The sequence below is a fragment of the Wolbachia endosymbiont (group B) of Hofmannophila pseudospretella genome (genome assembly GCF_964028515.1).
Taxonomy (GTDB): Bacteria; Pseudomonadota; Alphaproteobacteria; order Rickettsiales; family Anaplasmataceae; genus Wolbachia.
On sequence record NZ_OZ034788.1, the window covers coordinates 1268775 to 1384117 of the forward strand.

At 33.9% G+C, this 115343-nt stretch carries 95 protein-coding genes, 2 tRNA genes, 1 other RNA gene and 7 pseudogenes (1 of these 105 only partly in view); 66 read left to right on the forward strand and 39 right to left on the reverse strand.

Annotated elements, in window-relative coordinates:
• Positions 1–35: 35 nt before the first annotated feature.
• Positions 36–267 (reverse strand): annotated as a pseudogene (locus ABWU24_RS06150) (transposase); the annotation flags it as partial.
• 479 nt (positions 268–746) lie between these two features.
• On the opposite strand from ABWU24_RS06150, the gene ABWU24_RS06155 reads away from it, so the two are divergent.
• The 5 genes from ABWU24_RS06155 to ABWU24_RS06175 all read left to right on the forward strand — a co-directional run bounded on the left by ABWU24_RS06155 (position 747) and on the right by ABWU24_RS06175 (position 5517).
• Positions 747–1805: an ankyrin repeat domain-containing protein gene (locus ABWU24_RS06155; RefSeq protein WP_353274597.1), complete on the forward strand. Its 1059-nt coding sequence runs from the start codon at positions 747–749 to the stop codon at positions 1803–1805.
• Positions 1806–2122: 317 nt separating this feature from the next.
• A complete protein-coding gene (locus ABWU24_RS06160; RefSeq protein WP_353274599.1) occupies positions 2123–2788 on the forward strand; it encodes a hypothetical protein in 666 nt (221 codons plus the stop codon).
• A 51-nt stretch (positions 2789–2839) separates the two neighbouring features.
• Positions 2840–3845, forward strand: a protein-coding gene (locus ABWU24_RS06165) for an IS630 family transposase (RefSeq protein ID WP_353274215.1) whose coding sequence is annotated in 2 segments (ribosomal slippage) — positions 2840–3349 and positions 3351–3845 — 1005 coding nt in all. Because the reading frame shifts where the segments join, the coding sequence is not laid out codon by codon here.
• Positions 3820–4551 carry an AAA family ATPase gene (locus ABWU24_RS06170; RefSeq protein ID WP_353274601.1) on the forward strand — a complete coding sequence of 244 codons (732 nt, stop codon included), beginning with the start codon at positions 3820–3822 and terminating at the stop codon, positions 4549–4551. The genes ABWU24_RS06165 and ABWU24_RS06170 overlap by 26 nt, the downstream gene beginning before the upstream one ends.
• Positions 4552–4995: 444 nt before the next feature.
• Positions 4996–5517 carry a hypothetical protein gene (locus tag ABWU24_RS06175; RefSeq protein WP_353274603.1) on the forward strand — a complete coding sequence of 174 codons (522 nt, stop codon included), beginning with the start codon at positions 4996–4998 and terminating at the stop codon, positions 5515–5517.
• A 7-nt stretch (positions 5518–5524) separates the two neighbouring features.
• Here the strand turns inward: ABWU24_RS06175 and ABWU24_RS06180 are convergent.
• A pseudogene (locus ABWU24_RS06180) lies at positions 5525–6316 on the reverse strand (IS5 family transposase).
• A 41-nt stretch (positions 6317–6357) separates the two neighbouring features.
• On the opposite strand from ABWU24_RS06180, the gene ABWU24_RS06185 reads away from it, so the two are divergent.
• Entirely contained in the window at positions 6358–8925 is a 2568-nt protein-coding gene (locus ABWU24_RS06185) for a glycoside hydrolase TIM-barrel-like domain-containing protein (RefSeq protein WP_353274605.1), read from the forward strand.
• On the opposite strand, the gene ABWU24_RS06190 is transcribed toward ABWU24_RS06185, so the two are convergent.
• Positions 8919–9924 (reverse strand): IS630 family transposase gene (locus tag ABWU24_RS06190; protein WP_353274215.1). Its coding sequence is split into 2 segments (ribosomal slippage): positions 8919–9413 and positions 9415–9924, totalling 1005 coding nucleotides; the frame shifts between segments, so codons are not numbered across the junction. The genes ABWU24_RS06185 and ABWU24_RS06190 overlap by 7 nt on opposite strands.
• Between ABWU24_RS06190 and ABWU24_RS06195 the strand changes: the two genes are divergently transcribed.
• The 7 genes from ABWU24_RS06195 (at position 9918) to ABWU24_RS06225 (ending at position 16808) form a co-directional block, all read left to right on the forward strand.
• A complete protein-coding gene (locus tag ABWU24_RS06195; RefSeq protein WP_353274607.1) occupies positions 9918–10157 on the forward strand; it encodes a hypothetical protein in 240 nt (79 codons plus the stop codon). The genes ABWU24_RS06190 and ABWU24_RS06195 overlap by 7 nt on opposite strands.
• Positions 10158–10256: 99 nt before the next feature.
• Positions 10257–11405 carry a hypothetical protein gene (locus ABWU24_RS06200; protein WP_015588570.1) on the forward strand — a complete coding sequence of 383 codons (1149 nt, stop codon included), beginning with the start codon at positions 10257–10259 and terminating at the stop codon, positions 11403–11405.
• Positions 11406–11545: 140 nt separating this feature from the next.
• Positions 11546–12397, forward strand: a complete 852-nt coding sequence (locus ABWU24_RS06205) for a hypothetical protein (protein WP_015588571.1) — start codon at positions 11546–11548, stop codon at positions 12395–12397.
• 489 nt (positions 12398–12886) lie between these two features.
• Positions 12887–13892 (forward strand): IS630 family transposase gene (locus tag ABWU24_RS06210; protein WP_353274215.1). Its coding sequence is split into 2 segments (ribosomal slippage): positions 12887–13396 and positions 13398–13892, totalling 1005 coding nucleotides; the frame shifts between segments, so codons are not numbered across the junction.
• Positions 13893–14030: 138 nt separating this feature from the next.
• Positions 14031–14948 carry a hypothetical protein gene (locus tag ABWU24_RS06215; RefSeq protein ID WP_353274609.1) on the forward strand — a complete coding sequence of 306 codons (918 nt, stop codon included), beginning with the start codon at positions 14031–14033 and terminating at the stop codon, positions 14946–14948.
• A gap of 86 nt (positions 14949–15034) precedes the next feature.
• The gene (locus ABWU24_RS06220) at positions 15035–15859 is read left to right on the forward strand and encodes a hypothetical protein (protein WP_015588573.1); all 825 of its coding nucleotides are present in this window, start codon (positions 15035–15037) and stop codon (positions 15857–15859) included.
• 121 nt (positions 15860–15980) lie between these two features.
• Complete coding sequence (locus ABWU24_RS06225; protein ID WP_015588574.1) at positions 15981–16808, forward strand: hypothetical protein; 828 nt, start codon at positions 15981–15983, stop codon at positions 16806–16808.
• 329 nt (positions 16809–17137) lie between these two features.
• Here ABWU24_RS06225 and dnaQ read toward each other — a convergent pair whose 3' ends face one another.
• From dnaQ to rpsD, 8 genes are all read right to left on the reverse strand, one after another.
• Positions 17138–17788, reverse strand: a complete 651-nt coding sequence (gene dnaQ, locus ABWU24_RS06230; protein WP_369800723.1) for a DNA polymerase III subunit epsilon — start codon at positions 17786–17788, stop codon at positions 17138–17140.
• Between the two features lie 808 nt (positions 17789–18596).
• On the reverse strand, positions 18597–19031 hold the full coding sequence (locus ABWU24_RS06235; RefSeq protein ID WP_341815934.1) for a hypothetical protein: 435 nt from the start codon (positions 19029–19031) through the stop codon (positions 18597–18599).
• Positions 19032–19129: 98 nt separating this feature from the next.
• Positions 19130–19993, reverse strand: coding sequence for a lipoyl synthase (gene lipA / locus ABWU24_RS06240; RefSeq protein WP_341815935.1), 864 nt, complete (start codon positions 19991–19993; stop codon positions 19130–19132).
• Complete coding sequence (gene rpmB / locus ABWU24_RS06245) at positions 19986–20300, reverse strand: 50S ribosomal protein L28 (protein ID WP_015588578.1); 315 nt, start codon at positions 20298–20300, stop codon at positions 19986–19988. Before rpmB ends, lipA begins: the two co-directional genes overlap by 8 nt.
• A gap of 54 nt (positions 20301–20354) precedes the next feature.
• Positions 20355–20615 carry a DUF721 domain-containing protein gene (locus ABWU24_RS06250; RefSeq protein WP_254229807.1) on the reverse strand — a complete coding sequence of 87 codons (261 nt, stop codon included), beginning with the start codon at positions 20613–20615 and terminating at the stop codon, positions 20355–20357.
• Between the two features lie 309 nt (positions 20616–20924).
• Positions 20925–21119 (reverse strand): Fe-S cluster assembly protein IscX, encoded by a 195-nt coding sequence (iscX, locus tag ABWU24_RS06255; RefSeq protein WP_007302643.1) that lies wholly within the window; start codon positions 21117–21119, stop codon positions 20925–20927.
• A gap of 20 nt (positions 21120–21139) precedes the next feature.
• Positions 21140–21226: transfer RNA gene (locus tag ABWU24_RS06260), tRNA-Leu, on the reverse strand.
• A 10-nt stretch (positions 21227–21236) separates the two neighbouring features.
• A complete protein-coding gene (gene rpsD / locus ABWU24_RS06265; protein ID WP_006012690.1) occupies positions 21237–21851 on the reverse strand; it encodes a 30S ribosomal protein S4 in 615 nt (204 codons plus the stop codon).
• A 113-nt stretch (positions 21852–21964) separates the two neighbouring features.
• Here rpsD and tkt point away from each other — a divergent pair, with 113 nt between their 5' ends.
• The 3 genes from tkt (at position 21965) to gatC (ending at position 25342) form a co-directional block, all read left to right on the forward strand.
• On the forward strand, positions 21965–23920 hold the full coding sequence (gene tkt / locus ABWU24_RS06270; RefSeq protein ID WP_135352851.1) for a transketolase: 1956 nt from the start codon (positions 21965–21967) through the stop codon (positions 23918–23920).
• Between the two features lie 158 nt (positions 23921–24078).
• On the forward strand, positions 24079–24999 hold the full coding sequence (locus ABWU24_RS06275; protein WP_108784141.1) for a ribose-phosphate diphosphokinase: 921 nt from the start codon (positions 24079–24081) through the stop codon (positions 24997–24999).
• Positions 24989–25342 carry an Asp-tRNA(Asn)/Glu-tRNA(Gln) amidotransferase subunit GatC gene (gene gatC / locus ABWU24_RS06280; protein ID WP_108784140.1) on the forward strand — a complete coding sequence of 118 codons (354 nt, stop codon included), beginning with the start codon at positions 24989–24991 and terminating at the stop codon, positions 25340–25342. Before ABWU24_RS06275 ends, gatC begins: the two co-directional genes overlap by 11 nt.
• Positions 25343–25380: 38 nt before the next feature.
• On the opposite strand, the gene ABWU24_RS06285 is transcribed toward gatC, so the two are convergent.
• From ABWU24_RS06285 to ABWU24_RS06305, 5 genes are all read right to left on the reverse strand, one after another.
• On the reverse strand, positions 25381–26637 hold the full coding sequence (locus tag ABWU24_RS06285; protein ID WP_015588582.1) for a Tol-Pal system protein TolB: 1257 nt from the start codon (positions 26635–26637) through the stop codon (positions 25381–25383).
• A 458-nt stretch (positions 26638–27095) separates the two neighbouring features.
• Positions 27096–28730, reverse strand: a complete 1635-nt coding sequence (locus ABWU24_RS06290) for a ribonuclease J (protein ID WP_353274610.1) — start codon at positions 28728–28730, stop codon at positions 27096–27098.
• Positions 28731–28899: 169 nt separating this feature from the next.
• Complete coding sequence (gene dnaJ, locus ABWU24_RS06295; RefSeq protein ID WP_353274612.1) at positions 28900–30018, reverse strand: molecular chaperone DnaJ; 1119 nt, start codon at positions 30016–30018, stop codon at positions 28900–28902.
• A gap of 82 nt (positions 30019–30100) precedes the next feature.
• A tRNA-Arg gene (locus tag ABWU24_RS06300) sits at positions 30101–30178 on the reverse strand.
• Positions 30179–31030: 852 nt separating this feature from the next.
• Positions 31031–34117: a phosphoribosylformylglycinamidine synthase subunit PurL gene (locus ABWU24_RS06305; RefSeq protein WP_341815939.1), complete on the reverse strand. Its 3087-nt coding sequence runs from the start codon at positions 34115–34117 to the stop codon at positions 31031–31033.
• A gap of 108 nt (positions 34118–34225) precedes the next feature.
• On the opposite strand from ABWU24_RS06305, the gene ABWU24_RS06310 reads away from it, so the two are divergent.
• The 3 genes from ABWU24_RS06310 to fumC all read left to right on the forward strand — a co-directional run bounded on the left by ABWU24_RS06310 (position 34226) and on the right by fumC (position 40336).
• On the forward strand, positions 34226–37135 hold the full coding sequence (locus tag ABWU24_RS06310; RefSeq protein WP_341815940.1) for a PD-(D/E)XK nuclease family protein: 2910 nt from the start codon (positions 34226–34228) through the stop codon (positions 37133–37135).
• 214 nt (positions 37136–37349) lie between these two features.
• Positions 37350–38762: an ankyrin repeat domain-containing protein gene (locus tag ABWU24_RS06315; protein WP_341815941.1), complete on the forward strand. Its 1413-nt coding sequence runs from the start codon at positions 37350–37352 to the stop codon at positions 38760–38762.
• Positions 38763–38947: 185 nt separating this feature from the next.
• Positions 38948–40336 (forward strand): class II fumarate hydratase, encoded by a 1389-nt coding sequence (fumC, locus tag ABWU24_RS06320; protein ID WP_341815942.1) that lies wholly within the window; start codon positions 38948–38950, stop codon positions 40334–40336.
• A 25-nt stretch (positions 40337–40361) separates the two neighbouring features.
• Here fumC and ABWU24_RS06325 read toward each other — a convergent pair whose 3' ends face one another.
• From ABWU24_RS06325 to ABWU24_RS06340, 4 genes are all read right to left on the reverse strand, one after another.
• Positions 40362–41753 (reverse strand): hypothetical protein, encoded by a 1392-nt coding sequence (locus ABWU24_RS06325; protein ID WP_353274614.1) that lies wholly within the window; start codon positions 41751–41753, stop codon positions 40362–40364.
• 292 nt (positions 41754–42045) lie between these two features.
• Positions 42046–42756, reverse strand: a complete 711-nt coding sequence (locus ABWU24_RS06330; protein WP_353274615.1) for a hypothetical protein — start codon at positions 42754–42756, stop codon at positions 42046–42048.
• A 39-nt stretch (positions 42757–42795) separates the two neighbouring features.
• Positions 42796–43588, reverse strand: a protein-coding gene (locus tag ABWU24_RS06335; protein ID WP_341815401.1) for an IS5 family transposase whose coding sequence is annotated in 2 segments (ribosomal slippage) — positions 42796–43323 and positions 43325–43588 — 792 coding nt in all. Because the reading frame shifts where the segments join, the coding sequence is not laid out codon by codon here.
• A gap of 30 nt (positions 43589–43618) precedes the next feature.
• Positions 43619–43993 carry a hypothetical protein gene (locus tag ABWU24_RS06340; RefSeq protein ID WP_353274617.1) on the reverse strand — a complete coding sequence of 125 codons (375 nt, stop codon included), beginning with the start codon at positions 43991–43993 and terminating at the stop codon, positions 43619–43621.
• A gap of 125 nt (positions 43994–44118) precedes the next feature.
• On the opposite strand from ABWU24_RS06340, the pseudogene ABWU24_RS06345 reads away from it, so the two are divergent.
• The 7 genes and pseudogenes from ABWU24_RS06345 to cgtA all read left to right on the forward strand — a co-directional run bounded on the left by ABWU24_RS06345 (position 44119) and on the right by cgtA (position 49980).
• A pseudogene (locus ABWU24_RS06345) lies at positions 44119–44760 on the forward strand (HAD family hydrolase).
• Positions 44760–45233, forward strand: a complete 474-nt coding sequence (locus tag ABWU24_RS06350; RefSeq protein ID WP_015588446.1) for an RDD family protein — start codon at positions 44760–44762, stop codon at positions 45231–45233. Before ABWU24_RS06345 ends, ABWU24_RS06350 begins: the two are co-directional and overlap by 1 nt.
• A gap of 53 nt (positions 45234–45286) precedes the next feature.
• Complete coding sequence (gene bfr, locus ABWU24_RS06355; protein WP_015588447.1) at positions 45287–45763, forward strand: bacterioferritin; 477 nt, start codon at positions 45287–45289, stop codon at positions 45761–45763.
• Position 45764: 1 nt separating this feature from the next.
• Positions 45765–46376, forward strand: a complete 612-nt coding sequence (locus ABWU24_RS06360) for an SURF1 family protein (protein WP_015588448.1) — start codon at positions 45765–45767, stop codon at positions 46374–46376.
• Positions 46377–46385: 9 nt separating this feature from the next.
• Complete coding sequence (locus ABWU24_RS06365) at positions 46386–47384, forward strand: glutamate ligase domain-containing protein (RefSeq protein ID WP_041581384.1); 999 nt, start codon at positions 46386–46388, stop codon at positions 47382–47384.
• A 320-nt stretch (positions 47385–47704) separates the two neighbouring features.
• Positions 47705–48979, forward strand: a complete 1275-nt coding sequence (gene eno, locus ABWU24_RS06375; RefSeq protein ID WP_041581386.1) for a phosphopyruvate hydratase — start codon at positions 47705–47707, stop codon at positions 48977–48979.
• Positions 48967–49980, forward strand: a complete 1014-nt coding sequence (gene cgtA, locus ABWU24_RS06380; protein ID WP_015588452.1) for an Obg family GTPase CgtA — start codon at positions 48967–48969, stop codon at positions 49978–49980. The genes eno and cgtA overlap by 13 nt, the downstream gene beginning before the upstream one ends.
• A gap of 255 nt (positions 49981–50235) precedes the next feature.
• Here the strand turns inward: cgtA and ABWU24_RS06385 are convergent.
• Positions 50236–51241 (reverse strand): IS630 family transposase gene (locus ABWU24_RS06385; RefSeq protein ID WP_353274215.1). Its coding sequence is split into 2 segments (ribosomal slippage): positions 50236–50730 and positions 50732–51241, totalling 1005 coding nucleotides; the frame shifts between segments, so codons are not numbered across the junction.
• Between ABWU24_RS06385 and ABWU24_RS06390 the strand changes: the two genes are divergently transcribed.
• From ABWU24_RS06390 to ABWU24_RS06450, 13 genes and pseudogenes are all read left to right on the forward strand, one after another.
• On the forward strand, positions 51235–51477 hold the full coding sequence (locus ABWU24_RS06390) for a hypothetical protein (RefSeq protein ID WP_353274619.1): 243 nt from the start codon (positions 51235–51237) through the stop codon (positions 51475–51477). The genes ABWU24_RS06385 and ABWU24_RS06390 overlap by 7 nt on opposite strands.
• 47 nt (positions 51478–51524) lie before the next feature.
• Positions 51525–52317, forward strand: a protein-coding gene (locus tag ABWU24_RS06395) for an IS5 family transposase (RefSeq protein ID WP_341815401.1) whose coding sequence is annotated in 2 segments (ribosomal slippage) — positions 51525–51788 and positions 51790–52317 — 792 coding nt in all. Because the reading frame shifts where the segments join, the coding sequence is not laid out codon by codon here.
• A 10-nt stretch (positions 52318–52327) separates the two neighbouring features.
• Entirely contained in the window at positions 52328–52552 is a 225-nt protein-coding gene (locus tag ABWU24_RS06400) for an ankyrin repeat domain-containing protein (RefSeq protein WP_353274786.1), read from the forward strand.
• A gap of 503 nt (positions 52553–53055) precedes the next feature.
• A protein-coding gene (locus ABWU24_RS06405) for an IS630 family transposase (RefSeq protein ID WP_353274215.1) occupies positions 53056–54061 on the forward strand; the annotation gives its coding sequence in 2 pieces (ribosomal slippage) (positions 53056–53565 and positions 53567–54061; 1005 coding nt in all).
• An 81-nt stretch (positions 54062–54142) separates the two neighbouring features.
• Positions 54143–54481: a transfer-messenger RNA gene (gene ssrA, locus ABWU24_RS06410) on the forward strand.
• Between the two features lie 15 nt (positions 54482–54496).
• Positions 54497–54925 (forward strand): ClpXP protease specificity-enhancing factor SspB, encoded by a 429-nt coding sequence (locus ABWU24_RS06415; protein ID WP_341815947.1) that lies wholly within the window; start codon positions 54497–54499, stop codon positions 54923–54925.
• A 491-nt stretch (positions 54926–55416) separates the two neighbouring features.
• Positions 55417–55695 carry a YggT family protein gene (locus ABWU24_RS06420; protein ID WP_015588455.1) on the forward strand — a complete coding sequence of 93 codons (279 nt, stop codon included), beginning with the start codon at positions 55417–55419 and terminating at the stop codon, positions 55693–55695.
• Complete coding sequence (locus ABWU24_RS06425) at positions 55696–57804, forward strand: FtsK/SpoIIIE family DNA translocase (RefSeq protein WP_341815948.1); 2109 nt, start codon at positions 55696–55698, stop codon at positions 57802–57804.
• Positions 57805–57985: 181 nt separating this feature from the next.
• Positions 57986–58543 carry a hypothetical protein gene (locus ABWU24_RS06430; protein WP_341815949.1) on the forward strand — a complete coding sequence of 186 codons (558 nt, stop codon included), beginning with the start codon at positions 57986–57988 and terminating at the stop codon, positions 58541–58543.
• A 176-nt stretch (positions 58544–58719) separates the two neighbouring features.
• The gene (locus ABWU24_RS06435) at positions 58720–59358 is read left to right on the forward strand and encodes a TRP75-related protein (RefSeq protein WP_341815950.1); all 639 of its coding nucleotides are present in this window, start codon (positions 58720–58722) and stop codon (positions 59356–59358) included.
• Between the two features lie 16 nt (positions 59359–59374).
• Positions 59375–60655 (forward strand): flavodoxin-dependent (E)-4-hydroxy-3-methylbut-2-enyl-diphosphate synthase, encoded by a 1281-nt coding sequence (gene ispG / locus ABWU24_RS06440; RefSeq protein ID WP_015588459.1) that lies wholly within the window; start codon positions 59375–59377, stop codon positions 60653–60655.
• 284 nt (positions 60656–60939) lie between these two features.
• Positions 60940–62163 carry an ankyrin repeat domain-containing protein gene (locus ABWU24_RS06445; RefSeq protein WP_341815951.1) on the forward strand — a complete coding sequence of 408 codons (1224 nt, stop codon included), beginning with the start codon at positions 60940–60942 and terminating at the stop codon, positions 62161–62163.
• Between the two features lie 20 nt (positions 62164–62183).
• A pseudogene (locus tag ABWU24_RS06450) lies at positions 62184–62895 on the forward strand (transposase).
• Here the strand turns inward: ABWU24_RS06450 and ABWU24_RS06455 are convergent.
• Positions 62885–63268, reverse strand: a complete 384-nt coding sequence (locus tag ABWU24_RS06455) for a TraR/DksA family transcriptional regulator (RefSeq protein WP_015588461.1) — start codon at positions 63266–63268, stop codon at positions 62885–62887. The pseudogene ABWU24_RS06450 and the gene ABWU24_RS06455 sit on opposite strands and share 11 nt — an antisense overlap.
• A 108-nt stretch (positions 63269–63376) precedes the next feature.
• Here ABWU24_RS06455 and ABWU24_RS06460 point away from each other — a divergent pair, with 108 nt between their 5' ends.
• Positions 63377–64024: a heme exporter protein CcmB gene (locus ABWU24_RS06460; protein ID WP_015588462.1), complete on the forward strand. Its 648-nt coding sequence runs from the start codon at positions 63377–63379 to the stop codon at positions 64022–64024.
• 176 nt (positions 64025–64200) lie between these two features.
• On the opposite strand, the gene ABWU24_RS06465 is transcribed toward ABWU24_RS06460, so the two are convergent.
• On the reverse strand, positions 64201–64911 hold the full coding sequence (locus ABWU24_RS06465; protein WP_063631132.1) for a class II aldolase/adducin family protein: 711 nt from the start codon (positions 64909–64911) through the stop codon (positions 64201–64203).
• 97 nt (positions 64912–65008) lie between these two features.
• Positions 65009–66014, reverse strand: a protein-coding gene (locus tag ABWU24_RS06470) for an IS630 family transposase (protein WP_353274215.1) whose coding sequence is annotated in 2 segments (ribosomal slippage) — positions 65009–65503 and positions 65505–66014 — 1005 coding nt in all. Because the reading frame shifts where the segments join, the coding sequence is not laid out codon by codon here.
• Positions 66015–66095: 81 nt separating this feature from the next.
• Here ABWU24_RS06470 and ABWU24_RS06475 point away from each other — a divergent pair.
• A pseudogene (locus tag ABWU24_RS06475) lies at positions 66096–66341 on the forward strand (hypothetical protein); the annotation flags it as partial.
• Here the strand turns inward: ABWU24_RS06475 and tsaB are convergent.
• The 3 genes from tsaB to ubiG all read right to left on the reverse strand — a co-directional run bounded on the left by tsaB (position 66311) and on the right by ubiG (position 69323).
• On the reverse strand, positions 66311–66916 hold the full coding sequence (tsaB, locus tag ABWU24_RS06480) for a tRNA (adenosine(37)-N6)-threonylcarbamoyltransferase complex dimerization subunit type 1 TsaB (protein WP_063631133.1): 606 nt from the start codon (positions 66914–66916) through the stop codon (positions 66311–66313). The pseudogene ABWU24_RS06475 and the gene tsaB sit on opposite strands and share 31 nt — an antisense overlap.
• Positions 66916–68049: a cation:dicarboxylate symporter family transporter gene (locus tag ABWU24_RS06485; RefSeq protein ID WP_341815952.1), complete on the reverse strand. Its 1134-nt coding sequence runs from the start codon at positions 68047–68049 to the stop codon at positions 66916–66918. The genes tsaB and ABWU24_RS06485 overlap by 1 nt, the downstream gene beginning before the upstream one ends.
• Positions 68050–68156: 107 nt before the next feature.
• Positions 68157–69323 carry a bifunctional 2-polyprenyl-6-hydroxyphenol methylase/3-demethylubiquinol 3-O-methyltransferase UbiG gene (gene ubiG / locus ABWU24_RS06490; protein ID WP_353274621.1) on the reverse strand — a complete coding sequence of 389 codons (1167 nt, stop codon included), beginning with the start codon at positions 69321–69323 and terminating at the stop codon, positions 68157–68159.
• A 145-nt stretch (positions 69324–69468) separates the two neighbouring features.
• Between ubiG and dnaG the strand changes: the two genes are divergently transcribed.
• The 6 genes and pseudogenes from dnaG (at position 69469) to ABWU24_RS06520 (ending at position 76620) form a co-directional block, all read left to right on the forward strand.
• A complete protein-coding gene (gene dnaG, locus ABWU24_RS06495; protein ID WP_015588468.1) occupies positions 69469–71211 on the forward strand; it encodes a DNA primase in 1743 nt (580 codons plus the stop codon).
• 98 nt (positions 71212–71309) lie between these two features.
• The gene (locus tag ABWU24_RS06500) at positions 71310–72614 is read left to right on the forward strand and encodes a Na+/H+ antiporter NhaC family protein (RefSeq protein ID WP_341815954.1); all 1305 of its coding nucleotides are present in this window, start codon (positions 71310–71312) and stop codon (positions 72612–72614) included.
• A gap of 266 nt (positions 72615–72880) precedes the next feature.
• A pseudogene (locus tag ABWU24_RS06505) lies at positions 72881–73180 on the forward strand (DnaJ domain-containing protein); the annotation flags it as partial.
• Between the two features lie 1686 nt (positions 73181–74866).
• Complete coding sequence (locus ABWU24_RS06510; RefSeq protein ID WP_015588471.1) at positions 74867–75214, forward strand: ferredoxin family 2Fe-2S iron-sulfur cluster binding protein; 348 nt, start codon at positions 74867–74869, stop codon at positions 75212–75214.
• A 7-nt stretch (positions 75215–75221) separates the two neighbouring features.
• Positions 75222–76235: a hypothetical protein gene (locus ABWU24_RS06515; RefSeq protein WP_015588472.1), complete on the forward strand. Its 1014-nt coding sequence runs from the start codon at positions 75222–75224 to the stop codon at positions 76233–76235.
• Entirely contained in the window at positions 76219–76620 is a 402-nt protein-coding gene (locus ABWU24_RS06520; protein ID WP_015588473.1) for a cytochrome c-type biogenesis protein CcmH, read from the forward strand. Before ABWU24_RS06515 ends, ABWU24_RS06520 begins: the two co-directional genes overlap by 17 nt.
• 59 nt (positions 76621–76679) lie before the next feature.
• Here ABWU24_RS06520 and ABWU24_RS06525 read toward each other — a convergent pair whose 3' ends face one another.
• Positions 76680–79949, reverse strand: coding sequence for a UvrD-helicase domain-containing protein (locus ABWU24_RS06525; protein WP_353274623.1), 3270 nt, complete (start codon positions 79947–79949; stop codon positions 76680–76682).
• 74 nt (positions 79950–80023) lie between these two features.
• Between ABWU24_RS06525 and ABWU24_RS06530 the strand changes: the two genes are divergently transcribed.
• The 5 genes from ABWU24_RS06530 (at position 80024) to holA (ending at position 83365) form a co-directional block, all read left to right on the forward strand.
• The gene (locus ABWU24_RS06530) at positions 80024–80890 is read left to right on the forward strand and encodes a 4-(cytidine 5'-diphospho)-2-C-methyl-D-erythritol kinase (RefSeq protein WP_015588475.1); all 867 of its coding nucleotides are present in this window, start codon (positions 80024–80026) and stop codon (positions 80888–80890) included.
• A gap of 3 nt (positions 80891–80893) precedes the next feature.
• Complete coding sequence (locus tag ABWU24_RS06535; protein ID WP_007302686.1) at positions 80894–81241, forward strand: Mth938-like domain-containing protein; 348 nt, start codon at positions 80894–80896, stop codon at positions 81239–81241.
• The gene (locus ABWU24_RS06540; RefSeq protein WP_015588476.1) at positions 81235–82044 is read left to right on the forward strand and encodes a metal ABC transporter permease; all 810 of its coding nucleotides are present in this window, start codon (positions 81235–81237) and stop codon (positions 82042–82044) included. The genes ABWU24_RS06535 and ABWU24_RS06540 overlap by 7 nt, the downstream gene beginning before the upstream one ends.
• Positions 82045–82157: 113 nt before the next feature.
• On the forward strand, positions 82158–82340 hold the full coding sequence (locus ABWU24_RS06545) for a hypothetical protein (RefSeq protein ID WP_015588477.1): 183 nt from the start codon (positions 82158–82160) through the stop codon (positions 82338–82340).
• Positions 82341–82345: 5 nt separating this feature from the next.
• Entirely contained in the window at positions 82346–83365 is a 1020-nt protein-coding gene (holA, locus tag ABWU24_RS06550) for a DNA polymerase III subunit delta (protein WP_015588478.1), read from the forward strand.
• Positions 83366–83595: 230 nt separating this feature from the next.
• Here holA and gltX read toward each other — a convergent pair whose 3' ends face one another.
• Together gltX and ABWU24_RS06560 are read right to left on the reverse strand one after the other, a co-directional pair.
• On the reverse strand, positions 83596–84930 hold the full coding sequence (gltX, locus tag ABWU24_RS06555) for a glutamate--tRNA ligase (RefSeq protein ID WP_015588479.1): 1335 nt from the start codon (positions 84928–84930) through the stop codon (positions 83596–83598).
• A gap of 147 nt (positions 84931–85077) precedes the next feature.
• Positions 85078–85870, reverse strand: a protein-coding gene (locus tag ABWU24_RS06560) for an IS5 family transposase (protein WP_341815401.1) whose coding sequence is annotated in 2 segments (ribosomal slippage) — positions 85078–85605 and positions 85607–85870 — 792 coding nt in all. Because the reading frame shifts where the segments join, the coding sequence is not laid out codon by codon here.
• A 150-nt stretch (positions 85871–86020) separates the two neighbouring features.
• On the opposite strand from ABWU24_RS06560, the gene typA reads away from it, so the two are divergent.
• A complete protein-coding gene (gene typA, locus ABWU24_RS06565) occupies positions 86021–87850 on the forward strand; it encodes a translational GTPase TypA (RefSeq protein ID WP_135352958.1) in 1830 nt (609 codons plus the stop codon).
• A gap of 306 nt (positions 87851–88156) precedes the next feature.
• Positions 88157–89383, forward strand: coding sequence for a CCA tRNA nucleotidyltransferase (locus ABWU24_RS06570; RefSeq protein WP_341815957.1), 1227 nt, complete (start codon positions 88157–88159; stop codon positions 89381–89383).
• On the opposite strand, the gene ABWU24_RS06575 is transcribed toward ABWU24_RS06570, so the two are convergent.
• Positions 89376–89843: a hypothetical protein gene (locus ABWU24_RS06575; RefSeq protein WP_353274625.1), complete on the reverse strand. Its 468-nt coding sequence runs from the start codon at positions 89841–89843 to the stop codon at positions 89376–89378. The two genes, ABWU24_RS06570 and ABWU24_RS06575, sit on opposite strands and share 8 nt — an antisense overlap.
• A 94-nt stretch (positions 89844–89937) precedes the next feature.
• Between ABWU24_RS06575 and ABWU24_RS06580 the strand changes: the two genes are divergently transcribed.
• Positions 89938–90943 (forward strand): IS630 family transposase gene (locus ABWU24_RS06580; protein ID WP_353274215.1). Its coding sequence is split into 2 segments (ribosomal slippage): positions 89938–90447 and positions 90449–90943, totalling 1005 coding nucleotides; the frame shifts between segments, so codons are not numbered across the junction.
• Here ABWU24_RS06580 and ABWU24_RS06585 read toward each other — a convergent pair.
• The 4 genes from ABWU24_RS06585 to ABWU24_RS06600 all read right to left on the reverse strand — a co-directional run bounded on the left by ABWU24_RS06585 (position 90851) and on the right by ABWU24_RS06600 (position 94788).
• Complete coding sequence (locus tag ABWU24_RS06585; RefSeq protein ID WP_353274627.1) at positions 90851–92956, reverse strand: hypothetical protein; 2106 nt, start codon at positions 92954–92956, stop codon at positions 90851–90853. The genes ABWU24_RS06580 and ABWU24_RS06585 overlap by 93 nt on opposite strands.
• Before the next feature lie 101 nt (positions 92957–93057).
• Complete coding sequence (locus ABWU24_RS06590; protein WP_341815959.1) at positions 93058–93591, reverse strand: HK97 family phage prohead protease; 534 nt, start codon at positions 93589–93591, stop codon at positions 93058–93060.
• A 252-nt stretch (positions 93592–93843) separates the two neighbouring features.
• Positions 93844–94164 carry a hypothetical protein gene (locus ABWU24_RS06595; RefSeq protein WP_341815960.1) on the reverse strand — a complete coding sequence of 107 codons (321 nt, stop codon included), beginning with the start codon at positions 94162–94164 and terminating at the stop codon, positions 93844–93846.
• A gap of 264 nt (positions 94165–94428) precedes the next feature.
• Positions 94429–94788 carry a hypothetical protein gene (locus ABWU24_RS06600; RefSeq protein WP_341815961.1) on the reverse strand — a complete coding sequence of 120 codons (360 nt, stop codon included), beginning with the start codon at positions 94786–94788 and terminating at the stop codon, positions 94429–94431.
• A 151-nt stretch (positions 94789–94939) separates the two neighbouring features.
• On the opposite strand from ABWU24_RS06600, the gene gap reads away from it, so the two are divergent.
• The 9 genes and pseudogenes from gap to ABWU24_RS06645 all read left to right on the forward strand — a co-directional run bounded on the left by gap (position 94940) and on the right by ABWU24_RS06645 (position 103114).
• Positions 94940–95911, forward strand: a complete 972-nt coding sequence (gene gap / locus ABWU24_RS06605; RefSeq protein ID WP_341815963.1) for a type I glyceraldehyde-3-phosphate dehydrogenase — start codon at positions 94940–94942, stop codon at positions 95909–95911.
• A 3-nt stretch (positions 95912–95914) separates the two neighbouring features.
• A complete protein-coding gene (tatC, locus tag ABWU24_RS06610; RefSeq protein WP_211908050.1) occupies positions 95915–96673 on the forward strand; it encodes a twin-arginine translocase subunit TatC in 759 nt (252 codons plus the stop codon).
• Positions 96674–96828: 155 nt separating this feature from the next.
• A complete protein-coding gene (locus tag ABWU24_RS06615) occupies positions 96829–97869 on the forward strand; it encodes a magnesium transporter (protein ID WP_341815964.1) in 1041 nt (346 codons plus the stop codon).
• A 197-nt stretch (positions 97870–98066) separates the two neighbouring features.
• A pseudogene (locus tag ABWU24_RS07845) lies at positions 98067–98219 on the forward strand (IS630 family transposase); the annotation flags it as partial.
• Positions 98220–98348: 129 nt separating this feature from the next.
• Positions 98349–98642 carry a hypothetical protein gene (locus ABWU24_RS06625; protein WP_341815965.1) on the forward strand — a complete coding sequence of 98 codons (294 nt, stop codon included), beginning with the start codon at positions 98349–98351 and terminating at the stop codon, positions 98640–98642.
• A gap of 147 nt (positions 98643–98789) precedes the next feature.
• Positions 98790–99974 carry a hypothetical protein gene (locus ABWU24_RS06630; protein WP_341815966.1) on the forward strand — a complete coding sequence of 395 codons (1185 nt, stop codon included), beginning with the start codon at positions 98790–98792 and terminating at the stop codon, positions 99972–99974.
• 157 nt (positions 99975–100131) lie between these two features.
• Entirely contained in the window at positions 100132–100731 is a 600-nt protein-coding gene (locus tag ABWU24_RS06635) for a peroxiredoxin (protein ID WP_015588541.1), read from the forward strand.
• Positions 100718–101665 (forward strand): thioredoxin-disulfide reductase, encoded by a 948-nt coding sequence (gene trxB, locus ABWU24_RS06640; RefSeq protein ID WP_135352830.1) that lies wholly within the window; start codon positions 100718–100720, stop codon positions 101663–101665. Before ABWU24_RS06635 ends, trxB begins: the two co-directional genes overlap by 14 nt.
• Before the next feature lie 90 nt (positions 101666–101755).
• Positions 101756–103114, forward strand: coding sequence for an ankyrin repeat domain-containing protein (locus ABWU24_RS06645; protein WP_353274629.1), 1359 nt, complete (start codon positions 101756–101758; stop codon positions 103112–103114).
• On the opposite strand, the gene ABWU24_RS06650 is transcribed toward ABWU24_RS06645, so the two are convergent.
• Positions 103074–104079, reverse strand: a protein-coding gene (locus ABWU24_RS06650; RefSeq protein ID WP_353274215.1) for an IS630 family transposase whose coding sequence is annotated in 2 segments (ribosomal slippage) — positions 103074–103568 and positions 103570–104079 — 1005 coding nt in all. Because the reading frame shifts where the segments join, the coding sequence is not laid out codon by codon here. The two genes, ABWU24_RS06645 and ABWU24_RS06650, sit on opposite strands and share 41 nt — an antisense overlap.
• Here ABWU24_RS06650 and ABWU24_RS06655 point away from each other — a divergent pair.
• Positions 104073–104366 (forward strand): hypothetical protein, encoded by a 294-nt coding sequence (locus tag ABWU24_RS06655; protein ID WP_353274631.1) that lies wholly within the window; start codon positions 104073–104075, stop codon positions 104364–104366. The two genes, ABWU24_RS06650 and ABWU24_RS06655, sit on opposite strands and share 7 nt — an antisense overlap.
• A gap of 413 nt (positions 104367–104779) precedes the next feature.
• On the opposite strand, the gene ABWU24_RS06660 is transcribed toward ABWU24_RS06655, so the two are convergent.
• The 3 genes from ABWU24_RS06660 to ABWU24_RS06670 form a co-directional block, all read right to left on the reverse strand.
• Complete coding sequence (locus ABWU24_RS06660; RefSeq protein ID WP_341815968.1) at positions 104780–105325, reverse strand: hypothetical protein; 546 nt, start codon at positions 105323–105325, stop codon at positions 104780–104782.
• A 270-nt stretch (positions 105326–105595) separates the two neighbouring features.
• Positions 105596–105796 carry a hypothetical protein gene (locus ABWU24_RS06665; protein WP_041581408.1) on the reverse strand — a complete coding sequence of 67 codons (201 nt, stop codon included), beginning with the start codon at positions 105794–105796 and terminating at the stop codon, positions 105596–105598.
• A gap of 41 nt (positions 105797–105837) precedes the next feature.
• A complete protein-coding gene (locus ABWU24_RS06670; RefSeq protein WP_341815969.1) occupies positions 105838–108081 on the reverse strand; it encodes a hypothetical protein in 2244 nt (747 codons plus the stop codon).
• A gap of 717 nt (positions 108082–108798) precedes the next feature.
• Between ABWU24_RS06670 and ABWU24_RS06675 the strand changes: the two genes are divergently transcribed.
• Positions 108799–115343, forward strand: partial view of a tetratricopeptide repeat protein gene (locus ABWU24_RS06675; RefSeq protein ID WP_353274633.1) — the 5' portion only. The gene runs 1342 nt beyond the window's last position; 6545 of the gene's 7887 nt are visible here — the first part of the coding sequence; its start codon is at positions 108799–108801; its stop codon lies off the right edge, out of view.

Consider the following 115343-nt stretch of genomic DNA (forward strand, 5'->3'; position numbering starts at 1 on the left):
AATAGTTCGAATAGCTGGATATTCTTTCTGGCTCAATTTTTTATAACAAACCAATGGTTTGATTAAAATCAGGAGAATATGGAGGCAGATATATAACTTCAGCACCGACACTTTTAACAAATTCACTTATTTTCTATGAAAAGTTGCATTATCCAAAATCACCCAGCAATAAAGCTTGAACTAGCTATTAAAAACGTCTGTATCGCAGTAGCCTTCAAAAATCATAGGCGCCATAATTTTTTCCTTATTCAAAGCTGCAATCATATTTTTGAATACTCACTGCATTCAGAAAAAAATAGGTACATGCTAGTGTAATAGCACTGGATATAATAATTGGGACAAGTAAAAAAGCCTCTATTAGTTTTCTTATAGAGCTGGTTGGTTTAATGCTGTTATTATTCAATGATGCAAAATAATTTTCACTAAGGTTGGCCATCAATTTTGCGCCAGATAAGACCCCTCTCACTATTTTTTTTAGATAAGTTGACTTGTATTTGCTTTCCCAGGTTTATAATCATGCTAATAATAAATATGATAAGATCAATATAAATTTTTTACTTCCGTGTTTTTTCTGTTGTTGTTTATAATGGCTATAATTACATCACATATTTCTTCCAATTAAATGGATCAGTTATTTATTGTAAATCACTGACTTTTTCAATGGTTTTTTAAATAATTCCTAAAAATGTGTTTACTTTTGTTTGTAATTGTGTAGTAACTGCATCGTAAAGTTATAGGAGGTAAAGATGAATTTTGAAAATCTGAAAAAAATATTAAGTGCAATTGATAAAGATGCAAGTGTAAATAAAGATAACGTAATTAATAAAATAAAAGAGGTATTGCGAAGAGAAGATACAATAGCGTATCAAGAGTGGGAAAATAAAAATTTTAGTATAAATCATACATTCATCCAAAGTGATCCTGATGCCGAATTTACATTATTAATTGCAGCTGCAGCAGCTGGCTGTAAGGATTTAGTGAATGTTTTATTAGATAGGCATGCGGATGTTCATGTAGAAGGTGAAAATAGAGAGACTGCCTTGCATCATGCCGTTTATAGTGGATGTGTAGATGTAGTAAATGCTCTACTAACAAAAGGTGCGGATGTTAATGTAAAAGACAGAAGTGGTAGTACTCCTTTGCATTATGCTACTATATATGAACTCATAGATGTAGTAAATGCTCTACTAAAGAGAGGTGCAGGTGTTAATATAAAAGATGGAAATGGTCGTACTTCTTTACATTATGCTACTATATATAAATTCATAGATGTAGTAAATGTTCTACTAAAAACAGGTGCAGATATTAATGTAAAAGATAGAAATGGTAGTACTCCTTTGCATTATGCTGCTAAAAATGGCTATTTAGAGATAGTAGATGCTCTACTAGACAGAGGTGCAGATGTTTATGAAAAAGATAGTTTGCAGAAAACTCCTTTGTATTATGCCATTATAAATCACCAAGAAGGTACGGTAGAGAGTATAAAAGGGTTTTTAAAAAATAAAGTAGTTCAAGGTAGTGTAGTTGTTGGTGGCTTAGTTGCCATGTTAGGGAATTTTGTAGCAATGACGCTTTTTATAACCGAGGCAATGGAAGGTACATTAACATCTATTACGGCAGTAATAGCTGTATCTGTATCAACAGCATTAACATCTGGTTATGCTAAATATCTAATGTCAGAATTCGATAACGAAATAAAACAAATAAAAGAGCGACAAAATGTAATGGAAGGGAGGCAAAGCTTAACAGAAGGGTGGCAAAGTGTAGATATACAAAGCATGCGTATGCGGAATGCTCTTTTGTAACTTTTTACTTCCGCACTTCTTTAGTGTTGCTTATGATAACTATAGATTTAGATTTTAATTAGAGGCTTTAATTACCTACTTTAAGTTATTGAATTTCTTATCATAGTATCTGTCATTCCAGTACCCTGGAATGACAGAAAAAGAACACTGAATTAAAAATACAACATACCATCTTATATCTTAATACTGCATAATACCTCGATCATAGATTGATTAAGGACACCTTGAGTTATCTCTTTAGTTAGTCTTGCTTTACTATGAAAAGCTTGTACTATTTAAATGTATTATTTATAAATTAACTGTTTATAAGCTAAAATATGTCTAGTAGAGCTAATATACCTTTTTTTATAGCTGGTGCTATTGCTTCTCTTACATTAATTACATCTGGAGTTTTTGCTGTAGCTCCTTACGTTGCATTTTTATCTTCAGTTGCAGCTTTAAATATAGCTCCCCCTGTTATTTTTATTTTATTTGCGCTTTCTGCAGTAGTAATTGTGTTTTCATATAAAATGATTAAACAAAGTAAAAAATCTCAAGAAAACTCGAAAGCTGAAGTTGAAGAGCTAAATAAAGAGTTAAGGAAAGAAGAAAATACGCTAGCTCCAATTAAAGAAGAATTGGAGAATGAAGAGGCTAAAGAAAATAAAAAGAAGCTTAGTGATCTAGAAAAAAAAGTCGAGAGAATTTCAGATAGTTTTGTAACGAAAGATAAAGTGGAGGGGTTAAAAAAAGAGGTTAGTGATCTTTCTGCAAGGTTAATTAATAGTCCTGCAACAAAAAATGAAGTAGAAGCAAAGCTGAATATGGAATTTTACGCAAAAGGTGAAGCAAGAGGATGGAATACAACATTTGATAATATTATATTACCAAATGACATAAGAGAAAAATTGAAGGAAATTTGTGAGTTACAAGGCAGAGGATATCTCTTGTATGGTCCACCAGGAACTGGTAATACCAATTCCCACTATATAAAGAACAGATAGACAATAATGGGAAAGAAGTGATACTAAAGTAGATAAAATAGAGAGGTATAAATGGCATTAAGGTCAAAACTATTAGACGAAAAAGTTGTAAATTTGGCGAAAGAAATGTTAAAAAAGGTCAGAAATAACGCATATGTTTCAAAAAAGTTACAAGCGGTGATAGCAGGAAAAGAAAGTAGTATAAGCGCTGTGGCAAGAATATGTAAAATTTCAAGGACTGCTTTGACTGAATGGATAAAGCATCTAAAATTTGGTAGAGTAGAAAGATTATTTTCCCCGTCTCAGCGGCGAAGAAAAAGCAAATTAAACAAAAATCAACGTGAGCAAATTGAAATATGGGTAGAAAGAAATCCAAATATTACTATTAAGGAAGTGCAAATAAAAATCTCAGAGGAATTTGGCCTAAACATTAGCAAATCAACAGTGCACCGTGAGATACAAAGGATGAAGTTTTCTTACATAACACCGAGGCCAATTCACCATAAACAAGATAAAAACAAGCAAGAAGAGTTTAAAAAATACTTCAATAAAATAGTCAATTCCCACCCTGAAAAGGAGGTATTTTTTTGATGAATCACGATTTGGAACTCATTCAAAAATCGGACACGGATGGTTTAAAAAAGGGGTCAGAACACAGGTTAAAATGAAAATTGGTAGACAAAATTTCTATATCTACAGTGCGGTAAATCCAAGAAGTGGTAAGAAAATTAGCCTACTTGCTCCATATGTAAACACTGATTGTATGAATATATTTCTGGAGCAGATGTCGAAAGATTTAGGCACGAAAGAAGCCTTTCTTGTAATGGATTGTGCAAGTTGGCATAGATCAAAAAGTTTGAAAATTCAGGAAAACATTACCATCATATACTTGCCTCCTTATTCACCGGAACTGAATCCTGTTGAAAGGTTGTGGCAATATATCAAATACAATACTTTACGCAATAGTATCTACGATACCATAGGTTTACTTGAAGATGTTTTGTGTAATTTTATTGTCAATATTTCCAGTACTACTATTAAACGAGTTTGTAATGTTTCTTATTTGTTCGGTCAGTAATGGATTTTGGTATAAGACTAGTATTAGTAAGGCAATTGCAAATCAAACTAAATCTCTGTTTGCGTTTATGTTTGTTTCTGCATCTTGCTTGTCTAATCAATCAAATATAGATCAGGTTTTTGAGAAAGCAGAGGCAAACAGTCCGTGTATAATTTTTATAGATGAGATTGACGGCATTGGCAAAAAGCGCACTTTCAGTGAAAATGCAGGACCTTTAACTCATTTACTCACTAAATTGGATCGAGAGTTTTTATCCTCAAAAAATATAACGGTAGTTGCTGCAACTAATCATAAGAATCATTTAGATTTTGCGCTTATTAGGGGTGGTCGTTTGGAGTGTATTGAGGTTCCTGGGCTGGATAAAGACGATACACGTCAAAAAATATTACAAGAACGGCTCGAAAAATTAAAAGATAGCGATATGAAAATTCTTGTACAGGCTAGTAAGGGATTCTCAATGGCAAATCTGATTTGCTTAATCGATAAAATAAACGAAACTACAGAAAAGGGAGGCGAAATAAAATATCTTCGCACTTTCTGTAAAAATTTCAAGAAGGAGCATAACATAAAAGATGAGCCAGATAAGAAACATAGTAACGGAGAAACTAAAAACAAGGATATAAGGCTATCATTTGGAAGCTTATCTAGAAGTTCATCAGTAAGCTCTTCATTGAGTGATGTATCTTCTCGAGGAAGTAAGCGGTAAATCGAGGAATAAGGAGAATTACTACACAGTCTGGGATGACGCCATGCAAGTGACACAATTCGAATCATGTCATTCCAGTGCTTGACAATAGTTTTTATCCAGAAGGTTCATTGAACTTCTGAAAGGGTGTCATTCCAGTGTCACAAGCACTGGGATGACAGGAAGAGGGCTACTCGGGTGACATCGAAGGGGCTGCTTGCATAACTCAAATTCAAAGAAAAATCATTTAATGTCATTCCAGCGCGTGACGCTGGAATCCAGAAATAAAGAACAATGGATCCCAGTGTCAGCTACTCAGATGACAGGAAAAGTGCTGCTCGGATGACATCCTTTTTTTTCCTGGATACCAGTTGCATGACACTACTATACAGTAGGTCCCAATTTCATCCCAGTCTGGGATCTTCTTTCAAAAATTCAAAACAATCTATCAAAAAGGAGAATATTATGTCTACAATAATTTTATCATCAATTTTAAGTAAAGCGGGCAGTATTTTTGGGCCAATTGGCCAGATTGTTGGCTCAGAACTCGGTGCTCTGCTTGGTGCACAGCTTGATAATGCAATATTTGGTCTTGATGCCGAGCAAAAGATAACGCATGGGGCGAGGCTGAAAAATCTGCAAGTTCAAACCTCAACTTATGGCAAAGCAATTCCAATTATCTATGGCACTGCTCGCGTTGCTGGAAACATTATTTGGTCACAGCCAATAAAAGAGGAGGCGATAACCACTCAAAATAAAACAGGAAGAGGTATAAATATTACATATAACTACTATGCAACACTCGCAATTGCAATTTGCAAGGGGAAAGTAGAAAAATTAAATAGAATCTGGGCGGGTACAAAATCGCTTAGCTTTGACCAAATAGATTATACTTTTTACTACGGCAGAGAAGACCAAAACCCTGATCCGTTTATGTTATCAATCGAAGGTGAGAAGAATGTACCAGCTTATAGAGGAATATCTTAGAGCCTGTTCATAATCTTTTCAGAAGCAAAGCAGCGAAAGCAAGAACGACCATTTGCAGGCTAGTGTTGAGTTTCCGCTCGCAATTTTTCCACAATCGCCTACATTTTTGCAACCAAGCAAAAGATCTCTCAACAACCCATCTTTTCGGCAATACGACAAAGGTGTGTAATTCGTTTCGCTTTATTACTTCAACGGTAGCGCCAATAGTTGCTTTTATTTGTGTTGCAAAATTTTCTCCTGTGTAGCCAGCATCAACTAGTATATTTTTAACTTCAGATAGGTTTTCTTTAGCATTTTTAACCATTCTCACAGCGCTACTACGATCAGTTATTTCTGCCGTTGTTATATAAATTGCGTGGGGTAAACCTTGTGTATCTACCGCAATATGGCGTTTTATTCCTGAAACCTTTTGCCTGCATCATAGCCTTTTTCTTCAGCAGTATCTGCATTTTTTACGCTTTGTGCATCAATTATGCAGAAGCTGGTTTTTTCTTTCCGACCATTGTTTTGTCGGACCACGCCAACTATTTTTTTTTAATACCAGCTCCAGAACACTTTCTTTATTTGCATCTGCTTTTTCACTCCACTTCTTAAAATAGTCGTAACAATTCCGCCATTTTGGAAACTCTTTTGGTAACATTCTCCACTGGCAGCCACTTTTTAAGACGTATAACACTCCACAAAATACATGATATAAATCAAGTGTTCTTGGCTTTGTCCTCTTCCTGCAAGACTCCAGATCTGCTACAATAATCTCAAACTTTTCTCGACTTATATCACTTGGATATAAACTTCGCATATCCTACTTTATATACTTTATCCTCTCATTCTATCCCTTTTTTGAGATCACGTACAGGCTCTTACATAGTCATCAAAAATTTTCCTTTGGCAGACTATAGTAATCGTGTTCCGGTGTTTACATTTGAAGTGCAAACTGCACTGAAGCTCAGTGGATTCTCAGTAGCAGAAAACATTAAAAATATCAATATTATACCAGGTTCAGGGGAGTTTGTGTATGATACGAAAATACAGAAGAAAATTGCACGAGAAAAAATAAGCAGTAGTCAATATATTCCCTATGGACCGGCACAAAGAGTAAATCACAATAATCACACAAAAAAGAGCGATGCTATGCTTTCTTTGGACCAATTGAAGGAAAGTTTACCAAATGTTGAATGGGCGTCGGTAGTGGTTAATTGGTTTGCAAGCAGTTTAAATATTAAAGATTGTAAAATATATCCTGCAGTTGAATTTCAAGACGATTCTGCTATAGTGCCTGATGATTGGCAAGTGGGAAATATAACCAGAGATAATGCCCAACTCATTTCAAAAGATAATCATGGCAATCCAAGATATGGCGGTACAGTTAGTGATGCAGCACTAATAAGATATATAGAAGAGCTGCATAGCAGAGGTTATAAGGTAATGCTCTACCCAATGTTCTTGCTTGACACAAAGAACAAAGAGTGGCGAGGAAAATTGAGTGGGGCCCCTGAGAATATAAGTGATTTTTTTGAGAATCAGTATAGCAAATTCATAGAGCATTACACGAGCATTGCCAAAAGAGCTAAAGTGAAAGGGTTTATAATCGGGTCTGAATTTGCGCAGCTCATCAGAGTAAAAGATGTAGAGGGTAATTATCCTGCAGTAGCAGAGCTAGTTAAACTTGCAAAGCAAGTAAAACTTCAGCTTGGAAAAGAAGTAAACGTAACTTACGCTGCCGATTGGAGCGAATATCATTCATACGATGGTTGGTATAATATGGATGAACTTTGGTCTTCACAGTTCATCGATGTTGTTGGCATCGATGCTTATTTTCCACTTACCGATGGCGAAGAACCTCCTTTTGGCTATTCCGCAGAAGATGTAACGGGTGGTTGGAGCAATGGAGTAGGGTATGATTATTTTTATGATTACTCAAAAAGTGATCCTGAGAAAATAAAGTATAATGACAGTAGATATGCGTGGAAAAATATCGAGAAATGGTGGAGTGAAGTTCATGTAAATCCTGATGGTAGTAAAACAAAATGGCAACCAAAAATGAAGAAAATATGGTTTACCGAATATGGATTTCCCAGTATGAACGGCTGCACTAATGAGCCCAATGTGTTTGTTGATAAAGGTAGTATAGAGAGTAAATATCCACGATACTCAAACGGAGAGGTGAGCTTTCTTTCGCAGAAAATTGCAATTGAAGGAACGCTGAAAAAGTGGCAAAGCTCAGAAATGGTGGAGAAAATGTTCCTCTGGGCATGGGATGCTAGACCATTTCCTTATTTTCCCAACTTATGTGATATGTGGGCCGATTGCCATAACTGGCAGACGGGGCACTGGATTCAGGGAAAGATTTCACAGCTTAATATTTCTGATGTTTTGTCTGATCTATTGCAAAAGGCAGGATTAAAAGGGGAACAATTTGATACAAGTGGTGTCAAAGGATTGTTATCTGGGTATGTGATAAATGACCAGCAACCCGTACGTTCAATTATTAAAATGCTGCGAAGTTGCTATTTTTTTGATGTGGTTGAACAGAACTCAAAACTGAAATTTATTCAAAAGGGCAGGGGAGTGACAACTGAAATACCCATAGATGAGATAGTTTCCAATAACAGTTTAAAGTTGATACAGCTTAGCCAATTAGATTTAAACAATAGGATTAACATCGTTTATTTTAACCGCAATTTTGGCTATCCAATTGATGTGAAATATGCTGAACTCCCAAGGCAGGGCAATGCTGCAACAGTTCCAATACCGCTCATTATGGAGGAAGGGGAGGCGCAAAATATAGCTGAAGTTTTACTTTATTCTGCGTGGCAAGAGAGAAATATATACAACTTTAAGCTCCCGATAAAATATGCATGGCTTTTACCAAGTGATGTTATAGCAATTTCAGATGGCGAGAAAAGACATACGATGAGAATTATAAAAACAAAGTTTGAAAGCATGTCCATTCAAGTAATGGGAGTTGGTTATGATCCCTCTATATACAAGCTCTCCTTTCCTTCAACAAGATCACTTATGCTTAAAGAATACCCTCCTTCTCATATCAGTAAAACTATCGTAGAAATACTGCATATTAAAGACAATATTGCAAGCTTTACTTTAAATAGTGAAGAAGAGAATTGGAAAGGAGCAACGCTTTTTATTTCGTATGATGATAAAAATTATAAGCCCATCGCGAGCGCAAATATACAATCTACTTACGGATATGTAATCGAATTTACCGATGAGGGAATTACAGTAGTACTGCGTTTTGGTAAAATAGACGTCATGAGTCCAACTGTGTTAGCACTGATTGGCAAAGAGGTAATAAAATTCCAAAGTGCAAAGCTTATAGATAAGAATAAATACAAATTGAGTGACCTAATTAGAGGACAAGAGGGTACTAATACCAAAATCCATTACTGACCGAACAAATAAGAAACATTACAAACTCGTTTAATAGTAGTACTGGAAATATTGACAATAAAATTACACAAAACATCTTCAAGTAAACCTATGGTATCGTAGATACTATTGCGTAAAGTATTGTATTTGATATATTGCCACAACCTTTCAACAGGATTCAGTTCCGGTGAATAAGGAGGCAAGTATATGATGGTAATGTTTTCCTGAATTTTCAAACTTTTTGATCTATGCCAACTTGCACAATCCATTACAAGAAAGGCTTCTTTCGTGCCTAAATCTTTCGACATCTGCTCCAGAAATATATTCATACAATCAGTGTTTACATATGGAGCAAGTAGGCTAATTTTCTTACCACTTCTTGGATTTACCGCACTGTAGATATAGAAATTTTGTCTACCAATTTTCATTTTAACCTGTGTTCTGACCCCTTTTTTAAACCATCCGTGTCCGATTTTTGAATGAGTTCCAAATCGTGATTCATCAAAAAAATACCTCCTTTTCAGGGTGGGAATTGACTATTTTATTGAAGTATTTTTTAAACTCTTCTTGCTTGTTTTTATCTTGTTTATGGTGAATTGGCCTCGGTGTTATGTAAGAAAACTTCATCCTTTGTATCTCACGGTGCACTGTTGATTTGCTAATGTTTAGGCCAAATTCCTCTGAGATTTTTATTTGCACTTCCTTAATAGTAATATTTGGATTTCTTTCTACCCATATTTCAATTTGCTCACGTTGATTTTTGTTTAATTTGCTTTTTCTTCGCCGCTGAGACGGGGAAAATAATCTTTCTACTCTACCAAATTTTAGATGCTTTATCCATTCAGTCAAAGCAGTCCTTGAAATTTTACATATTCTTGCCACAGCGCTTATACTACTTTCTTTTCCTGCTATCACCGCTTGTAACTTTTTTGAAACATATGCGTTATTTCTGACCTTTTTTAACATTTCTTTCGCCAAATTTACAACTTTTTCGTCTAATAGTTTTGACCTTAATGCCATTTATACCTCTCTATTTTATCTACTTTAGTATCACTTCTTTCCCATTATTGTCTATCTGTTCTTTATATAGTGGGAATTGGTATAAAGAATATGAGCACACTGAAGGTGAAAAGTTTACTTTGCTTGATGATTCAATAATTTCTTTTGAAGTGCAAAGAGGAAGAAAATTTTACCTAAAAGCAGTCACTTATGGTGATTCATTGGAAAATACGGAAACAAAAATTGTGAACTAGGAGAGAAGGACTTCATAAATGAGATCTTACCAGCAGGAACTTGTGTTTCATTAAAAAATCCACTATTCTATTAATATAGCAATATAATGAGGTAAAATTATGACTAATAGTGCAAATGAATTATCAAATAAGGCACCAATAATACTAACTTGGGTACCAAGAGTATATGGTGCATCTTTACCTGATGGTAAAAACAGTGACCTTAATTACTTAGATATAATAAAAAATCATAAATTAATAAATAAAGAAGAGAGGGATATATATTTGGTTATCAATGGTCCTGGATTCGAAGAAAATCAAATAGATGATTTAAAGCGTGAACTGAAAGGAATTGAAGGAGTGCATGTTGTAGATTTATACCAATATGACTGGAGCGAAATAGATCAAGGATGGAAGATAGATGGTAAAGATACTAGTATCAAAGATTTCTTTAGAGATATGTATAACATGACAGATGAACAAAGAACATACTTTGCTGTTGAAATAGATACTTTTAGATTAGTTGCTCTGGCACTCTTAAAGCAGTTTTCGGAACATGAAGGTGGAATATATATAGATTTTGATTCTTTAAAAGCCATTAACTCTCATATAGGGAAGGATATAACAATCCCTGAAAAAATATTGTTAGGGAATGTAGTGGTAATGTTTGACCCGAATAGTAGAATAATTGTTCACACAAGCTTAAATAATGATCTAATTGCAATAAATGATTCAAGCGTAGCAGTTGATATCTTATCTAAATATAAAAGTAAAATACTAAGTCAAAAAGAAATGTGCGGTGAATTATTAAAGTATTTAACTTTAATAATAAGTGAACTAGGTAATTGTATCCCTCATATGCTTAAAGAAAAGGAAGAGATGACAGAGGGACAAGAGAAAAATAAAATAGAAAAGATGATGAAAGAAATGATTAATAAGAAAGAGGATGCAGAAAGGTATGTAAAAGATTTAAGAGATTATAGAATAGCGGCGTTGTATGAACGAGCTTTTCTCCCCTTCCTTATCACACTTGGATTAAATTTAGGTCAATTCAATGTTGTAAGGGTAGTTGATTGTAAATTAGTTGGTCAAGAAGAAAGCAGACGTGAGTCATTTGATTTTAGAGAGAACAATGGTAATTATGTTTTTAAGCAAGAGAGCGACCTATCCTGGATGAAGGGAAAAGATCTATACCATGAACGAGTAGATAACAAGCTGAAAGAAACAGAAGTAGGCAGGGTAGCAATGGAAAAGCTATCGCTTGCATAACAGTTATTTAAGGGACTTTCTATAGAAAGTCCCTTAAAGCAGAGACTGAAAACTTTAAATCATGACGGAAGCAAAAGTTCTAAAAATTGACAATTAATAGAGTATTTGCTAACATTAATATAAATAACGTGTAATATAATATGTCAAAAAAAGTAGTTAATACATTGAAATCTGAAATAAAAAAGTTCAAATATGCTGATTTCAAAGCTAAAACTAAGGATGAAGTAATTTCTGGTAAGGGAACATATACGGATCTTAATAGAATGGACATTACTATTAATGGTAAATCGATCAATCAAAAGTTTATCATAGGTTTGTACTCAAAACACAAAAATCTAATTCTGAAAGATGAAAACGGAAAAGAGGATTATCGTCTACTTCTTAAAGAAGTTTTTAGAGAGATGTTTATGCATGCTGATGCAACGATTCCCAATTCATCTATTATTGAAGAGTTGATAGATAATTATTATCAAGGTGGATATATTTTTCCCGCTGCTTTTATTATGAATCAAACGCTTGATTCGTTAAAATTGTGCACAATGGGTGGCGGCTCAACAAACAAGCAATATATGAGTTGTTACCAACCCGATTGTCTAAAACTTAATTTCAGTATGAAATATACAAATATGTGCGACATTGACATGTATAATGAGGTAACGTGTGATTTATCCAGTTCAGTAGAATTTAAACTGAAATGTCAGGATGGAAATGTGACATATGAAGATGGTAAAGTGTTGCTTACAATTCCTAAAGAGTTAGAAGCTTACAAAGCTGGCGATGACAGTCTGCTTGATAAGCTTACTGATATTATTAATAAGCTTGTTGAATACTTTAAAAAGCTCTGCGAGAAATTGGGCTTTAAGTTTGATACAAAAATAGAGTACAATTCTGAGCGTAATATAAACATAGAGCACAACCTTGGCAAGCCACTGAAGGTGATAGATGAGCCAGATGTATATGCCGTCAATGGCTTGAAGCGCAAAGCACAATAAAAGTATTTATTTAGGGGAATGAGGACTCCCTTTATTGTCATTCAAGTAGCTAACACTGGGGTTCAGAGTAGGCAATAAGAACTGGTCACGTGCTGGAATGACAAGGAAGGAAGTGCTGGTTTGAAATTAAATTTTCTGGATTTTAGTGTCACATATTGACCCTATAGTTTTCTTTTCTCGTCTAACTCACTCTGCTGAACGGATGCCAATAAAATTGTCTTCTTTTAAAAGAATGTGAAAGCAATTGGTTGAATTTTTTTACTAATGTTTTATTATGCCGTGAATGTTGTGAGGTAAAACAATGATCGGTAATGTAAAAAAATTATCAAATAAAGCACCAATAATACTAACTTGGGTGCCAAGAGTATATGGTGCATCTCTACCGAATGGTAAGAATAGTGATCTTATACCAATTCCCACTATATAAAGAACAGATAGACAATAATGGGAAAGAAGTGATACTAAAGTAGATAAAATAGAGAGGTATAAATGGCATTAAGGTCAAAACTATTAGACGAAAAAGTTGTAAATTTGGCGAAAGAAATGTTAAAAAAGGTCAGAAATAACGCATATGTTTCAAAAAAGTTACAAGCGGTGATAGCAGGAAAAGAAAGTAGTATAAGCGCTGTGGCAAGAATATGTAAAATTTCAAGGACTGCTTTGACTGAATGGATAAAGCATCTAAAATTTGGTAGAGTAGAAAGATTATTTTCCCCGTCTCAGCGGCGAAGAAAAAGCAAATTAAACAAAAATCAACGTGAGCAAATTGAAATATGGGTAGAAAGAAATCCAAATATTACTATTAAGGAAGTGCAAATAAAAATCTCAGAGGAATTTGGCCTAAACATTAGCAAATCAACAGTGCACCGTGAGATACAAAGGATGAAGTTTTCTTACATAACACCGAGGCCAATTCACCATAAACAAGATAAAAACAAGCAAGAAGAGTTTAAAAAATACTTCAATAAAATAGTCAATTCCCACCCTGAAAAGGAGGTATTTTTTTGATGAATCACGATTTGGAACTCATTCAAAAATCGGACACGGATGGTTTAAAAAAGGGGTCAGAACACAGGTTAAAATGAAAATTGGTAGACAAAATTTCTATATCTACAGTGCGGTAAATCCAAGAAGTGGTAAGAAAATTAGCCTACTTGCTCCATATGTAAACACTGATTGTATGAATATATTTCTGGAGCAGATGTCGAAAGATTTAGGCACGAAAGAAGCCTTTCTTGTAATGGATTGTGCAAGTTGGCATAGATCAAAAAGTTTGAAAATTCAGGAAAACATTACCATCATATACTTGCCTCCTTATTCACCGGAACTGAATCCTGTTGAAAGGTTGTGGCAATATATCAAATACAATACTTTACGCAATAGTATCTACGATACCATAGGTTTACTTGAAGATGTTTTGTGTAATTTTATTGTCAATATTTCCAGTACTACTATTAAACGAGTTTGTAATGTTTCTTATTTGTTCGGTCAGTAATGGATTTTGGTATTAGTTACTTATATATAATCAAATCATAAATTAACAAATAAAGAGGAGAGGGACATATATCTGGTTATAAATGGTCCTGGATTTGAAGAAAATCAAATAGATGATTTAAAGCGTGAACTGAAAGGAATGGAAGGAGTGCATGTTGTAGATTTACACCAATACGACTGGAGCGAAATAGATACAGGATGGAAGATAGATGGTGAAGACATTAGCATAAAGGATTTCTTTAAGAATATGTATAATATGTCAGAGGAGCAAAGGATGTATTTTGCTGTTGAAATAGATACCTTTAGATTGATTGCTCTTGCTCTTTCAGAAAAAATGACAGGAGAGAAAGGTGCAATATATATAGACTTTGATTCTTTAAAAGCCATTGACACTCATATAGGAAAAGACATAACGATTTCTAAGGGAATTTTGTTAGGGCAAGTTACTGTACATGTTAATCCAGAGAGCGGCAAAATTATTAAAACGGATTTAAATAATGACTTGATTGCAGTAAGTTGTCCAAGTATAGCGATTAATATTTTAGCTCAATATAAAAGAGAAATACTGAGTCAAGAAAAAATGTGCTATGAGTTGGCAGAACGTTTATCTCGGTTTATGCAAAGAGAAGAATCACAATTTTTTACCGCATGTAAAAGATTGGAAGAAGAACAGCTGTGGGATGATGAGACGAAGAGATTAGTGAGAGTTATTAAATACGGATTAAAGAAGATAGAGTGTACAATAGGTGATCTCAAAAATGGTGAGATAAGAAAATTATATGAGCCACGGGTGTTAAGGTATATGCAACATCGTGAAGTAAGTATGAATTTGGGTCAATTTTATACTGTAGAAGTAATTCGTAGTGAATTAATTGGTCAAGACGAAAGTAAACTGAAGCTGTTTTACTTCGAAGAGAACAATGGCAATTACGTTTATATAATAGATAGTGACCTATCTTGGGCGAGAAGAGCAAACTTATACCATAAGCAGGTAAAAAGTGAGTTAGAAAAAGTACAAGTAGATCAGATGGGATTGGAAGATCTATCGTTAAAGTAATCAAGTGCAAACCCGGAAGAAACTCAAGTTACAGTTCATAGTCTATATTAGTTAAAAATTAATGATTTATGTCTATTATAGTATATATGTCAAAAAAAGTGATTAATGAGCTGAAAGATAAGGCGAGGGAGAGGAGATATGCTGATTTGAAGTCTACAGAAAGTTCTGATTATAGAACATATAAGGATTTGGATATGGACTTTAATAGTGAATATGAATTTGTTTGTGACCTTGTTATTAATGGGAAGGCAATAACTAATGATTTCATTAAAAATTTATATTTAAAACATGTAAATCTCATTACAGAAGATAAGGACAAAAAAGGGAGTTATCGTCTGTTTCTTAAGCAAATCTTCACGGAAGTATTTGTACACGCCGGTGCAGCAGTTCCAAATGACTCTATTATGGAAGAATTGATAACTTATTATAACAGGTCTGGGTACAAGCAATTCTTTTCTTCTCAAAGTCAAGCACTTCGTTCTTTTGGATTGTGCATGTATTCATTCCACTATTTAATTCCTTCTTACAGAGAAAGGACCTATATAAGTTGTGAAGATCCAAATTGTCTGAAGTTCAGTTTTAGCGTAAATGATGGCATATATAACGATAATAAAATTTTAGTATGTGATTTACAAAACTCAGTGGAGTTTAAACTAAAATGCGAAGGTGGAAATGTGAAGTATGAAGAAGGTAAGGTGTCTCTTGCTATTCCTAAGGAGCTGAAAAACTACAAAGCAAATGATAAGAATTTGTTTGACGTCATTATTGAGTATTTTCAGAAATTTTGCGAAAAATTTGGATTTCACTTTTTTGAGGAAAAATTTGAGCATAATCTGGATAAGCCACTTGGAGTATTAAGTGATATAAATACATCCCAAGATAAGAATCTAAACTTGAAGAATTTAGAATAAGATATTGAAATCTCTGCTTTTTTTTAATAAGGTGGGTATAATAAAAAGTAAATCAAGTTTTACAGAAAACCTTTACTTATGATGAAAAGTACGTAATACGTATATAATATAAGATTGTGGTATGTCAAAAAAAATAGTTAACGCATTGAAATCTGAAGTAAAAAAGCTCAAGTATTCTGATTTAAAATCTATACCAATGAAATCAGGTGGTTGGAGTAGCATAAACTCTGGTTACAACACATATATTGACCTTGATAGATCACACAACCTTACTATCAACAAACAAAAAATAACCAATGAGCTTATCGAGGAGCTATATTCAAAACATAAAGATCTCATTTTAGGGAATGAAAAAGGGAAAAGAAATTATTGTTTGTTTCTTAAAGTAGTCTTTATGGAAATGTTTATACGTGTTGGTGCAACAGTTCCAAATGACTCTATTATAGAAGAATTGATAGCTAGTTATCATCAAGAAGGATATAATCATTTTTTGTTTCTGCATTTATTAAAGGCTCTTTTTCCACTTGGCTTGCTTGTGTTAGATTCTGATATAATAATAACTTATAGTATGGATTGCCATAGTTCCAATTGTCTAAAACTCAGTTTTAGCATGGAATGTATAAGGGTACTTAGCAGTGATCTTGCTAATGATATCAAAACACCAGGTTTTTACAGTTCAGTAGAATTTAAACTGAACTGTAAGGGTAGAAATGTAACATATGAAGATGGTAAAGTGTCTCTTATTATTCCGAAAGAGCTGAAAAATTATAAAACAAGTGGTAGAAGTTTGTGTGACATTACTATTGAGTATTTTCAGGAATTTTTTGGAAATTTGGGATTTAAATTTGAGACAAAAGTAGAACATAGTCTAGGGGAGCCACTGAAGGTGTTAAATGATGTAAGTGTGCTTTGCTCTCAGTTAGAATGTATCCGTTCAGTAGAGTGGTAAAATAAATTAGACGAAACTAATAAGTGGGTATCATGAAAGTAGCTATCATCCAGTCTTTTCATGCAAAAAACAATGATGTCATTCCAGCGCGTGACACTGAGGTTCAAATTGCTCACAAGCAACCTCATCATAGATACTAAAAGCAACGGTTTCAATGGGACTACAGAAGGGCTGTGCCCTCATTATTGTAAATGCACTTTTACTCTATTTTTATACTATCTTATTTTGCCATTCTGCTGAACGGATACAGATATTGAGATTCGCGTTTTTAAAGCTAGAAAATACATCCCTTGAGAGAGTAATTTTGCTACTGAAAGCAAAAGGCCTTTTTACAATCTTCTATCTACTACTCCCTCATGAACAGATACGTTAATCTTATCTAACTGCTTACTAACCTCTTCATTACTTGGCAAGTGTTCTCTAAAACGTACTGTATGCTGACATCGATCCAAAGGAGTTTGTAATCGCTCAATATATACTTTTGCTAGCAACTCAGCGTCAATTAGCGCTCCATGTAACTTCCTACTCTCTAGTGATATACCAAAACGCTCACACAATGCACTTAAAGAAGCTGGTGGTCCAAATCTCTTTCTTACAAGCGGTAATGTATCTAACACTCTGTCTGAAGAGATTAATTTGGCATTCAGTTTACCAAGTTCCATGTTCAAAAATTTAATGTCAAATACAGCATTGTGAATTACCAAAGTATCGCTAGATATAAAATTAAGAAATTCAGATGCAATCTCTGAAAATAATGGCTTATCCTTTAGAAATTCTTCGCTGATACCGTGAACTTTAAATGCACCTTTGTCTATGCTCCTTTCTGGGTTGATGTATCGATGGAATACTTTGCCTGTTGGAATACGATTAATTAACTCCACACATCCTATCTCAATAATTCGATGGCTATTGACGTCAAGACCTGTAGTTTCAGTGTCAAGTACTATTTCACGCAGCCCATCTTGTTTGGAAAGTTCTATACTTAACCTACTACTAGGATCTGACTGACTATTGGTAGCTTGTATCGTTTTTTTTCTTTTAGCTACTAATTTTTTTGTAGCACCTTCACCATCTTTTACTCTAGAGTGTCCAGGCGCTTCGGTTATTGCGCTTTTTTTTATACTATCAAGGATAACTTCTTTATCATTCAAGAATTTTTTACCGTTACCTTCTACATAAAGTGAGGTGAGATTTTTGAGTGCTATATCTCCTCCATAGTGGTGGCGCCACACTCCAACAATGTTGTTGTTTTCTACATTTAATAAAGTAAGATTTGGGAGACGTTTGCTGCCAATTAAAAATGCAAAACCTATATCGCCAATATGATTATTGCTTATTTCAAGTAAAGTAAGGTTTGGTAGATTGCCTTGACCTATATATCCTGCACCTTCGAAACCGAGTTTATTGTTCCTTAGAGTGAGCGAAGTAAGATGTGTAAGTTTACCTAGTTCTTTTACATCTTTAGAATCAACCTCTACATTTATTAAATTAAGCTCTTTAATGTCTTTTTTATTCTGTAGAAAGTTTACCAGCTTCCTTACATCAATTTTAGCACTTACATTTGATATTGTTAAAGCTTTATCATGCACATATTCGCCAAAATTCACCTTACCCTTGCTAATATACTACGTAAATATTTTAGCTGATATCTCAGTAATTGTCAATTGCTTATATAAGATCTTAACACCCACAACAGCTGGTTTAGGTGCTGTAAAATTCATACTTTTTGTGATCAGCTAAGTAAAAAGTTAAGCCTAGGGCAACTCACTAAGCTTTTCTGATTTATTGTTATACAGTTCTTGAGTTTTTTTCTTCCTTTACAAAAGAATCTGTTACTAAATCCTTTAAAGTTTCACCAGGCTTTTCTAGCAATTCAGGTTTAAGTAAATACTCAAGTTCATATATTGCTGCTGTAATTGCTATAGCAGCTAAAGCTGCAATTAAAAATGGTGAACTTATTTCTTCTGTTATGAGTGTTAAAGTTATTAAACCTCCTAGCAGCCCAATTACTGGTGGAACAATAATTGCTGCACCTCTTTCCCATAATTGTGTTTTCTGTTTCTTTTTTTTGCGTCGTTTACACTCTCCTTTTTTTCCTTCAAGTGGAATTTCTTTAACTTGGACTTGCTGACAAAATGTTACCTTTCTTTTTGGCTTTATTTTGTCAGAAAAAGAACATTTTGATAACTCAGTGTAGTCAACTTTTTCGTTAGAATCACCCATAACTTTTTCGCTTCATCAATACCTATATTAAATTATATTCTAAATAAAGTCATAATATTAATTACTATATTAAACTATACTCTAAAAAAAATAAGATATTAACTACAAGCCTTGAGCCTGTTAAAATCTTCTTCAGCGTGGTATGATGACCGAGTTAGTGGGCTTGATGCAACTACCAAAAAGCCTTTGGAATAAGCAATATATTTATAATGCTCAAACTCTTCTGGGGTAACATATCTATCAATCTTTGCATGTTTTGGAGTTGGTTGCAAATATTGACCAATTGTAATGAAATCAACTTCGGCACTACGTAAATCATCCATGACCTGAAATATTTCTTCCTTTGTTTCTCCGAGACCAACCATAAGCCCTGACTTCGTGAAAAGCTTAGAATTGATCTGTTTCACCATCTTTAGCAAATATAGTGAATGAAAATAACGAGCTCTTGGCCTTATTTTTGCATACAGTCTTGGTACTGTTTCGATATTGTGGTTATAAACATCAGGTGATGCAACAGCTATTGCTTCAAACGCTCCTTTCTTATTTAAAAAATCAGGAGTAAGAATCTCTATTGTTGTTTCCGAAGTTATCTTTCTAATTTCTTCTATACACCTTATAAACTGATTTGCACCACCATCTGCTAAATCATCGCGGTCAACAGAGGTAATGACAACGTGCTTTAAATTTAACTTTTTTATCGCTTTTGCTAAATTTTCTGGTTCATGAGGATCGAGCTTATCAGGAATGCCAGTTGCAACGTTGCAAAACGCACAAGCACGAGTACAAACAGAGCCGAGAATCATCACAGTAGCATGACGTTTATTCCAACATTCACCAATATTTGGACACGCAGCTTCTTCGCATACTGTATGTAAGTTATGTAGCTTAACAGTGTTTAAGGTTTTATTGAATATTTTACCAGCTGGAGCTTTTGCTCTGAGCCATATAGGCTTACTATGCATCTGAAACAGCTAATTCTACCTCTTGTTTTGCTAAAACTTTCTTTAATCTTCTTTTTATCTTTTGTGCTTCTTTACTTAGTTTAATTGTTTTTGTATTGAGCAAGAAAGCATCAAGATCACCTTTATAGTCTATAGTTCTTAAAGTTCTTGTTGCTATACGAAAGCTAAACTTTTTGTCTAATATATTACTCGTCAATGTAACTTTATGTAAATTTAAGAGAAAGGTACGCTTTGTTTTACGATTTGAGTGCGATACCTTATTACCAAAAGACTTTTTTCTATTTGTTAATTCACAAATTCTACTCACTTCAATATACCAATTTATCCTATGTAACTAGGTTAACCTTATATAGTTAAATAGTCAACTCCCTTGCTTGATTTTTATACCGTATACTGCTTTATAGCCAAAAAACACTGTAATTTTTTCTATTACAAGAGAAACCATATGCTGCATTTCTAATGCTTTACTGCCATTTGTTACTAACAGATGCAGAACACCAGAATTTACGTTTTGTGCGTATGAGATCTTTTGTGGTTTTGTACATTCTGCTAATTCCTCTCCAACTATACTTTTCCAGTTTAAAATAAGACGTATTTCATTTTTGCTGATCTTATTTTTCATGCATTTTAATGCATAGTTTTCTATTATAGATTTTAATTTCTTTGGCCCGCTATATTTAAACATCTTTCCAGTACTTAAAATTAAATTATATTACAACTTTCTTATACAAAAAACTAACTTATTGTTTTCATGACCCTCGGCCTCACACATAAAAAGCAGTATTTGTATATTGTTGCCTAACTTGTAATCATTTTTAATTGTAATTTATTAAATTATTATGAAACTAAGTAAAATTCGAGTAAAGTATAGTATTTCCAAGAAGATTATCTTTTTACTGTATGCCGTAATTTTCTTATAGCTATCTGTTTTTTAAGATCTTTCTGCAATCCAAGCTGCTTGAATGGCCTCTAATATTTTTTCATTACAATACTTTTCATCATCATCAAACTCTTCTAAATCCAAGACTTTTCTTTTAAGTTCAGTGAATCTAATACTAATTATATCTTCATTTGGAAATTTCTCTTCTAGAGCTTCTGCAATATCTTCTATATCAAGCCATTTCATACTTTTTTAATAAATTAAACTGGTGCCCATGGGGAGACTTGAACTCCCAAGGTCGCAAAACCCACGGATTTTAAGTCCGCTGCGTCTACCGATTCCGCCACACGGGCCTTATGTTGTTTATCTAGAGTAAAATTCTACTACTAAATTGACTTCCATGTCTGCTGAATAGGGGACTTCGGAATATTGAGGCGCTCTCAAATACTTCACTGAAAGTGCTTTGCTGTCTGCCTCTAAATAATCTGGAGCCTTACGTTCTTGTTTTTGTTCAGCCTCTATTAATATAGGAATTTTTGCTGCTCTTTCCCTTATTTTTACTATATCACCAGGCTTCACTCTATAACTTGATATGTTAACCACCTTATCATTAACTGTAACATGTTTATGAGATATAAGCTGTTTTGCCGAGTAAATTGTTGGCACAAAACCAGAGTGATATAAAACAGAACTTAACCTTGATTCCAAGGCACCAATAAAATTATCAGCCGTATAACCTTTTCTTTTGTAAGCATCTAAAAATGTACGTCTAAGCTGTTTGCTTGAAATTGCATAGTAGAACTTAAATTTTTTATGTGCAGCAAACTGCTTACCAAAGTCAGATAATTTCTTAAATCCAAGAATACCATGCTGACCTGGAGGGTATTTTCTTTTATTGACCGAATCTTTTGCTCTACCCCATAAGTTTACACCAAGCCTGCGACTGATTCTATACTTTCTATTGATAACAGTTGTCATACAAAAATTCTCACAATCTAACTATAAATTATTAATGATTTTAACATTAAGTGTCAACTTGTTTTTGCCACTATGATGTAGTATACTTCACTTTTAAGTTTTCCTATTAATACATGAATCATCTATTACTAAAATCCATGGCAAATGCTGTCCGCTTTTTATCAATTGATGCGGTACAAAAAGCAAATTCTGGACATCCAGGTATGCCACTTGGCATGGCAGATGTTGCAACTGTATTATTTGCTAAATATCTAAACCATAACCCTGATGATTCTCAATGGATCAGTAGAGATCGTTTCGTCTTATCAAATGGTCACGGTTCGATGCTGCAATACTCTATATTATATCTGACAGGCTACATTGGTATAGATGAACTAAAAAACTTCAGGCAACTTACATCAAAAACTCCAGGTCACCCAGAATTTGGCTTAACTTCTGGTATAGAAGCAACAACAGGCCCGCTTGGTCAGGGATTTGCCACTGCTGTTGGCATGGCACTTGCTGAATCGATTCTTGCAAAGCAGTTTGAAATCAGTCACTACACTTACGTAATGCTAGGAGATGGTTGTCTTATGGAAGGTATAAGCCATGAAGCAGCGTCCCTTGCTGGGCATCTTAAATTAAATAAGCTGATAGCACTTTTTGACGACAATGACATCTCTATAGACGGCTCTACTAGCCTCTCTTGTTCTGATGATGTAGAAAAGCGTTTTTCAGCGTATGGATGGAATGTTGACAAAATCGATGGGCATGACTTTGATGCTATATCCCTTGCAATAGAGCAGGCGCAAAAGTCTGATAAACCTACACTAATCTGTTGCAAAACTATTATCGGAAAATTTTCGAGCCGTGCTGGCACATCTTCTGCTCATAGTGGTGCCTTTACAGAGGAAGATGTAAAACAGATGAGAGAAAAATTGAATTGGGACTATGAACCATTTCATGTACCAGAAGATGTGAGAAACGCTTGGATAGAAACAGTTAAGAGGGCAAAGCAAAACTATACATCCTTGATCAATGAAGAACTACAAAGAAGACTTGAGAAACGTTTGCCAGACAATATCGAAAATGACTTAGCTAACCTGAAGAAACAAATATGTGAGCTAATGCCAAAAGAAGCTACTCGATCTTCTTTTGGCAGAGTAATGGAACTATTAACGAAGTCTATGCCAGAATTAATTGGTGGTTCTGCTGATCTTACCGGTTCAAATTGTACTAAATATAAGTACATGCAGGCAATAGATAGTAATAATTATGATGGTTCTTATGTCCACTATGGAGTGAGAGAGCACGCTATGGCAGCTTGTATGAATGGTATGGCTCTTCATGGTGGAATTATTCCTTATGGTGGAACTTTTTTAGTATTTTCCGATTACTGCCGACCTGCTATACGTCTTTCAGCTTTGATGAAACAACAGGTTATATATGTAATGACTCATGACTCAATTGGAGTAGGGGAGGATGGTCCAACTCACCAGCCAATAGAGCATTTAGCTTCTCTGAGAGCTATACCAAATCTGTATGTTTTTAGGCCAGCAGATGCAATTGAAACTTTGGAGTGCATTAGCATTGCACTTGAAAAAAAAGAGTCACCTGCACTATTTGCGCTTTCAAGGCAAAATATTAATTACATGCACTCTTATACTGACCAATTGGCCAACCTATCAAAATTTGGTGCATATATACTATGCGAATATTCAGGGAAGCTAGAAGTGACGATATTTGCTACCGGATCTGAAGTTGAAATTGCAGTTGAGGCAAGAGAAAAATTACAGGAAAAAGGTGTAGGAACAAGGGTCATTTCTATGCCGTGTTGGAGGCTTTTTGACGAGCAAAGTGATGAATATAAAGGGGTAATATTAAATAATGACAGTATTAAAGTTGCAATTGAAGCGGGAAGTGAAGTGGGTTGGCATAAATATATAGGCTCAAACGGTATATTTATTGGCATGAAAAATTTTGGAGAATCAGCACCTTATAAAACACTTTATGAGCATTTTAATATCAGTGCAGATCATGTAGTAAAATGTGTTTGTGAACAACGCTTTTTGTCATTCCGCTGCGCATAAAATTACTTAATGAACTCAGCCAGTGCCGTTATTATGATAAGGAACATCGGTGAAATGTTTCGAGTAACTTTTCCGTTTCTATGATCCACTTGGCGGCAAGAATAAAGTTTTAATCATTCTATGGTTTCTGTATAATTTTCAAAACTTAATTGATATATATGAAGGTAATAATAGGTAGCACTAGTAAACAATTAGGAGATTCAATAGCAAGTGGGCTAAATGCTCAGCTATTACCTACTCAGGTATCAAGATTTGCCGATGGTGAGGTAAATGTAGAAGTAGCAAATAATCTACATAATCAAGAAGTATACGTAGTACAATCTCTTTCTTCCCCTGTAAATGATAACCTTATGGAGCTTTTGCTTACAATTGATGCAGCAAAGAGGTCAGGAGCCAAGAGAATAACGGCTATTATTCCTTATTACGGATACAGTAGGCAGGATAGGGTTATTAAAAACAATAATATGCAATCTGCTTTAAGTGCTAAATTAGTTGCAAATCTTATTCAAACTGCAGGTGCAAATAGCGTTGCTGCTATTGATTTGCATTCAAGTCAAATTGAAGGTTTTTTTGATATACCAGTTACTAATTTGAGCTGTTTTGAAGTATTTGTTGACTCTATATACAAGGAGGATTTTGCAATAGTTGCGCCTGATGTTGGAGCAATTGGCAGAGCTCGTGCTTTTGCAAAGATTTTAGAGGAAAAATACAAGTTAGATAATGATATTGTTGTAGTAGATAAATATAGAGAAAAAGCAGGTAAATCTCAGGTAATGAATGTAATCGGAGAAGTTGCAAACAAAAATTGCGTCATTGTTGATGATATAGTTGACTCTGGTGGAACATTATGTAATGCAGCTCTTGCTTTAAAAAACCGAGGAGCAAAGTCTGTAGTTTCATGCATTACACATGGAATACTTTCAGGAAATGCAGTTGAGAAAATCTCTTCCTCTTCTCTGGATAAATTAGTAATTACGGACACCGTATTTCACAAATTTGAAAAAAATGATAAGATAGAGGTTGTTTCAATTGCAAATATTTTAATTTGCTTCATGCAAGGAGGTAAAAGTGCCAGCTAGATCAACAGAAGATGTTATCACTTCGTTAATAGAATTTGCAAATAAGAGAAAAATAACAATTACTAAAGAAGAAATGCTTAAAACTGCACAGCTTGTGAGGATTAAGTTATCCGATGATGAGATTCAATATTACTCAAAAGAACTGACAATGCTGGATTGGATACATGATACTTTGTTGAAAGTTAATACTGAAGGTGTTTCTCCTATGCGTTATGGAACTATAGATAAAGATATTCATGTACGAGATGATGTTGTAAATTCTCAAAACATTAAAGAAGAGATATTATCCAATACAAAATCGGAGCATGGGTATTTCGTAGTACCTAAGGTTATAAACGATTAAGATAAAGCAAGATTTATACCGATTTTATAGATCTACTTTCAAAAATAAGACCAATCTGGTAAAGAAGCATTCGTTGGAGTAAAAACCATTTTTTGATTTTTCTTTACTAAATCTACTAAATATAATTTAGAGTTGCTTGGTGATTCTGCGTTAGTAAAGATAATTTCTCTGCCATTTGGTAGCCATGCCGGAGATTCAATTTTATGCCCCTCTGAAAGCAAGCGCTCTTCTTTGCCATCTGGCTTCATAACTCCTATGTAAAATTTTCCTGACTGAATTTTTGTAAAAGCTATCAGATCTCCTTTTGGCGACCAAACAGGTGTAGCATATCTTCCATTTCCAAAACTAATTCTCTTGGGTTTTTTGCTTTTTTTAGTGAAATCTATGATATATATTTGCTGACTTCCACTTATATCAGAACTAAAAACCATGTACTTTTGATCTGGAGACAAAGAGGGAGAAGTACTTATAGCTGAACCTTTAGTAATTTTTTTTGTTCGTTTGCTGCTTAAGTCTAGAGATAATATATTTGTTTCACCACTCAATGAGTGGGAAATAAAAAGAGATTTACCATCAGGAGAAAATCTTGGTGCAGAAATAACTCCTTCAAATGCGCTGATTATTGATTCAGTGTTATCTTTTAAATTTTTTAATATTATATAACTTTTACCATTTGTGTATGAGATATAAACAATACCCTTTCCATTTGGTGAAAATCTTGGTGTTGACACAAATTTCTCACCATTTGTTAAGTACTTTATATTACTTCCATCTTGATTCATCACAGCAATTTTACGGACGGATTTGTAATTGCTATCTTTTTCTTCAGCGATATATGTAATTTTTGTATTGAAATGCCCTTTCTCACCAATCAATCTATCATGTATCACATCTGAAACAAGATGACTAATTTTCCTCCAGTCTTTTGCTAGAAAAACAACCGACTGAGTAAGCAATTCTCTGTTTGTAAAGCTGTCAGATAAACGAAAAGATAGCTCTAAATTTCTGTTTGATACTTCACTTAAACTTACTGTGACTACAGTATCGCTTTTCCAAGACTCAACTTTCGTGTTACGTTTCACATTAAATAAGCCACAATTAGATAGATTTGTTTCAATTACTTTTGTGATGCTTTCACTTAGCTCACTTTCCACTTCTGTCTTGCATGCACATTTAGATACAACAAGATCAATATTACCAATATTGCTTTTTTTTATATCAACATATAAAACAGCTTTTGTGGAATAAGGAATAAATAACGAAATAAATAACACCAGTTGAACGAATAGCTTCATTAGATTTCTTGCATTACCTCCTGTCATCTCAGCAAATAGCTTACTTTTGAAGTTAAACTGCATGACAGTAGAGTAAATCAATTTCTGCAGTACTTGACACTGGAATCCAGAAATTTGACTGCAAGTAAGTGCACTGAGGTGGCAAGCATAAAAGTAGTTGTTTTATGCTAAAACAAACGTCTTTGACAAGGTTGCATGAAAAACTGGATCCCAGTGCTCTGACACTGGGATGACATTTTCCTGATGGAGATTGCTCTAAAACTACAATGTTCATACAATTGTATGCATGGGCATTGGGACGACACCCTTCTGGTAGATTCAAATCACAATGTTTGTATAGTTGTGTGATCTGACACTGATTTTTTTTTACGGATTCCAGTATTGCATGCTGAAATAACATCAAAGAATACATTGTTAACTTCTTACTCAAATAATGGTTAATAAAAAGAGGTGTATTTCTATACCTGTTCTATCTGGACTTCAATTATAGGTCTTTTTAGTAAATATTCTTTTAAGATACTAAATATTGAGCTCTCAATTTTATTTCTTATTTTTTTTATCGGCTGTGAGTCAAATGCTGACTCAACCTTCTTTATGATCTTTTGCATAATGGCTGCATCTTTTTGCGCTTCGAAAACACCAGGTGCAAATACTTTTGGCTTAGCAAGCAGTTTATTTTTCTTATTTACAACTGCTGTCACTACGATAGCTCCGGCATCTCTCATTCTCTCACGCATTTTTATAACGCTGCATTCTGGATGACGGAGTAACATACCATCAATACCAAAGTAGTCGACATCAATGGAGCTAACTTTTTCCCCATTTTCCAAATTAACAATATCACCTGGTGCAATCATTATTGCTTTTTTCACACCGCACTCTTTAGCAAACTTTACATGTGCATCCGTATGAAGATACTCACCATGAACCGGAATAGACATCTTAGGTTTTATCAAAGAATACATTTCCTTTAGCTCTGCTTTTACTGGATGTCCGGAAGCATGAACATTTTCTGTTTTTTCAGTAATAACTTCCACTCCCATCTCAATAAAGGCATTGAGCATGTTATGTGCACGAGTTTCATTGCCAGGAATGATTTTTGATGAAAAGATCATGGTATCACCTTGCTGCATTTTAAATGCTTGATGACTCTTAGCGGCAAGTCTTGCGGTAGCTGCCAGTGGCTCACCTTGACAACCTGTGCAAAGTAGCACCAGTTCTTCCCTTGGAAAATTTACTGCTTCCTTTGCTTCAAGAAACTCAGGAGAATCAGTTAAATAACCACTATCCTGCGCAACTTTCACTATTCTCCATAAAGATCTGCCAAGTAAAACCACTTTTCTATTTAGTGCTTTTGCAGCTTGGCTTATTGTTTCAATTCGCGCCACATTCGAGGCAAATAGCGAGACAGCAACCAATTTTTTAGACCGCTTTATTATATTGTAAATATTATCATAAATTTCACTTTCTGACTCAGGGTGATGCTTGCTTAATATATTGGTTGAATCGCAAATTGCTGCAAGCAGGTCACCTTTATCGCCAATTTCTTTTAGATGCTCCATATTAGAAGTTAATCCAACAACAGGTTTTGGATCGAATTTCCAGTCTCCGGTATGGAGTGCACTACCCATTTCAGTGCTAATTAATATTGAATTTGCTTCAGGAATTGAATGAGTTACATTTATAAACTCGACGGTAAAAGGACCCAAATTTATGCTGCCATTTATGTCTACCTCTTTCACAGGCACTATACCTTCCAATCGAAATTCTTTTAGTTTCTCTTTAAGAAAATTAACCGTAAACTTTGTTGTATATATGGAGCACTGCAACTCTTCCCACAAGTGTGGCACTGCACCGCAGTGGTCCTCATGTGCATGTGTAATTATTATTCCAAGTAAATCTTTTTTTCTTTGAGCAATAAAATCTATATCAGCAATGAGCAACTCAACACCTGGCATAGTTTCATCTGCAAAACCAACACCAAGGTCGATCATAATCCACTTACCTTGGTAATGATATAGGCTAACATTCATCCCGATTCTTCCTACTCCCCCAAGCGGAAGAAATAAAAACTCATTTTTGTTTATATTCATTAAATTTAAATTATTAAAACCTGAGGATAGCAAAACTTCGACCTTAAATAAAGGAATTTATCACTTTTGCATAACTTAAAAAAATCTTTTCACTAAAAGAGAAGGCTTTCAAATTGGTAAAAAGAATTAAGTGTAGACAGCTACCTCTTTATATCATTTAGCAAATTTCTCATTTTTTTTTTACTTTTTCAAAGAATCCTTCAGATTTCTGCTCTACACTTTCATGTTCCTCTTCCTCAAGCGCTTTTAATAGCTCAATCTGCTTTTGGGTTAAATTCTTTGGATTTAAAGTCTCAACTATTACCTGTACGTATAAATCACCACGAGCATGTGAGTTCATATATGGCATACCCTTTTCCCTACAACGTAGTTTGGTACCAGTTTGAGTGCCTTCAGGGATCTTTACTTTTATTTTAGCTCCATCAATTGATTGAATATCGATTTCACCACCAAGCACTGCTAGTGTCATTCTTATAGGCACTTTACAGTGTAAATCTGCTCTATTGCGAGTGAAGATCTGATGAGTAGCTATTTTCACACATACGTATAAATCTCCGCTTTTTCCACCTCTTGCTCCAGCTTCTCCTTTACCACTGACTCTTACCTTAGCTCCTTCTTCTATGCCTTTTGGAATTGAAACGGAGATATTTACTTCATCTCTTTTACGCCCACTTCCACCGCATTTCTTACATTTATTTTGTATTATTTCTCCTTCCCCATAGCATGTAGTACACGTTCTTTCAATGGTAAAAAAGCCCTGTTGAGTTCTAATTCTACCGCTTCCCTGGCATGTGTTGCACTGAACTGGTTTGATTGCTCCTTCGCTACCTGTGCCTTGGCATGTATTACATTTTATATTTGTCACATAATGTATAGGTGCTTGTATTCCTTTAAATGCATCTTCTAAGGTAATTTTAAGGTCGTAGCGCAGATCTGCTCCAAATACTCCTGTTGTACTTCTTTTTGTTCTTGACCTACTTGTACTGCCGCCGAATCCTCCACCAAAAAAATCGTTAAATATATTGCTAAAATCCCCTCCAGCTTGGCTGAAATCAAATCCACCGGAAGCACCATCGTGACCATAACGATCATAACCTGCTCTTTTTTCAGAGTCAGATAGAACTTCATATGCAGCTGTTACTTCTTTAAATTTTTCCTCTGCTTCCTTATTACCAGGATTTCTGTCAGGATGATATTTTAATGCTAGTTTTTTATATGCTTTTTTTATCTCTTCAATACTAGCATTTCTGCTCACTTCTAGCAGATCATAGTAGTCTTTTTTGTTCATATATAATAGCTCAGTATTTTACCTTTAAAGATAGGTATTACATATATGAATTTCAAGTATGACCTCTATTTCCTATAAAATATGGTGCACCCTGAGCGACTTGAACGCCCGACCTTTTGATCCGTAGTCAAATGCTCTAATCCAACTGAGCTAAGGGTGCTTGCACAAAGTTGACTTTAACAGATTTTGTAGCTTATTTCAATTGATTTAGCTAAAAATAAAACTCTTATCATGTATGAAACCTGTAAGAAATTGTACTAGCTCTCTTAAAGGATAACTTAAGTTAACAGTTTTCAATTATTTTGATTTTAGAACCGCTATCCGAATAAGTGCTTTTCACATTATACTGCCAAGCTGCTAACAAATAGCGGAATGACGGTTATAGTTAAATCTAAACTATTTTGGCTATATCAGAAGACGGGTTATGCAGAAACCTTAAAATACTTCTTGCTTGCTAAGGAGAATAAATACATTCCTACAAACAAGCAGATACTCAATATCGATGCATAGGAAAACTTGAAAATTAAATCTTTAATATATCTTGATAAGCATTTACCTGCAGAAATTTTGTATAGTAGTCCAACACAAACAATCGTACTATCAATGACTGATGCTATAATTAAAGTGATGAAATTTGCCATATGAAAATTCAATTTGGACTTTAATTTTTTTAAAATAACTATGCTTGAGAGAAGAGAGACTAGAATTGCAGTATATGAAACCAATATTACCAAACTAAAATTTTGCAATTTAAAAAGACAGCATATCACTGTACACACTATTAAGCTGTAAGTAGCTTTGCTTCTACCATGAAACTCAACCATTGAGTTTACAACTAAAGTAGCTCCCACAAATAAGGTAGCACATATCATTAATTTATTTGAAGTGTTAAGTAAAGAAAGACTGATAAGCAAGAGTATTGATAAAATGGACATAATCACCTACCCAAATTTAATAACATGCATTTATTTTAATCAGACATTACACATAATGAAAAATTTGTCTAGCATAATCAAAAGTTATTTAAACTAGCACCTAAGTCTTTCAAATCTATTCTTATAATATCCTTTATATTGAGAGCTTTCTCCTCTGTCACTTTTCCAATACATGAAAAAACTATACCTTTAAACAATTCTTCAAACTTCCGCTGATTTTGCGGGGCAATGGTTACTAATATTCTACTTTGCGATTCAGAAAACATTATTATCTTGTTTATTATGTCTGTATTTTGTGTTTTTCCTATTGGTACTAGTGAAAGATCAATTTCAGCACCAAGGTCTCCTGCAATTAGCGATTTTGCCAGAGCAATAATTAAGCCGCCTAAGTTTGGTGCAATTGCAGAGACAATTATACCATCTTTTATTGCCTGGTTGTAACGTTCATACAACTTCCTAGCGCTCTTTGCATCAACTTTTGGCACGTTGTTATTATCTATTCCACTATATAACTGATATTCAGATCTACCAAGCTCATCGTGGGTTGTACCAAGCACATATATCAAGTCCCCTGGCATTTTCACATCAAGCGATACCGCATTTTCAATATTGTCTATAACTCCAATTGCTGAAATGAGTAATGAAGGTGGCGCAGATATCGTTACTTCCTTGCCATTTTCATCATACCCTTTGAAGTCGTTAAACATACTATCTTTTCCAGATATGAATGGCGTTTTAAATGCAGTTGCAAAGTCGTAACAAGCCTCTGCAGCTCTCTTTAGTTGCCACAACCTTTCTGGATTATAAGCATCGCACCAGCAAAAATTGTCGAGCAACGCTAGATGATTTATATTTCCTCCTGCAGCTACGTAGTTGCGTATTGCAGTGTCAATTGCACATGCTGCCATGTGATAAGTGTCAATTTCTCCATAACTTGAGCCAAATCCCTGCGATTTTACAACACCTTTGTTTGAAGAAAGGACTGGCCTCGAGACAACAGCTTCACTGCACACTCTTCCCTTGCCTTGCAGTGGTTTCAGTATTGACGATCCTTGAACCTCATGGTCATATTGCACCACTATAAACTCTTTGCTGCGTATGTTTGGTCTGCTTAGCATTTCTTTTAGTGCAAAGGTGTCATTCCAGTGCTTGACACTGGAATCTATCTCAAGCTCAACTCTGCCATCGCACGTATTTTGACATAAAGTTTTAGATTTATTTGCAGACAAAGCCTGCTGGATTTCAGTGTCAAGCACTGGGATGACAGGAGAGAATTCTGGAATGATAGCGTATGGGTTAGATTTTCCAGACCATGGCTTTGTTTGTAAATGCACTTTGGGATTACCGTCATGCAGAAATTCAGTTTCGATGTCCATTATTACTGCCCCTGGGGGACATTTAACAACGGCTTTGCCACTTTTGTTGAATTTTCCAATTACACAGACCTCCACATCATGTGTTTTCATGATTTGCTTAAACGCAGGAAGATTTTCTTCTGGCACTGCTAAGGTCATTCTCTCTTGTGATTCTGATATCCATATTTCCCACGGAGCCATACCCTCGTTTTTAAGGAGAACCTTGCTCAAATCAACTTCAAATCCGTCTTTTCCCATTTCACCAATGGACGATGATAGACCGCCTGCTCCATTATCCGTTATTGCATTATAAAGACCAAGATCTCTTGCTTCTACGACGGCGTTGGATAATTTTTTTTGTGTTATAGGGTCACCAATTTGCACAATTGTTGAAGGGCTGTTTCCCGACAATGCCTCTGAAGAAAAAGTTGCACCGTGAATTCCGTCCCTTCCAACTCTTCCACCAATAATTACGATTTTATCACCGTTTTTGGGTTCTTTTATGTGTGAAGGTGCATTATTTATATTCCGTGGAATAATTCCGATGCTTCCAACAAAAACTAATGGCTTTCCACAGAATCTATCGTCAAAGTATACTGATCCAAGTTGCGTTGGAATACCGGAGCAATTACCAGCAACATTAACACCGTGAATCACTTCTTTCATTATATATTTTGGTGGTAAGATTTTATCAGTACGCTCTTTATCTCTATAAAGTTTGCCTTTTGATTCTTTGGCAAAGCAAAAGTAATAAGTATTCATGATAGGTTCTGCACCTTTGCCAAAACCGACTATATCTCGGTTAACTCCAAGCACTCCAGTCATTGCTCCACCGAACGGATCGAGAGCTGAAGGACTATTGTGAGTTTCAACTTTATCTACAATCAAGTAATCATCATCAAAAATTATTCCTCCTGCGTTGTCGGAGAAAACTGACACGCATATGTTAGAATTTATCTCACGCGTTGCACGCTTAATATAATGAGCATATAGACCGTCTTTTATTTCATCAATAGGGGAGCAAAAAATATTGTGTTTACAATGTTCAGACCAAGTCTGTGCCAGAGACTCAAGTTCAATATCATATGGATTTCTACCGAGTTTTTTAAAGTAATCCTTTATAGCTTTCATTGCTGCCAGCGAGAGCCCTAAAGTGCCATTACCATCGATTCCATCTCTGCTGATTTTTTCAAGCTCTTGGTCACTTACATTGAGTTTGACAGATTTTGCTCCATTATTACCTGGTGTCATCCCAGTGCTTGACACTGGGATCCATTCTTTTTTTTCCTGGTCACGCGCTGTAATGACACCAGGTGGGGTATTTGGTTTACTGTAATACTTCCAATGGCAATTGCCGTTTTCTTTATAGACAAGTGTGCAATATTCAGTAATAGAATTGAATTCCTGTTTTATGTCATCTTCGGTTGGAAAACCTCCTTGACTTAGAATCAATTTTGAACTTCTTGCCTTGATAGAAACACTTTCATCAATGTGGCCTTTGCTCATTAGATATTCTCTAACAATTTGTTTTGCCGTGTTGCCTACGTTATCGGTCATGCCAGGTAAAAAGCTTATCTCCAAGCCCCACTTTGCTTGTGATTCTATGAAGTTATATTGAACTTCTTCAAGGTTTTCATTGTAGGAATAATAACGGCAGTCTTGTATGACTTTATTATAAAATAGCTCACAAATTTCTTCATGTAATTTTGATGGTAATTCTTTGCTTATGTAAATCAAGTAAACATTAACTACCCTTCTGCGGCCAACTTGTTCACATTTATTAAAAACTTCTATTCTGATGTTTGCCATGTAATATTGTGAAAGACTTTAATATATCATAGCATAAGAAACTGCGAGCACATTTATATTTTAAATAATTTCTATACAATAAAAGTGTTGTATTAATTGTTACTGTTAGTGGGAAGAGTTTTTACTGTTAATGTGAATGAGTCCCTTTTTGATGTGCTGGTTCAGCACATATTTTCTGAATATGAAAGAGAAAAAATTCCCGAGATAAAGATCATACTTCCCTGCAAGAGGGATGTGATAGCATTGCTGAGTGCATTCAAGAATTACAGAACTATAATTTTGCCAGAGATAGTTTCACTAGAAAACATTGATGAAGAAGATTTAATATTAAATCTTGATAGAGTTAAAGTTATTAACCCGACAAAGAGAACGCTGCTACTCATTCAATTTATATTGGAGTGGAATAAAAAACACAATGATAATTTTCCAATCGATCTAGTTTACAGTTTGCCGTCATTACTTCAATATACCCAAATAGCGGATTGTTATCAGCTTGATGAGCATTCGAAGAAAATGGAGAATTTCATAAACTTACTTATCAAAACTTGGAATAACACTTTAAAAAATTTAGGATTAGTAGATATACTAAAGCATAAGAGTGACTACATAAACAATATGATAGCCTCCCTGCAGAAAGATCAGCATATGATCTTTATTGGAATTGGGAAGGAGGAGATTTATAAGTTGTTGATTAAAGCTGTATACGACCTGCCATTTGGAAAGATAATTTTACCTAATCTGAATTTGAAAATTAAAGAGAAAGATTGGCAATCACTTGATAAAAAACATTATCAATATTGCCTAAAAGATCTGCTCGATTATTTAAGTATAGGCAGAGAGGATGTAAGTTTTCTGCCAGAAGCGTGTTCTCCAGTGCCCAGACACTCGGATCCAGAAAACTTAACTTTAAATGAGTGCACCAGGTGGCTGTACAATAGAAACTGGATTCCAGTGTCAAGCACTGGAATGACATCATCTACTACTCAAATTACCTGCAAATTACAATGTTCGTACACTAAAAATCAGAGGTCTGGGATGACAGGCAGTCCTGAACTAGATTATGTCTTTGATACAACTGCCGATCTAAGTAAAGTTAGTAATGGATATATTGGCAATATTGAAGTCATCACTTGTGATTCCAGAGAGGAAGAAGCACAGGTGACGTCACTAATTATAGAGAATGAAGGTTATGAAAACGTTTCTTTGTTTGTTTTTGATAAATTACTTGCAGTTCGTATGGTGTGCCCCATATCGGAAAACTGTTCTTATGTGACGCTTCTGCTTTATAGTATTGAGATTTTGAACTCAAAATGGAACGGTGTGGCATTGCTTTCTCTTCTTAAACATAGACTAGTGACTTTTGGTTACGCTCAAGAAGAGTACACTCGTATTTTATCTGAGTTTGAGATAGAAGTATTGCGTAGCTTTGATATAAATGGTCTTAAGGATATTATCAACGCTATTAGTACTTGTAAAAAGCTAAGATATAAAGAAGATATATTAATTATTATCAGTAGATTAGAAACTATATTTAATCTTTTACTTAATCTTACAAATTATCCTATTTCTGATATAGCAGCAGCTCATTTACAGTGTGTTAATGTGCTTTCTAATGTGAATTTTCTAGAGCTAAATGGTGAAATAGGTAATTTTACTCGTGATTTCTTAAATGCATGTGACGGTATAGCAATTGAGTGTTCCTTAGAGTTATATAGTCAAATCCTGATATTATTTTTAAAAAGGAAGTTTTTTTCTCCAGAAAATAACTTTGATAAATTTAGCTTATATCAAAATAAAGTTGTAATACTTGCTGGATTTAATGATATACCAAATTTTCAGAATCCGTTTTTGAGTGCACTGAATAGAGAAAAATTTAACCTTCCTTCTGTGCAAGAAGAGCAAGGGTACTTTTTGTATACTTTGCGCAATTTATTTGGTGCCGGCAAGGTTTATATTACGAGGCTAGTGAGTGATAGAAAATCAATTCTATTGCGCCGTTTGGAAGTTCTGTTACAAGAACCAAAATATCCTTATCGCAATTGGCTAAGAATATTAAATACACCTGAGTGCATTGTTCCATGTGCTCAGCCTATGCCAAAACCTAAAACTGAAGTGAGGCAAGCAAAAATGCAAGTGATATCTTGCAGTGCAATAGAAAAGCTAATTCGTAATCCTTATTCGTTTTACGTTGAATATATACTGGGCCTTAAACAATTAAGAGACTTGAATTTTAAGCCATCGATATTGGAATTTGGCACTATGGTACATAACATTCTTGCAAGATATTTACGCAACAAAAAGTTACCAATGAGTATTGCACGAGAAGTGTTCTCAACTAGTCAGTTTAATTTTTCAAATATGTGGTGGGTAAGGTTGCAGAGGATAATTCAATCTTTTGTTGAGTTTGATAGGACTAGAAACAATCAAGTTGAGTTGGAGAAGAGCTTTTCCTATCCGATATTTCATATTCCAGCGCGTGACACACAACTGTGCGGATGCTGTACAACTTCCACTAAGAATAAGGGTGTCATCCCAGTGCTTGACTACTTGGATCCAGAAAATTTGATTGCAAATGAACACACCAGACAATTGTGTAATAAGAGCTGGTCAGATACTCGAATGACAGAAGAAATTTTATTGACAGCAAGATGTGATAGAGTTGAGTATCTACCAGGTGGGCAAGTAGCAATTATAGACTATAAACTTGGTTCACCACCTTCCAATGAGGAAGTTATGTCAGGATTTTTCCCGCAATTAATTTTACAAGCTTTAGCCGTGGAATACACAACAAAAAAAGAAGTCTCGGAGCTTGCTTATTGGAAACTTGATTATGATAAAATAAAGGTTATTGCTTTGAAAGATTATAGACAAAAAATGCATGAATTTCGGAATATTCTACCAGATTTCTTATCTAATTATTTAAGAGATACTACTCCCTTCATTGCCTCTCCTTATTTTGATAAATTCCTGAGATTTAACAGCTACAAACAACTAGAAAGGATAGGGGAGTGGTTATAAATTATATCTCCTCTCATCCAGATCAAAATAGCTGGTTGTACAGCTGGTTTACTAAGTGCAGTAGGAGAATTACTAGATTGTTATATAGATTCATCTTTGCTAGATTCAAACAACCATAAAAAAACACTAAAAAGTGATTCAATCAATTTTAGCCATTAAAACTTGAATAGTGGCTAAAATAGCTTTAAACTGTATATTTATTTAGGAGGGGTATATGCTATCACAAAAACAGCTAAATGCGCAGCTAATTGATGCTGCTGAAGAAGGTGAGCTAGGTTTTGTTCAGCAAGCCATACAGGATGGAGCAATGATTAATACAATAGATGATGATTATGGGAGAACTGCTTTAATATGGGCTTCCAGAAATGGTCAATTAGAGATAGTACAATACTTGATAGAAGAGGGAGCAAATATTAATGCAGAATCTCCGGGAAACATAACTGCTCTAATTCATGCTGCTAACCATGGTCATCTTGAGGTAGTACAACTTCTAATAGCAAATGGAGCTAATTTAAATGTGAAACGTAAAGGTCAATTCTCTGCCCTAACATATGCTATTGTAAATGGCCATACGGAGATAGCAAAGCTTCTAACTAGATATCATTTAATAGCTAATCTTGATATGTCAATACCTCGCTTGCCTCATCCTACTCAGATACCAGAATTATCATCTTATTGGTATGACTGTAAGGATGAGCTCAATAAAATGAAGGAAGAAGATAGTGAATTATATAATTTTCTTGTAAGTAAGAGAATTAATGAACAGGTAAGAATTTGGACAGAGAGTGAGACAATACAAAATATTTCACAAGATAGATTAAATATAGAATACTCAATCTGTGCTAAAGATTTAACAGGTAAAATAGAATTAGTGATATTTTTTCTTAACAACAGGGAAATAATCAATTCTTTATCGCGGTATTATAAGGTAAGAATTCAAACAATTGATCAGGTAAAAAGGCTATTTGATCGTTTCACAAGAGAACATGTAGAGCTTGAAGTAGAAATTGTTCCAGCACAATTAAACTTTAATACTCAAGAGTTACAACCCCCTAAACTAAAAACATTATCATTTGCACAAATGATTAACAATCATGCAGGATTATTTTCAGCTGCCGAAAATGGTCAATTAGAAACAGTAAGATACCTGATAGAAAAACAGAAAGAAGATATTAATTCAACAGATCACTATGGAAGAACTGCTCTAATGTGGGCTGCTGGAAGTGGCTATTTAGAGGTAGTAAAGTACCTGATAGAAACAGCAAAAGCAAATGTTAATGTGAAAGATGGCTATGAAAACACTGCTCTGAATTATGCTACTAGAAACAGGCATTTAGATGTAAAAGAATATCTGAAAAGTCATATACAAAAAGAGCTACGGAAGAAATACGTCTGCATTGGTGTGAGTGGTACAATAGGTTATGTTGCAGGTATGACAATATCATGTTCTGCGGGAGCAGCGATTGCAATTTGTGCAGCATCAGCTACCATTAGTCTAGCGTTAGGTGCAATTTTTGGTTATACAATTGTAGAAGTAAAAAAAGAGAAAGCAAACACAGGTATAGTTTCTGCACTTAAAGATGTTTTCACTATTCAAGCTCTAAGTAGAATACCTTATAGAGAGTGAAAGTAGGTTTATTGCTTAAGGTTTCATGATTGCCTTAATAACAATAAAAAAATAATAGAAGCAAAAGATATGGCTTGAAAGTTTTCTAAGGTCTTCACTAAAAATGTCTCAGCTTGACACTAAAATACAATTTGATTTAATTAATTCATATATGTAGGTAACGTCAAGCACTAGAAGGAGGAAATATGGATAAAAAAATTAGGATAGAATCAGATAGCTTAGGAGAAGTAAAAGTACTAAGTGAAAGTTACTGGGGAGCTCAGACTCAGCGTTCTTTGGAAAATTTCAAAATTGGTACAGAGAAAATGCCAGAGCCCCTGATTAAAGCGCTAGCAATAGTAAAACTTGCAGCAGCACGTGTTAACATGAAACAGGGTAGCATAGATAATAGAGTAGGGGATGCAATCTGCACAGCGGCACAGGAGGTAATAGACGGTAAATTTAATAATCAATTTCCGCTTGTTGTTTGGCAAACCGGTTCTGGAACGCAGACCAATATGAATGTGAATGAAGTGATCAGCAATCGTGCAATAGAAATTTTGGGCGGTGATTTAGGTAGTAAGTCTCCAGTGCATCCAAATGATCATGTAAACTGTGGTCAGTCATCAAATGACACTTTTCCAACAGCAATGCATATAGCAGTAGCAGAACAAATAGACCGCTTGCTTATTCCCAATCTTGAAGAATTATATAAAGCGCTAAATAATAAGGTTCATGAATTTAAAGATATAATAAAAGTAGGGCGTACTCATCTGCAAGATGCAACTCCTCTAACACTTGGGCAGGAATTTTCTGGCTATGCAGTTCAGATTAAAAAGGGAATAGAGAGAGTAAAGTCAACTCTAAGCAATGTATATGAACTTGCACAAGGTGGCACCGCGGTTGGCACGGGAATCAATACTAAAAAGGATTTTGCTGAAGATTTTGCTAAAGAAGTGGCAAAAATCACTAATTTTCCATTTATTTCAGCAAAAAATAAGTTTGAAGCACTAGCAGCAAATGATGCTTTAGTTGAGCTCAGTGGAGCACTCAATACAGTAGCAGTAAGCTTGATGAAAATTGCAAATGATATAAGGCTACTTGGTTCTGGTCCAAGATGCGGAATTGGAGAAATAATGTTACCAGAAAATGAGCCTGGCTCTTCAATCATGCCGGGTAAGGTGAATCCAACTCAATGCGAAGCAGTGACTATGGTATGTGCTCAAGTTATGGGAAATCATGTTGCCGTGACAATTGGTGGCTCAAATGGTCACTTTGAATTGAACGTGTTTAAGCCGGTGATAATTTACAATGTTTTGCAGTCTATAAGACTTTTAGCTGATGCAAGTTTAAATTTTGCAGAGAAATGTGTAGTTGATATTAAAGCAAACGAAGAAAGAATAAAGGATTTACTAAATCAGTCGTTAATGCTAGTTACTATATTAAATACGCATATAGGATATGACAATGCAGCAAAAATAGCGAAGCTTGCTTATAAAGAAAATATCACTCTAAAAGAAGCAGCAGCAAAACTTCAACTGCTCACTGAGGAGGAGTTTGAAAGGATAGTGAAACCAGAGGAGATGGTAGGTTAAACTACCACCTTTTTTTTGTCCCTAGTTAATTGTGGTAATATGTATGGAATTTTGCTGGTTGCTCTACATATACCTCTTCTAAATCACTTAGAGCGTGGTCATTGCGATTAAAGCCATATCTTTTAACCATCTCATCTAGCGTAACAGAGCTTAGAGAGAAACTGAACTCTGGCAATGGATTCACATTTGAGGATTGCAGACTAGTTAATGGCTCTCCGACATTTATTTGAGAGTATAGGAAAGTTAGCTCACCTTCCAGGCTAGTATGTTCTTCTGGTACTGCACTATCATTAACTATTGAATCTTCTGGTACTATATTGCAGAATTGATTATGGAATTCAGCAAAACCCTCAAATGGAGGTACTGATATGCACTGGCGCTTTGCTGGTGGCTCCACTGTAGATATTTCGTCTATTCCATTATCAAACTCACGTTCAGCAACTATTTGTTCTAATGTAGCAAAACTTGGAAGAAAATTTTCTAAACTTGGCTCTGAAAATTCATTCAGATCATCTCTCTTTCTTTTGTGTACTAACGGTTCATTTTCATAAGAAAAGTCTGATCTACTATCAAATGTATGTTCAACAACTGTTTCCTCGAATGCAGGAGTTATAGGAGATAAATTTAACTCTGGCAAATCATCCACAATTGAGGATTGCAGACTAGTTACTCCATTTATCAAAGAGTTATAATACTCTGGGGATAATTGCTCACCTTCTAGGCTATCTGATATATTCTCATTCGACGTTAAACTACTACTAACTGTTGAATTTTCTGTTACAGTATTGCGGAATTGATTATCGAATTCAGCAAAACCCGGAAATGGAATTACTGTTTGGCTACATGATTGATCCTCTTTGTCAGAAGAAAGTTCTAGTCTAGTATCAAATGTATGTTCAACAACTGTTTCCTCGAACGCAGGAGATATAGGAGAGAAATTTGCTGCTGGCAAATCATCTCTGTTTTGTACTAACGGTTCATTGGAGTTTTCAGTACTTAAGTTGCTTGAATTCTCTTTATTGCTTAAGTAAAAATTCTTTAGGACAAGCTCAGCTTTGACAGTTGATTTTGTCTCTAAATTTACTTTATAATCTTCCTTTTGCTGAGTGTTCAGTTGATTAAATAGGGTTTTAAATAAAGTAGAGTGGAGATCAATACAATCGAGTGTATTGAAAGCAAACTCTTTATCCTTTTGGAGTAACTCCTTAAAGATAGAAGGTGCATCTTCATTCTTTAGAGCATTTAGTATGCCGGACATAGCTAAAGAGCCTTTAGGCTTTGCTTTAACATGCTCTATATATTGATTTTTATGGTTAGTGCTAAGATTATTGAATATCTTTTTAAATTTATTTACTTGTCTATAAGAAGCTAACTTGTCTAAATTTTTCACCATTTCGTCGCTTATACTACCATGCATTTCTTTACCACCATCAAAGTTAATATATTAATATTATATGAACTTTGATGACAAAATCAATATAAAATATTTAAAAATTAATTATTTTTATTATAAAAACAGTAATTCTATTAATTGTTTTCCTGATTTGTGTCTGTTTTGCTTTCTATAGCTAACCCAAATTAGGTTTACCGGAACAAATTTTATAAATAATTTAAGTTAGTGCGTGAAGCTGGAATCCAGATTTTTAGCTATGGTCAAGCCATAGGATGACAAATTGGATCCCCAGACTATGCAAGAAATCTAAGGCGAATTATCTTCCGCGACCTGTGTTTGTTTTTTCTACTTCAGGAGTATTGACAGGCGTTACCGATGGATCATCAAGCTTTGTTGCTTGCTTTAAACCTTCACTTATACTTTGATCTTGACTTAAAATTTTGTCGAAGTTTTTACTTTGTTGATTACCATTCATCACGCTAATTTCTAAGCCAGGGCCTTTATAATTGAAAGACTCGTCGGGTTGGACATTATGTTCCTTACCATCAATATTTAAGTTAATCACATTAGTAACATTCGGAAAAGTTGTATCTTGCTCAGAACTATTGTATGTAATCTTAATATTGAGAGCTTTATCTTGATAATTAAATGCTTTTCCTGGTTCTAAATTGAACTCTTTTCCATTTATATTTATGAAAGAGCTTTGACTCATACTATGTTGCTGAATTCCGTTATTTGATATACTTTTTTGAGCAGCTTCTTTTGTATCACGAGCATTTTCCACATTCTTTTCATCCCCACCAAAAAGTTTTTCTAATATTTTTTTCAAAAAGCGCCCCAATAGACTAAGCAAGCCTTCTTCTTTCTGATTTTCTTGCGGTTGTGGTGTATCATCTTGCTTAAGCTCTTTACTACTCTTTGAGTTTTGCACTCCCATGCCTTTCTGCTTAGAAATCTGATTAATTTCCCGTAATGGTTTATCATTGTTATCTGGTTGCTTAAGCTCTTCACTACTCTTTGTAGTCATTGAAGCTTGAACTCCTATGTCTTTTTGTTTAGAGCCTGTTCATAATCTTTTCAGAAGCAAAGCAGCGAAAGCAAGAACGACCATTTGCAGGCTAGTGTTGAGTTTCCGCTCGCAATTTTTCCACAATCGCCTACATTTTTGCAACCAAGCAAAAGATCTCTCAACAACCCATCTTTTCGGCAATACGACAAAGGTGTGTAATTCGTTTCGCTTTATTACTTCAACGGTAGCGCCAATAGTTGCTTTTATTTGTGTTGCAAAATTTTCTCCTGTGTAGCCAGCATCAACTAGTATATTTTTAACTTCAGATAGGTTTTCTTTAGCATTTTTAACCATTCTCACAGCGCTACTACGATCAGTTATTTCTGCCGTTGTTATATAAATTGCGTGGGGTAAACCTTGTGTATCTACCGCAATATGGCGTTTTATTCCTGAAACCTTTTTGCCTGCATCATAGCCTTTTTCTTCAGCAGTATCTGCATTTTTTACGCTTTGTGCATCAATTATGCAGAAGCTGGTTTTTTCTTTCCGACCATTGTTTTGTCGGACCACGCCAACTATTTTTTTTTAATACCAGCTCCAGAACACTTTCTTTATTTGCATCTGCTTTTTCACTCCACTTCTTAAAATAGTCGTAACAATTCCGCCATTTTGGAAACTCTTTTGGTAACATTCTCCACTGGCAGCCACTTTTTAAGACGTATAACACTCCACAAAATACATGATATAAATCAAGTGTTCTTGGCTTTGTCCTCTTCCTGCAAGACTCCAGATCTGCTACAATAATCTCAAACTTTTCTCGACTTATATCACTTGGATATAAACTTCGCATATCCTACTTTATATACTTTATCCTCTCATTCTATCCCTTTTTTGAGATCACGTACAGGCTCTTAGAAATTTGCTTAGTTTCCTGCAATGATTTATCATTGCTGTCTGGTCTACTACTTTTATTTATACCAAATTCCTTTCTTAATTCTTGTGTTGACCTTGTGAGTTTACGTATTTCCTCATTTTCTTGCCTTTGTCGTCTTTGAAGCTCTTTATTTAATTCAGCAACATTTTTCATTCTGCCCTCAAGCTCATTATCTTTTATAGCCTTAAGAGCTTTCGTTCCTTTTGCTATACGATCAACCTTCTCTTCCAGTGAACTACCTTCTGGAAAAGCACCTGGAGAACGTTTAAAAACGTCTTTGAATTTCTTTTCAACACTTGGTGTGTCTTTAAACTGTGACATACCTACTACCTGAAAGCATATAATATACCCAGTGTATTAGGTTATTATGTAAAAATGATTAACATAGAAGCTTTATCATCAAAATATTATTTACTTATTGGTTTAAAATACGTCACAATATAAAAATGAAAAATAGCCGATTAGCGGTAGTATTCGATTGGGATAATACCTTAGTTGATACTCAAGATAATATTTCTAATGCCATTCAGCATACCTTAAATTCAATGGGGTGTAGCAACAAAGTTGCTGATAGAAACTCTCATGAATCAAGAAAGAGCTACATGGTCAATTTGTTTGGCGATAAGTGGAAAAAAGCGAACCAGATATATCAAAAATACCTAGATAATGCACTGTTACAAAATATTACTCTGAATGAAGGAGTAGAGAGAATGCTGCAGACACTGAAAAGCCACAATATTTACCTAGCGATAGTTAGCAATAAGAAAAATACTAATTTACGTCAAGAAGTTGCCTATTTTAAACTAGATTCTTACTTTGAAAGAATAGTTGGCTCATGTGATACTGCAGAAGATAAGCCATCTGCAACTCCACTGCTGTTTGCATTGGAGGAGAGTACGCTACCTGTAAATAGAGAAAATGTGTTTTTTGTTGGTGATAGCATCACAGACATTCTATGTGCACAAAATGCCAATTGCTTACCTATTATGTACGGCTAATCAATAAGCGGTTATGAAGATTTGTTATATTTTCAACATTTTAATAAACTTACAGAATTCATAGTAAAGTATTTGAAAGATAGGTGGTAATGACAGAGATCGCTAGTGTAGAAAGGCGCTTTTGCGCATATTTAATAGATATGGCAATTTTATTAATACCAGCCTTACTAATTGTGTTGTCATTAGGGGATTTTCCATTAATTTTACACCTGTCATACATGTGTATAAATTGTGGTTACTTTACATATTTTATATCTTCAACAGCTCAAGCAACTCCTGGTCAACAATTAATGAATATATATACTATCACTTTAGATAGTTCTAAAATAGGTTTGAGCTTAGCATTTGATCGCACTATCTCTCAGTTTTTCCTTCCTATGCTAAATAATTCAATTATCACCTTTATCAAACTTTTTCAAACATCAGTAAATGCTTTAAGTACACTAGAAGTGATTATAGTGATGCTTACCTTCAGTTGGTATTTAGTTGCTTGCTTTTCTCAGAAGAAACAGACATTTCATGATGTGCTATTTGGTACGGTTGTTGTGAGAAAAATGAATTGATGTTGCCTTGAATGTTATGTAGATTACATTGGTATATTAGCTAAAGAAAGGTTATGAATAAAGAAATAGTAGAACATTTGAATAAATTGCTGACTCATGAATTAACTTCCGTACGTCAGTATCTTTTGCATTCTGCGATTCTCAAAGATAAAAAGATCAATAGGTTTGCAGAAAAGATGAGAAACGAGCTTAATGAAGAGCTTGGACATGCAAATAGGTTAGCAGAAAGAATTTTACTGCTTGAGGGTGTACCAAATTTTCAAGATACAAATCAAATCTCAAAGTATGACGGAAAGTTCACAAAAGATACAATACAGAAAATCTTAGAAGATAATTTAAAGTTAGAAGAAGAAGGCATAAAGGGCATCAGAGAGGCAATTTTTGTTGCTGAAAAAGAAAAGGATGTGATTAGTGTAATGTTATTAGAAGAACTACTGCAAAACGAGGAAGAGCACTTACATTGGATTAAAGGACAAATTAATCTCATTGAGCTTATGGGTATTGAAAATTACTTAAGAACACAAATATAGAGTGTTAAGAAAAACAGTATTTGTTTTCATCATACCTTTTCTACTTCTTTTTTCACTAGGGTTATGGCAGTTATTTAGATTAAATTGGAAGAGTAATATTATCAAAAATATGGATCTTCCAGTTATTCATCTGCTGCCTAGTGATAATCTTTCAAAGTTTAACTACAGAAACGTTAAAATCGACGGAATTTTAAGTGATATAGAACTATATGTTTTCGCAGGTCAACGTGGCTATCATGTGCTGTCTCCTATGTTGCTTACCACTGGACATTACATATTAGTGAATAAAGGAATAGTTAGAGAAAAAAAAGAAGAAAAAGCAAAAATTGAAAAAGTAGCTTTGAGTGGAGTTTTATATTGTGATGGTAGCAAAAATTGGTTTATCAAAAATGATATTGCTTCAAATACGTGGTTTACCTTAAGTACAGAAGAAATCTCCAATGATCTAGGTATTAAGCTAGAAAAATGTATATTGTGGCAAGACAATTTTGGTGGAAAATTGACTATACAGCCAATTAAGCATTGGGAATATGCAATTACTTGGTTTGCACTTTCCTTTATTTGGCTAATTATGTGTATATTTTACTATAGGCAAAATAGATATAAGTTGTAGAGAGGTAGCATGGAAAAAGAAAAGCTACAAATAGAAAACATGCAACAAAGTGGAAGTAAATACTTATTACAAGAATTAATTGTATGTCAGTATTGTAAATACACTTATTATGGAATGAGTCATACTAAAGAAGGAAAAAGTTACTATTGTTGTTCCGGAATCCGTTTTGATGAATGTAACAGCAAATCAATATGCGCGGATATACTAGAAGAGGTAATATGGGAAGAAGTTAAGATGGTCAGAGAGCATATAACGAAGGAAAAGTGTGATTTATCAGAGGTAGATTGGGAGACTAAATTTAATATAATTAGAAAGTTAGTTCAGCGTATTGAAATTGATGATGATAATGTACATATGGTGTTTCGATTAAAAGAACTCGCTCTCGAAAGACAAAAAGAAGATATTCAACCTTGTACCAGAATTATAAAGAATGTAGTGCTATCAAATGCAATAGGAATGCATAAAGTTAGCAACGCCCTGGCTGCAATATCAGTTGCAGTGAAACTTGGAATTAGTGATGAAGAGATTAAAAAAGGTCTTTTGGAATTTAAAGGAGTAGCAAGGAGATTTTCTTTAATTGCCGATATTAAAGGTGTTAAGTTAATTGAGGATTATGCTCACCACCCAAATGAAATACAGGCAACCCTGGCAGCAGCACGTTTGACCACTAAAGGAAAGGTAACAGGAATTATCGAGCCGCTTCGTTTTGCTCGTATTCGTAATTTTTTTGATGAGTTCGTACGAATTTTCATGATGTTTGATTATGTAATTCTCACTCCTGTCCATCCTCCAGAAGATAAGCCTATTCCTGGCTGTGGAATTGATGATATACAAAAAGCCTTGATCAGTAATGGGTTTAGTAACGTAGAGATTATGAATGATGCTCTACTCATTTCACATTTTATTAGTGATTCGACAAATTCAGGGGATGTAGTATTATTTATTGGTGCTGGTAGTAATATAGCTAAACTAGCAAAAGAAACTGCAGAGCTGCTGCTAGTAAAATAAACTTAAGCATTGGTGATTTATATGATAAAATTGTGTAGTAAAACTGGATCCCAGTGTCTAGGCAAACAACTGTACAGACATTGCGATATGGGGATAGCTTCCATTAAGAATGGTGTCATCCCAGTGCCCAGACACTGGGATCCAGAAAACTTAACTTTAAATAAGTGGCTGTATAATAAAAACTGGATTCCAGTGTCAAGCACTGACCATCCGCTACTCAAATTACCTGTATATTGCAATGTTCATACACTGAAATGTTACAGCGCTGGGGTGACATTTCCCGAACGTGCACACAATTGTGAATCTAGTAGAGGTTTAGTATGATGAAAAAGACAATTAGCAGTGTATTTGCAAGAGAAATTTTAGATAGCAGGGGTTACCCAACAATTGAGGTAGAAATAGAACTATGTGATGGAGCAACAGGTAGAGCCGCTGTCCCTTCTGGGGCTTCGACCGGTAAACTAGAAGCATTGGAGCTGAGAGATCAAGATGAAAAAAGGTATTGTGGTAAAGGAGTGCTGAAAGCTGTTCAATCTGTGAGTGAAGTGATAGCAAATAAAATCATTGGCATGGATGCAGCAAACCAGAGTGTAATTGATAAAGTTTTAATTGAACTAGATGGAACAAAAAATAAATCTAAACTTGGAGCAAATGCAACTTTGGGTGTGTCTCTTGCTGTTGCAAAAGCAGCAGCAAACAGCTTTAAAATGCCGTTATATAAGTATTTGGGAGTAGGGGAAGAGCAGATGCCAGTTCCACTCATTAACGTAATGAATGGTGGAGTACATGCGGATAATAAACTCGATTTTCAAGAATTTATGATTCTTCCGGTTGGTGCTGAAACTTTCAGTGAAGCAATCAGAATATCTGCAGAGGTATTTCATAACTTGCGCAGCATTCTTAAGAAAAAAGGTTATAGCACAAACGTAGGAGATGAAGGTGGTTTTGCACCAAACATTGGAAGCACTGAAGAAGCTCTTAATTTGATAATTCAGGCTGTTGAATCTGCCGGTTATTCGATGAAAAATCACTTTGCACTGGGTCTTGATGTTGCTGCATCTACTTTTTATGAAGATGGACTTTATAAATTTGAAAATAGAGAACTCACTTCAGAGGAATTGGTTCAGTATTATTTTGACCTTGTAGGCAAATATCCAATAATTTCTATAGAAGATGCAATGAATGAAGACGACTATGAAGGTTGGAAATTACTTACTGTAAAACTTGGGAATAAAGTTCAATTGGTTGGAGATGATTTATTTGTTACAAATTGTGAACTAATAAGTAAAGGAATAGAGGAGAAAATGGCAAATGCTGTACTAATCAAGCCAAACCAGATAGGAACACTTACGGAAACTTTTGCTGCTATTGAAATGGCAAAATTAAATGGCTACAGGGCTATTATTTCTCACCGCTCAGGTGAAACAGAAGATACAACGATATCCCACATATCAGTTGCGTCGAATTGTGGGCAAATAAAGACTGGCTCGCTGTCGCGTTCTGATAGGCTTGCAAAGTATAATGAATTGATGAGAATAGAAAGTTCATTAGGAGAAAATGCTAAATATTATCGCGGGTTAGAATGGATTTCATAGACGAAGTTAAATTATATTTAAAAGCAGGTGATGGTGGCGATGGCTGCGCTAGTTTTCGTCGAGAAAAATTCGTTGAATTTGGTGGCCCAAACGGTGGTAATGGGGGCAGGGGAGGAGACATAATTTTCATCAGTGATGCAAATCTCAACACTTTGCTTAATTTTCGTTGTCGAAGACATATTAAAGCGAGTAGTGGAAAAAGTGGTACGAGTAGAGATAAATCTGGCACAGCAGGAAAAGATATTATACTTAAAGTTCCAGTTGGTACACAAATAATCGATGAAGAAAGTGAGGAAATAATAGTAGATCTTGATAAACCTGACATGGAATTTCAAGTAGTGAAAGGTGGAAAAGGTGGGCTTGGAAATACTAACTTTAAATCTGCTACTAATAGGGCACCAAGACATTTTACTCATGGTCAGCCTGGCGAAGAAAGAAATATAATATTGAAGCTAAAAGTTTTATCTGATGTTGGCATTATTGGTATGCCAAATGCAGGTAAATCTAAATTTTTAACCCGCTGCTCAAATTCTGATACGAAAGTAGGCGATTATGAATTTACTACTATAAGACCACATTTAGGTGTAGCAAAAGTGGATTATAGCGAAATTGTGATAGCAGATATTCCTGGAATAATCGCTGATGCTCATCTTGGAGTTGGGCTCGGACACAAATTTTTAAGGCACATAGAAAGGTGCAAAATTTTACTGCATTTAATTGATGTAACTCACGATGATATTATTTCAGCTTATAATTGTACACATAATGAACTGAAGCTTTACAATAGCGACCTTATCAAGAAGGAAGAAACTGTCGTGTTAAACAAATGCGACTTATTGGAGGAAGCAGAAATTCTTGAGAAGAAGAATCATTTAGCCAATTATCTTGATAGAGAAGTACTGTGTTTATCAATCGACGATGATTTACAGCCCATTCTGAGGTTGTTAAATGAAAAAGTGAAAACTAAGGAAATTAATGTATATGATCCTTTTAAGACATAGATTCAGTATACAGATGGCTAATTTAATAATTGCAGTTTAAAATTATATTAATACCTATAGCATAGTAGTCATTACATAGAATGTTTTCGTCCTCATATCTTGCTTTAATACTATAATTAGTATTTATTCTTAAAAATCGGAGAACATTATGAGTAATTTGTCGGCATTAGAAAAAATACTATGGACGATTAATGATGATAGCAAGGTAGATTCATCTAACATAATTGAAAAACTTCAAAGTAATACCAAAATCCATTACTGACCGAACAAATAAGAAACATTACAAACTCGTTTAATAGTAGTACTGGAAATATTGACAATAAAATTACACAAAACATCTTCAAGTAAACCTATGGTATCGTAGATACTATTGCGTAAAGTATTGTATTTGATATATTGCCACAACCTTTCAACAGGATTCAGTTCCGGTGAATAAGGAGGCAAGTATATGATGGTAATGTTTTCCTGAATTTTCAAACTTTTTGATCTATGCCAACTTGCACAATCCATTACAAGAAAGGCTTCTTTCGTGCCTAAATCTTTCGACATCTGCTCCAGAAATATATTCATACAATCAGTGTTTACATATGGAGCAAGTAGGCTAATTTTCTTACCACTTCTTGGATTTACCGCACTGTAGATATAGAAATTTTGTCTACCAATTTTCATTTTAACCTGTGTTCTGACCCCTTTTTTAAACCATCCGTGTCCGATTTTTGAATGAGTTCCAAATCGTGATTCATCAAAAAAATACCTCCTTTTCAGGGTGGGAATTGACTATTTTATTGAAGTATTTTTTAAACTCTTCTTGCTTGTTTTTATCTTGTTTATGGTGAATTGGCCTCGGTGTTATGTAAGAAAACTTCATCCTTTGTATCTCACGGTGCACTGTTGATTTGCTAATGTTTAGGCCAAATTCCTCTGAGATTTTTATTTGCACTTCCTTAATAGTAATATTTGGATTTCTTTCTACCCATATTTCAATTTGCTCACGTTGATTTTTGTTTAATTTGCTTTTTCTTCGCCGCTGAGACGGGGAAAATAATCTTTCTACTCTACCAAATTTTAGATGCTTTATCCATTCAGTCAAAGCAGTCCTTGAAATTTTACATATTCTTGCCACAGCGCTTATACTACTTTCTTTTCCTGCTATCACCGCTTGTAACTTTTTTGAAACATATGCGTTATTTCTGACCTTTTTTAACATTTCTTTCGCCAAATTTACAACTTTTTCGTCTAATAGTTTTGACCTTAATGCCATTTATACCTCTCTATTTTATCTACTTTAGTATCACTTCTTTCCCATTATTGTCTATCTGTTCTTTATATAGTGGGAATTGGTATAAGCTGCAGCAACATGACATTGATATGTACAATCAATGGAAAGAAGATGGGTTTGATATAAATGCTAATTCATTTGATGGAAGTAACTTACTATGTTTAGCATCTGAAAGTGGCTGTGTAAAAGTAGTAGAGTTTCTTAGAGCCTGTACGTGATCTCAAAAAAGGGATAGAATGAGAGGATAAAGTATATAAAGTAGGATATGCGAAGTTTATATCCAAGTGATATAAGTCGAGAAAAGTTTGAGATTATTGTAGCAGATCTGGAGTCTTGCAGGAAGAGGACAAAGCCAAGAACACTTGATTTATATCATGTATTTTGTGGAGTGTTATACGTCTTAAAAAGTGGCTGCCAGTGGAGAATGTTACCAAAAGAGTTTCCAAAATGGCGGAATTGTTACGACTATTTTAAGAAGTGGAGTGAAAAAGCAGATGCAAATAAAGAAAGTGTTCTGGAGCTGGTATTAAAAAAAAATAGTTGGCGTGGTCCGACAAAACAATGGTCGGAAAGAAAAAACCAGCTTCTGCATAATTGATGCACAAAGCGTAAAAAATGCAGATACTGCTGAAGAAAAAGGCTATGATGCAGGCAAAAAGGTTTCAGGAATAAAACGCCATATTGCGGTAGATACACAAGGTTTACCCCACGCAATTTATATAACAACGGCAGAAATAACTGATCGTAGTAGCGCTGTGAGAATGGTTAAAAATGCTAAAGAAAACCTATCTGAAGTTAAAAATATACTAGTTGATGCTGGCTACACAGGAGAAAATTTTGCAACACAAATAAAAGCAACTATTGGCGCTACCGTTGAAGTAATAAAGCGAAACGAATTACACACCTTTGTCGTATTGCCGAAAAGATGGGTTGTTGAGAGATCTTTTGCTTGGTTGCAAAAATGTAGGCGATTGTGGAAAAATTGCGAGCGGAAACTCAACACTAGCCTGCAAATGGTCGTTCTTGCTTTCGCTGCTTTGCTTCTGAAAAGATTATGAACAGGCTCTTATAGAGAAGGATGCAAATGTTAATATACAAGATAATGAAGGAAAGATTCCTTTGGATTATGCTATTTCTAGTGGAAGGGAAGACGTAATAAAGGTTTGTACAGAAAAGATTCTTTTGCATGATGATGTTAATGAAGGGGTGTTGCAGATATCATCAGAGCAAGAAGCAGAAATTGGCTCACAAGATCAATATGAAACTCCTCTTTCATATCCGCTTTTTTTCTAACAAGTAGAAAGTTAGAAAGTGCACTGAATTGATTTAATTATGATAAGAAAAACTAATTTGTAGTCTAGTTACGCAGGCAATTTTCCACAGTTGTCTGCATTTTTTGTTCCACAACTTATCTTTTTTTCGGCTTGTGCCATTTCTCACACTGTCTCTTGCTTTCTTGAACTCAGAAATTCAATAGCTACAAAAGCATTTGAGTAGTTTTTTGTTAAGAATTAGGCATAGAATCCCCCATATTTATTAATAAAGAACAGAAAAAATGTAACGCACATACGACAGAGATTAAGCATATGTGTGCACCCATTTGCGCTGAAGAAGATACGCTACATTCTTTACTGAGTTTGATTATTTGATAAAAAAGTCTGCAGACGAAGATAGATTTTGAGCTCTAAAAATACCTCTACTTTGATTATACTAATACCAATTCCCACTATATAAAGAACAGATAGACAATAATGGGAAAGAAGTGATACTAAAGTAGATAAAATAGAGAGGTATAAATGGCATTAAGGTCAAAACTATTAGACGAAAAAGTTGTAAATTTGGCGAAAGAAATGTTAAAAAAGGTCAGAAATAACGCATATGTTTCAAAAAAGTTACAAGCGGTGATAGCAGGAAAAGAAAGTAGTATAAGCGCTGTGGCAAGAATATGTAAAATTTCAAGGACTGCTTTGACTGAATGGATAAAGCATCTAAAATTTGGTAGAGTAGAAAGATTATTTTCCCCGTCTCAGCGGCGAAGAAAAAGCAAATTAAACAAAAATCAACGTGAGCAAATTGAAATATGGGTAGAAAGAAATCCAAATATTACTATTAAGGAAGTGCAAATAAAAATCTCAGAGGAATTTGGCCTAAACATTAGCAAATCAACAGTGCACCGTGAGATACAAAGGATGAAGTTTTCTTACATAACACCGAGGCCAATTCACCATAAACAAGATAAAAACAAGCAAGAAGAGTTTAAAAAATACTTCAATAAAATAGTCAATTCCCACCCTGAAAAGGAGGTATTTTTTTGATGAATCACGATTTGGAACTCATTCAAAAATCGGACACGGATGGTTTAAAAAAGGGGTCAGAACACAGGTTAAAATGAAAATTGGTAGACAAAATTTCTATATCTACAGTGCGGTAAATCCAAGAAGTGGTAAGAAAATTAGCCTACTTGCTCCATATGTAAACACTGATTGTATGAATATATTTCTGGAGCAGATGTCGAAAGATTTAGGCACGAAAGAAGCCTTTCTTGTAATGGATTGTGCAAGTTGGCATAGATCAAAAAGTTTGAAAATTCAGGAAAACATTACCATCATATACTTGCCTCCTTATTCACCGGAACTGAATCCTGTTGAAAGGTTGTGGCAATATATCAAATACAATACTTTACGCAATAGTATCTACGATACCATAGGTTTACTTGAAGATGTTTTGTGTAATTTTATTGTCAATATTTCCAGTACTACTATTAAACGAGTTTGTAATGTTTCTTATTTGTTCGGTCAGTAATGGATTTTGGTATAAGATTAGATAAATAGGCGAAGTAATTTTTATATTAGTTTTTTAGCTTACAACCGATTTTACGTTTAACAACTTGACATTTATTCAATACTACTGTATAATAAAGATGTGCATTTTTTGTACTATGGCAATAAAATTACCTTGTAATAGGTGTATTGGACCCGAGGGCAGTACTCGGCGCCTCCACCATATTTTTTGTTAATACGGGGGCGAGTAAGGATCGACATGCATAGTAAAGATGGTAGCTTTGCTCGGTTAGATACCACCGCTAAGAGTTCACAATTTAGATGCAAACGATAACTTTGCTGCTGAAAACAATGTTAAAAAAGTAGCTGCTTAATTTAGGCACTATAATTTCATTGCTATAAGCACGGTTTAGGGAACGCCGGGTAACAGAAGTTCCCCCAAACATGTAAGGGTTATATGGATAAAACAGCTTATCAGAAGTCGCTTAGTTATGCTAAATTTCAAGTTATCAAAAAGGCTCTAGATACTATATTAGATAATGTTTTTACTCCTCACTTAGAGATACTGTTTTTTACGCGATTTAACGGTGTTGTCATACCAGACTACTTGAAAGAATCATATCCTACTCAAATGCTTATTATATTACAGCATCAATTTTATGGTCTAAAAGTTCTTGAAGATAGGTTTAGCGTTAGTTTGAGTTTTCGTGGAAAACAAGAACAAGTCACTGTACCGTTTTTTGCTATTAGTGAGTTTCATGATAAAATTTCAGGAGATACTTTAGTATTTAGCGTTGATTCTGATAAAGAATATGAAAGTGAGAAATGTGCTGAAAAGTCATCAAATGGTAGTATTATATCTATAGATCAACTTTACGATAAGTAGTTGCTTCATTTTATAAATAAAAAATATTGTATCTGTTCAGGATATCGACAAGACCATAGAGTAAAAGTGAGTTTATAACAAATGGTATCATTTGAGTAGCTGACATTGACTTTCACATAAAAAACGTTGTAAAGCGCTTTCATGTTTACCAACTTAGTGCTAATCTGGATCCCAGTGTCTGGGCACTGGGATGACAACAAAGGGGCGACTTGAGCAGAGGCTATTTAGGTAACAAGAGGTGGACAAGAAAAGAAGCGCTGGTTTCATACGTACCTGAACACTTATCTTGCATGTAATAAACATGATCAAAAAGCTATTCATACAGTACACATCTCTCCGTTAATTTATCAATAAGTTTTTTATCTACTTGGAACCAAAGATTACAATATCTTATAGCTTATTGTTTACACCTGTTTCAGCATAAAAATTATTGTGGGGCTTGATTTTATATCTATCACTACACATAATAGGTTTTAGTATAAATTAGTAATATGCATCCAATCATATACTTGCTTAATCTGCTACTTGATTTTTACAGCTTCATTCTAATATGCTCAGTTGTTCTGGATTTGTTGATTAAATTGAATGTGGTTAACATGTATAATGAAGTTGTAAGCAAAATAATGCAAACTTTAAACCGACTTACCCATCCTCCACTAAAGGTTATCAGAAGGTATATACAACCATTCAATGGATTAGATTTATCCGTGATGATATTGATAATAGCAATTCACTTTGTAAAATATACAATTACTTATTACTTTAAGTAGATGTTAAAAAAACAGCTAAAATCAGCGATATACCTGTCACTTTTAATGTATATATATATATCGATTTTTAGCTATAATTATCAAGATCCATCCTTAAATACAGCTACAAATGAGAAAGTAACAAATTTAGGTGGAATAGTAGGTTCATATTTAGCTGATATATTAGTTCAATTTTTGGGACTCGCTAGTATTACAATAGCTACAACCATAGTTTACTTTTTGATATCAAAAAGGTTGTTGAAGATTCTCTATTTAGTATTAATCAATTTGGGAATATGCTCTACATTAGAGCAACTTTCGCTCAGCACCACTGCAAGGTATATGCACAGTGGAATAGTCGGCAATACTCTAATTGGCCACTGCCCGTTTTATGTATTCACGGTAGTAGCGTCGATAGGTATTGTAGGATTGGTTGGTTGGAAGAGAACAGTTTATTCTTTACTTTTCCTATGCAAAAAAATAGCTTCCTTTTTTCCAAAGATCTTGTTTTTCAGATTACGTAAAACTACTGATTATTCAATAGCACCGTTAGTATTAGAAGAAAAATATAGAACCACTAGACAACAACCAAAAGAAAGACAGAAAAAAGCTACCGAAGAGATTTTTAAACCACCTTCTAGCGAGTTTGAGTTTCCAAGCATTCACTTACTTTCTAAAGTAGAAGAATCTGTGCAGAGAAAACAGTTGAATGCATTAGAGAGCAATAAGAATTTATCTTTGCTGGAGCAGGTCCTGAGTGATTTTGGCGTGCAAGGAAAAATTATAAGTGTATGTTATGGACCGGTTGTGACTTTATATAAACTTGAACCACAAGCCGGCACAAAATCTGCAAGAGTGATTGGCCTTGCGGATGATATTGCACGTTCGATGAGTGCACTCTCTGCACGTATTTCAATAATTCGTGGGCAAAATGCTATGGGAATAGAGTTGCCGAACAAGGAGAGAGAGATTGTGATGCTGCGTGATTTACTTGAATCGCCAGAATACCAAAATGCAAACTTAAATCTTCCAATTGCACTTGGCAAGGAAATAAGCGGAAAGCCAGTTATTGCAGATTTGACTAAAATGCCCCACTTGCTTGTTGCCGGGACTACGGGGTCAGGAAAATCAGTTGCGATTAACACGATGATTCTATCGCTCGTTTATCGATTAAGTCCTGATGAATGCAAGATGATAATGATCGACCCCAAAATGCTCGAGCTTTCAATATATGATGCAATACCGCATCTAATAACGCCAGTGGTAACAGAGCCAAAAAAAGCTGTTATTGCTCTTAAGTGGATAGTGAAAGAGATGGAAAATCGCTATCGCATGATGTCATATTTAAATGTGCGCAATGTAATAAACTATAATCAAAAAATTACAGAAGCGATGAATAGCGGAATAGAGTTGGAGCGCGTTGTACAGATTGGGTTTAACTCAACAACGGGTAAACCTTTATTTGAAAAAATACCACTTAAAATGGAGACATTTCCGTATATTGTGGTGATCGTAGATGAAATGGCAGATTTAATGCTTGTTGCTGGCAAAGATATAGAATGCTCTATTCAACGTTTAGCTCAGATGGCTCGTGCTGCAGGAATACACATCATAATGGCAACACAACGCCCATCTGTAGATGTAATAACAGGTGTGATAAAAGCAAACTTTCCAACGAGAATTAGTTTTGCTGTTACTTCTAAGATAGATAGCCGTACAATACTTGGTGAACAAGGGGCTGAACAATTGCTCGGTATGGGTGATATGCTTTATATGGCCTCTGGTGGTAAGATTATTCGAGTTCACGGTCCATTTGTAAGTGATGATGAGGTGCAAAATATAGTTGATCATCTGAAAACGCAAGGTGAGCCAAACTACATGGAGGAAATCACTCAAGAAGATGAAAATTCTTTCTCGGAATCAGAAGGTGAAACAGAAGATGAAGAGAACGATCTATACAAGCAAGCAGTGACCATCATTCAGAGAGATCAAAAGGTTTCAACTAGTTACATTCAAAGGCAGCTTAGAATAGGCTATAATAGAGCTGCAAATATTGTTGAAAGAATGGAGAAAGAAGGTATTGTCAGCGCTCCGAGTTACTCAGGAAAGAGAGAGATATTGGTAGAATAATCGCTAACTTAAACCAAGGAAAGTTATTTTAAGATCAATAGATCTCTTGCATAACTGGAATTCAAAAGTTCCAGCGCATGACCAGATATTTCTTATTGGATCCCAGTTGTATAGTGTTTAATACTAAATTAACTACTAAAAACGTACAATAGTAATATATTAATTAGCTAGGGGGTTAAAAATGGGTATAACCAAATTTGTATTCGGTTTTGATAAATTGGATGTAACAGCATTGCAGGAAAGTCAAAATATTGATGCTAAAAAGTTTCAAGAAGTATTTAGCGCATTAAAAGAATGGCAAGAAGCTCAAAAGATAGATGCTAAACAGTTTGAAGAGGTATTTAGTGCATTAAAAGAGTGGCAAGAAGCTCAAAAGATAGATGTTGAGCAATTTGAAAAAGTTTTTGGTGCATTAGAAGATAAGATTGGTACTGAGCAGTTTCAAGCTATGCAAGAGCACTTAAGCGGCTTGCAAGAAAAATTTACAGGCTTAGAAGAAAAAGTAGAAACATTTGCAGACATGGTAGGTGGGCAAGAACAAGCAATACTAACTTGTGCCATAGTCAGTGCTGTTGCTGCAATAGCGGTAACTAGTTTTGTTGCATTCTGTATCTATCAAGGAGTTAAATCTGAAAGGGAAGGAAAAAGAGACTTGTCTCAAGATAAACCAAATGGGAAGTTTAGTAATGTAGGTGATACCGAAAAACTGAATAATAATTTACAACAAGTAGGAGTGTAATGCTCTTCTTGAAAAGGTGTTACGTAAAATTTGTAACACCTTAAACTTTCTTTAGATTTTGCAGGTTTTGGTAGTAAATTTTTTAGAAAGATGTTTGTATTATAAAGTTGGTAGAGATTCTGATTTACTTGAAGTTTGTTAATTGGTATCTTTTAAAGCACAATATTCACTATAGTATGCTTAAGATCTTTTCTAAAGTTTTATTTATATTAATATTTTTGGTTTCTAGTTTCTTTACTGTACATAATGTTGAAGCTAAGTCTAAAGTGAAGCTTAGTAAAAGGTACACACCTCCTGGTAATCCTGGTGGTACAAATTTTCATGCAGATGAGGAATTTGCTGATTCATATAAACTATATGAAAAGCGTAGGGAGATTCTCAAGAAAAGAAAGTTACAAGGTCAAACTAATGTTAACGTAAATAAAGAAGATCTAATCAAAAAATTAAAAGAAAAAAAAATTGCTAGCCTTGATAACGAGCCAAACAACGTGGGAGCTTGCATAGTTGAAGATGGGGAGGATGCTATGATCAATCAGCATGGTATTAATCTTGCACGTTTAAAGGGTGCTGTATTTATAGATCAAGAGCCAGTTTCTCAGTATGAAGGTAAGCAGCATAAAAAAAGTGAACAACAAAAAGGGAAAAAAGTTACTTCAACACGAGAAAAAAAAGTTTCCCCTATAAATGTTACTATAAAAGAAACTCCATCAAGAAGAACGTGCTCTCATGATTCTATTACTGATCTAAATAGAACACCACAGCATAGTTTAAATGGTTCAAGTTCATTTGGCAGTGTAGTTGACACAGTAAAATAGTGTCACGATTAATAATATGCTAGATAGAGACCTGACATTGAGTGATGATGCATATGAGTCATCGCCGGTTTCCAGGCATAAAACTCATACTGTAAAAGTTGGACAAGTGAAGATAGGTGGAAATAATCCTATAGTTGTTCAATCCATGGCACTTGGTGCACATATAGATTCTGACAACATAAAAAGCAGTGCTCAGAAATATGCAAAAGAAGTAATAGAACTAGCGCATGCAGGTTCAGAATTGGTGCGAATTGCTTTGAACTCAGAGGAAGTAGCAAAAGCAATACCTTATATAGTAGAGGAAATAAATAAAGAAGGCTTTGATGGTAAAATATTAGTAGGCTGTGGACAATATGAGCTCTACAGGCTGATTCAGGATTATCCAGACAACATTAAAATTTTGGGTAAAATTAGGATAAATCCAGGTAATATAGGCTTTGGTGATAAACGTGATGAAAAATTTGAAAAAATTATAGAGTATGCAATAACGCATGATCTTCCTGTCAGAATTGGAGTAAATTGGGGTAGTCTTGATAAGTACCTTTCACAAAAATTAATGGATGAAAACTCCTTGTCTAGTAATCCAAAAACTTCTGATGTTATATTACGTAAGACGCTTGTAATGTCTGCTCTTGGTAGTGCAAAAAAAGCTGAAAAGATTGGCCTTAATGCAGAGAAAATAATCATTTCATGTAAAGTCAGTAGAGTGCAAGATTTAATTTTAGTTTATACTGCACTTGCAAAATCTTCCAATTATGCGCTGCATTTGGGTTTAACCGAAGCTGGTATGGGTAATAAAGGCATAATAAATACCACAGCAGGGCTTACTTATTTATTGCAAAATGGTATTGGAGACACTATCCGGGCTTCTTTAACTCAGCGCCCTGGTGAATCACGCACTAATGAGGTGGTAGTATGTCAGGAAATACTACAGTCTATAGGTTTACGTCACTTTAACCCTCAGGTGAGTTCATGTCCTGGTTGTGGACGCACAAGTGGCGATCGTTTTCGTAGATTAACTGAGGAAATAAATGACTACATAAAAACTCATATGCCGATATGGAAGAAAAAGAATCCTGGTGTAGAGTATATGAGCGTTGCTGTTATGGGATGTATAGTAAATGGTCCTGGAGAAAGCAAACATGCAAATCTGGGGATCAGCCTTCCTGGATACGGAGAAAAACCTGTTTCAGCAGTCTACAAAGACGGCAAATATTTCAAAACTTTACAAGGTGATAATATTTTTGAAGAATTTAAGGAAATTATTAGTGATTATGTGGAGAAGCATTACACATAAGCCTTTCACAAGTTTGTACTTAGACTACATTCTGTAAATTAAATGCAAAAATGGTATCTATTGAGTGGATGTCAAATTAGACAATAAAGAACGCCAATTTTAAAACTAGATAGTATCTGACAGGGTTCCTTTTGCCTTTTTTCTATTTGAGAAATTTTTTAATATTGAGATTGACTCTAAGTAGTATAGAGATGTTATTCCAGTATCAAGGACTGAAGTTTCCTGATCTACAATATTTGTACAGTTATGAAATAGACGTAATTTGACATAAAAAGCTTTACTTTTTGAAATTTTGGATTACGTTTAATTTAACATATTTCAGTGGGGAATTTATTGTAAGTAGAAAGAAAGCTTTAAAAATATTAGGTTTTGAATCAAGCGATGCGCCCAGTGAACAAGAAATTAAATCAGCGTATAGAAAATTGGCCTTGAAATATCATCCTGATAAACATTCAGGTGAAAGTGAGGTTGTGAAGAAACAAAATGAGGAGAAATTTAAAAAGCTAGGTACTGCATATGAATTTCTCACTAAGAAAAATATAGAAGGGGTTAAAAATCTAACTGACGAAAATTTAAATGAAATTAATTCGCCTGAAGATTTGAGGTTTTACTTAAGTAGAGCTCTATATAATCAGGATATAAAGTTTCTTGAAAAGCTTTTTTCCAAATTCAAAAGCAGTAAAGATGGAAGATTTGGTGATTACATCAATGAAGAACTTATTTGTATTTACTCTCCATTATCTATTGCTTTAATGCAAGCTAAAGATTCAAGAAATTATAGTATTTTGAAACTTCTTTTAGAAAATGGTGCTGATCCTAATATAAAGCTATTACATAATGAAGCTTCGTTATACTATTGTAGGGTTCTCGACGACAGCAGAATTGTAGAGTTATTGTTACAATATGGTGCTGATCCTAATATGGTAGATAGAAATGGTAAAAATCCGTTGTTTGAAGCGTTTTTGTTTGATGATGATCATACTATGGAAATACTTTTGAAATATGGTGCTAATCCTAATATGTTAGATGAAAATGGTCGAGGTCCATTATATCAAGCAATCAATTGTGACAACGATAAACGCGAAAAATATTTAGAGTTGCTTCTAAAGTATGGTGCAGATCCTAATCAGAAGGTTAATGGCTCCAGAGTTATAGAGTGTGCTCCATATTTCACTAATAATGGTGTAATGAATTTGATTAAAACGCTTACTCTGCCATACGGTAGCAATGATAAAGTTAAAGGGTTGATGGCTGAATACGGTGGAGTTGATAGACGTTATCTACGTGATCAAACGATACTGACTTGTTGTTGCTTAATCGTCGCTTCTGCTACTTTTTTTAGTATAGCTTCTCCTTTGCGCTATGTACCGACAGCAATATTTGCACTTGCTGCATGTTTTTTTATTAAAAATGCTGTACATGCTGCATTTTTTGCAAAAGAACCTTCTACTGAATTTACCGAAGCTAGAGCTTGTCCAGAGATTAGTAAAAGAGGCTATAATATCTAAAGTTTTAGTACTGGGTAAAGATGAGAAAAAAGCATCCAGCAGAGCTAAATCGAAGGGAATGGGCAAGAATAGAAAGCTACTCCAGAGTATCATACAGGAAAGGAGGAAGGTCGTCAAAGTATAGCAAAAGAGAAATATTAGAAGCAATTTTCTATGTATTGTGTACAGGTGTAAATGGCGGTATTTACTAAATGATTTTCCGCTATGGAAAACTGTGTATGATCAGTCAAGTGTTTGTATAGTAATCTGTACAGACTACAGAAAAAGGGGAATCAAAGGCTATTTAAGAAAGTAAAGGGTAGAAAAAGGCATATAATTACAGATACTCAGGGTTTTATACTCTATTGTTACGTAAGCGCTGCTAACGAAAATGATAAAGGTAGTATTAAATAATATAAGAAAAAAATATACTATAGTTAAAAAATGTGATGGGATACCAAGGAGAAAATTTAAAAAATCATATAAAGGAAGAATATGGTCTGGATATTGAGATTGTCAAAAGGCCTTCATGTAGGTTCTAAGTCAACAAAGACACACCGCCTTAGCTACTACCAATGAGGGGTTTAAAGTGCAGCCAAGAAGGTGGGTTGTAGAAAGGACTTTTGCTTTAGGAATAGAAGACTATCGAAAGAATAAGATTTACTCACTGAAAATTTCATATATCTGGCTATGAGTAGAGTTATGTTAAGGAGAGAAATATGCTTGAATTCCCGAACAAGTTCTAATCATTAATGTTATACACGTTCTTTTCTTTTTCTATTCTCTCTTGTTCTTCAATACAATACATAGCAAGCGGATTAGCTTTAAGTCTTTCGACTCCTATTTCTTCTCCCGTTCCATCGCAGTAACCATAAATGCCTAATTTTATTTTTTCCAACGCCTCCTTAATTTTTTCTTTTCTATCTTTTCGGCGCTTAATTAATTCTCCATTTTCACTATCTCTATCAGAATAAATACTACTATCTTCTAGATCTTGTTTCTCCATTTCAGAGAGTATTGATTGTAACTTTAAGCTAAAGTATTCCAGTTGTTTTACGTTCATATATTCTTCATTTTCTGAAGGAACGTAATCTTCCGGTAACTTTATTTTTATTAATTTTTCCATAGCATTATCAATAAAATATATTAAAACTTATATAACTTGTAAACACAAAAAATTATATTACCCTCAAAGTAAACACTATAATTTATAATAAACATTTAAAATCCTGGTATGATTAGTTCGGTAAAAAAATTAGTAATAAATGATAATAATCTTACTTATATAGTATGTATTTTTATTATAATGTTAAGTTTATCTTCATATACACTTGAAAACAATAGTAAACAAGAAGTCATATTAACATTAACATGGATATGTGCTACATTTGTTTTGCAGATCTCTACAAATAATTTATTTACATCTGATTATCATGATGGAATATTAGAGCAAATCTTTGTACAGCCACTCTCTTCTAGGCTAATAGTTGCTTATAAAATCTTCGCTCACTGGTTGTTATTTGGGTTACCGATTTCAGTGATTTCTTTCATGTTCAGCTTTGCAATTCTAGGCAATAATATTGAACATTCAATAGCAGTTGGAGTGTCTTTATTATTTAATACGCTGATAATCATTAATATTTCAGCTACTGGAAATGCATTGATGATTGGTCGAAATAACTTAGCATCAGGAGTGTCGCAAATTCTTGTTTTGCCAATGATAATGCCAACTTTTGTATATTTCAAATTGCTAACTCAATTTGAAAATTTATCCTTGAATATTTATACACTACTAATCACCATCTTAATTTTTGTCATTTTAATTGTTAATAGCACTATAACTACTCACATAGCATTAAAATTTGCTGTGGAGCAGGATTGAAAAAACTTACTAGTTATTTACTTGTATCTGCTTAGTTAAGGGTGTTAACTTAAGTAGAGATGGAGACATTAGACTTCTTGCATGAATTGAAGAGTTACAGCGTGTGAAACCATTATTGGATTTCAGACTGGCTGGTTATGCAAGAAATCTAATATCTATCGAAGAGTCAGAAACTTTTATAACTTACCTTTAATCAACCTAACCCATGCGTGCCAATCTCTCTCACCAAGATTGCTTTCGAAAGACAGAAGATCCTTTACGGCTTTTGAGCAAATTTCTTCACTTGGAATTGACAACCCCCTATTCATTGCTAGCGTCAGGCATTGAGTTTTACAAGCTTGTTCTAAGTGATACGTATAAAACATTGCTTCTTGTATAGTCTGACCACATGTTATAGATCCATGATTGCGCATTAACATCACAAAATTTTCTTTCAAATCAGCTATTAATCTTTTTCCTTCCGTATCATCAAGTGCCAGGGAATTATAATCATGGTAAGATACCTTATTATAAAAGTGCAGCGCCCACTGACTTATTGGGATTAATCCATCCTTGAGAGAAGAAACTGCTACAATAGAAGGTGTATGTAGATGAAAAATTGCTTGAATATCTTTCCTTGCTTGATAAATGAAGCCATGGATTACATAGCCAGTTTTATTATATTGATATTCTTTGCCTTCAATTATATTCCCATCAAACGATACTTTCATCAATGAACTTTCATCTACTTCATCAAAACGTATACCAAACGGATAAACATAAAATGACTTTTTATCTTCAGAACGTACAGAGAGATGAGTATACGTATGATCATCTAATTTAAGATAAGATAAAATCTGATAGGCGTTAACTAGGTCTCTTTTCAACTCACTATTTGTTAATAACATAGCTCTTGACTAAAATTTTCTAAAGATTTATACGTGAAAAAAAGTTTATTACAAACTAAAAGGTGAACCTACGTTAAAATACTAATACCAAAATCCATTACTGACCGAACAAATAAGAAACATTACAAACTCGTTTAATAGTAGTACTGGAAATATTGACAATAAAATTACACAAAACATCTTCAAGTAAACCTATGGTATCGTAGATACTATTGCGTAAAGTATTGTATTTGATATATTGCCACAACCTTTCAACAGGATTCAGTTCCGGTGAATAAGGAGGCAAGTATATGATGGTAATGTTTTCCTGAATTTTCAAACTTTTTGATCTATGCCAACTTGCACAATCCATTACAAGAAAGGCTTCTTTCGTGCCTAAATCTTTCGACATCTGCTCCAGAAATATATTCATACAATCAGTGTTTACATATGGAGCAAGTAGGCTAATTTTCTTACCACTTCTTGGATTTACCGCACTGTAGATATAGAAATTTTGTCTACCAATTTTCATTTTAACCTGTGTTCTGACCCCTTTTTTAAACCATCCGTGTCCGATTTTTGAATGAGTTCCAAATCGTGATTCATCAAAAAAATACCTCCTTTTCAGGGTGGGAATTGACTATTTTATTGAAGTATTTTTTAAACTCTTCTTGCTTGTTTTTATCTTGTTTATGGTGAATTGGCCTCGGTGTTATGTAAGAAAACTTCATCCTTTGTATCTCACGGTGCACTGTTGATTTGCTAATGTTTAGGCCAAATTCCTCTGAGATTTTTATTTGCACTTCCTTAATAGTAATATTTGGATTTCTTTCTACCCATATTTCAATTTGCTCACGTTGATTTTTGTTTAATTTGCTTTTTCTTCGCCGCTGAGACGGGGAAAATAATCTTTCTACTCTACCAAATTTTAGATGCTTTATCCATTCAGTCAAAGCAGTCCTTGAAATTTTACATATTCTTGCCACAGCGCTTATACTACTTTCTTTTCCTGCTATCACCGCTTGTAACTTTTTTGAAACATATGCGTTATTTCTGACCTTTTTTAACATTTCTTTCGCCAAATTTACAACTTTTTCGTCTAATAGTTTTGACCTTAATGCCATTTATACCTCTCTATTTTATCTACTTTAGTATCACTTCTTTCCCATTATTGTCTATCTGTTCTTTATATAGTGGGAATTGGTATTAGGTGCAATCCATTGATATTACAAGAGCGTACTATATCAAAAAAGCAAAGAAAAAATAGGAAGGTTACTAATATAAATAGTATTAAATTTAGGGAGGAAGATTTATTTGTACCACAAAATGCTATAGAGGTAGAAAATTCAAATATGAGTATAAAAGAAGTAGCAGAAGAAATAGTAAGTCAGATGTACAAACTTGGCCAAATTAATAGTGTTTACGCAATAGGCAACGATTTCATATACTGAGGCTCATTTAAATATAGAGCCTCAACTCCATTTAATTTTTGTTTATTTTTTAGTCTATAACGGACTAATAGCCCTGCATGGCTAGCATCCAACTTTGGTAAACTGCAATCCATATATGTAATGCAGTCCGTTTCAGGCTGGAGTTCACTTACTACAGCAGGATTTGATAGCGGTAACAAATTGAAATCAAATAATTGCGTATAAAACTTTTGATCATCTTCGATTATAGCTTTAATATTTTTTTTGCTATTTGCACAAAGTAGCGATATTGCATATGCTTGAGCTTCCAGCGCACTAACCCCATATAACGGCTTATTTGTAGCAAGATTTATACCTTGTGCAGTTGATATACCAACTCTGATTCCAGTAAAACTTCCTGGTCCAACTATCACTGCTAAATGGTCTATTTTATCGTAGCTGTAATTATGCTTATCAAACAAAGTATTCAGTATTTGAAAAAATGATTCTGCATGACTATTGTTTGCAGAATTGCGTTCTACAAAACAATTACCATCGTAATCAATTACTGCTATTGAACTACCAGCACCTACAGTATTAATTGCTAGAATGGACATCACTTAAGCTTATCATAGAGCTTTGTAAACATCATAGTGAACGCACCGTTACCCATAACATTTGCTGAAGTTATTATTGGGTCAAACACTATATACAATGCTGTAATTAATGAAAGCATCTCTGGAGAGAAATTAAGATACTTCTCAAGAACAGGCAACATTACCATAATCCCTCCCGCTGGAACTGCAACAATAGCAAATTTAAATAACAGAAAGTAGAGAAGGAAAGTCACATAGTCTGTTGCAGACAATGCACCACCAAAAGTCATTATCATTGATAGTATTATAATAAAAAAGCAATCACCTACTAAATGAAAGCTAGCAGTTATTGGCACAACAGACGATGCTATATCAGGCTGCTTTACATTTTTTTTGCTTCCTTCAATAGTAAGCGGCATAGCTGCATTACTAGACATTGTGCTCATTGCAGTAATAAATGCAGGTATCATATTGCCTATACTAGCTATCCAGCTTGTGATCTTGAATGAATTTGCTGCTCCATATAAGAGAAAAACATAAAGGTAGGTTACAGATGCTATAATAATAAAAATTATTGAGTAATTCATAAATATTGTAGATAGAACCTGGTCATGCTGCATTTTAAAAGCAAATCCAAGTACAAACATTGGAATAACTGGTGTCAAGAATGTCTTCAAAATAACAAAAATTAAATCTGACATTTTGTGAGAAAGTTCTTTGCTTTTTTTAGGCAGCAAAGTAGACATTATTAAGCTGGACACAAACCCATAAGCAAGAGCACGAAAGTTGGAAAGCATTATCGGTAGCTCAAACGACCATAAAGGTACAATTGTTTCTTCATGCTGTATTACGTTCTGTATTGAATAAGTATTTTGTAAGATAAAGTGCCAAGCAGAATAAGCTATTAGACTTGAGGTAAGGTTCGACAAGAAAATCGTTATAATAATTAACAATATAAACTTTATAGCCGACTGCTTAAGATTGTTAACACTACTAAAGATTAATGCAAAAACAATAAAAGGCATTATAAATAGTAGGATCTCTTTTATACTAAGGCTTATTGAATACAAGAAGGTTTTTACTTCCATTGGAACTAGATGACCAAAAAGTATAACTGAAGTGATAACAGCAAGTAAGGTTAGTAATTGTAACATATTCTAATATAGCGATATCCTATGGAAATACATATGATAAATTAGCTGCTAAGTAAAGTAAAACTGCTTAAAATATTTACATTACCTTCTAGTACTTGAATGAGATTTCAAATTACAACGTTTCCACAAAGTATATAGTTAACATCCACACCTTTGGTCAAGTTCCATTCACGCTTTATTACATTATATTCCATACCAGCCATGTTTTGCAGTGTTACATTGTTCTCTCTTAGATGATTTGCAATTTCTGATGGCTTGAGAAATTTATTCCAACTATGTGTGCCTTTTGGCAGCCAGTTTAATATGTACTCTGCGCCGACTATTGCAAGACAGAAGGATTTAATAGTTCTATTTATCGTCGATATAAAAATTAGCCCTTCTGGCTTCAACAGCTCTATTGCTTTTTTCATGAAAAACTCTAAATTATCTACATGTTCAACCACTTCCATCAACAAAACCACGTCATACTTCTTGTCATTGCTTAGCTCTTCAATGCTAGTGTGTGTGTATTCTATATTTAACCCTACTTTCTTTGCATGCGACTGTGCCACTTTTATGTTTTCCTCACATACATCTATTCCCGCAACGCTAATACCAATACGCGCCATTGACTCTGACAAAATGCCACCACCACAACCAACATCGAGCAATGATAGTTCTTTTAAATCGCATTTTTTTAATTCTTTTATTTTCTCAACGATGTATGATACTCTCACAGGATTCATCATGTGCAATGGCTTGAATTTGCCATTCTCATCCCACCATTCACCTGCTATTTTAGCGAATTTTGATATTTCATCTTCGTTATAAGTTTTTGTGGTTTTTTTCTTGCTAATATTGCTAAGTTTATCAAGGCGTTCTTTATGTCTACTTTCTTTTGAAAATTCTGTTTCGAGGAATTGTTTGACTGTGTCTTTTGCTAATCCACTCGCAGTAAACTCTGCACCAAGACAAAGTATATTCGCGTTGCCATGCTCGCGAGCTAATTTTGCGATCTCAACACTATTACATAAAGCAGCGTAGATTCCTTCAAAACGATTTGCCACAGTACTCATGCCCAAACCTGTACCGCAAATTAATATTCCATAATTTGCTTTTTTGTTTGTTATATCTTCTACAACTTCAGCAGCATAGTCAGGGTAGTCTACACTCTTTTGTTCAGCAGTGCAGCCACGGTCTATCACTGTATAATCTAAAATTTCCAAGTAAGCCTTTATTTCTGATTTTAATTCATAACCTGCATGGTCTGAAGCAACTGATATCACATATGACATATAAGAAATTGCAACTTAAGGATATTTATATGGGTAATTTATTTTGAGCTTTTTGTCAAGCTCTCCTGATCTTTCTGAATAAATTTCGAGTCAGATATGCATAAATTCTATATAATTTTTATCCTACCACTACTAATTCGGTAAAATGGATCATATAGATATTATAAAGTCAAAATTATTGTTGTCCGACATAGTAGGAAAAAAAGTTAGGTTAATAAAAAGAGGAGATAGTTTTGTTGGACTCTGCCCATTTCATAACGAAAAAACTCCATCTTTTTCGGTCAGCAATGTTAAGGGCTTATATTACTGTTTCGGTTGCTCAGCTCATGGTGATGCGTTTGAATTTATTTCACAAACTGAGGGCTTAAGTTTTAAGGAAGCGTTGGAAAAATTGGCATCTGTTGCAGGTGTTGAGTTACCCAAAAACCTCAGCGTTGCTAAAGAGAACAACAAACTGTTTTCAGCACTGAATTTAGCTGCAATTTGGTTTACACAAAAAAATCAGGGAGTTGTAGATTATTTAAAGCAGCGCAAGATTTCACTCAAAATCATAGATAAATTTAGAATAGGTTATGCACCAAGTTCTGGTTTGAGAGAATATTTGAACTCTTCAGGTATTGAAGACAAAATTTTGGCTAATGTTGGGTTGATAAATAGAAATTCTCGTGATTATTTCTATGATCGACTCATGTTCCCTATACAGAACATTGCAGGAAAAGTTATTGGCTTTGGTGGACGTGCGTTGAGTTCTGATCAACAACCAAAATATTTAAATAGCCCAGAGAGTCAGCTCTTTAAGAAAAGAGAAAATTTATATGGATTAAACTTTGCTTTGAGTGAAATACGCAAAAAACAGCATCTATTTGTTGTTGAAGGATATATGGACGCTATAGCACTACATCAAGCGGGAATTAGCAATACAGTTGCTCCGCTTGGTACCGCAATTTCTGCAGAGCAGATAAAAAATCTTTGGAAACTTGCTAAAGAAATTTCTATCTGTATGGATGGCGATAGTGCTGGATGTCATGCTGCTATTCGAATTGCAGAACTTGTTCTGCCGATACTGGAGCCTGGATACACATTGAAGTTCGTGACTTTGCCAAGCAACAAGGACCCATACGATATATGCAATGAACTAGAATATAAGACGGAAGATGTACTATCCGCTTTTAACCGCTCAACAGAACTGCACTCTGAATATTTATGGCATCACATAATTGGTAGCAATTTGCAAAATTATGAAAAATTTGCTCCGGAAAAATATTCAATTCTTGAGCACAAATTTATGGAATATGTAAATGCTATCAGTAACATCAGCATTAAAAGGTATTATAGAGATTATTTTTACAAAAAAGTTAGCGAACTGAGAAGTAGCTTTAAAAAGCAAATTTTTAAAAGTAGACTCAGAGAAACAAGAGAGGAGTATCTCTACAACAAATCTCCAAAATTAATTGAAGCAGAGCAAAATCAAGCTATAATCCTGCGTATAGTAATAGAGTTTTCTGAATTTTTAAATCACCCTATATTTTTCGAGCAATTTTCCCATTTTGAGTTTACTCATATGGAGATGAAAAAATTACAACAGTGCGTAATTAATATGGTAACTAGTGAGAGCAACTTTAATAAAGAAATTCTGCTACAGGAGTCTAGTGTTATAAAGTTTGTATTTGAAAAAACTAGCGTACTAAATAGTCAATTAAGTGAGAAGAGATCAGCAGAAACTGTCTGGAATAACATAGTATTACGAAAAGAATTAAATGTATTACAAGAAGAAAAAATTAAAGCAAGGCTGGGCGGTAATTTTGACTTAGAGGAAAGGCTAATAGAACAAATAAAGCAAATAGAGAATAGTATACAAGAAATGCAAATGGAATTTATTCAAAAGTAGATGGCTTAAGATGTTCAAAATTATTAGAAAAACACTGTATTGGTAGTTGCTTAAAATAGCTTATTCTAGTATATTTTCAATTTATTTAATTACGACAAGTGTTTGCATTTCTTCCTCTCATTATTTTTTTAGCCTTATATCTTGGTAGTGGTACTTATTTTTCCTTTATAGGACTTGACAATCCTCTTCATCAAATTTCACCGTTAGTTTGCTTATTACCAGCATTATTTTTTGCTATTCTATTCAATAAAAACAAAATTCAGCATAGCGTTGATACTCTTATAAAAGGTATGGGTAATAAAACTACTCTTACCGTGTGTTTGATTTTTCTCCTTGCTGGTGCATTTTCTACTGTTACTCAATCGCTTGGTAGTATAAATGTTATTGCTAGCTTAACTATTTGCTTTCTTCCAGCACAATTATTACTTCCTGGAATGTTTTTAATTTCTGCGTTTATTGCAAGTGCAATAGGCACATCAATCGGAGTTATTGCACTTATAACACCAATAGCTGTGAATCTAGCACAAAATGGAGCTTTTGATTGTGCGGTGGGCGTTGGAGCTGTGATAGGTGGGTCCATGTTTGGCAGCAACCTTTCAATGATATCTGACACTACTATTGCGGCTACTTCTTCACAAGGAGCTTCAGTAAAGGATAAACTAAAACTAACCTTAAAGACAGGATCTATTACAGGTTTTATAATACTTACTTATCTAGTAATAATTTCAAATAGTACAGAAGTTGTTTCTTTTTCAACTCTGAATTATTTATCCATAGTTAAAATTATACCTTATATATCTTTAATAATTATGGGTTTATTTGAAATAAACACACTGGTAATATTAGCTGTTAATATGGTTGTTGCTGGAATATTAGGAATAGCTTTTTTTGATTATTCTATTATTGATTATTCTCATGACATATGTAGGGGTTTTAATAAGATGAATGAAGTAATGATATTTATTCTTTTCAGTAGTGGATTAAGTCACTTAATGTACGAATACAGTCAGAAAAAGATAGATAAATTCACCGATGAGGTAAATCTCACAAGAAGTCAAGCTGAACTTATGATTGCAGGAATATCATCTATGTTTACCATTTTGGTTTCCAGCAATATTGTTGCTATTTTATTAACTAGTAATATTGCGAAAAGACTTGCACAGAGATATAACATTTCACCACACCGTAGTGCGTATTTATTACAGATATTTACTGCGATCACAAAAAGTATCTTACCTTATGGTTCTCAAATATTGCTAGCAAGCAGCATTGCCTCTCTTTCACCTATTGCTGTACTAACAAAAGTATATTATTGTTTTGTTTTTGCAGCAGTTGCAATAAGTGAAATAATTATTAATGGCAGACGTCATGCGGTTGTAGCTCCTCAATTACCACAAATATAACACAACTCTTTCTGTAGCTTTGTGGAAATTATGCTAACTGATTATGCTGTAAAGGTGAGCCATATTCATATATAAATTAATCTGTTGTTGGAATGATTCTAAGCCTTCATTTTCACAACTCATTTTTCTACAAATTTTCACTCTATTTGTTAATAAATTGACAAATATTATAATATATGCTAAAATATTTATATAGCACCAGTTCTTTCATAAAGACATAGTATTGCTAATGTCATAAAAAATGTATCAAAATAGTAGAGAAACAAATGCCTGATTATTATGAAATATTAGGAGTAAAAAGAGATGCTACTCACGATGAGATAAAAAAAGTATATCACAAATTAGCATTGAAGTTTCATTCAGATAAATTGTATAAGGAAGTGCAAGAGTTAGATAGGTTAGAGAAAAAAAAGAAGGACGGAGAGCTACTATCACAGTCGGAAGAAGGTCAAATGGCTGAACTTAAAGAGGAATTGGAAAAATTCAAGGAAATATCAGTAGCATACCACGTGTTATCTGACCAAGCAAGCAGAAACCAGTACGATAGGGGAGAGGATTTTAGTCAACAGGAGTGGTCGTGGACAGAAGAAATGCTTAAAACAATAAGTGAATTAAAACAAGAAGGGAAAAGAGAAGAAATTTTTTATCAAACATTCATTATGTATGATTCGAAAAATCAAAAATTAATCAGAGAGGAAACAGAAAGGCTAAACAAGCGTTTTGAACAAATAGAAGAGATGGGCAAATCCGAAGAGACTGAAGAATCAACCGAATACAAATATCTAAGGACTATTCTGGAATTGTCGAGAAATATCGAGTCAAATGAGTATGAAAAGTGTTCTGATATAATGAAGAAAGTTACAATTGCTGCTGGTGACATTACATCTCTAGTGCAAATTGCTATTAAGTACAATCGTGTGGAAATTTTCAAGCTCTTTGAAGAAAGGACAGAAATATCACAAAATGACATCTTAAGCTGTGCTTGTGAATACAAATCTGAAAAGTTTTTGGATTATTTTTTTAATAAGTACTTAGATATCAACTATAAAGATAAAGAAGGAAATACAGCTTTACATCATACATTAAAACGGTTGGATTTGGATAAATCGAAATACCAAGGTTTTGTTAAGTCAGTTCTTAGTAAAGGTGCAGGGCTTGATGTTGAAAATAAAAAAGGTAAAACTCCGTTTGATCTCTTGCTTAATTATGTTCAAGGACATCCTATAGCTAAAAGAGTAGAAAGATTAAATTATGTTGCGGAGTTGCTTAGTTGTTGTAAAAGCGATGAGCTAAAGAAACTAGAAGATACTCCTGCGTTGAATAAACTAGTAGATACTATTGTTCAATATAACCATAAAGAAGCTCTAGATCTCCTAGTCGAAAATAATATAAAAATTTCAAGTATTACTTTAAAAAATATCGTTACAAGCGATTGCGATAAAAAGATTTTTGGTTGCTTTTTACATAAAAATAAAATTGACTATCAAGATGAAAGTGGAGGTACAGCTCTACATCATGCTTTAAGAAACTTGCACTACGATAAGTCAATGCTTTGCAAAGTTGAATCACTTGTGAGTGCAGGTGCAAGATTTGATATTAAAAATAACCAAGGTGAAACTCCGTTTGATCTCTTGATTGAATATGTTGAGAAGGGGTTTTATGGTCAAGCGTCAAGGTTAAGTTATGCTTGGAAGTTGTTTAACAAATGTGAAAATAAAGATGTACTAAAAGAGCTAAAATATAAAGATGGTACTCCTGCATTAGATAAACTAAATGAGCTTCGTATTAAGTGTCGTAATACTTCTATCATAGTTGCTTCTACGTTAGCAGTAGTAGGAGTTGTTTTAGGGGTAGCTATTGCAGCTCATTCAGGAATGTTAGCGGTAGGGATAGGAATTGGAGTTTGTTGTCTTGTTGTTGCTGTAATCACATACCATTTTAGTAGTCCTGCAAATTTATTGAAGGATAGCAATGCTAAAGATGTAGTTAATACAATAGGATTAGTAAAATCATAACTTAAGATCAGGAGAAATGGCAGATCAAGTTCAATAACGCTAATTTATTAATATATTTACTAAAATCTCAAGCTAAGAAAATTCCATGTTTACAATTCTGTGAGATGCTGGTGGTATCTGTCTTACTTTCCTAATAGGAATACAGATTACAAGAGATAGGCGATGGAATTGCAAAGAGTTTGCAAATAATAGTTATTATTTGTAGAATATATAGAAGTTAGTAGAGATTTTAATAGTATGCCATCCGTTACTTTTATTTTACCTGATGGAAGTAAGAAAAGCTATGAAGCTGCAGAGGGAGAAACTCTGCTTAATTTAGCCCACAGAAGTGATCCAGATCTGCTTGAAGGTGCATGTGAAGGCTCTCTTGCTTGTTCTACATGCCATGTGATTATTGATCCAAAATTTTATGATGTTGTAGAAACACATAATCCTATATCTGATGAGGAAAATGATATGCTGGACCTAGCTTTCGGCTTAACAGAGACATCAAGGCTTGGGTGCCAGATAAAAATCACAAAAGATATTGACGGTTTATGCGTAACCGTGCCCAGAGGTACAAGAAATATATCATTAGATAAATAAGAGGATCATGCGTAAAATTTTTGTCTATATTCTCATCTCCTTACCTTTGTTTATTCCTCTAGCGTATAGTGGTTTTTGGTATTTTTCTGCATTTAAGGTAAAAAGTCTTTTAACTGATTACATTAATGACGAAAAAGTTGATATTTCACATGATTTTAAGGGATTTCCTTTTAACCTAGTTTTTCATGTAACGAATCCAAAGTTTTCTAATGAGCAATTAACTGTTTCATCTGAAGCTTTAGTGATAAAAAACAGATTATTTGATAAGTCAGTATATATCTATATACCAAGCAATAAAGTAAACATTGCTGTCCGTAGTGATGAGAAAAAGAATATAAAGTGTCACACACACGTGAGTAGCCACTTTGTTGTTAAACTAAATGATTTACTATCTTCATTAAAATTCAACAGAAATAGCACTGTAATAGACTATATAGATACATTTCGTTACGAAGATTATGGATTAAAATGTGATGTTTTAGAAAATCAGCAAAGTGTTATAACTGAAGTGAATGATAAAAGTAATTACATTCAATTTCACTTTGATAAAGAACTGAATGAAAATACTAAACTAGAATTTGATTTTTATACTTACCGTTATAAACATACTGCAAGTCCTGCAAATTACCTTAGTGTCGACGCTAAATTAGATTATGAATTTGTAAACCATATTTCAGCTTCTAAGATTAATTTCAACATAGAAAAATTTTTGATTGAGAGTAATAACTTTTCTATTGCTGCGAATGGTGGAGTAAGTAATTACAATTTAGTTACATCTTCATTTGAAGATAAAATCAATGTAGCCATATCAAATTATAAAGAATTAATTTCGTTTGTGACTAATGATTCAAAGACTGCAGATAAATTGGAAAAATCAATATCTTCCTTATCAGAAAAAATCACTAATAACGACATTCAATTTTCAATAAAGTACGACAATAATGTAGGTTCAGGCTTTATTGGAAAATTATCCACTACTGATTTTATCACTCAATTCACCAAGAATGAGAATAGTAATTAGCTTACTTTTTACATTGATATTCCATTTAAGCATAAATGCTTTTACTTTGGATGATAAACTAAGAGACGAAAGCATGGAAGAGCGAGCAAGTAGCTTATTTGCAGTAATAAAGTGTCCAGTATGCTCTGGTGAATTATTATCCGAATCTGAGTCTCAAGTTGCATATGTTATGCGTAAGACAATTCGCAAGAAGATCAGTGATGGATATACTAACGAGCAAATAGTTTCAGAGTTAAAAAATTCTTATGGAGATTCAATTATCATTGTACCACCTGTAAAATCTAGTACCTACATTTTATGGTTTATTCCTTTTATAATTCTTCTTATTGGATGTTTTCTAATACGAAAATCAGTTCAGAAAATAGATAAGGTAGTAAAAAGATAACTATAGAGTAAAAGTGAGTTTACAACAAATGCAAGTAGCTACTATACGAACATTTGAGTTTAGATCAAAGATTGTAAGGTTAAATCTTCCATCCAAATAACCACGCACTCTACCTGCTTATCTGGGTAGACTTCTTGCACTAAGGTTTTATAGATCAACATTTGCTTTTTTATTTCATTTAATGAGGAAATAGAAACGTTATGGTGTGATTTATAGTCAATTATGATTGCTTTGTCTTCTGTTATGCACAGTCTGTCTAGCCGCACTAATACTGGTTTTCCGTCAATTGTTCCACTAAGTGGAATTTCTGATTTGCCCTCCAAGTCGAACAGGTAATCATATTTTTCATTAAAGGTTAATATTTTGCTGTAAATTTCATCCTTATTTTCACTAGTGTTTATGCTATCAAGATATTTCCTAACCCAATTTTTTCTCCTGTCTTTCTCTATCTTGGGCATATATTGCAATATACTGTGAATTATTAAGCCTCTTGCATAGCTGTCTGTCGTCCCAATGCTCCTTTTTGTCATTCCAGCATTCTCATCTGTCATCCCAGTGCTTGACACTGGCTTTTTTTCTCCAGGTTCCAGTGTCACGTGCTGCAATGACATTGATAGGTTTGATGGAGGTGAAATCACTGGAACATCAAAATAATCACGTTTTTTATAAATAGAAGGGTAGTTTGCATTCATGCATAGCACTTCAACTTTTTCTTTAAATATCGGCTGTAAGTATAGTTTTTTCCTCTCATATAATGCTCCATATTGAATAACTAGATCATACCAAGAGCCCTTTTGCACTGGCTCTTTGCCTAAAATGTATAACTCATCTTCAGCACGCGTAAGTGCCACGTACAGCAAACGCAAATATTCGTTATAATCCTCTAGTTTTTTCTCTCTTTTTACTTGATTACAATAAGCATTACTATTTTTGCCACACCAAAATGGTGCTTCCGTTGCATCAAACAAAATATTTTCGCTGTTTCTTGGTACTGTATTTGTGTCAACTAAAAACACTATTGGAGCTTGTAGACCTTTTGATTTATGAATTGTCATTATTCGTACAGCATTGAGTTCTGATTGCATATCGTTTTTAATCTCAGGATTATTTTCTTTGATCCACTGAACAAATGCTTGAAGAGATGGGTGCTCAAATTGCAATACGAGGTTCATAAATTCGTCTAGAATCTCGAAGCACTCAAGACCTAGCCTTGCAGCAAATTTCTTTTTACCTGTGCGTAATATATGCGTGAATAATGTAAGAGGGGATTTTGTCTGAGATAAGTTAATCAGATAGTTTAATTCGCTATAAATAACCTCATGATAATCATGAATTTTTTCCCACAATGACTGCTCTTTACGATTATATGCAATATTGAATAAATCGTCCTCAGTAAAGTTAAATAGCGGTGATTTTAAAACATTTGCAAGAGCAAGATCATTTGCCTGGAGGAGCAAAAATTCAGCCAAAGCTATTAAGTCCTGCACAGCTATGTAATCCATAATTCTAAAATAATCTCGGCCTATAACTGGTACATTTACTTTTTTTAGTTCACTTATTATGTAGTCAACTAGCGCATTTCGTTGCCGTACCAAAATCATAATGTCCCTTGGTTCTATATGGCGATCTTTGGCGACTAAAATCCGCCCTTCGTTTAACCAATTGTGAATTCTTTGGGCTATTGCCTGAGCAAGTAATCGATCCTTTACTACATAATCTTTCCTCTGTGTTAAATGAATTTGTAAGGCTTGCTGCTCTTCCTCTTCATATCCTGGCAGTAACGGCCAAATTTCAATGTATCCTTGATCGTTTTCTCTATATGGAATATGTTTTATCTTGTTATCATTGAAAGATATTTCTTCACGAAAATTGTTAAATATTCTGTCTACAAGCATCAAAACTTCTGGAGTTGAGCGAAATGACTTTTCAAGTTGACATGATACCCAATCTCTGCCACCAGTTTTCGTGTGAAAATATTGCTGCATGTAATTAAATAGATGGGGATTTGCTCCTTGAAATCTGTAAATTGATTGTTTTACATCGCCAACAACAAATAAAGTTCTCTTTTCATCACTGCCGGTAAAAAATTCATCGCAGAGACTTGTTATAATTTTCCATTGACTAATACTATTGTCTTGTGCCTCGTCAACAAGAATATGGTCTATTTTTTGGTCTAGATTAAACAATATCCAATCTTTATTGCCTGGATTGCTAAGGAGATTTGTTGCTAAATTGATGATATCATCATAATCAAGCAGTGCATTCTTTGATTTTTCATTATTATATAGATCAATATATACTTTAAATATACTAAGTAAACTACTGGTTCTTCCGAATATTTGATAAGAATTTATGTCCTTTACATGGGTAAACAATGCATTTTGAATGCTTTCTATCATTTGCTCTACGTCTTCAAATTTTTCCAAAGCACCCTTTGTTATAATGGATGATATGCTCTTTTTTTCGTACGATTCTGATTTGAGAAATACTTTAGCTAAGTTCTCTATCTTGTTGTCATCCCAGTGCTTGACACTGGGATCCATATTTCTTTTTTTCTGGGTCCCAGTGTCAAGCACTGGGATGACAACATCTGGTACGGACGATTTTGTGCTATTACACCAATCATAAAGTATCGCACTGTAACTCTGATCCCTTTTGCTTCCCTTACTTAATATTTTAGCTAATCTTTTTATCTGCTCAATCGTTTCATTCTGTAAATTGTCAATCTTGTCTGGGAAGCTTAGTTTATCTTTTATATATCCTAAATTATTTTCTAGAGCTGATCTCTTTATACATAAGGTATAGAGCAAATCACGCAGCTTATTTTCATCAATTTCAGCTGCAACGATATTGATATCGTCCTGCACAGTTTCGTTATGAAGCGTTTTTTCAAATACGATGGAATGCAATTCTTTACATTCGCTCAACGTACAATTTGGAGCGATACCAGCTTCTGTAGGAAAGCTGGAGATTAATTTGTAACAAAAGGCGTGTATAGTTTGAATATTAAGACCAAGATTTTCCAGTTCAGAAAAAAGCCTTCTTGCTCTTGTTAAATAATCTTTATTTTCTCTGGTCACATACTGGGCTAATTGTTCTAAATCTGCGACCAATATACCCTCTGGACATATTGCCCACTTACTAAGTGTACTGTAAATGCGATTCTCCATTTCATTTGCTGCAGCATTGGTAAATGTTAAGCAGAGAATATTTCTCTTATTCTCTAATAGAAGTCTTAATACTCTGTCTATTAAGATCTTTGTTTTACCTGTACCAGCTGATGCACTTACCCATACAGAGAAGTTAGGATTTATGGCATTTGATCTCATTGGGAGTGTATAAAGTTTGACTGAAGTGGCATTTCAAGTATAGTAAATAAGATAGTGTTAGTGAAGATATACAGATGGAAAGTTTTTGTGTAAAGGCTCCTGCAAAGATCAATCTTTTTTTACATATTATAAATAGAGAAGAAAGAGGGTATCATTTAATTGAAAGTTTGGTTGTCTTTGCTAAACTTTCTAATTTTTTAGAGATAAAAGTAGGAGAAAAAAACTTTAGATATGATAACTCTACAGTTCAATTTGTAAACTCTGAGTTTAAAATAAATTATCGATATAATACTATAACGAAAGCATTGAGTCTACTGCTTAGGTACGCTCCTATACGAACTAAAGTCACTGTAAAGGTTATAAAAAATGTACCAATTGCTGCAGGATTTGGTAGTGGTTCCTCAGATGCTGGAGCTGTGATACGCACGCTAGGAGAGCTGTGGGATATTGATAGGCAAATTTTAAGTGATATAGCTTTAAGCGTTGGTGCTGATGTGCCTGCAAGTGTAGATAGTAAGCCAGTTTTTGTTAGAGGTGTTGGTGAGGAATTATGTCCCATTAAACAATGCTCTTTACCCATAAGTCTGGTACTTGTGAAACCAAAAAAAAAGTTTTTGAATACATCAGAAGTATTTTCCAAGTATAAAGAGGATTTCTCTAATCCAATTAAGTGGAGTGATAACAATGAGGAGAATTTGTTAGAGCTTCTTAAAGAGACAAAAAATGACCTTCAAGAAGCAGCAATAGGTTTTGTACCTGAAATTCAGAATGTAATATCAACACTAGAGTCACAAGAAGGCTCTATACTTTCTCGTATGTCAGGTAGTGGTGTAGCATGTTTTGGAATGTTTGATAGTGAAGAAAGTGCAAAAGCTGCAGCGGCAAATATCAAAAAGGAATATCCAGAATGGTGGGTGTGCGACACAGAATTAATAGTTTGATTTATGCCCTTAATTTCCAAGAAGAAAAATCTTATAGATGGTTACAGGGAAGAAAGATTTTGGGTAAATAATCAAGAATATCATGGCTCAATTATAATTTTTCCTGAAAAGGTGATTGAATTGAAAGAAAGTGATATAAATAACAAGGAGTATTTTAAATCTTTTTTAACAGAGGAAATAGAGATTTTGATAATAGGTACTGGTAAGATACGCGATTGTTCAATGAAGTCTTATCTTATGGAGCAAAAGAATTTAAATTTTGAATTTATGACGACGGGTTCTGCATGCAGAACCCATAACGTTTTAATATCTGAAGATAGATTTGTTGTCAGTTATCTGATAGCATGTTAGAGATATTTACACAGAGTTTTTTTATAAACAGTCTAATTGCGGTAATTATGATTAGCCTAGTCACAGGAGCTCTAGGGTCATTTATGATATGGCAAAGGTTATCGTATTTGGGTGATAGTTTGTCCCATTCGTCATTGCTTGGTATTGCACTTGCTTTGATCTTTAATATCAGTCCATCGGTAAGTATAATGCTCATTGCAATTATGTTTGCTATACTACTTTCTCTTAATTTTAATAAATTATACTCTGCTGATACGATATTGAACATAGTTACCAATGTAGTTTTATCATCGAGTTTAATACTTATGTCTTTTCTTCCATCAGGTAATAATAGTATTATTAGCTCACTTTTTGGTGACATATTAATGATTGACCAAAGTAATATAATATCAATTTTTCTAACCTCCGTAATAGTTACTTTGATATTAATATTTAGATGGCGCTATTGGCTGATGATTTCGATTAATCAAGATTTGGCAACAGTTGAGAAAGTAAATGTTAATTTTGTTAGGCTAGAATTTTTGATTATACTCGCTATCTTTATTGCAATTTCTGCTCAATTAATAGGAATATTACTCATTGCTGCATTTTTGTTAATACCTGCTGCATCAGCAAGACTCATTTCAAAAACTCCAATGCAAATGATTATTGTTGCAACAGTTTTTTCTGTGATTTCTGGAGTATCAGGTTTGATATTATCTGCAAGTTTTGACTTATTAACTGGACCTGCAATTATACTTATCGCAGCTGTGTATTTAATCATTGCTTATTTTATAAGATTGGTGTTAAGTAGATCGACTTAATTTTGGTCTCGAAAGTTCATAATTCATTAACAAATGAGTGTAACTATCTGAGCGTAAAGTAGTTTTTGCTACGTTGTTTTATGTGCTAATTGTTAATTTGTGGAGTGAAAGATATGGCCGAAGGATTTTTTTCTAGATATATAGGACAGCCTATAAAAAATTTTTATAATTATGTTACGGGAAAGAAAGAAGTGTCTGATGATATGCAGAATACAGCAAATCAAGAAAGCTCAGAATTGTTGGAAACTGATGTGCAATCAAATGATGTGCCACCAAGTAGTGATAATATAATATAGATGGCATGAGAATTACGCCATCTAAAGTTAAAAAATTCCTTGAGAAACCCGATACTTTAAGTGGTGTATTAATTCATGGGAGTGACAATAGTAAGGTCGATATTTTTGTACAGGAAATAATTGCCAACTTGAATGAGTATTCAGTTCAGGTGATGGATTTTGCAGTAGTGAATAAGTCGCCTGGCTTGTTATTTTCCGAGTTGGCAAACATTTCGATGTTTACTAAAAAAAGGTTAGTTAAGCTGATAAATGTCAGTGGAAGTATATCTAAAGAGTTAAGAAACATATTGGATCATAATATAGGCGATCATTATATAGTAATGATGGCAAATGATCTTCCATATAGTTCTACAACTAAAAGTTATATGGAAAGCTCAAAAATTTTCGGTGTCATTACCTGCTATAAGGACAGCGGTAGTAATCTTTGTGATATTATATCAAGTTACTTGAAACAAAATGATATAGAGTGCACAAGTGAGATAATCTACCACTTGCAGTCTTATTTTAATCATAGCAAACTGCCTATATATTCAGAGCTTGAAAAATTAGCTTTATATCTAGGAAAAAGAAAAGATCTTAAACTTGCTGATATAGATCTATGCTTTTCAACCTCCGGCAATGATTATGTTACACTTGATAATCTGTGCTCTGCAATAGTGAGTAAAGACATGGGACAATTCATCAAAATTTCTGATGTATTGATATTACAAGAGAATTTTTCACCGATAGCATTAATCCGTATTATATCAAATTATTTTCTACGACTAGAAAGCGTTTTGCTGTTAATACAAAATGGAATGAATGAACAAGCTGCAATTGACCAGCTGAGTCCTCCATTGTTCTTCAAGCAATTGCAGAGTTTTAAATCTCATTTGAAAAGTTTGCAACTTTCAGAACTTAAGAAGATCTTAGAAAATTTGATGAGCTTGGAAGTGACCTGTAAAAGAACTGACTTGGACCATAAAATGATCTTTCAGCATGAGATTAACTATTGGTGTTATTCGTTCAGCAGAGTAGTAAAATAAGGTAGACGAGAAAAAACAACTAAATGTTGTTATGAAAGTAGCTGACACTGGCATCCAGAAATATGGGATATGTATAGAAGTTATTTTAAAATACAACGTTTTGGCAAGATTATGGATTCCAGTGTTAGCTACTTGAATGACAGGAGCAGAAACTGGAATGACAAGAAATCTAATATTTTCACGTTTCCTGAACAATGCTTATTGGTGTCATTCAAATACATCCAGTGCATTTAAACCTTTTGTATAATTCTTTGACTTTCTTCTAACCTTGCAACAATGCTCTCTCTACCGATAAAAATTAATAATTTAGCGAGTTCTGGACCTGTTTCTGTTCCTGTTAAAGCGAGGCGCAACTGCATAAATAGATCTTTTGCCTTTATATCAACTGTCTGTCGAATATTTTTAACCCACTCTGATAATGTGTTTTCATTACAATCACCTTTAGGCAATGAACTTAGCGCTATTTTTATAAACTCTTTATTAAGAACCACAGGCTCTATACCAAATTTGCATGTTTTCCACCATTTGGCCACCTCAGAAAATTTTTCTATATTACTCCTTATAAAATACCAAAACTCTGGGCCAATTTGACTTAAACGATCTTGCACCATTTCAAATGGCATTTGTTGCAGCACTTTGCTATTTAGCTTATACATTTCACTCAAGCTGAATTGTAAAGATGCTGAGCTAAATTTTTTAATATCAAATGAGTCAATTAAGGGCTGCATATTAATATGAGCTTCTATCGGATCAGACGTTCCAAGTTTTGCTAAATAGCTAATTAGCACCATTGGTTCAATCTCATCTTCTCTTATGGACTTAATATCCAGCCCGCCTTTCTGTTTCGATATTTTGCTATCATCAAAATGTAGTAGAGGAAGGTGAGCAAATATAGGAATTTTCGCTTTTAATGCTTGAATCATTTGAATCTGAACTGCGGTGTTAGTTACATGATCTTCGCCACGTACAATATGGGTTACATTAAAGTCAACATCATCAATAACAGAAGGTAGCATGTACGTATAAATTCCATCTTCTCTTTTTACCACAGGGTCGCTAATGTGAATTGTTGCAATATTTATTTCACCTTTAACTTCATCATTCCATTTCACAACTTCATTTCTATTCAATTTAAATCTAAAGTGAGGTGTTCGTCCTTCTTGCTCATAACGAATTTTCTCTTGCTCAGTTAGAAGCAACGCACCTTTATCGTAAACAGGGGGAAGTCCTTGTTTTAACTGCAATTTTCGTTTAGTGTCTAATTCTTCTCTCGTTTCATAACATGCATAAATATGACCTTCTTTCATTAACTGTAAGAACACCTCGTTATAGCGCTCAAAACGCTCTGATTGCTTGAAACTTGAATTCCAATTTATACCAATCCATTTCAGATCTTCTATGATATTATCTATATATTTAATATCTGAACGCTCAAGATCAGTATCATCAAAACGTAGTAAAAATTTTCCATTTTGATTACGTGTGTACATCCAACAAATGAGTGCAGTGCGTATATTTCCTACATGGAGATAGCCAGTTGGACTTGGAGCGAATCTTGTTAGCATTTAAATGATTACTTTAGTTTATTTTCATTTTATATAAATGTACTGCTAAAGCAAGATTCTTCTTCTTTGTCTTGGTGTTAGTTGCTACAAAGTACGGCGAACATGAAACCTTTTTGTTAGAGTTCCATGATCTGCCTAAGAGCCTGTTCATAATCTTTTCAGAAGCAAAGCAGCGAAAGCAAGAACGACCATTTGCAGGCTAGTGTTGAGTTTCCGCTCGCAATTTTTCCACAATCGCCTACATTTTTGCAACCAAGCAAAAGATCTCTCAACAACCCATCTTTTCGGCAATACGACAAAGGTGTGTAATTCGTTTCGCTTTATTACTTCAACGGTAGCGCCAATAGTTGCTTTTATTTGTGTTGCAAAATTTTCTCCTGTGTAGCCAGCATCAACTAGTATATTTTTAACTTCAGATAGGTTTTCTTTAGCATTTTTAACCATTCTCACAGCGCTACTACGATCAGTTATTTCTGCCGTTGTTATATAAATTGCGTGGGGTAAACCTTGTGTATCTACCGCAATATGGCGTTTTATTCCTGAAACCTTTTTGCCTGCATCATAGCCTTTTTCTTCAGCAGTATCTGCATTTTTTACGCTTTGTGCATCAATTATGCAGAAGCTGGTTTTTTCTTTCCGACCATTGTTTTGTCGGACCACGCCAACTATTTTTTTTTAATACCAGCTCCAGAACACTTTCTTTATTTGCATCTGCTTTTTCACTCCACTTCTTAAAATAGTCGTAACAATTCCGCCATTTTGGAAACTCTTTTGGTAACATTCTCCACTGGCAGCCACTTTTTAAGACGTATAACACTCCACAAAATACATGATATAAATCAAGTGTTCTTGGCTTTGTCCTCTTCCTGCAAGACTCCAGATCTGCTACAATAATCTCAAACTTTTCTCGACTTATATCACTTGGATATAAACTTCGCATATCCTACTTTATATACTTTATCCTCTCATTCTATCCCTTTTTTGAGATCACGTACAGGCTCTAAAATACTCTGAAAGCACGGCTTTAGTTATTTACTCTAAATATATTATACGTATACTTGTTATTAAATTAAATTTGAAATGATAAGAAATGAGTGAATTTAAATCGATCCGCAATATTGCAATAATTGCACACGTTGACCACGGAAAAACTACTTTACTTGATAACATGTTAAAACAAAGTGGCACGTTTCGTGAGAATCAAGAAGTTCAAGAACGAGTGATGGATAGTGGTGATCAAGAACGTGAACGTGGGATTACAATACTTGCAAAATGTACGTCAATAATGTGGGGTGATGAGAAAATCAATATCATTGATACACCAGGACATGCGGATTTTGGTGGAGAAGTGGAAAGGGTGCTCTGCATGGCAGATGGTGTATTACTACTGGTTGATGCTGCAGAAGGTCCAATGCCACAGACTAAGTTTGTGTTGTCAAAAGCACTAAAGGCAAATTTAAAACCGATTGTGATAATCAATAAGGTTGATCGACCAGACAGCAGAATTGATGAAGTACTAAATGAAATATATGAGTTATTTTTTAACCTTGATGCAACCAACGAGCAACTAGATTTTCCAGTACTCTATGCTTCAGGTAGAAATGGTTGGTGTGCTAAGGAGCTATCTGATGAGAGAAAAGATTTAAGCCCATTATTTTCAACGGTGATAGATTACATAAAACCTTCCGTTTATGATCAAAATGCACCTTTTGCTATGCTAGTTACTTTACTTGAATCTGATAAATTTCTTGGCAGAATATTGACAGGAAAGATTTACCAAGGAATCGCGCAAGTTAACTCAGATCTTAAGGTAATTGATCTTGATGGTCAAGTGGTTGAGCGAGGGAGATTAACTAAGTTACTCTCATTTTCTGGTTTAAAACGTATTCCGGTAGAGCAAACTGTAGCAGGTGACATAATTGCCATTGCAGGACTTGAGAAAGCTTCAGTTTCAGACACTATAGCAGCACCAGAAGTTACAACTGCGATCAGCTCAACTCCAGTTGACCCGCCAACGATGGCGATTACTATAAGCGTTAATGACTCACCTTTTGCTGGGCAAGAGGGAACAAAACTTACCTCAACTGTTATAAAAGATCGTTTATATGCAGAAGCAGAAACAAACGTTGCAATTACTGTAACTTTGGCTCCAAGTGGTGAAGCATTTGAAGTAGGTGGACGTGGTGAGTTGCAGCTTGGGGTACTGATTGAAAATATGAGAAGGGAAGGTTTTGAACTTTCAGTTTCACGGCCTCGAGTGCTGTTTAAAGAAGAGGATGGCAAAAAACTTGAACCTATAGAAGAAGTAGTAATTGATGTGGATGATGAATATAGTGGGATTATCATGGAGAAACTTAGCTTTCGAAAAGGTGAAGTAACTGACATGAGACCTTCTGGTAGTGGCAGAACTAGGTTGACATTTTTAGTGCCATCAAGGGGATTAATTGGCTATCAAGGAGAATTTTTAACTGATTCTCGCGGCACTGGTATAATCAACCGTTTATTTCACAGTTATGCTCCACATAAAGGTTCAATTTCCGGAAGGCGTAATGGGGTTTTAATTTCAACAGACAAAGGCGAAGCAGTAGCGTATGCAATTTTCAATCTGCAAGATAGGGGAATTATGTTTGTTAAGCCACAAGATAAGGTATATTGTGGTATGATTGTCGGTCAGCATAGTCGTGACAATGATTTAGAAATAAATGTACTTAAAGGTAAGCAATTAACAAACGTAAGAGCTTCAGGTAGCGATGAAGCTATAAAGCTTACTCCACCAAAAATAATGACACTGGAGGATATGATAGCATATATAGACGATGATGAATTGGTAGAAGTAACTCCAAAATCTATACGTTTGCGTAAGAAGTTCCTCGATCCAAATGAACGTAAACGTGCAGGAAGGGCGAAGAATAAGGAGTAATCAAAAAGTATCCATTCAGCAGAGTGGCAAAAAAGCCCAGTGTCAGCTACTTAAGTGACAGCAGCAGGTACTGGGATGACAATAGAAGGCTATTGTCTGTAGAAAGATGTCATTCCAGCGTGTGACGCTGGAATCTAGCTTTTTATCAGAAACGTTGTATTACTTTTATACTTATAAGTTTCTAGACAGTGGATTTGTTGTAGACTTACTCTATCACTTTACCCCCTTATTTTACCACTCTTCTGACTATATATTTTTATATGAGGCTTTTTGCAAAAATTTTGCATTTTGTGTAACATGATGTATATGAAAATTGATCATGAAGTTAGTATAATTATTGAATCAATAGAGAAATTTGGTGGCGAGGCAAGGCTTGTTGGTGGATGTGTTAGAGATTCAATTTTGCAGCGTGAAATTCACGACATTGATCTTGCTACTAATCTGCTGCCTAATCAAGCAATTAAAGCGCTCAAGCTTTGCAATATAAAGACTATTCCAACTGGTCTGAAACATGGAACTATCACTGCAATTTTAGACAAAAGATCCTTTGAGATTACAACGCTAAGGCATGATGTAAAGTGTGACGGTAGACATGCGAAGGTAGAATTTACTGATGATTGGCAAGCTGATGCTTCAAGGCGCGACTTTACGTTTAATGCTCTTTATGCAGACAAGCATGGCCATATATACGACTACTTTGGTGGAATTGAAGATTTAAAAGCACGAAAGTTAAGCTTTATAGGTAACGCTGAAGATAGGATTAAGGAAGACTATCTACGTATTTTAAGAGCGTTTCGTTTTCACGCTAAAATATGCATAGGAGATTTAAGTGATGAAATATTGGATGTGTGCAAAAAGCATTCGCACATGATTCAAAACCTCTCTGGAGAGAGAATAAGAGAAGAAATATTTAAATTGCTGGAGTGTGATAATCCTGCTCCAACACTTAAGAGCATGCAAAAATCTGATGTTTTACAAAAAATTATTCCAAAAGAAGTAAAATGCGAAATTTTATCTTCACCACTTCTTATCAACACTAAACCTCCTACAAAACCCTCAGCGTATGGCCATACGCCTTTCCTAGATCCCACAATCGATGCACTAACAAAATTAGCGTTGCTTATTAGGACTGCCGAAGATAGAGCGAGTCTTGGAGAAGAAGTGAGCAAGTTTTTACGTCTTTCAAATAAGCAAAAGAAAAAACTATTATTTTTATTATCAAACAATATCAAAGCAGAGCTTTCAGAAAAAGAGCAAAAGAAATACATATCTTTATTTGGTAAGGAATTATATTGTGACTTAATGAAGATTTGTGGTATTGAGTCTGGAATAAATGTTGATGAGTATATTTCATTTGCTAAGATGTTTAACATTCCAAAATTTCCTTTATCTGGTGATGATTTAATAACTATAGGTCATCAACCAGGAAAAAATTTAGGTAGAAACTTAGAATTGCTACGACAACACTGGGAAGGCAGCTCCTACACTTTAACAAAGGAGGAGCTGATACTTTATGCTAAGAGCTTTATTTAAATCTTCCTTTACTTACATTTGTCGTATTGCTGTGACTCATGGAAGAGTTAGGTGTGTATTCTTTTTTAGCTTTATCTGTTAATTCATATTCATTGTTTTCTTTTGAAGTTTGAACGCACATTCCCTGATCTGGAGATAAAAATTTATCTCTTATACTTGATGCCAGTTGTTGAATCTTATCTGAAAAACATTTCATTTCAGCTTCCGTTAACTTCTGCACAACAAATTTTTTGACTGAGTCATTATTGCTAACATTTTTCTGAGCCAAAAATTCTGTGAAAGAATTTATTATCGCTTTACTATCTTCTTCATTTAAATACAACTTTTCTGCACACCTCTCAACAAAAATTACCTGTTTGAGATCATGTTTTTTAACAAAATCTTTAGCAAGTTCTTCAACAACTTTGTTAAACTTAGTTTCTATGATCGCTTTTCCAGATTTAACCAAATTCTCTTTCAACAGTGCAAGTAATACCAATTCCCACTATATAAAGAACAGATAGACAATAATGGGAAAGAAGTGATACTAAAGTAGATAAAATAGAGAGGTATAAATGGCATTAAGGTCAAAACTATTAGACGAAAAAGTTGTAAATTTGGCGAAAGAAATGTTAAAAAAGGTCAGAAATAACGCATATGTTTCAAAAAAGTTACAAGCGGTGATAGCAGGAAAAGAAAGTAGTATAAGCGCTGTGGCAAGAATATGTAAAATTTCAAGGACTGCTTTGACTGAATGGATAAAGCATCTAAAATTTGGTAGAGTAGAAAGATTATTTTCCCCGTCTCAGCGGCGAAGAAAAAGCAAATTAAACAAAAATCAACGTGAGCAAATTGAAATATGGGTAGAAAGAAATCCAAATATTACTATTAAGGAAGTGCAAATAAAAATCTCAGAGGAATTTGGCCTAAACATTAGCAAATCAACAGTGCACCGTGAGATACAAAGGATGAAGTTTTCTTACATAACACCGAGGCCAATTCACCATAAACAAGATAAAAACAAGCAAGAAGAGTTTAAAAAATACTTCAATAAAATAGTCAATTCCCACCCTGAAAAGGAGGTATTTTTTTGATGAATCACGATTTGGAACTCATTCAAAAATCGGACACGGATGGTTTAAAAAAGGGGTCAGAACACAGGTTAAAATGAAAATTGGTAGACAAAATTTCTATATCTACAGTGCGGTAAATCCAAGAAGTGGTAAGAAAATTAGCCTACTTGCTCCATATGTAAACACTGATTGTATGAATATATTTCTGGAGCAGATGTCGAAAGATTTAGGCACGAAAGAAGCCTTTCTTGTAATGGATTGTGCAAGTTGGCATAGATCAAAAAGTTTGAAAATTCAGGAAAACATTACCATCATATACTTGCCTCCTTATTCACCGGAACTGAATCCTGTTGAAAGGTTGTGGCAATATATCAAATACAATACTTTACGCAATAGTATCTACGATACCATAGGTTTACTTGAAGATGTTTTGTGTAATTTTATTGTCAATATTTCCAGTACTACTATTAAACGAGTTTGTAATGTTTCTTATTTGTTCGGTCAGTAATGGATTTTGGTATAACTTATTGCTTTCAAATTTACCATCACTTTGATTTGATAGAGATTTTATAGTTTCACCAAGCACGTTATGGCAAAAGTGTTTTCCTTCAAATTCAGGAAAACCTTTTTTCAACTCTTCATTTTTCTTAGATAAAAAGTTCTTGAAACCGTTATCCCTACGAAGCTTATTGGTAAGGTTCTGCAATTTTGACGAGGTTGATTTACTAGAGCTTATAGTTGATTTTGCAGTAGATGCTATACTCACTGTATCTAGCGCTTTTGCTTGTTCTTTTGTATCTTCTGTCAACTTTCCATTTTGTTGTTCACTTCCAGCTACTGAATTTTCAATTTGTTGTATTTTCAACTTATAATCTTCTCTAAGTGTTTCTGAATGTGCTTTAACAGATGACAGTGTAATATTCTGCGAAGATTCTAATTTTTTCCTTAAACTATTTATTTCAGCTAACAGACCTTTTTTTTCTTCCTGTAACTTTGTAATATTAGCTTTCGCTTGATCTTCTTCTTGCTTACGTTTCTCTTGTAACTGCTCAATCTGCTTCTCTTGCTCTGCAAGTTTTTTTTCTAACATTTCTATCAGATTCGAATGAGTTTGCTTTAAGCTATCATCTATTCCAGATGATTCCCACTCTTTACCTTTTTCTAATGTCTGTACTTGTTCTTGTAGACTAGCAATCTTACTTTCTAATTCTTTTTTCTCTGTTTCAGTAGCACTTAGTTTATTACTTGAATCACTTTTATCTTTCTCTGATTGTTGTTTAAGATTCTCTACTTCAGCATTTTTTTCCTCAGCGTGTGCTTGTAATTTGGTAATTTCATCTTCTAATTCTTTTTTCTCTGTTTCAGCAGCATTTAGTTTGCTAATTGAATCTTTTAATTCATCTTTTTCTTTCTCTAATTGTTGTTTAAGATTTTCTACTTCAGCATCTTTTCCCTTAGCTTTTTCTTTCAATTCGTTAACTTCATCTTCTAATTCTTTTTTCTTTATTTCAGCAGCATGTAGTTTACTACTTAAATCTTGTAATTGATTTGTTAGACCAGTATTTTTTTGCACTAATTGTTGCTGAGAACTTTCCAATTTTTTTTCTAAATTTAGTATTTTTTCCTCAGCTTGTGTGAATTCTGCTTGCTTCTCCTTAAGTTGATTTTTTAATTCCTTTATTTGAGTATCAGACTTGTCTTTTAACTGACTAACTTTACTTTCTAAATCTGTGTTTTGCGCTCGTAGAATTTCATTATCTTTCTTCACAGTTTCATTTATATCTTTATTTTTATCAGTAAGTGAAGTAATTAAAGCGCCTTGTTTTTCTATTTTTTCCTCTTGATCAAGTATGATTTGCTGTTGTGCGTTATTTTTATCCTCCATTTCCTTTTTCTCTTGTTCTAACACTTCATTTAATTGCGTTAAACTACGTATTTTCCCATCTTTTTTTTCTATCTCTACTGTGAGCATTTCTATTTTATTTACAAATTCTTTACTGCGCTCAATTAATTCTTTCTGCGAATCTAATATCTCCTTAGACTTCTCCTTGAACTGTGCTAAAAATTCTTCTCCTCGTTTTTGTGTAATTGCTTCTAATTCTTTATAACTCTTTTTAATTTCTTCAAGTTTAGACTTTAACTCTTCATTTTCTAATTCTAAGTCTTCAATCTGCTGTGCTTGTGCTGCAAAAAATTTAGCAAATATTTCTTTTTCCTCTCCTAATGATTTCACTTGTTCTGTAAGTTCGTTCATTTCTTTCAATTTTTCTTGTAATTTCTCATTTTCATCCTTCAATTCCTTTTCTCTGTCAGAGTTGAAAAGATTATCAGTCTGCACTCCATTAACCACAATAACTTGATTGTGGTGTAGGATATTCTCTGCCCATTTATTCCATCTCCCTGGCAACATTCGTCCGATTGTTTTTAGATATAGCCAAGCAAACACAGTGGATAAGCTGTATTTTTTTTCCTTTTGTTTAATACTAGATTCGTAATTAACCTTATTGTTAGCATTTAGCATAAAATTACCTAATTTTTAAAGTACTGAAGTTATATATATTAATATAATTATTAAATAAATAATAATATAAATGTTAAATTGTGTGAAAATTTTTATAGATTTTAAGTAGAAATACACATATTTGTAAGCACAGAATTTGCTTTTTCTATTGCTCTTGCTAACATTTCTTGTTCATTGTAATGATTCTTCACATTGATTACCTGAGCTGACAAATTTGCAGGGAAAGTGACCAAACTAACTTCCCATAGCTCCACTTGTTTTAACACTCGAACTCCGCTTTCATGATCAACATCATACTCTATTGGTATATAGCCAATCGAAAGCCCGTTAATAATTCCAGTTTTGAGCATTAAATATGCTTCCTCTGCTTTTTGAATACCCAAAAGCAAATGTGCAGTTATATATAGGCCAATATCATTTTGGCAAATATCTGTAATATTACCTATAGGCTCACTTGGATTGTGCTGCCAAAGAAGTTTTATCTGACTTTTATTTAAGTTATTCTTAAATGCTCCAGGCAATATCAGATCATTTTGCTTATCAACTATATTAAAAACGCTCGCATAGCCAGAAAATACTCCGTTTTCTTCTATGCTTTTTATTGATAATGGTGAATAGAGAAATTTCTTATTCATAAGTCCTCCTTGTAAATTATGCTATTGGGTTTGCCAGCGCTCTGAGCCAGCTTAAAATGTTGTATAGATTGTTTTCCTATATCTCAGGATGAGTATAAGACACTGCAATATAATTCTATTGTATGCAGTGCTTTAAAAATGGGGAAGTACTTTTTTTAGTTATAGAATTTATCGTTTTATGTACAGAAGGGTAGGGTTTGCTGCGCGTTAGGTTGCTCAACAGCAGCGTTTTCCAGATTTGTAGAAACAGCTTCATTTGTAGCTTTTCCTAGAAGGAAGCCAAATCCCAAAGAAACAGCGGCTATAAAACCATTCATTAATGCATGTTTCTCCCTCGTATTCTTGATAGATTTTAGAATATATCATTGTGCCTAAGAATACTCCAATCATTGATCCAACCAGTTTACTTGTTTCAGCTACTTTCTGTCTTTTCAACTCAACTTCTCTTAAACCTTCATTATTGGCTTCATTCAGGTTTAAATTTCTTTCCAACTCTTCTGATGTTTTCTCCTCAGCATCTTGGGATTTTGTTGATGAACTTTTCTGTAAATTTTCTAATTCTTGTGTGTCCATCAACACCTCACTATTAAAGCTTAAGTACAAATCATACAGCACTATAATTGTTTAGTCAAGGTAAATACTAGTATATTAAGTAAATATTTACTATATTAATATGATTGATTAAATTCACAACTAATTGTTTGGGGGAATAAAAAGATTGTGTTTTGTAGGTAATTTGCGTAGCGGAAGGTGTTACTCCAGTTTTACAACACCCGGGGTAACGATAAAGAAGGAAGTAGAGAAAGTTATATGTAATAGTTTAAAACTATTACAAGCTTATATGCTCTGTCCTTGAATATTTGTTTGTTCAATAGTAATACTTTCCAAATTTTGTAAAGATTCAAATTCTTCTTGCATATCCAGTATGTTTTCTATTACTTGCTGATCTTCATCTCTTTCTTCTAATTGAAATGCTGCTGCCTCTTGAGGTGCTTCTAGCAGTTTTTTTAATATTTCTGTGCGCAGTTTCTCTGTTATTGATTTCCACTGTAGCATTACTAGCATTTCATTTTGCAGCACTGACATTTTCTGTAATGTTTTCACTTCTTCTGACAGTCCTTTATTTTCTTTTTGCAATGCTTCTATTTTTCTTTGCTGATACTGATTATCTGAATTTGTCATTGGTAATCCATGCATAACCTACTCCAAGTTAAAATTTAGATATTATTAATTAAGTGAGACAGTTTCTTTAGTCAATCAATATATTATAACATTAGGGTTAACAACTAAAAGAATAGAATGAAATATCAGGCAATATTTCCTATAATTAAACTTTTAAGATGGAAAAATGACAATTCGTGTAGGAATTAATGGTCTTGGTAGAATAGGCAGAAGTGTATTGCGTGCTATTTTTGAAGTAGAAAACTATAGCGAGCAAATAGAAGTTGTGGCGGTAAATGGGTCGCTCAGTGCTGAGCAGCATGCACATTTGATTAAATATGACTCTGTTCATGGTAAATTCAGTGGTGATATTGGTTTTAACGAGTCTGAAAATTGGCTATCTATAAATGGCAGGAAATTTTCTTTATATAGAGAACGTGGCCCTGAAAATATTCCTTGGAATGTTGATGTAGTACTTGAATGCACTGGTGCATTCAACAAGCGTGCGGAAGCAGCAAAGCATAATGCAGAGAGAGTAATTGTCTCTGCTCCAGTTTCAGATGCTGACGTAACCATAATTTACGGCGTAAATAACGATATACTAAAAAAGGAGCATAAGGTGATCTCAGCAGGCTCTTGTACTACAAACTGTCTGGCTCCGATTGTACAAGTTTTACACTCCAATTTAGGTATAAAAAGCGGTTTTATGACCACTATACATGCCTATACGAATGATCAAAATATTCTTGATGGCAACCATAGAGACTTACGCAGGGCAAGAGCTTGTGGCCTTTCTATGGTGCCAACTACAACCGGAGCGGCAAAAACAATTGGTTCTGTCATTCCTCAGTTAAAGGGTAAACTAGATGGTACTGCTATTAGAGTTCCGGTTAGCAACGTTTCTATGGTTGATTTTAAATTTTTAGCTGATAAGAGAGCAACAACTAAGGAAATAAACGAAATATTTAAGAATTCAGCAAATCATGTGTTTTCCGTATGTAACGAGCCTTTAGTTTCAATAGACTTTGTCCATAACCCTTATAGTGCAATTGTGGATTTAGCTGGTACATATGTCACAGGTGATATCTGTAGAGTTGCAGCATGGTATGACAATGAATGGGCTTTTTCATTGAGAATGTTAGACATAGCGTTATTGTAAAGTATGAACGAAAACTCACAAAAATATGCTTCATTTTATGAGCACTTTGCGGAACTTAGAAAAAGAGTTATTTTTTGCTTTCTATTTTTTTGTGTTACCTTCGGGTTTTGTTACTACTTTAAAGAAAATATATACCGCTTTTTACTTGCACCTTTAATAGAAGTTACAAAAGATAGCAATGATTTTTCTCTAATCTATACAGACTTAACAGAAGCGTTTTTTGTATATCTCAGGGTTGCAATAATGAGTGCACTGTTGTTTTCTTTTCCTGTGTTTGCATGGCAATTCTACATATTTCTAGCACCTGGCTTATATAAGAGAGAAAGGGCAGTGTTATTGCCATACTTAATTGCAACACCGGTTTTGTTTGTAACGGGAGCCGCTGTAGTTTACTACTACATATTTCCCTTAGCCTGGAAATTTTTTATTGCTTTTGAACATAGCGGTAAATCTTTCGGTATACCGATAGAGTTTATGCCTTCAGTTAGTGAATATTTAGACCTTGTTCTCCAGTTTATGTTTGCATTTGGCACTGCATTCCAAATTCCAGTCATACTCACTTTAATGGTAAGAGTAGGGCTAATCACTGCACAAAGTTTGTCAAATAAACGCAGAATTGCAATAGTGGTAATTTTCATTATTGCCGCAATCTTAACTCCACCTGATGTTCTGAGCCAAGTGGGGCTTGCAATTCCTATGCTGGTGTTATATGAGCTGTCTATCCTGATATGTAGATATATTGAGAAGAAAGCAAAGGATTGAATCAAGAATATTATTTATAAACAAAGAATGAGCACCGGAGCGCTTTTTTTTGTTTGAGTGTTTTTGGCACCACAGCATTTTATTAATTTATTGACTTATTTGCTTAAATATATAGCAATTAAAGTATGTTATTATTTTGAATAGGAGAATTTTATATGCCAAAATATGAAGAGTTAAACGGAACACAACAAGGATCATATGATAAGTTACAGACTTCGATAAAAGAAGGTGAGAATATTATTAATCTTCTTACAGGATTTTCAAAAGAGGATTTGCTGAAAATTCTTACTACTGTGAAATGTTTTAATAGCAACGATCAAGAACATACTCTAACACTGCTTGGCTATGCTATAAGTCTTAAGAACTCGTTAAGTAGTCAGAGATATATTACAAATATTCTAAATGTAGCTAAAGAGAAAGATATATTAGAAGAAGTTCTTACTAATGCGAATATAAAGATCAAGTTTCCAAATGGTCAAGAATGTACTTTAACACCACTTGTCAATGCTATTGCTATTAATAAACAGAAAGGCATTCAAGCTATCCTAGATGTAGCTGAAAGAAATAGTATATTAGAAAAAGTTCTTACTACTGCGAATATAAAGATCAGGCCTTCAGATGGTGAAGAACATACTCTAACACCGCTTGACTATGCTATAAGTCTTGATAATCAGGAAGCTAGTCATAAAAGCATTGAAGCTATTCTAGATGCAGCTAAAAATGATAATATGTTAGAAAAAGCTTTCGCTAATGTAAGAAAAGATCATCTTAACAAAACCAAGGAGGTTTTAGAAATATTAAAAAATCAAGAACAAGATGAAAAGGAAAAAACTAAAATTGATGGTTGGCTGGAAGTACTTAAAAAGATCATTTCTGGTTGCGAAAGTCAGGAACAATCTTCAGTAGCTGAAAGCAGCGTACCTCAAACTGAAGGAAATATAACTAAAGATACAGTAAAAACTACTAATAAACCAATAATCATTGGTAGTGTTTGTGGTGCCATAGCTGCATTGGCAGTTGGGTTAGGATTGTATTTTAGTGCTGCATTACCGGTATTGCCTATAATTGGTATAGCTGTAGCTGCTGCTGTATTAGTTGGACTTGTTGCTGGTGGTATTACATATGTAATGTCAAAGCTTAGTGAGAATCTAGATATAGCTAAAGTAAGACAAGGAGTTGTTGATAGTAAGGGGTAACAGTATATAGTTAAGTAAAAGGAAGAAGTGACTTCTTCCTTTTCTTCAGGTTTTCTATTGATCGTATATTCACAGCATTAAGTTCGATAGGTTGCTGTGTAAAAGATTAGGAAGTAGTTTTGTTAGTATTGAAAATTATAGCTCTTTTCCTAATAGTGTGAACATGATGGAATAGGTAAAGTAGCGAGGAGATGTGAATGCCAGCAGCATATAGTTATGATTTAAGGAAAAAAGCATTGGATGTAGGGGAAAGTAGAGCATTTGTAGCCAAGAGGTTTAAAGTTAACATTCTATGAATGGCAAAAAGGTGCAAGAAAATAGGTGATTTTAAATCAAAATGTAGATCCAATAGAGCGTGATTGATATCTTGCTAGTAATAGTGTAACAGCTTTTATTAAGATATTTTTTTACCATACGGCAGCAATAACAAAGTTAGAAAATTGATGGCTGAATATGTTGGCATTGATAAACAGTATATTATGCTTCAAGCAATATTTACTTTAGTAGCTTCTACAACTTTTTTTAGTATAGCTTCTTCTTGGTGCTGTGTACCAACAGCAGTATTTGCACTTGCTACGTGTTTCTTTGTTAAAAATGATGTACATGCTGCATTTTCTGCAAAAGAACTTTCTCCTGAGTTTGCCGAAATTATTACTGAAAAAGTAGTAAATAATGTTGAGCTCAATGCAGAAGACAACTCTCAATCGAGAAGCTACTTGTATGAGACTGTGTTATATAGTGAAACTAGATTTCACCTTTACACATCTAGATAAGGGGTAACAGAAGACACTAGAATGACAAAATCGTTATTCTGCTACGCATTATCGCCGTATAACTATAGCTATATATGAACTAAAAAAGTAATATTCACTAGATCTTAATATTTTAGATCTATATTTCAATAAAATATTACAATTAGTATGAATGATCCATTTAAAAGTGAGGATTATAAAAAAAATCTCGATTCTCTGATCAAAGCTATAAAGCTAGGAAATTCAGAGAAACAATATGGTAAAACAGTAACAGATTTATCTCATGCTTTAGAGGGTTTTACAGATAAGGCAGAAGATGTAGCTAAGCTTGTTATACGTGATGACTTGAATAATGGTGTAAAGAAGGCAAATAAAAAGCCATTAATTCTTAGGATATTCAATAGAATATTAGGAAGAGATGTTTCGATTAGGAATATAAGTAATTTTATAAAAGATAAATTGCCTCCTTCAACTGTTAGAACAGCAATCGAATATACAGATGTTATTCAAAAAATTTCAGATTTAGAGCGAATAGAAAGAAGTCAAGATAAATATAGGTCATATGGAATAAATTTAGAAAATAGACAGCAAAAGAAAAATCTCTTATATGAACGAGAAGATTCAGGTTATGGAGGTTCATTAAACGAAGATCCTGAGTATGAAGAAATATCAAATTATCAAGAGGAAAAAAGTAAATCTTTAACAAAAGATTTGCGTAATCTACAATCAATTAAAGAGGAGCCGATTTATGCAACAATCTCTAAAGAACATATAGAAGCAAAAAGAGAACATAGGAAGAAACAACAACTTCAATCTCTTGCACCACCAAAACCACCAAGAGTACCACTAGTACCAGAGAAAATGTTTACTGCCAATCAAAAAATTAGACAAGAACCGAAAAAAGATAAACCTGCAGTACCACCAAAGCCTAAAGATTTAGGCGAAAAAGTAAGCACAGAGCGAAAAATAGTAGTAGAAAAATTAGCTGAGAGTAACCCTATACTACCACTAAAATCTAAAAATCAAGATGGTAAAGAATCAGCAAAAAAAGCTGATGGACCAAAAGTACTAGTAGTTGCTATGAAAAAAGAAGTGACTCGCGAGAGTAGTAAAGTAAAGGCATTAAAAGAAAGATTTGAGCGAAATCAAGTAAAGAACGTGTTGCCTGCTGAAAACAAAACTACTTCAGTAACACAAACGGATATCAGTGTGAAGAGAAAACAATCTCGTTCATTTCCAGTAGGGAATAAAAAATCTTCGATCAACCATCTTGCCAGCAAAAATTTACCTTCCACGAATGTAAGTGTAAAAGAAATGGTTGCACGAATTGAAAACAGAAAAGATGGAAGATAGTAATATTTTGGTATTTCCCTATTCATGAAAATTAGCTCTTATCATAACATTTTTACAGCCATAAGAGGAAGTTTTTATAGGATTGGGGCTAAAGAAAACTTGCATGTAAATGTATCAAGGTATAAAATTGTAGATATTGAAAATGAATAGGTTAGTTATGAATCTTGTAACAAAATCCGCTATCGATTTTACTGCTTCGGCTGTTCTCGCTAATGGAAAAATAGTTGATGATTTCTGTTTAAGTAAACATATAAAGGATAAGTATGCTGTCCTTTTTTTCTATCCACTTGATTTTACTTTTGTCTGTCCAACTGAGTTGATATCATTTAGCAACAAAATAGAAGATTTTTCAAAACGTAATGTTGAAGTGATAGGAATAAGTATAGATTCAAAATTTTCACACTATAAATGGCGAAACACTCCAGTTAATGATGGTGGTATTGGAGAGGTTAGCTACACTTTAGTGTCTGATATCAAAAAGTCTATATCAAGAGACTATGGGGTCTTATATGATGACTCAATTGCACTAAGAGCAACTTTTGTTATTGATGATAAATTTGTTGTGCGTCATCAATCGATAAATGATTTTCCTTTAGGACGTAATGTCGATGAGTTTATTAGAATTATTGATGCAATAAAACATAATGAAGAGCATGGTGAAGTATGTCCAGCAGGGTGGAAAAAAGGCAAGCCTGCGATGCAGGCAAGCGATGAAGGAGTGGCTGATTATCTAAACTCACACAGTGCAGAATTGTAAATTGAGTACAAAAGTTCTTATTATTGGATCTGGAGCAGCGGGTTATGCTGCTGCTATATATGCAGCACGTGCAAATTTAGAGCCAATTGTAGTCACAGGAATGCAACCTGGTGGTCAGCTTACAATTACTACGGATGTTGAAAACTATCCAGGTTTTGTTTCTATACAAGGTCCAGAACTCATGGAACAAAAGAGGTTGCATGCAGAGAAGGTGGGGGCAAGGGTAATAAATGACGAAATAAAAAGCGTTGAACAACTTGAGGATTCTAATGAGTATAGATTTAGATCTTGTGGTAATGTTAGTGACTACTATTCGAATGCAATTATAATCGCAGCTGGTGCGCAAGCGAAGTGGCTTGGCCTGGAGAGTGAAAAGAAATTTCAAGGTTATGGGGTTTCAGCATGTGCAACTTGTGATGGCGCATTTTTTCGGAATAAAGTTGTAGCTGTGATTGGTGGTGGAAATACCGCAGTTGAAGAGGCAATATTTTTAACTCGATTTGCTAAAGAAGTTATACTGATACACAGGCGTGATAAGTTAAGAGCAGAGAAAGTAATGCAAGACAGGCTCTTTAAAAATGATAAGATAAAGGTAATATGGAATCATACCGTAGAGCAGATTCTTGGAGAAGAAAATCCTAAAAAAGTTACTGGCATTACAATTAAATCGACAGACATCAATAAAACCCAGGAATTGAAAGTAGATGGAGTGTTCATTGCAATTGGGCATGCACCAAATACAGGTATTTTTAAGGGCTTTGTTGAAATGGACCAGCAAGGTTATATAATTACGAAACCTGGAACAACTCTAACCAGTAGGGAAGGGGTATTTGCCGCTGGTGATGTTCAAGATAAGGTATATCGTCAGGCAGTAGTTGCAGCAGGTACAGGGTGCATGGCTGCACTTGATGCAGAAAAATTTTTGGAATCATAATTAGTTCTAAAATTTTTAATTAAACTCCTTACAATTTTCTTTGTTTTTTGATAATTATGTTAATGAATTATAGATTGGGGGGAATTTAGTATGCTTTCGCAAAATAATGTAGATTTTGGAAGAAGGGTTGTTAGTGATGTAGGATTACGATCTCAAAATCAAACAACTTCAGGACAATCAACAGCAAAATTATTTAAAGCTATTGATGATGAAAATTTAGAAAATTTTAAGCAAGCTCTGGCAGAAGGTGCAAATGTTAATGCGTTTGATAATGGATATACATCATTAATGACTATTATCGTGAATGGTGATGATAGTCCTACAAACTTAAAAATGATGACTTTGCTTTTACAGCACCAGAATTTAAATGTTAATATTCAAGAAACTAAAGAACGCAATACAGCTCTACATCTAGCTTTTCTTATGGAAAATAGAAGTTTTGTAGAGATTTTACTGAGACATTCTAGTATTGATACAAACGTGAGAAATAGAGTCCTTCTTCTGAAAGATGAATATCTTGAACCTCGATATGATGGGTTTAGAGCAGTTTTTATAGACAATCCATCTTACCAACAATGTTTTTTTTATACTCCTCAGGAACATATTGAAAAAATAGGGCGAATACAAAAAAAGAAGTTTTCATATCTTACAATAGAAATACAAAAAGCACAAACAGGAAAAGAATTATTAAATGCTCTTTCTGGTAGAAAGATTGACCAAGCAAAAATACTATTAAATCAAGATCTCAACCCTAATTGTTGGAACAGAAATTTCAATGGAGAAATAGAAACACCACTTAGCCTGATTATCAAATCATGTTTACAAGGAATAATACAAGACAACGAGGAAGTATTGACTAAACTTTTAAAACATAAGGAGCTAGATTTTAGTCAAATAAAACCAATACCAGCTATAGAACGAAATCAATGGGTAAAGCAAATAATTGAACGAACTATTAAAGAGCGATTAACTGATACTATTGATAAAAAAGATTTGGATAGTGTGAAAGAATTAGTGAAAGATAACTGTTTCATAAATCATGCAATTGTTACTGCTGCGTTGAGGAATGTTCATAATCTAATCGAATCTATTAAAAATTATCTAATTGAGAAATTTCCTGCAACTGTAGAACAGTCTTCAGCAAATGCACATAATGTTGCTCCGGAAATAAACGATGGGCTTATTGCTCAAGAATTGCAGCGACTTGAAAACCTGGAAGGTGAACTTGAAAGAACAAAGGCTCAACTTGCAGAAAAAGAGCAAGAGCTGAATAAGGTCGTAAACGAAAGAACAAGAGATACTAGCAAAATTTCACAGTTAGAAAGGGAGTTGAGACAAGTAAGGCAGGATAATCAAGAAAGAATTCACACTTTCACTGATCAAGTAGCTCGACTTATACCAAAATCCATTACTGACCGAACAAATAAGAAACATTACAAACTCGTTTAATAGTAGTACTGGAAATATTGACAATAAAATTACACAAAACATCTTCAAGTAAACCTATGGTATCGTAGATACTATTGCGTAAAGTATTGTATTTGATATATTGCCACAACCTTTCAACAGGATTCAGTTCCGGTGAATAAGGAGGCAAGTATATGATGGTAATGTTTTCCTGAATTTTCAAACTTTTTGATCTATGCCAACTTGCACAATCCATTACAAGAAAGGCTTCTTTCGTGCCTAAATCTTTCGACATCTGCTCCAGAAATATATTCATACAATCAGTGTTTACATATGGAGCAAGTAGGCTAATTTTCTTACCACTTCTTGGATTTACCGCACTGTAGATATAGAAATTTTGTCTACCAATTTTCATTTTAACCTGTGTTCTGACCCCTTTTTTAAACCATCCGTGTCCGATTTTTGAATGAGTTCCAAATCGTGATTCATCAAAAAAATACCTCCTTTTCAGGGTGGGAATTGACTATTTTATTGAAGTATTTTTTAAACTCTTCTTGCTTGTTTTTATCTTGTTTATGGTGAATTGGCCTCGGTGTTATGTAAGAAAACTTCATCCTTTGTATCTCACGGTGCACTGTTGATTTGCTAATGTTTAGGCCAAATTCCTCTGAGATTTTTATTTGCACTTCCTTAATAGTAATATTTGGATTTCTTTCTACCCATATTTCAATTTGCTCACGTTGATTTTTGTTTAATTTGCTTTTTCTTCGCCGCTGAGACGGGGAAAATAATCTTTCTACTCTACCAAATTTTAGATGCTTTATCCATTCAGTCAAAGCAGTCCTTGAAATTTTACATATTCTTGCCACAGCGCTTATACTACTTTCTTTTCCTGCTATCACCGCTTGTAACTTTTTTGAAACATATGCGTTATTTCTGACCTTTTTTAACATTTCTTTCGCCAAATTTACAACTTTTTCGTCTAATAGTTTTGACCTTAATGCCATTTATACCTCTCTATTTTATCTACTTTAGTATCACTTCTTTCCCATTATTGTCTATCTGTTCTTTATATAGTGGGAATTGGTATAACTATGCTTCTTCCTCTTTTGTGTTATCTGGAGCGTTTGCTGTTGGTTCATGTTTAACAGTATCGAATTTAGAAATATGTATTTCATTTGCTGTAGCTGCATCTGTTTGCATTGCAATTGGGTGCTACTGTTCATATAAAGCAAGTTCAGTACTGAGTGATGTGACAAGCACTGAATTTGGTAATGTTATCAGTTTAAAATAGAGTTAAGGTTTTTACTTCTTCTCTAAACTCTACTGAAAATTTTTATAAATATTGAAAACATCTTAGATGAATGTAAACCTAAGTGGTTTCAAGACTTAAATGATCAAGCAGTTGTTGTATTATCCATTCAGTAAGATGATAAAATCCTATACTCGGATGACATTTTCCTTGGTCTGTTGTATCACAATGTTCGTACAGGTGTATGTTCCACCAAAAGTACGATTTATGTTATAGCGTTGTGCTAAGGGTGTCATCCCAGTGTCAGCTACTTTCATGGGTTCTGTCGCATTTATAAACCATAGAAAAGAAGATTATTAAAGCTGGGATTATAGGAGTTATAGATGTGACAGAACCGTAAAATTTAACACTTCTGCAAATCTTCATTTACTTGTTGGTTAGCTCCTAAGTTAGGTTCATCTAGTTATCGCTAGGCTTTGATGCTGATAAGGTTGAATTATCGTAACCTCCGTAAGATAAGTGCTTGGTGGTCTCAGACAAGGTTCATCGATTTCTACAAATGCCAGTACTTTCAATTGAGGAATGTGTTTTTCATTAACATCTTCAAAATCGATAAAGTTACTCAGAGTTATTCCTCCATTTCCTAATTTTTCCCTAAAGTCATTTCTGTGGCTGTCAAAAAATCTCTTCATATCATCAAATGTCATTTCTTTAATATCATATCTATTATAATATATTGATAAAGCATTAATTAATGGTTTGTGGTTATGTAGGAAAATTTCTTTTTTCACTTTATTAGCTTTATCAATTAGAATACGAGCATATTCTGGATATTGCTCTTGTAAGCTTTTTTGATTATTAAACTTATCACGTACATTTTCATTTTTTTCCCATATACTAACTAATGCACCTATATTATTCTCGTTTAAAAAGTCATGTAGTAGCTTATTTTTCTTCTTAAGTTTTTCAGCTTCTAGCACCTGCTTATCTGCTAAACTCATAATTACCTCCTAGTGTTAAAAATAATAATATACTTTAATTATTAAATATTTAAATAGAAAAATCAAGATTTATATATTTTTTATACTTTATGTAAGGTTATTAATAATCACCTTAGCTCCAGAAACATACTAAAAATTAGCGTCATAAAAATCTTGAATGTTTACTTTTTCAAAAAACATAAAAAAGATCGTATATTTGTGAGAACAAGCCGTGTAAAAATAGGGTTGTAAAAATAGAAGATTTAAATTGTTTCCATAAACTTAGGCAAATCAGTTCGTATGTAAATTTAACAGAAGTAAGCCAATATAGATGATTTTAGCGTATAATGAAATCATTGAACGTTCCCGATAACCGTAAGAAAAATAAGCTTTAGTAGGTAAGCTAATCCTTTCTTTATCATTTATTTTGACAGTTACAAGCTTATTTTTACCATCACAAAAAGCACCTCCCGGCTCTAAATTAAAACGCATCTTAACCCTCCTGGTTTCTATATCTTAATATATATTAACTATCATAATCCCCTACCATAAGCTCTTGCATTTACTTTTAGTAGCTGATTTCTATTAACTTCTTCTACAAAGCTAGATGGATTTTCCATTGTACAATCTGACTTTCTAATAGTCTTACCTAACTCTTTAAAAGCACTACTATTTCTTTCGAAATACCCATTTTCTATGGCTGTCAAAACACTTTCTCCCCCTAAAAGACAATTTTGTCCTAAATTTGATTTATTCTCTAACTTATTAAACCTTACTTCATCGATAAGCCTCACCTCTATTTTATTACTATCTTCCTCATTAGGGCATAGATATATACTGATCTCTCCTATTTCAGTAGAAAAAGACATTTCAATGATGCCTTCTAAAACGTCCGTATAATTTCTCCTTTCCCCTATATTTTCAACTCTAATTATACTTTTTCCAACTTGAAGTACACCAATATTTAGATTTAAATCTTTAGCTTTCTGATTATTGAATATCTTTGCAACTTCAATAGTACTATTTTGTGGGTAATCTATACAAAAATATCCATTATCTATTTCTAGTTCAAAGTCATGTTTATCAATTTGCTCACTTTTACTTATAATACTTTCAAGTGCTAACTCCTTCAGCTTTGAAAGGTTTGCTTTTCGCTGACCTAAGGTATCTTTATCTGAACAAATTACGTTTACTACATCTCCATGCTCTTCATCGCTAAATCTGTTTAAAGATGCACCTTCTGATATTATCTGAAATATTTTTTTCTTGTGTAAAAACTCATAAATTTGAGTAGTGTCAGCAGATAAATATAGCTTTGGGAATGTGTCAGCTATACGATCTATCAAGGACATATCAGATTTATATGGAAAAGTGAACATTATTCCTTGTTTCAGTGCTTCGTTTATAACTTTATCAAGTTCTTTTTCGCACTTCTCATAATCTTCTTCGCTACCAGAGTAACCTAAAATGTCCAGATAATCATGGATCTTATTTATTTTTTGCCAAATACTTTCATACTTTTCTTCTTCTCTTGTATTCGGTTTTACTTTCGCTAAAGAAAAAGAGTCTTTTTGACGAATTAAAACAAAAGTATCTTTTTCTTTATGAATTATGGCTTCATCATAGAATAGTTGACTGTAACGCCTACCAAAACTTTCATCATAATCAGGGCAAGGGCTAACATTGTTGTCATCGTCACTTTCACTATCCGTTTCGTTCCATACTTCAATTGGGAAATCATTATTTTCAAGGTTTTTATCTTCACTTATTCGACAATTTTCTGTTTTTCCATATAGCCAGGTTGATTTCTGGTCATCGCTACTTTCATCGTCAGCTTCATTCCATACTCCAATCTCGAAATCATTATTTTCAAGGTTTCTATCTTCACTTGTTCGATAATTTTCTGCTTCTCTATCCGGTAAGGTTGATTCTTGGTCATTATTATCAATAATATGTTTAATTTTCACTTCAGGTACAAACTGAAGCTTTGCTATTTCTTCTCTTACGTTTTCTTTGTTTATTTCATCTGCAAGAGACACTTCATTACTAATATAGAAATTTTTCTGTTTTAAACTTTCGTTTTCCTTCTGCAGTCTATTGAATTCTGCAAATAGTTCTTTATACTCTGATGAATAAATATAAAATTGATCTCTTACATCATTAAGTTCCTTCTCTTTTTCTAATATCTGATTTTCATAATTACCTTTCAAATCCTCTATACTGTTTATCAGCACTGTACTTTCTTTTCTTACTCTATTTAACTCATCTTCAGTCAAAACCAGTTTTTGCTGTAACTCTTCATTTATTTTGTTTGTTAACTGAATTTCATTCTTTGCCTCTTTTAATTGATTATTTAAGTTCTTAATTATATTACTTTTGTTCTGAGTTTCTAATAATAATATTTCTACTTTCTGTTTTAGCTGTTCGATGTCTTGATCATTTTCAGTTAAATTTCTCGTCCTTCTTTGTAATTCAACTTCAAGCCTTTTAATTTTCCCTTCTAGGGTTTGCATTTCTCTGGTAAGTTCACTTACTTCTTCGTAATACTCTTCTACTCTTTTCTTATAGTGTTTTTGTAACTCTACATTTTTTTTAAGATCAAAATTTTCTTGTTGTAGATTTTCTATTTTACTTTTCAAACTATCTATTGCTTGATTTTCTTCACTGCTAATCTCAAATACCTCTTCAGGAAAATGTGCAAATTCACAAGATGAAATGTCTTCAAGGTCGTTACTATCAAATAAATTATATTGTACTACCTGCTTTAAACTAAACATACCTATACCCCCTACTAAAATAAACAGATAATACATTGTATGTACTATATGTCATAAGTTCAATTGATTTGAACATAATTTGTTTACTAATTCCTATTGTGAATTTTTATAGAATAGGTTTAGGTGTAAAATATTATGATACCATTAAAGTAGATGGATAAAGCACAGTCTTTTTGAGAGGATAAATTTAATGAAAAGACCATACTAATTAGTGTTATAAGGAATTGAATTATTGACTCTTCTGAAATTGCAAAAAAGGTCATATATTTGTGAGAACACGTTGCGTAAAAATAAGGTTATAAAAATAGAAGATTTAAATTATTTCCATAAGCTTAAGCAAAACAGTTCATATGTGAATTTAGCTGAAGTAGGCTAATATGGCTAGTTTTAGCGTATAATGAAATCACTATATTAAAAAGTTCGTATGGATCAGTTGGTAGACCAATTCATTCCAAAACAAACTCTTCTCACAATAGTGGTTTTGGGTGATTGGAAATGGTTATTTTATTGAATTTTTAGCAAAATATAATACTAGATCAATTCTAATTTATTTAATAGTAATAAAGAAAAACTGAGATAATTTAAAGATAGAATAAAGCTTTTCTACAAGCTCAGCTCAAAAGCTTAAATAAAATAATAAAAACCATTTGCACCGCCAATTTTATTTACTAGCATGTAACAAGATCTTTAGATTTTATGTGAAATAGAAGGGATTTTATGCCAAAGGTAAATATTGATCCACAATCAGTTAAGTTACAGAAAGAAGAGAAATCTTTGCAGCTTAAAAATAGAATAAAGCGTCAATATAACCCTAGTGATATTAACATTGCCAAGTTGTTTCTTGCGATACGTGAGCATAGAACGGGTAATCCTCAGCTAAATAAAATTAGTGAAATTGAAGGATTACTTACTCAAGTGCAAAATATTAATGATATTGATCTCAATGATATTGGTAATACACCACTACATGTTGCTGTAAGCAAAAAACATCCAGACATTGTCGAATTTCTTTTGAATGTGCCTGGTATAGATCCTAACATTCAAAACAATCAAGGTGATACTTCCTTACATATTGCTGTTTCTGAAGATGATGAAGAATTAGTACGATTACTCCTAAGTAAAAAAGCAGAGATGAATATTAAAAATAAGGACGGTAAAACTCCATTGGATATTGCTAGAAGTAATACACAACCAAATAAGGAAAAGATCATCTCTACTTTAGAAGAACATTTAAATAAATCTTCTAATCAAGTAGAAAGACTTTCTGAGCAAGAAAAAGAAGTACATGAAAAATTAAGACGTTTTGTTGAAGATTTTGTTTTTATTTATGAAGGATCTTTGTCAGAGTACTATGAGAGATTAGAAAATCAAAAAGGAAAGCCAGGTAAATGGGCTGATTTTATTAATAGAGTGACAAGGACAGGAAAAAGTGGAACAGAACAAGGAGAAAGGGAATCAAAGGTAATTCCTCTTATTGGAATTAGCGTTCTTCAAGAAGCAATATCTGGCATTGGTAGTTATTATAATAGAGAAGAGCTAAAAAAGCTGATAGATCAATTGTATATCTTTAAAAAAGATCCGGTTAAAGTTAGGGAAGAGTTAGTAAAATCTGGTATTGAGATCTTTCAAGCTTTTGAGAGCCAATTTGTGCAAGTTAAAGCAGACGGGAGTTGGCAGAGAGCAATGGCAAAGTTAGCAAAAGATGCTGTAAGTAGAGTGGTTGATTACTATAGACAAAATAACGCCAAGGAGTTTTGTGCTTTCTCAATTACTGAGGGTATCATTTTAGGAGAGTCAAAAAAATACAAACAAACTTCTATTGGTGTTCCTCATATTAAATCAGGACATACGTTAGAAAGTAAAAATTTAAATTCATGGAATACTGCAGAATTATTTGATAAAGCAGGGTTAGTAACAATAAAGAGTGATGGTAGTGCTGATAAATACTACAGGAAAAGAGATGGAAAGAGTGATACTAGCAAATATGGTTATCGTCTTCTTTTTGAATGGGAGTTAGAAAATAAAATAAAAAAATTCGTGAGAGAGTACAGTGAAGAAAAACCTCCTAGAGAAGAATATAGGTATATTTTAAAGTCAGATGAGGAAAAATGGGAAGGTAAATTATTGGATGAGCTTAATAAGCAAGATCCAAAGTTAGTCAAAGAGAGGTTACTAAGCAATTTCAAAGAAGAAATGAAACAGGAAGCTGAAAAGAAAGTTAATGAATTAGAGGATTATATAGGTAAGAATTTTAATGAGTTATCAAGTTACATAGAAAGTAATCAAAATGAGATTAAGAGAGTCCTTGATGAATTAATCAGTCAACATCAGCAAGCTAGTCAAGAGATAGCAGATTCTATTGCAGAGGAAAGAAAAGAAAGTAGAGAAAGCTTTGAGAAAGTAGATAAAAAGCTTGATGAAATACATAGTTTAATTATAGCAGGACAACAAGTAAGGGAACCCATTTGGTTTGATGTAAAAAAGCCAGTAAGTTTATTTACTGGAAGAGAAGAAGAATTAATTGACCTACATAATAAAGTACAACGTAGTTCAGAAAAGATAACAATACTATCACAAATAACCTCAATTAGCGGTTTAGGAGGAATAGGTAAAACAGAGCTAGCTAGGGAATATATTCAAGAATATAGTAAAGATTATTATAACGATGTTATATGGATTAATGCTGAAAGCGAAGTATCTATTATTGAATCATTTACTCGATTAGCGAAGGATAAACTGAAAATTGATACAAAAGATGCAAATGGAAAAAAAAAGGATATACAGGATATTGTAGAAGAGGTTTATAAATTTTTCAGTGATAGCAAAAGCTTGTTTATTTTTGATGATGCCGAAAAAAGTAATTATTTGAATAAATTTTTACCACTTCATGATTTATTACCAGTTGGTAATGGACCTTATATTTTAATTACTTCTCGTAATCAAGAGTGGGGCAGAGGGATAGAAGTTATTAATCTGAACGAACTAAAGTCAGAAAAAGCGATAGAATTTGTAAAAAAGAGCTTGAGTATAGAAGATGAATCTCAAAATGAAAAGATAAAAGCTTTAGTAGAAAAGTTGCAACGCTTTCCTTTAGCTATACAGCAAGCGATAGCATACATTGAAGATCAAAGAATTACAGAAGAATTTGATATAGATGATTACCTAGAGAAGTATGAAAAGAAGACGAAAGATTTGCTTGATTCTGAAGTATTCAGGGGAATTGATAATGATTACGCTAAAACAACTTTTACAACTTGGAAGATTACAACCAATAAAATAGCAAGTGATAGAGAGAATGGAAAATTAGCTTTAAGGGTTCTTAATATTATATCTTATCTTGCACCTGAGAGGATTAGTAGAGAAGTATTTTTAGGTTTGACAGGAAGTAGTGAGGAGAAATTAAGGTCAGCTGTTCGCTTACTTATAAAATATTCTATGGTGAATGGTGAACAAAAGCAAAGTGTGTTGAGTACTCATAAATTAGTTCAAGAAGTGACAAGAATAGTATTAGAAGAGGAAGGTAAAGATAAGGAAGTTATGGACGAGGTTTTCAAGCTACTCAGAGCAAGCTTTCCTTATGGTAGTGATAAGTTAGAAGATTATGTCAAGAAACGAGAATTCTTGCCACACTTAGAAGCATTTTTATTACATGTAGATAATTGGTTAAAAAAGAACCCGAAAGATAAACAAAAAATAGAAGAGGATTACCTTGAGGGTTTGTTAATATTGATAAGTGATGGGTATTTTAGCTTGGGTAATCCTAAAAGACAAAAAGATTTGCTAGAAAGAACTTTACCTATTTTAGAGAAGCATTACGGAGTAGAGCATTTTGAAGTAGCTAAAACATTAGTAAATCTAAGCACCAGTTATGTAGTTTTAGGTGATTACAAAATAGCAAAAGATTTGCTAGAAAGAGCTTTAAAAATTGGAAAGCAATATTATGGAGCAGATCATTTTCAATTAGCTAGAACACTAGTAAATCTTAGTGTCACTTATCGAGCTTTAGGTGATTATCATAGGGCAAAAGAGTTGCTAGAAAAGGATTTACCTGTTTTAAAGAAGCATTACGGAGCAGATCATTTTGAAGTGGCTAGAGTTCTAGTAAACCTTAGTATCACTTATGGAGTTTTAGGTAATGCTCAAAGAGCAAGAGAGCTGCTAGAAAAGGCGTTACCTATTTTAGAGAATCATTACGGGGAAGATCATTTTGAAGTAGCTAGAACACTAATAAACCTAAGCATCAGTTATGTAGTTTTAGGTGATTATCAGAAAGCACAAGGGTTGCTAAAAAAAGCACTGCTTATTTTAGAGAATCATTACGGGGAAGATTATTTTGAAGTAGCTAAAACTCTAGTAAATTTGAGTATCACTTATGAAGGTTTAGGTGATTATCAGAAATCGAAAGAGTTGCTAGAAAAGGCGCTACCTGTTTTAGAGAATCATTACGGAAAAGATCATCTTGAAATAGCTAAAATATTAGTGAGCTTGAGTATTACTTATGGAGCTTTAGATGATTATCAGAAACAAACAGAGCTCCTAGAAAGGGCGTTACCTATTTTAGAGAGTCATTACGGAGTAGAGCATTTTGAAATAGGGATGATTCTAGAAAATTTAGGTATTGCTTATCTAATTTTAGGTGATTATCAGAAAGCAAAAGATCTTATAGAAAAGGCCTTGCCTATTTTAGAGAGTCATTACGGAGAGGATCATTTTGAAGTAGCTAAAACATTATTGAATTTGAGTATCAGTTATGGAGCTTTAGGTAATTATCAGAAACAAAAGGAATTGCTAAAAAGGGCCTTGCCTATTTTTAAGAAGCATTACGGAGAAGATCATCCTGAAGTAGCTATAGTCTTAGAAAATTTAGCTACTGCTGATAGAGCTTTAGGTAATGACCAGAGAGCAAAAGAGTCACTAGAAATGGCTGATAAAATATATCAAAAAGGTGAAGTTGCAGAATGTTTGCCGAACACAAGTTCAGGAATGAGGAAAAGGGAAGCAAAGATTGGGGAATGTGAACTGTCTTGGAAAGACGTAGATAAATTTAATACAGAAGAGGATGCAAAAAGGGATTTTAGTAAAATAAAAATAGATAGTGAAAAGTTTCTTCATTACATAAAAGATTTACCGAAAGATAAGCGTTATCAGCTAATTGAGCTAGCAAATAAAGTTGAAGTTACAGGTGGGTTTCGTGATTTGATCAATAAGCTTTCCAATAATCAGAAGGTCATGAATCATTTAAATAGAGTAAAGAAAATCTCTAGCATAACTATGCATGGAATGATGGCTAAAAATGTTTTAGCTGACTTTTTAAACGGAGATTATCAGGGTGTAGCAATTAATGTTGGCTTTATTGCCGGTGGTCAAGGATTTGCTAGAGTTGCTGAAGTTGCATCTCGTGAAGGATTAAATTTGCTCTCAGAAGGAAAAGCATTACTTGGTAGATCTTTAAGAGCAGCATCACCTTTTCTTGCTCGTGGCACTTCTGCCTTTATTGCCTATGATCTAGTAAATCAGGTAAAAGCATTTAAAAATGGTACGGAAGGAGCATTGGTTGGCGTAGTAGGAGATAGTATTTACCTAAGTGTTGATGCTGCAGAGATTGGCATAGAAGTAGCTGAAAGTTTTGCAATATTAGAAGGAGTGTCAAGTGTTACTGGACCAATTGGGTCAGGAATAGGCGCTGTAGTATTTGTTGGCACTGATGTTTACATGGCAGTAAAGAAAGTTGATAAGATTGATCAAATTATTCACCTAACTGAAAAAGAGAAGTTTATTGAAGGTTTACGTGCGTTTATCGGTATGCAACCTGAACAATATATAGAAGAGCTAATGGAAGAAAAACAACTCTATAACCAATTAGTTAAGCAAGGGTTTGAGTATTTGAAGGAGCATAGTAATATTCAAAGCTATGTATTCCCTACTAGTAAGTCATCTGTGGATTCTTGTCGTAAGGTACCATATCAACAAACCATCTGTAATATGGCTAGACTTAGCATTTTATGCCTTAGAAAGGTTAATGTGACATTTTATGCTGAAAAATGTACAACTAAGTTTGAGATAGATTTAGACAGTACAGTATTGCTTGATAGAAAAAGGACCGATATAAGATGGAGCAGAGCAAGACCGGATAATCCAAGTGGTGGAAAATTGTTTTGTTTCTCGCAGGGAAATGACGAACCTGCGCCAAGTTATGGGTCATATTTATGTGAAAATGCAATTGGTTTATCTAATAACAAGATAGAAGGATATACTCTAATTGATTTAGGAGAAGGTAAAGATTATGCCAGAGGATTTAAGGATAGTCAAAACATATTTGTAGTAAATGATGGTTCTAAGGAATATTACGGAGGAAATAAGAATGATATATTTATTTTACAGGGAGATCTTATAGGAGGATCCTTGTACGGAGAAGGTGGAATTGATACCTTAGATCTCACTGGATTTGCTCATGGTGTTGTCACTGTAGATGTTTACTTAAATGCAAACATTGGTATTACCGTATATAAGCACCATGGTTATCATAGTTTTAAAATTAATTCAGTGGAAAGAGTGTTTGGCAGAAAAGTTGAGGGAGATCATATATTTAGTGCATGTGAAACTAAATTCGTAGATGGCAATGGTGGTGCAGAAGATCAACTTGATTATGTACAGATAGAAAACAATGACTGTGTCTATGATATACAGGTAATAATTAAACCTTATACTGAAATAGATAATATGGCACTAAAGGGTAACTTTAGCTATATTCTACCATCTCAAAATGGTAGCGCATCTGTTAAATTACTTACTAATTTGGAAAGTAATCATAGGTTTACATTTGGCTATGTGCTTGCTGATGTTCAGAGTATTGATGTTGAAGATCAAAATAGTATAAGGTTCAATTTTTTCTCAAAAGTAATAAATAGTAACTTTAGTATATCTATCTCATATAACATAATGAACAATATAATCTATCAATTAAAAGACAGTGCTGAAATAAAAGTAGGCAAGGAAAGAAATTTGTATGCAATACAGAGTACTAATAAAACTATTGATGAAATTATAGAAAGTTACCCAGCTATAGCGAATAAACTCAATATGACTATTGCTGTACAATCTGTTAATGAATATATATTTGTTGGCCATGAAAAATGTGAGGTGCTTCAAAATAACCCGATTCATAACAGTCACTTGATTAAAAATGGTGGTGAGAATATATACGTAATTACTATAGCTTCAGGTAAGCAAAGATATGACCATAGTATTTTTTCTATACCAGA

Coding starts and splice junctions, on each gene's coding strand:
- ABWU24_RS06155 (WP_353274597.1), top strand. CDS start 747: ATGAATTTTGAAAATCTGAAAAAAATATTAAGTGCAATTGATAAAGAT.
- ABWU24_RS06160 (WP_353274599.1), top strand. CDS start 2,123: ATGTCTAGTAGAGCTAATATACCTTTTTTTATAGCTGGTGCTATTGCT.
- ABWU24_RS06170 (WP_353274601.1), top strand. CDS start 3,820: ATGTTTCTTATTTGTTCGGTCAGTAATGGATTTTGGTATAAGACTAGT.
- ABWU24_RS06175 (WP_353274603.1), top strand. CDS start 4,996: ATGTCTACAATAATTTTATCATCAATTTTAAGTAAAGCGGGCAGTATT.
- ABWU24_RS06195 (WP_353274607.1), top strand. CDS start 9,918: ATGCCATTTATACCTCTCTATTTTATCTACTTTAGTATCACTTCTTTC.
- ABWU24_RS06200 (WP_015588570.1), top strand. CDS start 10,257: ATGACTAATAGTGCAAATGAATTATCAAATAAGGCACCAATAATACTA.
- ABWU24_RS06205 (WP_015588571.1), top strand. CDS start 11,546: ATGTCAAAAAAAGTAGTTAATACATTGAAATCTGAAATAAAAAAGTTC.
- ABWU24_RS06215 (WP_353274609.1), top strand. CDS start 14,031: ATGGAAGGAGTGCATGTTGTAGATTTACACCAATACGACTGGAGCGAA.
- ABWU24_RS06220 (WP_015588573.1), top strand. CDS start 15,035: ATGTCAAAAAAAGTGATTAATGAGCTGAAAGATAAGGCGAGGGAGAGG.
- ABWU24_RS06225 (WP_015588574.1), top strand. CDS start 15,981: ATGTCAAAAAAAATAGTTAACGCATTGAAATCTGAAGTAAAAAAGCTC.
- ABWU24_RS06235 (WP_341815934.1), bottom strand. CDS start 19,031: ATGGGTGATTCTAACGAAAAAGTTGACTACACTGAGTTATCAAAATGT.
- lipA (WP_341815935.1), bottom strand. CDS start 19,993: ATGCATAGTAAGCCTATATGGCTCAGAGCAAAAGCTCCAGCTGGTAAA.
- ABWU24_RS06250 (WP_254229807.1), bottom strand. CDS start 20,615: ATGAAAAATAAGATCAGCAAAAATGAAATACGTCTTATTTTAAACTGG.
- iscX (WP_007302643.1), bottom strand. CDS start 21,119: ATGAAATGGCTTGATATAGAAGATATTGCAGAAGCTCTAGAAGAGAAA.
- rpsD (WP_006012690.1), bottom strand. CDS start 21,851: ATGACAACTGTTATCAATAGAAAGTATAGAATCAGTCGCAGGCTTGGT.
- tkt (WP_135352851.1), top strand. CDS start 21,965: ATGAATCATCTATTACTAAAATCCATGGCAAATGCTGTCCGCTTTTTA.
- ABWU24_RS06275 (WP_108784141.1), top strand. CDS start 24,079: ATGAAGGTAATAATAGGTAGCACTAGTAAACAATTAGGAGATTCAATA.
- ABWU24_RS06285 (WP_015588582.1), bottom strand. CDS start 26,637: ATGAAGCTATTCGTTCAACTGGTGTTATTTATTTCGTTATTTATTCCT.
- ABWU24_RS06290 (WP_353274610.1), bottom strand. CDS start 28,730: ATGAATATAAACAAAAATGAGTTTTTATTTCTTCCGCTTGGGGGAGTA.
- dnaJ (WP_353274612.1), bottom strand. CDS start 30,018: ATGAACAAAAAAGACTACTATGATCTGCTAGAAGTGAGCAGAAATGCT.
- ABWU24_RS06305 (WP_341815939.1), bottom strand. CDS start 34,117: ATGGCAAACATCAGAATAGAAGTTTTTAATAAATGTGAACAAGTTGGC.
- ABWU24_RS06315 (WP_341815941.1), top strand. CDS start 37,350: ATGCTATCACAAAAACAGCTAAATGCGCAGCTAATTGATGCTGCTGAA.
- fumC (WP_341815942.1), top strand. CDS start 38,948: ATGGATAAAAAAATTAGGATAGAATCAGATAGCTTAGGAGAAGTAAAA.
- ABWU24_RS06325 (WP_353274614.1), bottom strand. CDS start 41,753: ATGCATGGTAGTATAAGCGACGAAATGGTGAAAAATTTAGACAAGTTA.
- ABWU24_RS06330 (WP_353274615.1), bottom strand. CDS start 42,756: ATGACTACAAAGAGTAGTGAAGAGCTTAAGCAACCAGATAACAATGAT.
- ABWU24_RS06340 (WP_353274617.1), bottom strand. CDS start 43,993: ATGTCACAGTTTAAAGACACACCAAGTGTTGAAAAGAAATTCAAAGAC.
- ABWU24_RS06350 (WP_015588446.1), top strand. CDS start 44,760: ATGACAGAGATCGCTAGTGTAGAAAGGCGCTTTTGCGCATATTTAATA.
- bfr (WP_015588447.1), top strand. CDS start 45,287: ATGAATAAAGAAATAGTAGAACATTTGAATAAATTGCTGACTCATGAA.
- ABWU24_RS06365 (WP_041581384.1), top strand. CDS start 46,386: ATGGAAAAAGAAAAGCTACAAATAGAAAACATGCAACAAAGTGGAAGT.
- eno (WP_041581386.1), top strand. CDS start 47,705: ATGATGAAAAAGACAATTAGCAGTGTATTTGCAAGAGAAATTTTAGAT.
- cgtA (WP_015588452.1), top strand. CDS start 48,967: ATGGATTTCATAGACGAAGTTAAATTATATTTAAAAGCAGGTGATGGT.
- ABWU24_RS06390 (WP_353274619.1), top strand. CDS start 51,235: ATGCCATTTATACCTCTCTATTTTATCTACTTTAGTATCACTTCTTTC.
- ABWU24_RS06415 (WP_341815947.1), top strand. CDS start 54,497: ATGGATAAAACAGCTTATCAGAAGTCGCTTAGTTATGCTAAATTTCAA.
- ABWU24_RS06420 (WP_015588455.1), top strand. CDS start 55,417: ATGCATCCAATCATATACTTGCTTAATCTGCTACTTGATTTTTACAGC.
- ABWU24_RS06425 (WP_341815948.1), top strand. CDS start 55,696: ATGTTAAAAAAACAGCTAAAATCAGCGATATACCTGTCACTTTTAATG.
- ABWU24_RS06430 (WP_341815949.1), top strand. CDS start 57,986: ATGGGTATAACCAAATTTGTATTCGGTTTTGATAAATTGGATGTAACA.
- ABWU24_RS06435 (WP_341815950.1), top strand. CDS start 58,720: ATGCTTAAGATCTTTTCTAAAGTTTTATTTATATTAATATTTTTGGTT.
- ispG (WP_015588459.1), top strand. CDS start 59,375: ATGCTAGATAGAGACCTGACATTGAGTGATGATGCATATGAGTCATCG.
- ABWU24_RS06455 (WP_015588461.1), bottom strand. CDS start 63,268: ATGGAAAAATTAATAAAAATAAAGTTACCGGAAGATTACGTTCCTTCA.
- ABWU24_RS06460 (WP_015588462.1), top strand. CDS start 63,377: ATGATTAGTTCGGTAAAAAAATTAGTAATAAATGATAATAATCTTACT.
- ABWU24_RS06465 (WP_063631132.1), bottom strand. CDS start 64,911: ATGTTATTAACAAATAGTGAGTTGAAAAGAGACCTAGTTAACGCCTAT.
- tsaB (WP_063631133.1), bottom strand. CDS start 66,916: ATGTCCATTCTAGCAATTAATACTGTAGGTGCTGGTAGTTCAATAGCA.
- ABWU24_RS06485 (WP_341815952.1), bottom strand. CDS start 68,049: ATGTTACAATTACTAACCTTACTTGCTGTTATCACTTCAGTTATACTT.
- ubiG (WP_353274621.1), bottom strand. CDS start 69,323: ATGTCATATGTGATATCAGTTGCTTCAGACCATGCAGGTTATGAATTA.
- dnaG (WP_015588468.1), top strand. CDS start 69,469: ATGGATCATATAGATATTATAAAGTCAAAATTATTGTTGTCCGACATA.
- ABWU24_RS06510 (WP_015588471.1), top strand. CDS start 74,867: ATGCCATCCGTTACTTTTATTTTACCTGATGGAAGTAAGAAAAGCTAT.
- ABWU24_RS06515 (WP_015588472.1), top strand. CDS start 75,222: ATGCGTAAAATTTTTGTCTATATTCTCATCTCCTTACCTTTGTTTATT.
- ABWU24_RS06520 (WP_015588473.1), top strand. CDS start 76,219: ATGAGAATAGTAATTAGCTTACTTTTTACATTGATATTCCATTTAAGC.
- ABWU24_RS06525 (WP_353274623.1), bottom strand. CDS start 79,949: ATGAGATCAAATGCCATAAATCCTAACTTCTCTGTATGGGTAAGTGCA.
- ABWU24_RS06530 (WP_015588475.1), top strand. CDS start 80,024: ATGGAAAGTTTTTGTGTAAAGGCTCCTGCAAAGATCAATCTTTTTTTA.
- ABWU24_RS06535 (WP_007302686.1), top strand. CDS start 80,894: ATGCCCTTAATTTCCAAGAAGAAAAATCTTATAGATGGTTACAGGGAA.
- ABWU24_RS06540 (WP_015588476.1), top strand. CDS start 81,235: ATGTTAGAGATATTTACACAGAGTTTTTTTATAAACAGTCTAATTGCG.
- ABWU24_RS06545 (WP_015588477.1), top strand. CDS start 82,158: ATGGCCGAAGGATTTTTTTCTAGATATATAGGACAGCCTATAAAAAAT.
- holA (WP_015588478.1), top strand. CDS start 82,346: ATGAGAATTACGCCATCTAAAGTTAAAAAATTCCTTGAGAAACCCGAT.
- gltX (WP_015588479.1), bottom strand. CDS start 84,930: ATGCTAACAAGATTCGCTCCAAGTCCAACTGGCTATCTCCATGTAGGA.
- typA (WP_135352958.1), top strand. CDS start 86,021: ATGAGTGAATTTAAATCGATCCGCAATATTGCAATAATTGCACACGTT.
- ABWU24_RS06570 (WP_341815957.1), top strand. CDS start 88,157: ATGAAAATTGATCATGAAGTTAGTATAATTATTGAATCAATAGAGAAA.
- ABWU24_RS06585 (WP_353274627.1), bottom strand. CDS start 92,956: ATGCTAAATGCTAACAATAAGGTTAATTACGAATCTAGTATTAAACAA.
- ABWU24_RS06590 (WP_341815959.1), bottom strand. CDS start 93,591: ATGAATAAGAAATTTCTCTATTCACCATTATCAATAAAAAGCATAGAA.
- ABWU24_RS06595 (WP_341815960.1), bottom strand. CDS start 94,164: ATGGACACACAAGAATTAGAAAATTTACAGAAAAGTTCATCAACAAAA.
- ABWU24_RS06600 (WP_341815961.1), bottom strand. CDS start 94,788: ATGCATGGATTACCAATGACAAATTCAGATAATCAGTATCAGCAAAGA.
- gap (WP_341815963.1), top strand. CDS start 94,940: ATGACAATTCGTGTAGGAATTAATGGTCTTGGTAGAATAGGCAGAAGT.
- tatC (WP_211908050.1), top strand. CDS start 95,915: ATGAACGAAAACTCACAAAAATATGCTTCATTTTATGAGCACTTTGCG.
- ABWU24_RS06615 (WP_341815964.1), top strand. CDS start 96,829: ATGCCAAAATATGAAGAGTTAAACGGAACACAACAAGGATCATATGAT.
- ABWU24_RS06625 (WP_341815965.1), top strand. CDS start 98,349: ATGCTTCAAGCAATATTTACTTTAGTAGCTTCTACAACTTTTTTTAGT.
- ABWU24_RS06630 (WP_341815966.1), top strand. CDS start 98,790: ATGAATGATCCATTTAAAAGTGAGGATTATAAAAAAAATCTCGATTCT.
- ABWU24_RS06635 (WP_015588541.1), top strand. CDS start 100,132: ATGAATCTTGTAACAAAATCCGCTATCGATTTTACTGCTTCGGCTGTT.
- ABWU24_RS06645 (WP_353274629.1), top strand. CDS start 101,756: ATGCTTTCGCAAAATAATGTAGATTTTGGAAGAAGGGTTGTTAGTGAT.
- ABWU24_RS06655 (WP_353274631.1), top strand. CDS start 104,073: ATGCCATTTATACCTCTCTATTTTATCTACTTTAGTATCACTTCTTTC.
- ABWU24_RS06660 (WP_341815968.1), bottom strand. CDS start 105,325: ATGAGTTTAGCAGATAAGCAGGTGCTAGAAGCTGAAAAACTTAAGAAG.
- ABWU24_RS06665 (WP_041581408.1), bottom strand. CDS start 105,796: ATGCGTTTTAATTTAGAGCCGGGAGGTGCTTTTTGTGATGGTAAAAAT.
- ABWU24_RS06670 (WP_341815969.1), bottom strand. CDS start 108,081: ATGTTTAGTTTAAAGCAGGTAGTACAATATAATTTATTTGATAGTAAC.